Source organism: Saccharopolyspora sp. NPDC000359, assembly GCF_040300525.1.
GTDB lineage: Bacteria > Actinomycetota > Actinomycetes > Mycobacteriales > Pseudonocardiaceae > Saccharopolyspora.
Genome location: NZ_JBEPDU010000013.1, coordinates 1 through 115064 on the forward strand (window position 1 = coordinate 1; position 115064 = coordinate 115064).

Annotated in this window: 98 protein-coding genes and 3 pseudogenes (1 of these 101 running past the window's edge); 47 read left to right on the forward strand and 54 right to left on the reverse strand. The window is 71.8% G+C overall.

What is annotated here, in order from left to right:
* A pseudogene (locus ABT324_RS10885) lies at window positions 1-291 on the reverse strand (MFS transporter); the annotation flags it as partial.
* A gap of 325 nt (window positions 292-616) precedes the next feature.
* Between ABT324_RS10885 and ABT324_RS10890 the strand changes: the two are divergent.
* The 3 genes from ABT324_RS10890 to ABT324_RS10900 all read left to right on the forward strand — a co-directional run bounded on the left by ABT324_RS10890 (window position 617) and on the right by ABT324_RS10900 (window position 4455).
* The gene (locus ABT324_RS10890) at window positions 617-3583 is read left to right on the forward strand and encodes a GH116 family glycosyl hydrolase (RefSeq protein ID WP_351174899.1); all 2967 of its coding nucleotides are present in this window, start codon (window positions 617-619) and stop codon (window positions 3581-3583) included.
* Window positions 3584-3654: 71 nt separating this feature from the next.
* Window positions 3655-3948, forward strand: coding sequence for a DUF5959 family protein (locus ABT324_RS10895; protein WP_351174901.1), 294 nt, complete (start codon window positions 3655-3657; stop codon window positions 3946-3948).
* Between the two features lie 216 nt (window positions 3949-4164).
* On the forward strand, window positions 4165-4455 hold the full coding sequence (locus ABT324_RS10900) for a GNAT family N-acetyltransferase (protein WP_351174903.1): 291 nt from the start codon (window positions 4165-4167) through the stop codon (window positions 4453-4455).
* Here ABT324_RS10900 and ABT324_RS10905 read toward each other — a convergent pair.
* Entirely contained in the window at window positions 4433-5251 is an 819-nt protein-coding gene (locus ABT324_RS10905; RefSeq protein WP_351174905.1) for an alpha/beta fold hydrolase, read from the reverse strand. The two genes, ABT324_RS10900 and ABT324_RS10905, sit on opposite strands and share 23 nt — an antisense overlap.
* A gap of 77 nt (window positions 5252-5328) precedes the next feature.
* On the opposite strand from ABT324_RS10905, the gene ABT324_RS10910 reads away from it, so the two are divergent.
* Window positions 5329-5859, forward strand: a complete 531-nt coding sequence (locus tag ABT324_RS10910) for a CGNR zinc finger domain-containing protein (RefSeq protein WP_351174907.1) — start codon at window positions 5329-5331, stop codon at window positions 5857-5859.
* 63 nt (window positions 5860-5922) lie between these two features.
* Here ABT324_RS10910 and ABT324_RS10915 read toward each other — a convergent pair whose 3' ends face one another.
* From ABT324_RS10915 to ABT324_RS10925, 3 genes are all read right to left on the reverse strand, one after another.
* The gene (locus ABT324_RS10915; RefSeq protein WP_351174909.1) at window positions 5923-8286 is read right to left on the reverse strand and encodes a xanthine dehydrogenase family protein molybdopterin-binding subunit; all 2364 of its coding nucleotides are present in this window, start codon (window positions 8284-8286) and stop codon (window positions 5923-5925) included.
* 108 nt (window positions 8287-8394) lie between these two features.
* Window positions 8395-9108 carry an aspartate/glutamate racemase family protein gene (locus ABT324_RS10920; RefSeq protein ID WP_351174911.1) on the reverse strand — a complete coding sequence of 238 codons (714 nt, stop codon included), beginning with the start codon at window positions 9106-9108 and terminating at the stop codon, window positions 8395-8397.
* 76 nt (window positions 9109-9184) lie between these two features.
* A complete protein-coding gene (locus ABT324_RS10925; RefSeq protein ID WP_351174913.1) occupies window positions 9185-10564 on the reverse strand; it encodes a hypothetical protein in 1380 nt (459 codons plus the stop codon).
* A gap of 253 nt (window positions 10565-10817) precedes the next feature.
* Here ABT324_RS10925 and ABT324_RS10930 point away from each other — a divergent pair, with 253 nt between their 5' ends.
* The gene (locus ABT324_RS10930; protein ID WP_351174915.1) at window positions 10818-12206 is read left to right on the forward strand and encodes an Nramp family divalent metal transporter; all 1389 of its coding nucleotides are present in this window, start codon (window positions 10818-10820) and stop codon (window positions 12204-12206) included.
* A gap of 6 nt (window positions 12207-12212) precedes the next feature.
* On the opposite strand, the gene ABT324_RS10935 is transcribed toward ABT324_RS10930, so the two are convergent.
* Together ABT324_RS10935 and ABT324_RS10940 are read right to left on the reverse strand one after the other, a co-directional pair.
* On the reverse strand, window positions 12213-12452 hold the full coding sequence (locus tag ABT324_RS10935; protein WP_351174917.1) for a hypothetical protein: 240 nt from the start codon (window positions 12450-12452) through the stop codon (window positions 12213-12215).
* Between the two features lie 170 nt (window positions 12453-12622).
* On the reverse strand, window positions 12623-13387 hold the full coding sequence (locus tag ABT324_RS10940) for an SDR family NAD(P)-dependent oxidoreductase (RefSeq protein WP_351174919.1): 765 nt from the start codon (window positions 13385-13387) through the stop codon (window positions 12623-12625).
* 132 nt (window positions 13388-13519) lie between these two features.
* Between ABT324_RS10940 and ABT324_RS10945 the strand changes: the two genes are divergently transcribed.
* The gene (locus ABT324_RS10945) at window positions 13520-14002 is read left to right on the forward strand and encodes a GNAT family N-acetyltransferase (RefSeq protein WP_351174921.1); all 483 of its coding nucleotides are present in this window, start codon (window positions 13520-13522) and stop codon (window positions 14000-14002) included.
* Window positions 13999-14529, forward strand: coding sequence for a GNAT family N-acetyltransferase (locus ABT324_RS10950; protein ID WP_351174923.1), 531 nt, complete (start codon window positions 13999-14001; stop codon window positions 14527-14529). The genes ABT324_RS10945 and ABT324_RS10950 overlap by 4 nt, the downstream gene beginning before the upstream one ends.
* Before the next feature lie 52 nt (window positions 14530-14581).
* Here ABT324_RS10950 and ABT324_RS10955 read toward each other — a convergent pair whose 3' ends face one another.
* Window positions 14582-14977 (reverse strand): hypothetical protein, encoded by a 396-nt coding sequence (locus tag ABT324_RS10955; protein ID WP_351174925.1) that lies wholly within the window; start codon window positions 14975-14977, stop codon window positions 14582-14584.
* 45 nt (window positions 14978-15022) lie between these two features.
* On the opposite strand from ABT324_RS10955, the gene ABT324_RS10960 reads away from it, so the two are divergent.
* The gene (locus tag ABT324_RS10960; protein ID WP_351174927.1) at window positions 15023-15640 is read left to right on the forward strand and encodes a TetR/AcrR family transcriptional regulator; all 618 of its coding nucleotides are present in this window, start codon (window positions 15023-15025) and stop codon (window positions 15638-15640) included.
* Window positions 15641-15656: 16 nt separating this feature from the next.
* Here the strand turns inward: ABT324_RS10960 and ABT324_RS10965 are convergent, their stop codons facing one another.
* Entirely contained in the window at window positions 15657-17336 is a 1680-nt protein-coding gene (locus ABT324_RS10965; RefSeq protein WP_351174929.1) for an acyl-CoA dehydrogenase family protein, read from the reverse strand.
* A 151-nt stretch (window positions 17337-17487) separates the two neighbouring features.
* On the opposite strand from ABT324_RS10965, the gene ABT324_RS10970 reads away from it, so the two are divergent.
* Entirely contained in the window at window positions 17488-17976 is a 489-nt protein-coding gene (locus tag ABT324_RS10970) for a SixA phosphatase family protein (protein WP_351174931.1), read from the forward strand.
* A 398-nt stretch (window positions 17977-18374) separates the two neighbouring features.
* Here the strand turns inward: ABT324_RS10970 and ABT324_RS10975 are convergent, their stop codons facing one another.
* Window positions 18375-20870: a M14 family zinc carboxypeptidase gene (locus ABT324_RS10975; RefSeq protein WP_351174933.1), complete on the reverse strand. Its 2496-nt coding sequence runs from the start codon at window positions 20868-20870 to the stop codon at window positions 18375-18377.
* Between the two features lie 192 nt (window positions 20871-21062).
* Between ABT324_RS10975 and ABT324_RS10980 the strand changes: the two genes are divergently transcribed.
* Both ABT324_RS10980 and ABT324_RS10985 read left to right on the forward strand, forming a co-directional pair.
* On the forward strand, window positions 21063-21878 hold the full coding sequence (locus ABT324_RS10980) for an acyl-CoA thioesterase domain-containing protein (protein ID WP_351174935.1): 816 nt from the start codon (window positions 21063-21065) through the stop codon (window positions 21876-21878).
* Between the two features lie 157 nt (window positions 21879-22035).
* A complete protein-coding gene (locus tag ABT324_RS10985) occupies window positions 22036-22707 on the forward strand; it encodes a DNA alkylation repair protein (protein WP_351174937.1) in 672 nt (223 codons plus the stop codon).
* Here ABT324_RS10985 and ABT324_RS10990 read toward each other — a convergent pair whose 3' ends face one another.
* The 4 genes from ABT324_RS10990 to ABT324_RS11005 form a co-directional block, all read right to left on the reverse strand.
* Window positions 22708-23340 (reverse strand): IclR family transcriptional regulator, encoded by a 633-nt coding sequence (locus ABT324_RS10990; RefSeq protein WP_351174939.1) that lies wholly within the window; start codon window positions 23338-23340, stop codon window positions 22708-22710.
* Window positions 23341-23343: 3 nt separating this feature from the next.
* Window positions 23344-24240, reverse strand: a complete 897-nt coding sequence (locus ABT324_RS10995) for a hydroxymethylglutaryl-CoA lyase (RefSeq protein ID WP_351174941.1) — start codon at window positions 24238-24240, stop codon at window positions 23344-23346.
* A gap of 2 nt (window positions 24241-24242) precedes the next feature.
* Window positions 24243-25457, reverse strand: a complete 1215-nt coding sequence (locus ABT324_RS11000) for a CaiB/BaiF CoA transferase family protein (protein ID WP_351174943.1) — start codon at window positions 25455-25457, stop codon at window positions 24243-24245.
* A 245-nt stretch (window positions 25458-25702) separates the two neighbouring features.
* Window positions 25703-26044, reverse strand: a complete 342-nt coding sequence (locus ABT324_RS11005; protein WP_351174945.1) for an MmcQ/YjbR family DNA-binding protein — start codon at window positions 26042-26044, stop codon at window positions 25703-25705.
* Between the two features lie 191 nt (window positions 26045-26235).
* Between ABT324_RS11005 and ABT324_RS11010 the strand changes: the two genes are divergently transcribed.
* From ABT324_RS11010 to ABT324_RS11020, 3 genes are all read left to right on the forward strand, one after another.
* The gene (locus ABT324_RS11010; RefSeq protein ID WP_351174947.1) at window positions 26236-27567 is read left to right on the forward strand and encodes a GntP family permease; all 1332 of its coding nucleotides are present in this window, start codon (window positions 26236-26238) and stop codon (window positions 27565-27567) included.
* Window positions 27568-27681: 114 nt separating this feature from the next.
* Complete coding sequence (locus ABT324_RS11015) at window positions 27682-29217, forward strand: UxaA family hydrolase (protein ID WP_351175126.1); 1536 nt, start codon at window positions 27682-27684, stop codon at window positions 29215-29217.
* A 55-nt stretch (window positions 29218-29272) separates the two neighbouring features.
* On the forward strand, window positions 29273-29875 hold the full coding sequence (locus ABT324_RS11020) for a TIGR03086 family metal-binding protein (protein WP_351174949.1): 603 nt from the start codon (window positions 29273-29275) through the stop codon (window positions 29873-29875).
* A 97-nt stretch (window positions 29876-29972) separates the two neighbouring features.
* Here ABT324_RS11020 and ABT324_RS11025 read toward each other — a convergent pair whose 3' ends face one another.
* From ABT324_RS11025 to ABT324_RS11035, 3 genes are all read right to left on the reverse strand, one after another.
* Window positions 29973-30515, reverse strand: coding sequence for a GNAT family N-acetyltransferase (locus ABT324_RS11025; protein WP_351174951.1), 543 nt, complete (start codon window positions 30513-30515; stop codon window positions 29973-29975).
* Window positions 30516-30608: 93 nt separating this feature from the next.
* Window positions 30609-31931 carry an MFS transporter gene (locus tag ABT324_RS11030; protein WP_351174953.1) on the reverse strand — a complete coding sequence of 441 codons (1323 nt, stop codon included), beginning with the start codon at window positions 31929-31931 and terminating at the stop codon, window positions 30609-30611.
* A 173-nt stretch (window positions 31932-32104) separates the two neighbouring features.
* Complete coding sequence (locus ABT324_RS11035; protein WP_351174955.1) at window positions 32105-32989, reverse strand: LysR substrate-binding domain-containing protein; 885 nt, start codon at window positions 32987-32989, stop codon at window positions 32105-32107.
* 249 nt (window positions 32990-33238) lie between these two features.
* Here ABT324_RS11035 and ABT324_RS11040 point away from each other — a divergent pair, with 249 nt between their 5' ends.
* From ABT324_RS11040 to fabG, 5 genes are all read left to right on the forward strand, one after another.
* Window positions 33239-34378, forward strand: a complete 1140-nt coding sequence (locus ABT324_RS11040) for an acyl-CoA dehydrogenase family protein (RefSeq protein ID WP_351174957.1) — start codon at window positions 33239-33241, stop codon at window positions 34376-34378.
* Between the two features lie 84 nt (window positions 34379-34462).
* Window positions 34463-36586: an acetate--CoA ligase family protein gene (locus tag ABT324_RS11045; protein WP_351174959.1), complete on the forward strand. Its 2124-nt coding sequence runs from the start codon at window positions 34463-34465 to the stop codon at window positions 36584-36586.
* A 63-nt stretch (window positions 36587-36649) separates the two neighbouring features.
* A complete protein-coding gene (locus ABT324_RS11050) occupies window positions 36650-37024 on the forward strand; it encodes a Zn-ribbon domain-containing OB-fold protein (protein ID WP_351174961.1) in 375 nt (124 codons plus the stop codon).
* Entirely contained in the window at window positions 37021-38169 is a 1149-nt protein-coding gene (locus ABT324_RS11055) for a thiolase family protein (RefSeq protein ID WP_351174963.1), read from the forward strand. Before ABT324_RS11050 ends, ABT324_RS11055 begins: the two co-directional genes overlap by 4 nt.
* 35 nt (window positions 38170-38204) lie before the next feature.
* A complete protein-coding gene (gene fabG / locus ABT324_RS11060; RefSeq protein WP_351174965.1) occupies window positions 38205-38933 on the forward strand; it encodes a 3-oxoacyl-ACP reductase FabG in 729 nt (242 codons plus the stop codon).
* Window positions 38934-38964: 31 nt separating this feature from the next.
* Here the strand turns inward: fabG and ABT324_RS11065 are convergent, their stop codons facing one another.
* Window positions 38965-40119 (reverse strand): CaiB/BaiF CoA transferase family protein, encoded by a 1155-nt coding sequence (locus tag ABT324_RS11065; RefSeq protein ID WP_351174967.1) that lies wholly within the window; start codon window positions 40117-40119, stop codon window positions 38965-38967.
* A 188-nt stretch (window positions 40120-40307) separates the two neighbouring features.
* Between ABT324_RS11065 and ABT324_RS11070 the strand changes: the two genes are divergently transcribed.
* From ABT324_RS11070 to ABT324_RS11085, 4 genes are all read left to right on the forward strand, one after another.
* Window positions 40308-41030: a GntR family transcriptional regulator gene (locus tag ABT324_RS11070; protein ID WP_351174969.1), complete on the forward strand. Its 723-nt coding sequence runs from the start codon at window positions 40308-40310 to the stop codon at window positions 41028-41030.
* A 99-nt stretch (window positions 41031-41129) separates the two neighbouring features.
* Entirely contained in the window at window positions 41130-42266 is a 1137-nt protein-coding gene (solA, locus tag ABT324_RS11075) for an N-methyl-L-tryptophan oxidase (RefSeq protein WP_351174971.1), read from the forward strand.
* Window positions 42267-42282: 16 nt separating this feature from the next.
* Window positions 42283-43725, forward strand: coding sequence for a sodium:solute symporter family protein (locus ABT324_RS11080; protein WP_351174973.1), 1443 nt, complete (start codon window positions 42283-42285; stop codon window positions 43723-43725).
* The gene (locus ABT324_RS11085; RefSeq protein WP_351174975.1) at window positions 43722-44882 is read left to right on the forward strand and encodes an NAD(P)/FAD-dependent oxidoreductase; all 1161 of its coding nucleotides are present in this window, start codon (window positions 43722-43724) and stop codon (window positions 44880-44882) included. The genes ABT324_RS11080 and ABT324_RS11085 overlap by 4 nt, the downstream gene beginning before the upstream one ends.
* A gap of 43 nt (window positions 44883-44925) precedes the next feature.
* Here ABT324_RS11085 and ABT324_RS11090 read toward each other — a convergent pair whose 3' ends face one another.
* Entirely contained in the window at window positions 44926-45612 is a 687-nt protein-coding gene (locus ABT324_RS11090; RefSeq protein WP_351174977.1) for a dienelactone hydrolase family protein, read from the reverse strand.
* A gap of 255 nt (window positions 45613-45867) precedes the next feature.
* On the opposite strand from ABT324_RS11090, the gene ABT324_RS11095 reads away from it, so the two are divergent.
* The 3 genes from ABT324_RS11095 to ABT324_RS11105 are packed head-to-tail and all read left to right on the forward strand — an operon-like array spanning window position 45868 to window position 48862.
* Window positions 45868-47022, forward strand: a complete 1155-nt coding sequence (locus tag ABT324_RS11095) for a DUF418 domain-containing protein (protein ID WP_351174979.1) — start codon at window positions 45868-45870, stop codon at window positions 47020-47022.
* Complete coding sequence (locus ABT324_RS11100; RefSeq protein WP_351174981.1) at window positions 47019-48212, forward strand: sensor histidine kinase; 1194 nt, start codon at window positions 47019-47021, stop codon at window positions 48210-48212. Before ABT324_RS11095 ends, ABT324_RS11100 begins: the two co-directional genes overlap by 4 nt.
* Window positions 48209-48862, forward strand: coding sequence for a response regulator (locus tag ABT324_RS11105; protein WP_351174983.1), 654 nt, complete (start codon window positions 48209-48211; stop codon window positions 48860-48862). Before ABT324_RS11100 ends, ABT324_RS11105 begins: the two co-directional genes overlap by 4 nt.
* On the opposite strand, the gene ABT324_RS11110 is transcribed toward ABT324_RS11105, so the two are convergent.
* The 5 genes from ABT324_RS11110 to ABT324_RS11130 all read right to left on the reverse strand — a co-directional run bounded on the left by ABT324_RS11110 (window position 48849) and on the right by ABT324_RS11130 (window position 53131).
* Window positions 48849-49934 (reverse strand): J domain-containing protein, encoded by a 1086-nt coding sequence (locus tag ABT324_RS11110; protein ID WP_351174985.1) that lies wholly within the window; start codon window positions 49932-49934, stop codon window positions 48849-48851. The two genes, ABT324_RS11105 and ABT324_RS11110, sit on opposite strands and share 14 nt — an antisense overlap.
* Before the next feature lie 57 nt (window positions 49935-49991).
* A complete protein-coding gene (locus ABT324_RS11115) occupies window positions 49992-50246 on the reverse strand; it encodes a biotin/lipoyl-containing protein (protein ID WP_351174989.1) in 255 nt (84 codons plus the stop codon).
* A gap of 372 nt (window positions 50247-50618) precedes the next feature.
* Window positions 50619-51014 (reverse strand): YciI family protein, encoded by a 396-nt coding sequence (locus tag ABT324_RS11120; protein WP_351174991.1) that lies wholly within the window; start codon window positions 51012-51014, stop codon window positions 50619-50621.
* 45 nt (window positions 51015-51059) lie between these two features.
* Entirely contained in the window at window positions 51060-51437 is a 378-nt protein-coding gene (locus tag ABT324_RS11125; protein ID WP_351174993.1) for a VOC family protein, read from the reverse strand.
* A 392-nt stretch (window positions 51438-51829) separates the two neighbouring features.
* Window positions 51830-53131, reverse strand: a complete 1302-nt coding sequence (locus ABT324_RS11130; RefSeq protein WP_351174995.1) for an RNA polymerase sigma factor — start codon at window positions 53129-53131, stop codon at window positions 51830-51832.
* Window positions 53132-53431: 300 nt separating this feature from the next.
* Here ABT324_RS11130 and ABT324_RS11135 point away from each other — a divergent pair, with 300 nt between their 5' ends.
* From ABT324_RS11135 to ABT324_RS11145, 3 genes are all read left to right on the forward strand, one after another.
* Window positions 53432-54883 (forward strand): amino acid permease, encoded by a 1452-nt coding sequence (locus ABT324_RS11135; protein ID WP_351174997.1) that lies wholly within the window; start codon window positions 53432-53434, stop codon window positions 54881-54883.
* A 210-nt stretch (window positions 54884-55093) separates the two neighbouring features.
* The gene (gene helR, locus ABT324_RS11140) at window positions 55094-57271 is read left to right on the forward strand and encodes an RNA polymerase recycling motor ATPase HelR (protein ID WP_351174999.1); all 2178 of its coding nucleotides are present in this window, start codon (window positions 55094-55096) and stop codon (window positions 57269-57271) included.
* An 83-nt stretch (window positions 57272-57354) separates the two neighbouring features.
* Window positions 57355-58068, forward strand: coding sequence for a Mut7-C RNAse domain-containing protein (locus tag ABT324_RS11145; RefSeq protein WP_351175001.1), 714 nt, complete (start codon window positions 57355-57357; stop codon window positions 58066-58068).
* Window positions 58069-58158: 90 nt separating this feature from the next.
* Here the strand turns inward: ABT324_RS11145 and ABT324_RS11150 are convergent, their stop codons facing one another.
* On the reverse strand, window positions 58159-58956 hold the full coding sequence (locus ABT324_RS11150; protein ID WP_351175003.1) for an SGNH/GDSL hydrolase family protein: 798 nt from the start codon (window positions 58954-58956) through the stop codon (window positions 58159-58161).
* A gap of 756 nt (window positions 58957-59712) precedes the next feature.
* On the opposite strand from ABT324_RS11150, the gene ABT324_RS11155 reads away from it, so the two are divergent.
* From ABT324_RS11155 to ABT324_RS11165, 3 genes are read left to right on the forward strand one after another with little or no spacing between them, the layout of a single operon-like run.
* Entirely contained in the window at window positions 59713-61296 is a 1584-nt protein-coding gene (locus tag ABT324_RS11155; protein ID WP_351175005.1) for a sodium:solute symporter family transporter, read from the forward strand.
* A gap of 34 nt (window positions 61297-61330) precedes the next feature.
* Complete coding sequence (locus ABT324_RS11160; protein WP_351175007.1) at window positions 61331-61462, forward strand: putative transporter small subunit; 132 nt, start codon at window positions 61331-61333, stop codon at window positions 61460-61462.
* Window positions 61463-61504: 42 nt separating this feature from the next.
* Complete coding sequence (locus ABT324_RS11165; RefSeq protein WP_351175009.1) at window positions 61505-62857, forward strand: trimethylamine monooxygenase; 1353 nt, start codon at window positions 61505-61507, stop codon at window positions 62855-62857.
* A gap of 59 nt (window positions 62858-62916) precedes the next feature.
* Here the strand turns inward: ABT324_RS11165 and ABT324_RS11170 are convergent, their stop codons facing one another.
* From ABT324_RS11170 to ABT324_RS11180, 3 genes are read right to left on the reverse strand one after another with little or no spacing between them, the layout of a single operon-like run.
* Window positions 62917-63090 carry a DUF397 domain-containing protein gene (locus ABT324_RS11170; RefSeq protein WP_351175011.1) on the reverse strand — a complete coding sequence of 58 codons (174 nt, stop codon included), beginning with the start codon at window positions 63088-63090 and terminating at the stop codon, window positions 62917-62919.
* A gap of 26 nt (window positions 63091-63116) precedes the next feature.
* Window positions 63117-63290, reverse strand: coding sequence for a DUF397 domain-containing protein (locus ABT324_RS11175; protein ID WP_351175013.1), 174 nt, complete (start codon window positions 63288-63290; stop codon window positions 63117-63119).
* A complete protein-coding gene (locus ABT324_RS11180; RefSeq protein WP_351175015.1) occupies window positions 63287-64135 on the reverse strand; it encodes a helix-turn-helix domain-containing protein in 849 nt (282 codons plus the stop codon). Before ABT324_RS11180 ends, ABT324_RS11175 begins: the two co-directional genes overlap by 4 nt.
* 27 nt (window positions 64136-64162) lie before the next feature.
* On the opposite strand from ABT324_RS11180, the gene ABT324_RS11185 reads away from it, so the two are divergent.
* A complete protein-coding gene (locus ABT324_RS11185; RefSeq protein WP_351175017.1) occupies window positions 64163-64372 on the forward strand; it encodes a hypothetical protein in 210 nt (69 codons plus the stop codon).
* 79 nt (window positions 64373-64451) lie between these two features.
* Here the strand turns inward: ABT324_RS11185 and ABT324_RS11190 are convergent, their stop codons facing one another.
* Window positions 64452-66113 (reverse strand): ABC-F family ATP-binding cassette domain-containing protein, encoded by a 1662-nt coding sequence (locus ABT324_RS11190; RefSeq protein ID WP_351175019.1) that lies wholly within the window; start codon window positions 66111-66113, stop codon window positions 64452-64454.
* Between the two features lie 36 nt (window positions 66114-66149).
* A complete protein-coding gene (locus ABT324_RS11195; RefSeq protein WP_351175021.1) occupies window positions 66150-66740 on the reverse strand; it encodes a TetR/AcrR family transcriptional regulator in 591 nt (196 codons plus the stop codon).
* A gap of 381 nt (window positions 66741-67121) precedes the next feature.
* On the opposite strand from ABT324_RS11195, the gene ABT324_RS11200 reads away from it, so the two are divergent.
* Together ABT324_RS11200 and ABT324_RS11205 are read left to right on the forward strand one after the other, a co-directional pair.
* Window positions 67122-68462, forward strand: coding sequence for a cytosine permease (locus ABT324_RS11200; protein WP_351175023.1), 1341 nt, complete (start codon window positions 67122-67124; stop codon window positions 68460-68462).
* A complete protein-coding gene (locus tag ABT324_RS11205) occupies window positions 68459-69748 on the forward strand; it encodes a M20/M25/M40 family metallo-hydrolase (protein WP_351175025.1) in 1290 nt (429 codons plus the stop codon). The genes ABT324_RS11200 and ABT324_RS11205 overlap by 4 nt, the downstream gene beginning before the upstream one ends.
* 136 nt (window positions 69749-69884) lie before the next feature.
* On the opposite strand, the gene ABT324_RS11210 is transcribed toward ABT324_RS11205, so the two are convergent.
* The 3 genes from ABT324_RS11210 to ABT324_RS11220 form a co-directional block, all read right to left on the reverse strand.
* Window positions 69885-70577 carry a Maf family protein gene (locus ABT324_RS11210; protein WP_351175027.1) on the reverse strand — a complete coding sequence of 231 codons (693 nt, stop codon included), beginning with the start codon at window positions 70575-70577 and terminating at the stop codon, window positions 69885-69887.
* Between the two features lie 61 nt (window positions 70578-70638).
* On the reverse strand, window positions 70639-72291 hold the full coding sequence (locus ABT324_RS11215; RefSeq protein ID WP_351175029.1) for an amidohydrolase: 1653 nt from the start codon (window positions 72289-72291) through the stop codon (window positions 70639-70641).
* Between the two features lie 6 nt (window positions 72292-72297).
* Window positions 72298-73635 carry an MFS transporter gene (locus ABT324_RS11220; protein ID WP_351175031.1) on the reverse strand — a complete coding sequence of 446 codons (1338 nt, stop codon included), beginning with the start codon at window positions 73633-73635 and terminating at the stop codon, window positions 72298-72300.
* Between the two features lie 143 nt (window positions 73636-73778).
* Between ABT324_RS11220 and ABT324_RS11225 the strand changes: the two genes are divergently transcribed.
* Entirely contained in the window at window positions 73779-74690 is a 912-nt protein-coding gene (locus ABT324_RS11225) for a LysR family transcriptional regulator (RefSeq protein WP_351175033.1), read from the forward strand.
* A gap of 33 nt (window positions 74691-74723) precedes the next feature.
* Here ABT324_RS11225 and ABT324_RS11230 read toward each other — a convergent pair whose 3' ends face one another.
* Window positions 74724-75707: a M28 family metallopeptidase gene (locus ABT324_RS11230; RefSeq protein WP_351175035.1), complete on the reverse strand. Its 984-nt coding sequence runs from the start codon at window positions 75705-75707 to the stop codon at window positions 74724-74726.
* Between the two features lie 313 nt (window positions 75708-76020).
* On the opposite strand from ABT324_RS11230, the gene ABT324_RS11235 reads away from it, so the two are divergent.
* Window positions 76021-77286 (forward strand): NupC/NupG family nucleoside CNT transporter, encoded by a 1266-nt coding sequence (locus ABT324_RS11235; protein ID WP_351175037.1) that lies wholly within the window; start codon window positions 76021-76023, stop codon window positions 77284-77286.
* Between the two features lie 45 nt (window positions 77287-77331).
* Here the strand turns inward: ABT324_RS11235 and ABT324_RS11240 are convergent, their stop codons facing one another.
* Window positions 77332-79314 (reverse strand): hydantoinase B/oxoprolinase family protein, encoded by a 1983-nt coding sequence (locus ABT324_RS11240; RefSeq protein WP_351175039.1) that lies wholly within the window; start codon window positions 79312-79314, stop codon window positions 77332-77334.
* Window positions 79315-79317: 3 nt separating this feature from the next.
* Entirely contained in the window at window positions 79318-81354 is a 2037-nt protein-coding gene (locus ABT324_RS11245) for a hydantoinase/oxoprolinase family protein (RefSeq protein WP_351175041.1), read from the reverse strand.
* 181 nt (window positions 81355-81535) lie between these two features.
* Here ABT324_RS11245 and ABT324_RS11250 point away from each other — a divergent pair, with 181 nt between their 5' ends.
* The 3 genes from ABT324_RS11250 to idi all read left to right on the forward strand — a co-directional run bounded on the left by ABT324_RS11250 (window position 81536) and on the right by idi (window position 84779).
* Window positions 81536-83104, forward strand: a complete 1569-nt coding sequence (locus ABT324_RS11250) for a helix-turn-helix domain-containing protein (RefSeq protein ID WP_351175043.1) — start codon at window positions 81536-81538, stop codon at window positions 83102-83104.
* Window positions 83105-83182: 78 nt separating this feature from the next.
* A complete protein-coding gene (locus tag ABT324_RS11255; protein ID WP_351175045.1) occupies window positions 83183-84169 on the forward strand; it encodes a zinc-binding dehydrogenase in 987 nt (328 codons plus the stop codon).
* Window positions 84170-84200: 31 nt separating this feature from the next.
* Window positions 84201-84779 carry an isopentenyl-diphosphate Delta-isomerase gene (gene idi / locus ABT324_RS11260; protein ID WP_351175047.1) on the forward strand — a complete coding sequence of 193 codons (579 nt, stop codon included), beginning with the start codon at window positions 84201-84203 and terminating at the stop codon, window positions 84777-84779.
* Window positions 84780-84784: 5 nt separating this feature from the next.
* Here the strand turns inward: idi and ABT324_RS11265 are convergent, their stop codons facing one another.
* Window positions 84785-85447, reverse strand: coding sequence for a response regulator (locus ABT324_RS11265; protein ID WP_351175049.1), 663 nt, complete (start codon window positions 85445-85447; stop codon window positions 84785-84787).
* Window positions 85444-87042, reverse strand: coding sequence for a sensor histidine kinase (locus tag ABT324_RS11270; RefSeq protein ID WP_351175051.1), 1599 nt, complete (start codon window positions 87040-87042; stop codon window positions 85444-85446). Before ABT324_RS11270 ends, ABT324_RS11265 begins: the two co-directional genes overlap by 4 nt.
* A 166-nt stretch (window positions 87043-87208) precedes the next feature.
* Here ABT324_RS11270 and ABT324_RS11275 point away from each other — a divergent pair, with 166 nt between their 5' ends.
* Together ABT324_RS11275 and ABT324_RS11280 are read left to right on the forward strand one after the other, a co-directional pair.
* Complete coding sequence (locus ABT324_RS11275; RefSeq protein ID WP_351175053.1) at window positions 87209-88543, forward strand: CitMHS family transporter; 1335 nt, start codon at window positions 87209-87211, stop codon at window positions 88541-88543.
* Window positions 88544-88579: 36 nt separating this feature from the next.
* Window positions 88580-89590 carry an iron-siderophore ABC transporter substrate-binding protein gene (locus ABT324_RS11280; protein WP_351175055.1) on the forward strand — a complete coding sequence of 337 codons (1011 nt, stop codon included), beginning with the start codon at window positions 88580-88582 and terminating at the stop codon, window positions 89588-89590.
* Window positions 89591-89633: 43 nt separating this feature from the next.
* Here the strand turns inward: ABT324_RS11280 and dctA are convergent, their stop codons facing one another.
* Entirely contained in the window at window positions 89634-90980 is a 1347-nt protein-coding gene (dctA, locus tag ABT324_RS11285; protein WP_351175057.1) for a C4-dicarboxylate transporter DctA, read from the reverse strand.
* Between the two features lie 119 nt (window positions 90981-91099).
* Window positions 91100-92356: a GNAT family N-acetyltransferase gene (locus tag ABT324_RS11290; RefSeq protein ID WP_351175059.1), complete on the reverse strand. Its 1257-nt coding sequence runs from the start codon at window positions 92354-92356 to the stop codon at window positions 91100-91102.
* A gap of 660 nt (window positions 92357-93016) precedes the next feature.
* On the opposite strand from ABT324_RS11290, the pseudogene ABT324_RS11295 reads away from it, so the two are divergent.
* Together ABT324_RS11295 and ABT324_RS11300 are read left to right on the forward strand one after the other, a co-directional pair.
* Window positions 93017-93835: pseudogene (locus ABT324_RS11295) on the forward strand (DUF222 domain-containing protein); the annotation flags it as partial.
* A gap of 10 nt (window positions 93836-93845) precedes the next feature.
* A complete protein-coding gene (locus ABT324_RS11300) occupies window positions 93846-94232 on the forward strand; it encodes an HNH endonuclease signature motif containing protein (RefSeq protein ID WP_351175128.1) in 387 nt (128 codons plus the stop codon).
* 13 nt (window positions 94233-94245) lie between these two features.
* On the opposite strand, the gene ABT324_RS11305 is transcribed toward ABT324_RS11300, so the two are convergent.
* The 6 genes from ABT324_RS11305 to ABT324_RS11330 form a co-directional block, all read right to left on the reverse strand.
* Complete coding sequence (locus ABT324_RS11305) at window positions 94246-94893, reverse strand: class II aldolase/adducin family protein (RefSeq protein WP_351175061.1); 648 nt, start codon at window positions 94891-94893, stop codon at window positions 94246-94248.
* Between the two features lie 13 nt (window positions 94894-94906).
* Window positions 94907-95401, reverse strand: a complete 495-nt coding sequence (locus ABT324_RS11310; RefSeq protein WP_351175063.1) for a ribose-5-phosphate isomerase — start codon at window positions 95399-95401, stop codon at window positions 94907-94909.
* Window positions 95398-97137 (reverse strand): dihydroxyacetone kinase family protein, encoded by a 1740-nt coding sequence (locus ABT324_RS11315; protein ID WP_351175065.1) that lies wholly within the window; start codon window positions 97135-97137, stop codon window positions 95398-95400. The genes ABT324_RS11310 and ABT324_RS11315 overlap by 4 nt, the downstream gene beginning before the upstream one ends.
* Before the next feature lie 22 nt (window positions 97138-97159).
* The gene (locus ABT324_RS11320; protein ID WP_351175067.1) at window positions 97160-98623 is read right to left on the reverse strand and encodes an FGGY family carbohydrate kinase; all 1464 of its coding nucleotides are present in this window, start codon (window positions 98621-98623) and stop codon (window positions 97160-97162) included.
* Entirely contained in the window at window positions 98620-99678 is a 1059-nt protein-coding gene (locus ABT324_RS11325; RefSeq protein ID WP_351175069.1) for a 2-hydroxyacid dehydrogenase, read from the reverse strand. Before ABT324_RS11325 ends, ABT324_RS11320 begins: the two co-directional genes overlap by 4 nt.
* 97 nt (window positions 99679-99775) lie before the next feature.
* On the reverse strand, window positions 99776-100474 hold the full coding sequence (locus ABT324_RS11330; RefSeq protein WP_351175071.1) for an HAD family hydrolase: 699 nt from the start codon (window positions 100472-100474) through the stop codon (window positions 99776-99778).
* 124 nt (window positions 100475-100598) lie between these two features.
* On the opposite strand from ABT324_RS11330, the gene ABT324_RS11335 reads away from it, so the two are divergent.
* Both ABT324_RS11335 and ABT324_RS11340 read left to right on the forward strand, forming a co-directional pair.
* Window positions 100599-101387: a DeoR/GlpR family DNA-binding transcription regulator gene (locus ABT324_RS11335; protein WP_351175073.1), complete on the forward strand. Its 789-nt coding sequence runs from the start codon at window positions 100599-100601 to the stop codon at window positions 101385-101387.
* 144 nt (window positions 101388-101531) lie between these two features.
* A complete protein-coding gene (locus ABT324_RS11340; RefSeq protein ID WP_351175075.1) occupies window positions 101532-102887 on the forward strand; it encodes an MFS transporter in 1356 nt (451 codons plus the stop codon).
* Window positions 102888-103967: 1080 nt separating this feature from the next.
* On the opposite strand, the pseudogene ABT324_RS11345 reads toward ABT324_RS11340, so the two are convergent.
* The 3 genes and pseudogenes from ABT324_RS11345 to ABT324_RS11355 form a co-directional block, all read right to left on the reverse strand.
* A pseudogene (locus tag ABT324_RS11345) lies at window positions 103968-104618 on the reverse strand (PIG-L family deacetylase); the annotation flags it as partial.
* The gene (locus tag ABT324_RS11350) at window positions 104615-107062 is read right to left on the reverse strand and encodes a GtrA family protein (RefSeq protein ID WP_351175077.1); all 2448 of its coding nucleotides are present in this window, start codon (window positions 107060-107062) and stop codon (window positions 104615-104617) included. The gene ABT324_RS11350 and the pseudogene ABT324_RS11345, both read right to left, overlap by 4 nt.
* Complete coding sequence (locus ABT324_RS11355; RefSeq protein ID WP_351175078.1) at window positions 107062-108033, reverse strand: glycosyltransferase family 2 protein; 972 nt, start codon at window positions 108031-108033, stop codon at window positions 107062-107064. The genes ABT324_RS11350 and ABT324_RS11355 overlap by 1 nt, the downstream gene beginning before the upstream one ends.
* 188 nt (window positions 108034-108221) lie before the next feature.
* Here ABT324_RS11355 and ABT324_RS11360 point away from each other — a divergent pair, with 188 nt between their 5' ends.
* Window positions 108222-110297, forward strand: coding sequence for a S9 family peptidase (locus ABT324_RS11360; RefSeq protein ID WP_351175080.1), 2076 nt, complete (start codon window positions 108222-108224; stop codon window positions 110295-110297).
* Here ABT324_RS11360 and ABT324_RS11365 read toward each other — a convergent pair.
* The 5 genes from ABT324_RS11365 to ABT324_RS11385 form a co-directional block, all read right to left on the reverse strand.
* A complete protein-coding gene (locus ABT324_RS11365; protein WP_351175082.1) occupies window positions 110294-111127 on the reverse strand; it encodes an aldo/keto reductase in 834 nt (277 codons plus the stop codon). The two genes, ABT324_RS11360 and ABT324_RS11365, sit on opposite strands and share 4 nt — an antisense overlap.
* Before the next feature lie 56 nt (window positions 111128-111183).
* A complete protein-coding gene (locus ABT324_RS11370; protein WP_351175084.1) occupies window positions 111184-112260 on the reverse strand; it encodes a sensor histidine kinase in 1077 nt (358 codons plus the stop codon).
* The gene (locus ABT324_RS11375) at window positions 112257-112934 is read right to left on the reverse strand and encodes a response regulator (RefSeq protein ID WP_351175086.1); all 678 of its coding nucleotides are present in this window, start codon (window positions 112932-112934) and stop codon (window positions 112257-112259) included. The genes ABT324_RS11370 and ABT324_RS11375 overlap by 4 nt, the downstream gene beginning before the upstream one ends.
* Before the next feature lie 90 nt (window positions 112935-113024).
* On the reverse strand, window positions 113025-114458 hold the full coding sequence (gene der / locus ABT324_RS11380) for a ribosome biogenesis GTPase Der (RefSeq protein ID WP_351175088.1): 1434 nt from the start codon (window positions 114456-114458) through the stop codon (window positions 113025-113027).
* A protein-coding gene (locus ABT324_RS11385) for a lysophospholipid acyltransferase family protein (protein ID WP_351175090.1) crosses the window boundary here: on the reverse strand, window positions 114455-115064 show its 3' portion. It continues 65 nt past the right edge of the window; only the last 610 of its 675 coding nucleotides appear in the window; its start codon lies off the right edge, out of view; the stop codon is at window positions 114455-114457. The genes der and ABT324_RS11385 overlap by 4 nt, the downstream gene beginning before the upstream one ends.

Here is a 115064-nt window from a genome sequence, read left to right on the forward strand (position 1 = left end):
GATGCGGTCGCCGAAGTGGCCGAACAGCCCGGAGCCGACCGGCCGGGCGACGAAGGCGATCGCGAAGGTGGCCAGCGACTGCAGGGTCGCGGCGGTGGCATCGCCCGCGGGGAAGAACAGGTGCGGGAAGACCAGCACCGCCGCCGTCGCGTAGACGTAGAAGTCGTAGAACTCGATCGAGGTGCCCACGAGGCTGGCGAGGACCACCTGCCGGGTCGAGTTCCGCGGGGTGGGATGCCCCGTTGCTCCGGAGTCCCGCACTCCTGGTGCTGGGACGTGGCCGACAGCCATGGCGCCGCAACCTTCCTCGTTAACACGATCGGACTACCGCACTGTAATCCCCAGTCGACCACTGTCCGGGACAGGGTTCCCGCATCGTGGGCATCCTCACTCGGCGCGCACGCTCCGCCGCGAAGCGCGAACTCGCTGTCAGCACCCGGCTCCCGAGCATCAGCGCGCCGCGAGCGAGGCAGCTTTCCCACTCCGTGAGATACGAGCTCGGATCGTCCAACCGGATGATCACGACGTGGGAGCCGTCCGGTGGGAGTCCCGGCTCCATAAACTGGGGTGCTCCCGATCTCCCGCCCTGCACGTGCCCGCGTCGAAGGAGTGCACCGTGCCCGAGGCAGCGAACCAGGACCTCTCCGCCCGCGGAACGTCGCGCCGCCTGCGCGGTGACGAGCTGCGGTTCGTCGGGATGCCGATCGGAGGTGTCGGCTGCGGCCAGCTCTACCTCGGCGGCGACGGGCGGCTGTGGCTGTGGGACGTCGACAACCGGACCGCCCCGGCCAACATCAACGACCTGCACTTCACCCGCCCGCTGTCCCCGAGCTCACCGTTCCAGCACGGGTTCGCGGTGCGGGTCGGTGATCGGGACGCCCGGTGGCTGGACGCCCGCGGTTTCCCGGACGTGGTCTTCACCGGTCGCCCGCCGCTGGCCGAGGTCGACTACCCCGATCCGCAGGTGGCGATCCGGCTTCGTGCCTGGTCCCCGTTCATCCCGGTCGAGATCGAGGACAGCTCCTACCCCGCGGTCTTCCTGGACCACGTCGTCGAGAACACCTCGGAGTCCACAGTGGAGGTGGCGGTCGCCGGTTTCCTGGAGAACCCGGTGTGCCTGGGCAGTCGGCACGCCCGGCCGTTGCGGCTCAACGCCGCGGAGTTCACCGTCGACGGCGCCACGGGCGTGCAGTTCGCCGCTGGCGAGGGCAACGTCGAGAACCCGATGCGGCCCGATCTGCTGCTCGAGGACTGGGAGAAGCCGGACTACGCGGGATGGGCGGTGACCGGGGACGCCTTCGGCTCCGGCCCGGTGCGCACCCTCGACCGACCCGACTACCAGGGCGAGTCAGGAGCGTTCGGGATGCGGATGGTCGACTCCCACGCGAGCGCCCCGGGCTCGGACGCCGGTGCCCGCGACCGCGCCACCGGGAAGCTGCGCAGCGAGCCCTTCCGGATCGAGCGGAACTACCTGCGGTTCCGGGTGAGCGGCGGCAACTACCCGGGCACCTGCTGCCTCAACGTCGTGGTGGGTGGCGAGGTCGTCGCTTCGGCGACCGGATCGGTCAGCGACCGGCTGTCCGACCGGGTGCTGTACCTGGGTCCGTGGCAGGGCGAGGACGCCGTCATCGAGATCATCGACGGCGAGACCGGCCCCTGGGGGCACATCGGCGTCGACCAGCTCGTGCTCACCGACCACGCCCCGCAGCAACCACCACTGGTGGAGCTGCCCGACCACGGCACCACCGCGCTCGCAGTCCTCAGCGGCGACGAGGTCCGCACCTTCCCGGCAGCAGCGTCCTGGAACACGCCTGCTGAGGTGCTCGACCCCGCGCCGGGCCTTGCTGAAGTGGATGGGATCGCCCAGCGCAGCGCAGGCATCGTGCGCTCGAAGGTGACCTTGCGGCCAGGCGAGCAGAAGACCATCCGGTTCGTGCTCGCGTGGTTCTTCCCCGTGCCGGACCGGGAAGGCCTGGCCTTCCTGGAGCGCAGCCGCGAGCTGCTCCGGCACTACGCGAGCCGGTTCGACGACGCCGAGGGCGTCGTGGCGCACCTCGCCCGGGAGCAGGACCACCTGCTGGACCGGACCTCGACCTGGGTCCGCACCTGGTACGAGGACTCCACGCTGCCGCACTGGCTGCTGGAGCGAATCGCCACCAACACCACGACCTTGTCCACCTCGACCTGCTACCGGTTCGCCGACGGCCGCTTCTACGGCTGGGAAGGCGCCTACTGCTGCGCGGGCACCTGCACGCACGTCTGGCACTACGCCCACGCGCTCGCGCGGTTGTTCCCCGCCGTGGAGCGCGACACCCGCGAGCGGGTGGACCTCGGCATCGGCTTCCACGCCGCGACCGGGCAGCTGAGCATGCGCGGCGAGGCCGACCGGGCCCCGGCTGTCGACGGCCAGGCCGGGACCATCCTGCGGATCTACCGCGAGCACCAGATGTCGGCGGATCCCGGCTGGCTGCACCGGGTCTGGCCGCGCACCCGGCACGCCGTGGAGCACCTGATCGGCTCGGACGCCGAACCGGACGGGGTGCTCGACGGGCCCCAGCCCAACACCCAGGACGCCACCTGGTTCGGCCGCAACAGCTGGTTGTCCGGCCTGTACCTGGCTGCGCTGCGGGCAGCCGCCGCGATGGCGGACGAGGTCGGCGATGGTGGTTTCGGGCAGCGCTGCCGCGCGCTGGCCGACCGCGGGGCCAAGATCATCGTGCGGGACCTGTTCAACGGCGAGTACTTCGTCCACGAACGGGACCCCGCGCACCCGGATTCGGTCAACACCAACCGCGGCTGCTTCGCCGACCAGCTGCTCGGCCAGAGCTGGGCAGCGCAGCTCGGGTTGCCACGCGTCCTGCCGGAGGCCGAGACCCGTTCCGCGCTGCGCAGCATCTGGCGGCACAACTTCGTGCCGCGACCGGTGGAGTACCGGGAGAGCAGCCCGATCGAGGGTGGCCGGATCTTCTACGACGCCGACGTCCCGGCGCTGGTCATGTGCACCTGGCCAGCGGGAGGCGGCAACGAGGCCGGCGAGAACTGGTCGGTGAGCTACTTCAACGAGGCCTGGCACGGGATCGAGTACCAGGTCGCCGCGCACCTGATCGCCGAGGGCATGCTCGACGAGGGGCTGGCGGTCGTCCGCTCGGTGCACGACCGGTACGGCCCGTTGCGCCGCAACCCGTACAACGAGATCGAGTGCAGCGACCACTACGCGCGTTCCATGGCGAGCTTCGGCGTCCACACGAGCTTGCTGGGCTACGAGCACCACGGCCCGCGCGGCCACCTCGGTTTCGCCCCGAAGATCACGCCGCAGGACTTCGCGGCGGCCTTCACCACAGCCGAGGGCTGGGGCCGCTACGTGCAGAAGCGCACGGACGACGAGCGGTCCAGCACCATCGAGCTCCGCCACGGCCACCTGCACCTGACCACCCTCGCCCTCGACACCCCCAGCGCCGAACCGCGCGCGTGGCTCGACGACACCGAGGTCCCGGTCCGCACGGACGATTCCGGTGCACATCTGCTCGTCTTTCCGGAGCCGCTCCACCTCACCGCTGGTCAGGTCCTGCGGGTCCTCCTCTGACCGGGAAACCGTTCGCCACCACGATCTCGTGGGAGCAAGGTGGGGGCGCAGTCGAACGTCCGGGAGCTCGCGTGTCCGAGGTGGTGGAGCTGGTCCGCCTGTCCGACGGCCAGGCCGGTGTGGTGGTCCGGGTGCTCCGCGCTGGCCCGGACTGGTTCACCGGTGAGGTGGTCGTCGCGACCCCGTTCGGCCGCGGGCAGTTCGACCTCCAGCTCTCCGCGCGGGACATCGACGACTGGGGAGCTGCCTTGGACCGGCTGGCGGAGCACCGGAGCACCAGGTGGCTGGCGAACTCCGCCAACCCGGAGATCAGCACCAAGTTCTCCTCCCGGCGCCCGGTTCCGTTGATCACCGTGCAGGACTAGCGGGGCTCAGGTGCCGCGGTGGCCGCCCTGGTGGAGTTGCCGGAGGGCTGGGTCGAACAGCACCGCACCCGCCTGGACCTGGTCCGCTCGCGAGGGGGCTGTCGACTACCGCTGGCGCGGGGAGGTGTCCGACGGCGAGCTGGTCGACTCGATCTCGTCGCACGGCGGGAACCCGGAACCTGGCTGGTGGGAGTGGGTCCGACCGCACAGCTTGGGGTGGGTGACCGGTCGGCTCGGCGGGCGCTGGTCGGGTTCACCAACGTCGCGTGGGACGGCGGGGATCACGCGTTCCTGCTCGACCCGAAGGTCCGGCCGGAGCACCAGCGCGGCGGGATCGGGACCGAGCTGGTGCGCCGGGCCGCCGAGGGCGCCGCGCGGGCCGGGTTCACCTGGCTGCACGTGGACTTCGAGCCGCAGCTGCGCGGCTTCTACTTCGCCGCCTGCGGTTTCCGCCCGACCGAGGCCGGGCTCATCGCGCTGGACCTCACCGGGCTAGGAAGTCGGTGAGCAGTGCGGCCAGCTGTGCCGGGTTGTCCTCCTGGACGAGGTGGCCGCTCTGGTCGATCCAAGCCAGTTCGGCGTGCGGGATGCGCTCGGCGAGCTGGTGCGCGCGGTCGGCCGGCAGCCACTGGTCCTGGTCGCCCCACGCGATGAGCACCGGGCAGTCCAGTTCGGCGTACCGGTCCTCAACCTCGCGAGTGTGGCGCTCGTCGGCCTGGGCGATCTGGCGGTAGAAGGCCGGTTGCCCGGTTTCCCCGAGCCACGGCGCGACCAGGCCGTCCAGCACGCCACCACGCAGTTCGCGATGAGCCGCGGTCCTGATGTAGCGGCGGACCAGGGCTTCGTGCAGCAGCGGGGGCAGCGCGGCGAACACCTCGGAGTGGGCGTTGACCAGCCGGAAGAACTCCGATCCCCACGGCCGCACGCTCACCGCGTCGACCAGCGCCAGCTTCCGGTAGCCGACCCCGCTGAGCAGCGCGGTCCGCAGCGCCACCGCGCCGCCGAAGTCGTGGGCGACGACCGATGGTGCCCGCAGCCCCCAGTGCCGCACCAGCTCGGCGAACACCTCCTGCTGGGCGGCCAGCGACACGTCCTGGCCCTCCCGCTTGGCCGACTGGCCGTAGCCCGGCATGTCCCAGACGAACACCTGGTACCGGCTACTCAGCACGGCGGCGATGTCCCGCCAGACGTAGGAGGAGAAGGGCGTGCCGTGGTTCAGCACCACCGGTTCCCCCTGGCCGGAGCTCGCCCATCGAACCGTCCCGTGCGCCGACTCGTACCGCTCCGGCAGCTCCCACCCCATCACGCACCTCCGTTACCGCCTAACTACCTCTGCCAGTAACGTTACCAACTATGTCAACACGCCGGTAACCTGGGCGCATGGCATACGACCGCCCGCCCGCACCCGCCGAGCTGCAGCCGGTCGAGGCGTTCGGCAACTCCGCGCGGTTCCTGCACGACGAGGACGCCCTGGCGGACCTCGCGGGTGCCCGGGCCTGGCTGCGCGAGCACGACCACCAGGACGTCGCCGACGAGCTGGACGAGCCAGCCCGGCAGGAGCTGGTCCAGGCGCGCGAGGCGATCCGCGAGCACCTGGCCGGGACGGGCTCGGAACGGCTCAACGACTACGCGCGCCGCCTGCTCGGAGCGCCGCAGTGGCAGGACGGACGTGTCGTGCTCCCGGTCGGCGGGAGCACCGCGGCGGAGCGGATGATCGGCGACCTCGTGGTCGCCTTGGTGGTTGCGGGACTGGGCGGCAAGCCCGGGCGGCTCAAGGTCTGCCAGGCCGGGGACTGCCGCTGGCTCTACTACGACCGATCCCCCGGCAACAACAGCATCTGGTGCAGCATGGACATCTGCGGAGCCCGCCACAAGATGCGCGCCTACCGCGCCCGCCGCAAGGACGCCTGAGGGCGGGCCCGGAGGAACGGGCCAGAGGCACCCCGGAACCCCGGAGTGCCTCCGCTGCCCGGATCAGACCACTGCTTCTTCGGCGTCTTCCGGGGTGTTCTCGTCCCGGGTGGGGAGGGTGGCGAAGGCCGCCGGGGGCTCTTGCCAGAGCGTCGCCTCGGCACCCTGCTGGATCGCCTGCCAAACCCGTTCTGGGGTGGTCGGCATGTCGATGTGGCGGACTCCGAGGTGCTTGAGGGCGTCCACCACCGCGTTCTGGACCGCTGGCGTGGACCCGACCGTGGCCGACTCCCCGATCCCCTTGGCGCCCAGCGGGTTCAGCGGGCTCGGGGTTTCGGTGTTGGTCACCTCGAACGACGGGAGGTCCGCCGCCGACGGGATCGCGTAGTCGGCCAGGGTGCCGGTCTCCGGGTTGCCCTCCGCGTCGAAGGTGACCTGCTCCCAGAGCGCCTGGGCGATCCCCTGGGCCGCACCGCCGTGCTGTTGGCCCCGGACCAGGAGCGGGTTGATGATGCGGCCGCAGTCGTCCACCGCGATGTGGCGCAGCGGGCGGACGTGACCGGTTTCCACGTCCACCTCGACCACCGAGACGTGCGCGCCGAACGGGAACGTCGCGCCACCGGGGGCGAAGTCGATGTTCGCCGCCAGGCGGTCGCCGTCCTCGGCCGCCGCGCGGGCCAGTTCCGGCCAGGCGATGGTCGCGCTGGGCACCCCGGCCACGCCGAGTTCGCCGCCGTCGGTCAGCTCGATGTCGTCGACGGAGGCTTCCAGCCGGGCGGCGGCCAGCTCCTTGGCCTTGCGCAGCACCAGGTCCCCGGCTTCCCGCACCGCGCTCCCGGCGATCTGCAGCGACCGGGACCCGCCGGTGCCGCCGCCGCGCGGGACCTCGGCGGTGTCGGACTGGACGAACTCGATGGCCTCCAGCGGGATGCCCAGCGCGTCGGAGACGATCATGGCGAAGGAGGTCGCGTGCCCCTGCCCGTGCGCGGAGGTGCCCACCTTGATCCGGGCGCCGTTCTCGTGCACCTCGACCTCGGCGTACTCGCCCGCGCCACCGCCGGTGATCTCCACGTAGGCGCTCGTCCCGATGCCGAGCAGCACCTTCTCCCCCGCCGCGATCCGGCGGGCCTGCTCGGCGCGCAGCGCCTCGTAGTCGGCCAGGCGCAGTGCCTCGTTGAACGGCAGTTCGTAGTCGCCGCTGTCGTAGGTGGCGCCGAGCAGCGTCTTGTGCGGGAACGACTCCGGGACGAGGAAGTTCTTGCGCCGCAGCGTGACCGGGTCCATGTCGAGCTCCGCAGCGGCGAGGTCCACCATCCGCTCGAGCATCGCGGCGGCCTCCGGTCGTCCCGCGCCGCGGAACGCGCCCACCGGGGTCGTGTTGGTCAGCACCGCCACCCCGTCGTAGCTGATCTTCGGGATGCGGTAGACGCCCTGCGCCATCATCCGCGTCGAGCTCAACGCGAGGGAACCACCGAAACCGGCGTAGGCACCGCAGTCGCCGATGACGCGGCAGCGCATGCCGGTGATGGTGCCGTCGCGGCGCAGGCCCAGCTCCGTGTACTGCACCTGGGCGCGACCGTGCGGCATGCCCTGCATGTTCTCCGAGCGGGTCTCCACCCAGCGGACCGGGCGGCCCAGGCGCAGCGCGAGCGCGACGGCGACCGCGTGCTCGGAGACCACCCCGGCCTTGCCGCCGAAGCCGCCGCCGACGTGCGGGGAGATCACCCGCACCCGCTCCGGTTCCCAGCCGAAGGCCTTGGCCAGCCCGTCGCGCAGCCCGTGCGGCATCTGCGTGGACACGTGCACGGTGACGTCGTGGTCCTGCTCCGGGCCGCCCGGCTGCACCGCGATCGCGTTGCCCTCAAGCGGCACCACCGCGACGCGCTGGTTCTCGATGCGGGCGCGCACCACCACCTCGGCGTCGGCGAGCACGTCAGCCCCGGCCAGGTCGCGGAACCCACCGGCGATGTTCGAGCCGAGTTCGGGGAACTGCTGCTCGGCGGCCGGGTCCAGCGCGTGCTCCGGGTCGGCGACGGCGGGCAGCGGCTCGTAGTCGACGTCGACCAGTTCCACCGCGTCGGCCACCGCCGCGGCGCTCTCCCCGACGACCACCGCGACGGGCTCGCCGACGAACCGGACCCGGTCGGTGGCCAGCGGCGGACGCGCGCAGTGCGGGTTGAGTTCGACGAACGAGGGCGGGATGGGCACGTCCAGGTCGGCGGCGGCGAAGGCACCGACCACGCCCGGCGCGGCGGCAGCCGCCGCGACGTCGACCCCGCCGACGCGGGCGTGCGCCACCGGCGAGCGGACGAACCCGATATGCAGCACGCCCTCGATGTCCAGGTTGCCCACGTAAGTGCCCCGGCCACGGAGCAGTTCCGGGTCCTCGACCCGTTGGACCTCGGTCCCCAGCAATGAACCCACCATGTGCCGAACTCTATCCCCCGCGCAGACACGAGGCAGCGATGTTTCCACCGCGAGCGGATCACGGCCACGCATCGGGAACGGGCCAGCCCCCCACCGCGCGACGCTGCGTCAGCGCTGCTCGGTGGTCGCCCGGCGGCCGAGGTCCCCAGCGACCAGGTCGAGGACCATCCTGCTGGCGCTGGGCAGCGGCTCCACGATCTCGACGAGGTCGAGCTCGGCGAGCTGCCGGGCGGCCCGGCTCAGCGGCCCGCCCGCGACGATGACCGCCTCCGCACCGCCGACGGCGCACGCTCGCGCCGCTTCGGCCAGCTCCCGGCGCTGCTGCTCGGGGGAAGCGGCCAAGGTCAGCGGATCCGTGCTGGTCAGGTGCACGCCGGTGAAGTTCCCGAGGCTGCCGTGCGCGCGGACGAGTTCGGTGAGGGAGTCGACGAGCAGCGGAGTGCTGGTGACCATGCCGAAACGCCGCCCCCGGGCACCCGCGGCGAGTACCGACGCCTGCCCGATCCCCACGACCGGCACGTCCAGCACGGCGGCGAGCTCGGCGCGGCCGGGATCCCCGACCGCACCCACGACCACCGCACCGACCCGGTCGCCGCTCGGACCGGCGAGGTGGTCCCGCACCGCGCCCACGACGTGCCCGGCAGCGTCGGCGAGGGCGCTCGGGTCGACGATCATCGACGGGCCTCGCGCAACGGTGATCCCCTCGACCACGAGTCCGGCCGGGGCCAGGTGCTGGTGGGCGAGCTCAGCCATCATCGCGGTCGTGCCGCGGTTGGTGTTGGGGTTGACCACGACGACCGTCGGGGCCTCGGCAAGCGGCAACGGGACCGTCCTCTCGATCCCCCGCACCGTACGGCCGCGGCGAACCTCCGGTCAACGCAACCCGGGTGCGCTGCGCTCATGGTTCGAGGCGGACGCCGTCGCCCACGAGTTCGTCCACATCGGACAGCGTGTGCGGAGGCGGGAGCTGCCAGCACGGCCGCACCCGGCTCAGCTCGCGGTGCGCGCGGACCAGACCGGCGAAGTCCCGGGGGAACGCTCGCGGGTCCACCCCGAGCAGCTCCCCGCAACGCCCGGCCCGGTCCACCAGCTGCCGCCAGTCGTCGATGCCCGCCAGCCCGATCGACTCGGTGCCGTGCGAGAAGAGCATCAGCCGGATCTCCTCGAAGTCCCGGGTGTCGAGGAAGTCGCGCAGCGCCCGGTGCGAGCTCTCGGTGTTGAACGCCATCCAGAACGGCACTGACCCGGTGCGCAGGGCCCAGTGGGGCTCCAGCAGCAGGAACGACTCCACCAGCAGCCGGTCGACGGGCAGCCCGCGCCGCTCGTTCCAGGTGCGGTGCAGGTCGGCCACCACCGGGCTCAGCTGCTCGGGGTGGTCGAACCGGAGGCGCCGCAGCGAGAAGCGGTGCTGGTGCGCGGCTTCGCGCAGGTCGGTGAGCAGTTCCGGTTCGAACCCCCACTCCGCTTCCGGGGCCTGCTCGTCGGGTTCCGGGGGCCGCCAGGAGCTGCGGCGAGCACCGTAGCGGCGCAGCAGGTCGGCCACCCGGGGGCCGCCGGAGTGGTACTCGGCGACGGATGCGCCGCCCAAGGCGCCGAACTGGAACACGTGCCGCGGCCCGACCCGGGTCACCGGCCACGACAGGTCGCACTCGACCGCCACCACCGCACCACCGGCGGCCAGGTGGTCGCGGAGGAACCGGCGGTAGGCCTCCGGCAGCCGCCGCCACTTGACGCGGAAGTAGGACATCCCGGCGATCATCAGCCGGTCCTGGTTGGGGTCGTGCATGTGGTGCAGCACCAGGTCGGGGTTGGCGGCCAGCAACCGCGCGGCCGGTACCCTCCCGGCTTCCAGCTCGGCCCGCGGGTCGTCCCGGTCCACCCCGCGCCGCCGCACCGGGACCAGCAGGGTCTGCGGCAACCACGGCGCGTCCAGTGCCGCAGCCAGGTGCACCAGTGCACCGTTGGAGGAACCGATGAACACCACCGGGTACCTGCGCTTCGGGTAGTGGTCGACGATCCAGGAGGCGAGCCGGTCGGAGTCGACCTCGTCAAGGCGCGCGGGCGGCACGGCCTCGCTCACCCCGCTGAAGGCGTAGAGCTGCTCCGCCCACCGCGGCGGCAACCGGTTGACCCCCGCCAGCATGGCGCCGAGCGCCGGTTCGAGGGCCCGCGGCGCTTGGCCGATCGCGGGGATGTCCTGTCCGGCGAGGAAGCGCGACAGAGCCCGGAGCATCCCGGTGGCCGAGTCGAAGGACGCGGCCGCGCGTGCTGGTCGCAATCGGCCTCCTCGCCTCGGAGCTGCTCGGTGCCGGTGAACGGGTTCGTCCACTGTCGAGCGTGCGGTGCGCACCCAGCCCGGCAGGCCGGACGTCACCGGCAGCGCTGGTCCGTGCTTCCGAGGTGCCCGCTGCGGACCGGCCGGAAACCTACCGGTCCGCCCGTTGACCGGCCCTGTCCGCGACTGTAGCTTTCACGTCCACCGCAGTCCCTTCACGCTCGTGAAATGCCCTTGCTGCACAAAGGAGTGCCCGATGGGTGCACCCACTGCGACCAGCGACGACCCTTACCTGCTCACCGCGGACGGCATCAAGGAACCACCCCGGGGCTGGCGGGCCAGCCTGCGCTACCTCGGCCCGGGGCTGATCGTCAGCGCCTCCATCGTCGGCTCCGGGGAGCTGATCGCCACCACCGCGCTCGGCGCCGAGGTCGGTTTCGCCCTGCTGTGGATGGTGATCCTGTCCACCGCGGTGAAGGTGGCCGTGCAGGCCGAGCTCGCCCGCTGGACGATCATCACCGGCAAGCCCGCGCTGACCGGCTTCAACGAGGTCCCGCCAAAGATCGGCCGCCTCGGCTGGATCAACCTGCTGTGGATGCTGATGGCGCTGTCCAAGCTGCTGCAGGTCGGCGGGATCGTCGGCGGCACGGCGGTGGCGCTGAGCATGCTGGTCCCGGTCGGCGGTGATCCGCTCAGCTTCACCTCGCTGGCGGTGTGGACGGCCATCGTGGTGGTCGGCAGCATCGCGCTGCTGTACTCCAACAGCTACAGCCTGATCGAGCGCGGCGCCTTCGCCCTGGTCGCGGTCTTCTCGGTGGCCACGGTGGTGATCGCCATCGGCCTGCCGTTCACGCCGTTCGGCTACGGCGGCGGCGACCTGCTCTCCGGGTTGACGTTCACCATCCCGGCAGGCGCGATCGGTGCGGCGGTGGCGATGTTCGGCATCACCGGGGTCGGCGCCGACGAGATCACCTTCTACACCTACTGGTGCGTGGAGAAGGGTTACGCCCGCTGGGTCGGGCCGAACGACGGCAGCGAGGAGTGGCAGCGCCGCGCCCGGGGCTGGATCCGCGTGATGCACAAGGACGTCTTCCTGTCCTGGGTGATCTACACCTTCAGCACGCTGGCGTTCTTCGTGATGGGCGCGGCGGTGCTCAACCCGCAGGGCCTGGTGCTCGAGGGCAACGAGGTGATCACCACGCTGTCCCAGATGTACACCGACGTCATCGGCGAGTGGGCGGCGGTCGGGTTCCTGGTCGGCGCGATCGCGGTGCTGGGCTCGACCCTGTGGGCGTCGATCCCGAGCTGGTCTCGGATGTACGTCAACGTGCTGGCGACCCTGGGCGTGCTGGACTGGTCGGACGCGCGCTCCCGGCAGAAGTGGGTCCGCGGCTTCACGGTGGCGCTGCCGATCGTGTGGGGCGCGACCTACCTGTTCATCAACTCGCCGGTGGTCATGGTGCAGATCGGCGGGATCATGACCGGCATCTTCCTCCCGGCGGTGGTGGTGGCGACCTGGTACCTGCGCAACACGCAGGTCGACAGGCGCCTGCACGGCTCGCGCGCCTTCAACACCCTGCTGGTGGTGAGCAGCATCGCGATCAGCCTGTTGGGCGTCTACAGCCTCATCACCGTCTTCAGCTGACCTCGGTCAGTGGCCGTGGTGGTGCCCGGCGTGGTGCTGGTGCTGCGGGGCGTGCTCGTCGCGGTGCTCCTCGTGGAGGTTGCCGTGGCGGTCGTGGTGCCCCTGGCCCAGGCACTCCGCGTACTGCGCCGGGTCCTGCACGGTGGAGCAGTCGACCGGGGCCTGCGCCGACGCCAGCGCGGGCGCACCGAGCAGCAGCGCGAGCGCCAGCACGGACCCGGTCAGACCGCGCGAAGGTGGAGTCATGTCGCACCGCCTCAGAAGGGGTCGGCGGACGCCACCGCGGCGACGTCCGCCCGATGGGAACTACCCGTCCACCGTACAAACCGGGCGCATCGCCCGAGAACCCCTGGGACCGTGATTCTTCCGGCCTCGACCGGCTCGGGGTTCGGGACGAAATCCCCTGGACCCGGGGCTCAGCGAGGTGCCATCCGGATGGCGCCGTCGAGGCGGATGGTTTCGCCGTTGAGGTAGGGGTTTTCGATGATGTGGCAGGCAAGCGCGCCGAACTCGGCCGGGTCGCCGAGGCGCTTGGGGCTGGGCACCGAGTCCTCCAGAGACTTGCGGACGTCTTCGCGGAGGCGGCCCAGCAGCGGGGTGTCCATGATGCCCGGGGCGATGGTGTTCACCCGGATCGCCTTGCTCGCCAGGTCGCGCGCCGCGCACAGCGTCATGCCGACGATGCCCGCCTTCGACGCGGTGTAGGCGATCTGCCCGATCTGGCCCTCGAACGCCGCGACCGAGGCGGTCATGATGACCGCTCCGCGCTCGTCGTCGACGGTGTCGTGCTTGGCCATCCGCGCGGCGCCGAGCCGCAGCGCGTTGTAGGAGCCGATCAGGTTCAGCTGGATGACGTCCTCGAAGGGTTCGAGCGCGCCCGGTTCGCCGTCCCTCTCCACCAGGCGGATGCGCGCGCCGCGACCGGCGCAGTGCACGACCGCGCGCAGCGGTGCGGCTTCGTCGGCGGTGTCCAGGGCGGCGGCGAACTGGTCGACGTCGGTGATGTCGGCGGCCGCGAACCGGGCGGACCCGCCGAGCTCGGTGGCCACCTCGGCGCCCGCGGAGGTGGGCAGGTCGATGATGGTGACCGCTGCCCCCGCCTTGACCAACTTCCGCGCTGTCGCCAACCCCAGACCGGACGCGCCGCCGGTCACCGCCGCCGAAATGCCTTCCAGACGCATGCGCTGATCCTCTCCACACCGGTGTGACGCACTCATTCAAGGCACCCCGCGCGGCAGTGGTCAAAGTCCGGATCGCGAACGGAACCGAAGGCCCGGCCTATACCCGGTGGACAGCTGGGTGAGAATCGGCGCGTGAGCACCTGGCGCATCGAACCCACCGCGGTGGACCAGCCCGACGTCGTCCGCCTGCTGCGCGAGTACACCGACGAGGTGGCCAGCCGGTACTACGGCCGTCCCGCGACCGGCGCCGAGGTGGACGGGGCGATCGCCGAGGACCCCAACGACGGCCTGCACCCGCCCACCGGCGTGTTCCTCGTGGCCCGGGACGCCACCGGACCCGTTGGCTGCGTGGGCCTCCGCGAGCTCGAACCGGGCATCGCCGAGCTGAAGCGGATGTACGTCAAGCCGCAGGTGCGCGGGCGCGGGGCGGGCGTCCGGCTGCTGGCCGAGGCCGAGCAGCACGCGCAGCGGCTGGGTTACCGAGCGATCCGCCTGGACACCCGCGACGACCTGGTGGAGGCCCGCGGCCTCTACGCCAAGCAGGGCTACCGGGAGGTCCCGGCCTTCAACGACGAGCCGTACGCCGAGCACTGGTTCGAGAAGGTCCTGGGATGACGGGGCGGGTCGCGGCGCGGCCGATCCGGTCCGACCGGCTCGACCTGGAGCCGCTGCGCGCCGACCACGCCGACGAGATGTCCGAGGTGCTCGGTTCCCCCGAGCTCTACGAGTTCATCGGCGGCGCCCCGCTCACCGCGCCGGAACTGCGCGCCCGCTACGAGCGGTTGTTGGCGGGGTCGCCGGATCCCGCGATCTCCTGGTGCAACTGGGTGGTCCGGCTGCGCGGCGAGGATCGCCTCGTCGGCGCGGTGCAGGCGACGATCAGCCCCGGACACCCGGGACCGGCTGCCCAGATCGCCTGGATGGTGGGGGGCGGGTGGCAGGGCCGCGGCATCGCCAAGGAGGCGGCCAGCGCCCTGGTCGACTGGCTGCGCCGGGTCCCGGTGCGCGGCGTCCTCGCCCACATCCACCCGGACCACCAGGCCTCCGCCGCCGTCGCCGCGGCCGTCGGCCTGCAGCCCACCGCGGACAGCCACGACGGCGAAGTCATCTGGCGCCTGACCTTCCACCAGGTCTGGGCCTGACGATCCCGGCGCTGCGGGGCGGGTGCGCGCCTGGGCTCGGGTGGGAGGCGGTTCAGTGGGCGGGCCGCGCGGCCAGGAGCGCCGCGGCGAAGACCGCCGACGCGATCGCCTGGTAGCCGATCCACACCTCGCCGCCTGTGGTGGCGCCCGACCACACCAGCAGCAAGGCCGCGAGGGTCGCGAGCAGCCAACCGCTGTCGTAGCCGATCATCAGGCGCAGGTAGGTGCTGTTCGAGCGCCGGCGGACGTAGCTGATCTCCACCGCTGCGCACACCAGCAGGGCCGCGCCGGAGACGAGCACCAGCCAGACCGGCACTCCGAGCAGTTCGCCGAGCGGCGCGGCACCGATGGCGCAGGCAGCGCCGAGCAGTGCCTTGAAGGAGCCGTCGGCGACGATCCCGGCCCTTCGCCGCTTCCCCGCCGGTGCCGCGAGCTGCGCTTGGTCCATGAGCACCCTCCATTCGCATAATCCGATTACGACTATAATCAGATTATGAGGAAGACGAGGGCCGAGGCCCGGGAGGGCAACCGACGCGCCCTGCTGGACGCCGCGTTCCAGGTCGTGACCAGGGACGGTTACCGCGCCAAGCTGGAGGACATCGCCGAGCGGGCCGGGCTGACCACCGGGGCCATCTACTCGCTGTTCGGCAGCAAGAACGGGCTGGTCGTCGCGCTGGTCACGGACTACCTGCAACCGCACTACGCGCAGTTCGAGGCGGCGGTTCCGGCCGAGCTGGACCTGGTCGCCGCGGTCGACGCCTTCGCCCGGCACTACCGGCGCACCTGCGACGGCCCCGAGGCGCTCTCCGCGCTGTCGCTCCAGATGACCCTGCGAGAGATGTCCCTGCACGACCCGAAGCTGGGTGCCCAGCTCGCGAGTTCGGTCCAGCAGCAGGAGGACCACCTGATCACGCTGTTCACCGGGAGGGCCCACCGCGGGGGCGTCGTCACGGAGCACCAGGCCAAGCGCCTGACCACCGCACTCCGGGCAATGCTGGTCGGGCTGAGCCAGGGCGTCGTCCTCGGGCTGGCAACCGGGGCGGACGAGCAGTACTTCGCCGACGTGGCTCGCGCCCTGGTGTCCGGCGCGAGCCTCATCGACGAGGGCTGATCGGACCAGCAGCCGCTCAGCGCCGCACGGCGGCTTCGGCTGGTACCGCTCCCCCGTCGGTGAGTTCGTCGAGCCAGCGCAGCGCTTCCGGGACCGGGTCGGTGCCGCGGAGCAGGTGGTGGAGGTAGGTGTTGGCCACCATCAGCTTGCGGTAGCCGAGGCCGGTGCGGGCCTCGTGGTCGGCCTGCTCGAACAGCAGCGCCGCCATCGTGGTCTGCGCCGCGAGGTCGGTGAACTCACCGCACATGGCTTGGGCGTGCTCGTCGCTCCCGGCCAGCAAGGACTTGCCCAGGGAGCGCACCTCGTCCACTTCGGACAGCAGGTGCTCGGCACCGGCGGCCACGTCCGGGTCGGTGATGCGTTCCAGGCGGCGCTGGGCCGCGTCGGCGAGCAGGTCGTGGGCGTTGTCCTTGCGGATGCAGCGCAGGACGTCCAGCGCGATGACGTTGCTGGAGCCCTCCCAGATGGAACCCAGGTGCGCGTCGCGCACGAGGCGCGGGTTGATCCAGTCCTCGATGTAGCCGTTGCCGCCGCGGACCTCCATCGCCTCGCCGGTCACCACGCGGGCCCGCTTGCACAGGTGGTACTTGCCCAGCGGCGTCAGGACGCGGACCAACCGGCCCGCTCCGGCGTCCCCGGCGTCGGCGCGGTCGAGGGTGGCGGCGGCTTCCAGCACGAACCCGAGAGCGGCTTCGGCGTGCAGCAGCATCGGCAGCAGGGTCTTGCGCATCAACGGCTGGTCGAACAGCGGCTTGCCGAAGGCGATCCGCTGGCGGGCGTGCGCGGTGGCCTCGTTGAGCGCACGCCGCATCAGCGCCGCCGCGCGCATGGCGTTGGACAGCCGCGACACGTTGACCATCTCGGCCATCTGCAGGAAGCCGCGGGAGAGGTCGCCGACGGGCAGCGCGTAGCAGTCCTCCAGCGTCACCTCGCCGCTGGCCATCGAGCGGCTGCCGAGCTTGTCCTTGAGCCGGTCGATCCGGTAGCTGTTGCGGCTGCCGTCCGGCCGCGTCCTCGGGACCATGAACATGCCGAGCCCCTTGGTGCCCGCCGGCCCGCCCGGGACCCGCGCCAGCGTGAGGACCACGTCGGCGGACACGTTGGAGGCGAACCACTTCTGGCCGCGCAGTGTCCAGTGCGAACCGCTCGGGATCGCCTCGGTGGCGGTGCGGCCGACGTCGCTACCGCCCTGCTTCTCGGTCATGAACATCGCGCCGGTCAGCAGCGAGTCGAAGCGCGGCGAGCTCAGCCCGTCGATCTCGCGCTCGAACAGCGACTGGTCACCGAACCGGCGCAGCACCCGGGCGGCCGAGTCGGTCATCGACACCGGGCAGAACAGCCCGAACTCGGCCTGCACGAACACGTGGGACAGGCCGTACTTGACCACGTGCGGCACCGCGGTGGGCCAGCCGTGCACACCCGACCGGTGCGACATCGCGGCGAACCCGAACCGCTCGAACGCCAGCTGGGACATCTCGGTGTAGGCGGGGTGGTAGACGACCTCGTCGACCCGCTCGCCACTGGCGTCGTACTGCCGCAGCCGCGGCGGGTTGACCTCGGCGACCGCGGCCAGCTCGTCCAGCCGTCCCGCCGCCACCGCGCCCACGTCGTGCAGCACCGGTTCGAGCCTGTCCACCGCGTCGACGTACCGGGTGAGCAGGGGGCGCAGCGCGGGATCGAGATCAGCGAAGTTCATGCCCAGCACGTTTCCACCGCCCCAGCGGAGGTGTCCAATACCGGATCCGCTCGGCGCTGAGATCGCTGCCGACTCAATCCGGCGGACCGAGCACCGGCCCGGACCGCCCTCTACCGTGAGGTGGGCAGCACCCGACGAGCGGAGGCACGGCATGGTGGACGCGCAGCGGAAGCTGGTGGTGGTCCGGCACGCGAAATCGGCCTGGCCGGACGACGCCGACGACGTCGACCGCCCGCTGACCGACCGCGGCCGCCGCGACGCACCGGCCCTCGGCCGCTGGCTGCGCGAGCACGCGGCGGCGATCGAGCTGGTCCTGTGCTCCCCCGCCGTGCGCGCCCGGCGCACCTGGGAGCTGGCCGCCCCCGAGGTCCCGGCCGAGCCGGTGCTCAAGCACGACGACCGGATCTACGCGGCATCGGCGCGCGAACTCCTGTCGGTCGTCCACGAGATCCCGCCGGCGGTGATGACCGCCGCCGTGGTCGGGCACAACCCCGGCTTGGAAGACCTGGTCGGCCTGCTGACCGGGGAACCGGTGGTGCTCAAGACCGCGGCGGTCGCCGTGCTCGCAACCGAGGCCCCGTGGGCGGAGGTCGGCGAGGACTGCGCCACCGCGGTCGAGTTCGCCAAACCGCGGGGCTGACGCGGTCAGCCCGGTGCTCCGCTCAGGCGGGCTGGGCTCCCGGGCGGCCGTTCTCGACGACGTCATTGCACCGCAACCGGTTTCGCGGGCATGCCACCGGAACCGTCGGCGGCAGGCGGCTCCGGGGCCAGAGCACGACCCTGTCGGGCAGCGGGTCGCCGGAGGCCACGCCCAGCGAGAACGGGCATCCGCCGGGAACCGCGCGTCCGCCGCAGTGCTGATCGACGCTCCCGTGCCGCCGCCCCAACGCCTCGCGCCGATTCAGCCTGCCTGGCGCGCACTTGCTTCTCTTCCGCGAGCAGGACGACGGGCCGTTCTGCGGACCGCGGGTCGACCAGCAGATCGCGAACCCGTCGCGCAGGTGAACGTCGGGCGTGGCCAGCTTGGAGCGGACCCGGCTACGGCAGGCTGATCGCCACCACGTCGCGGCCGAACCCGGCAACCTCGTCGGCCATCCTGCGCGCCCACGGGTGCTCGTCGGGGCTCATCCCGCCGAGGTCGACCCTGAAGCGCACCACGTCCGGCCCGTGCACCACCTCGGCCGCCGCACCGCGCTCGGCCAACAGCTCCTGGACCTGGTCGGCGACGGCCGGTCGCACCGAGAGGATCATCCGGCCGGGTGTGGCCGCGGTGTGCTGCGCGCGCTGCACCGCGACGGCTTGGGGCGCGTTCGCCGGGCGCGGACCGGTCATGGCGTTGCGCAGCATCTTCGCCGTGCCGTTGGTGAACGCGCGGTAGTTCGGGTCGAAGCCGAACAGCACCACCCGGCCGCTGCCCGCCGCCTCGTCCACGACCGCGGTCCTGCCGTGCAGCTGCTCGGCACCCTCGGCGAAACCGGAGACGTACCAGTCCGGGTCGCCTTCGGCCGGGAAGCTCGCCACCGACGACTCCGGCGGGGCCGACCACACCGCCTCGTACTCGTACATCGCCCACGCCGTCGGCCCCACCCCGTCGGCCAGCGGGCTGTCCTGGTCTACCTGTACGCGGATGAGCGCGCCAGGGACGTCCGAGGTCGGCTCGACGTAGGTGGCGGAGGTGAGGCCGAGGCGCGCTGCCAGCCGCGAGGCGTCCCGCAGCGCGATCAGCGTCCCGCCGTCTCGGACCCATTCGGTCAGCGCGGTGCGGCCACGGTCGCCGAGCGCGTCGAACGCCTCCTGGTCCGAGCCGTTCGGGATGACCAGCACGTCGCGGTCGGCGAGCGCACCGGCGGCGATCTCGTCGGCGGTGACGTCACCGAAGTCCATCCGCTGGTCGTCCAGCCACCAGCGCAGCCAACCCGCCGACTCGGTCGCCGCGCTGCCGCCCGAGACCTGCCAGACCGCCGTGCTCGGCGCGTCGAGGACCGGCCGCGGAGCGGGTTCGGGCAGCTCCGGCAGCGGCACCGCGCGCGGGTCGAGGTCCGCACCGGACCGGCCACCGCTGATGTTCTCCAGCAGCGGTCCGCTCCACGCGGTCACGTCGTAGAAGTACGGGAACGGGACGTAACTGTTCTCGTTGAGCATCGCCTGCACCCAGTGCTTCTGCCCCTGGGCCAACGGGATCCACAACGTCCCGGCGGGCAGCGTCGTGGCCTGCTCGGCGCGGCCGTACTCGGTGTAGTCCGGGACCGGCAGCGGGGCGGTCAGCCGGTGGACCTCGACGTCCATCCGCTGGAGCCGCCGCGCCAGGCGTTGCACCTCGGCGGACTTCGTCGGGTCGTCGGTGCGCAGGAAGTAGTGCTTGACCGCGATGTCGGGCACCGGGTTGGTGATCTCGCCGTCGTTCCAGTAGAGCTGGTTCGGCTCCAGCTCCCCGGCCGCGCCCTGCCGCTGCGCCTCCAGGTGCTCGCCGCGCCACTCGGCCAGCAGCTGCCGGTCCTGCGCCCCGGCGGCCGCCAACGTCGCCCAGATCGCGGTGTACTGCTCGCCGACCCGCTCGGGGACCGGGTCCCCGGAGTTCTTCTCGAAGGTCATCCCGGCCGCGTTGAACCCGGTCAGCGGCACGGTGTCGCCGTAGCCGAGGTACATCAGGTCGTAGGACTCGCCGTTGAAGTACGGGATGCCGAAGCGACCGAACGCCTGCTGCACCGCCGGTCCGTACACCCCGTACACCCAGTTGAGCGGGGTTTCGCCGATGTCGTGGTAGACCGGGTCGGCGTTGGGTGGGAAGAAGTAGTCGGGGCTGCCCATCTCGTGGGCGTCGACGAACACCTGCGGTGGCAGCTCGCGCAGCTTCTCCAGCTTGCCGTCGGTCTCGGGCTGGGTGCGGGCGAACCAGTCGCGGTTGATGTCGAAACCGCGGGCGTTGCGGCGGGTGTCGGCCTCCCGCCCGTCCGGGTTCTGCGTCGGCAGCACCACGACGACCGCGTGGTCGAGGATGTTCTGCGCCGCGCAGTCGGTGCGGGCGGTCAGCTCGTACAGCACGCGCAGCGCCGCGTCCGCGCCGCTCTCCTCGTCACCGTGCACGTTCCCCGCCACCCACAGCACCGCGGGGGTGTCGCGGATGATCCGCTGCGCGACCGGTTCCGGGGTGTTCGGGTCCCGTAGCCGGTTGAGCTGCTTACCGATGTTGCGCAACGCGCCTGGCCGCACCCATTCCTGCTGACCGACCACGGCGTAGCGCAGCGGGCGTCCCTCCACCGAGGTGGCCAGCACCCCGTCGACGACGTTCGGGCTCGCGTCGGCCAGCGCCCGCAGGTAGGTGTCGGACTCCTCGGTGGTGACCTCCCGCTCGCCGAGGTCCACCCCCAGGACCTCGCGCGCCGTCGGCACCGATTCGTCCAGCGCTGGCGGGGTGAACGGGTCGCAGGGCGGAGCCGCCGCCGCGGTCGGCACCACCAGCAGCGGCAGGGCCGCGATCAGCGCGGTGGCGCCGGTCACCCACTTCGAGCGCCATGAGCCCGGGAACATCGCCATGGGACCGCCCACTTCGGTCGGGGGTGGGAACGAGCAGCGAGTCGATCACGCCGTCAATCCGGTCGCAAGTGCCGGATGGACGCGAACCGGGCGGCGCAACCGGAACTGGCGCTCACCCCGATCGGAGGAAGCCCCGGCGCGTCCGGCGGTGCCGTAAGGTGCGCGCCAGGCACCACCAGCGGAGGAGGACAGATGGTCGGAACACCCCGCAGCGAACCGTTCTTCACCCCGGACGGGGACCAGCTCGTCCCGGCCCGGCACGCGGACAGCCCGTGGTCGCCGGACATGGTGCACGGGCGGTTGTTCGGCGGTCTGCTGGCCCGCGCGCTGGAGCGCGAGCACTCCGACCCGGAGCTGCACTTCAGCCGGTTGACCGTGGACCTGTTCCGCAACACCAGGCTCGTCCCGGTGCAGGTGCAGACCCGCCGCGTCCGCGACGGCCGCCGCATCCGGGTCGCCGACGCGACCGTGTACGCCGGGGACGAGCCGGTCGCGCGGGCGAGCGCTGTCCTGCTGCGCCGCGGCGAGCAGCCCTCGGGAACCGCGCCCGCCACCTCCGCCTGGGACGCACCGACGCCGGGCGAGCTCGGCGCACCGCGCGCGGACCCCAGCAGCTGGGTTCCGCCGTTCGACGTCTGGCTGCTGGACGAGGACGGCAAGCCCACCGAGGGGTGGCAGGCCAGCGGCCCGCGCCGCGCGTGGGTGCGGGACCGGTGCGACCTGGTGGCGGGCGAGCCGATGTCACCGCTCGTGCGCGTCGCGTTGGCGGGCGACTTCGCCAGCCCGCTGGTGAACTTCGGCGCGCACGGGGTGCTGGAGTTCATCAACGCCGACTACACGCTCACCCTCAGCCGACTGCCGCGTGGCGAGGTCATCGGCGTCGAAGCCACCGGGCAGCTCAGCGCGGACGGCATCGCGGCGGGCAGCTGCACGTTCCACGACGACGAGGGCCCGATCGGGTTCAGCACGCTGACCGCGGTGGCCAACCCGGCGGCCACGAAGCACTGACCGCCTCGTCCCGTGCTCGTGCCCGGGCGCAGCACTGCCGGGGAGACCACTCCGCGTGAGCGGACCACTCCGCGTGGTCGATGCCCAGGAACCGGACACGGTGGGTCACCGTGGACTCCCGTAAGCTTCCCCCGGCACGACGGACAGGGGGGTTGAGGTGGCGGAGACGGCGGTGGCCGCGGTGCTGGCCGAGCTGGCGGCGCTCGAGGACCCGAAGGTGCGCGCGGTCAACGAGAAGCAGGGCAACGACCACGGCGTGAACCTCACCAAGTTGCGCGCCCTGGCGAAGCAGCTCAAGACCCAGCCGGAACTCGCGCGTGAGCTCTGGGCGACCGGGGAGTCCGCGGCGCGACTGCTGAGCACCCTGATCTGCCGCCCGAAAGCCTTCGAGCGCGACGAGCTGGACGCGATGCTGCGCCAGGCGCGCACCCCCAAGGTGCACGACTGGCTGCTGACCAACGTGGTCAAGAAGAACCCGCACGCCGAGGAGCTGCGGCTCGCCTGGCTCGCCGATGCGGACCCGGTGGTCGCCAGCGCCGGTTGGGCGCTGACCGCCGACCGCGTTGCCAAGAAGCCGGAGGGCCTCGACCTCCCCGGGCTGCTCGACGTCATCGAGGCGGAGATGAAGCACGCCCCGGACCGCTTGCAGTGGGAGATGAACAGCTGTTTGGCCCAGATGGGCATCACCCACCCCGAGCACCGCGCCCGCGCGCTCGCCATCGGTGAGCGGCTGGAGGTGCTCAAGGACTACCCGACCCCGCCGAACTGCACATCGCCGTACGCACCGGTCTGGATCAACGAGATGGTGCGCCGCCAAGCGGCGGAGTAGTCAGCTCTTCAGCGCGGCTTCGATGCGGGCCGCTGCGGCGACCACCTCGGCGCCGAAGCGCTGCCCCGGGCTGGGTTGCAGGCGTTGCGTCGGGGCGGAGAGGCATACCGCTGCGACGGTGTCGCCGTGCAGGCGGACCGGGGCGCTGACCGATCCAACACCCGGCGCGCGGGCTTCCACGCTCTCCACCCAGCCCGGCCCGCCCGGAGTCTGCTCGCCGAGCAGGACCTGAGCGGCGGATCCGCGGGGCAGCGGCAGCAGGCTGCCCACGGGTTGGCTGGCGCGCAGCTCCTCCGCCGATTCGATGCTCACCACGCAGAGCCGGTGATCCGCTCGCCGCACCCACAGCTGCACCGATTCCCCCGCTGCCACAGCCAGTTCCGCCAGCACCGGCCGCGCGGTCTCGGCCAGCTCGGAGGTTGCGAACCGGGGGCCCAGGTGGAAGCAGCCCGCGCTGTCCCGGCGCAGCAGGCCGTGCGCGACGAGCGCGGTGGCCAGGCGGTGCGCGGTGGACACGCTCAGCCCGAGGGCTCGGGCCAGCTCGCTGGTACCCATCGGGTTGCTCTCGACGCAGTCCAGGATCGCCACGGACCGGTCCAGCACCCCGACGCCGGTGGTGAACGGCTCACCCATCGGTTAGCGCCGTACCTCGGCGGGGACCGCGGGCACCTTCGCCAGCGCCGACGGCAGCGGGTGCCCGACCAGCCCGGCGAGGTGCTCGCGCAGCTCGCCGAGCTTCGAGACGTCGATGCCGGTGTCGATGCCCTCCCGGTGGAACAGGTGGATCAGGTCGTCGGCGGCGATGTTGCCGGTGGCCCCGGGCGCGAACGGGCAGCCGCCGAGCCCGCCCAGCGCGGCGTCGAAGCGCCGGATGCCGCAGCGGTAGGCCTCCCAGGCGTTGGCGTCGGCCATGCCGTAGGTGCTGTGCAGGTGCAGCCCGACCCGCTCGATGGGGAACACCTCGCGCACGGCGGTGACTGCGCGGGTGATGTCGCTGGGCGAGGCGGCGCCGATCGTGTCGGCGAGGTGCAGCACGTCGACGCCAATCCGCTCGTAATGCTGGGCGACCCGGACCACCCGCTCCACCGGGGTGTCACCGTCGAACGGGCACACGAACGCCGTCGCGATGCAGCCCTCGGTGCGCACGCCCGCGTCGTGCAGGACCTCGGCGGCGCGCGCCAGCCGCTGCATCGCTTCGCCCGTGCTGACACCGGAGTTCGACTCGCTGTGGCCTTCGCTGGCCGACATCACCAGCCGGGCGTTCTCGACCCCGGCCTCGACCGCGCGCTGCGCTCCGCGCTCGTTGAGCACCAGGGTGTGCAGCGTCGCGGGCTGGTCGGCGAGCCCGGCGACGACCTCGGCGGTGTCGGCCATCGTCGGCACCCGCGCCGGGCTGACGAACGAGCCGACCTCCAGGTGCTGGAACCCGGCCTCGACCAGCAGCTGGCCGAACCGGACCTTGTCCGCGGTGGGCACGACCACCGGTTCGATCTGCAGCCCGTCGCGCAGGGACACCTCGGTGATGAGCACCATCCTCAGATCACTCCTCCATCCCGCAACTCGGCGGTTTGCTCGGGCGTGATGCCCAGTTCGGCGAGGACCTCGTCGGTGTGCGCGCCCAGCTCGGGGCCGAGCCAGCGGGTGCGGCCGGGTTCCTCGGAGAGCTTGGGCACGATGCCGGGGAACAGGACCTCGCGGGTCTGGTCCTGCTCGATGCGTACCGCGTGGCGCTCGTGCATGCCGCGCGCCGCGTAGTGCGGATCAGCCACGATGTCGGGCACGTCGTAGATCGGTCCACTGGGGACGGACGCCTGGGCGAGCAGTTCCAGGACCCGCGGGCTGTCCGCGGTGGCGGTCCAGGAGTTGATCGCCGCGTCGATCTCGTCGCTGCGCCGCACGCGGCCCATGTTGGTCCGCAACTGCGGGTCCTCGGCCAGGTCGGGGCGGCCGATCAGCCGCATCAGCCGGTCGAAGATGGCGTTGTTGTTGCCGCCGACGACCACGTACTTGCCGTCCGCGCACTGGTAGGTGTTGGACGGGACCACGCCGGGGATCGTCGGCCCGGTGGCCTCCCGGGTGACGCCGAAGGCGTCGAAGTCGGGCACCGAGGACTCCATGAGGGAGTAGATGGCCTCGTAGAGCGCCACGTCGACGGTCTCCCCCGGCTGCCCGGCGCGGCGGCGGAGCAGCCCCATCAGAGCGCCGATCACCGCGTAGAGACCGGCCACCGAGTCGGCCAGGCTCACCCCGGTGCGCACCGGTGGCAGGCCCGGGTAACCGGTCAGGTGCCGCACCCCGCCGAAGGCTTCGGCGACCCCGCCGAAGCCCGGGCGCTCCCGGTACGGGCCGGTCTGGCCGAACCCGGAGATCCGCACCAGCACCGCTGCCGGGTTGACCGCGCGGATCTCCGCCGGACCCAGGCCCCACTTCTCGAGGGTGCCGGGCCGGAAGTTCTCCAGCACGATGTCGGCGTCGGCGAGTAGCCGCCGCGCGATGTCCTGCCCCCGCTCGGAGCGCAGGTCCAGGGTGATCGAGCGCTTGTTCCGCGCCATGGCGCGGAACAGCAGCGACACGTCACCGCCGTGCAGCCGCCAGCTGCGCAGCTCGTCCCCGGTGCGCGGGCGCTCGACCTTGACCACGTCGGCGCCGAACTCGGCCAGGATCCGGCCGGCCGTCGGTGCGGCGATGAAGTTGCCCAGCTCGACGACCCGGACCCCGGTCAGCGGGCCGTGCCCGGTGGACGTCGTCATCGGGTCCTCTCCTGTTGTCACGTGCGATCGGTGGTGGGGCGATGTGCGCGCCCGCGGGCCGCGAGGTGTCCGCCTCCGCAAGCCCCGTTTTCCAATATTTGGGAAACCTTTCCCAAAACTGATCGCAGCGAACGTAACCGCCCGGATCCGCCCGCACAAGACCCGCTCCGCGACTCGGGCAGGCGAGCTCCGGTGCCCGCTACCGGGAGGACCGGCGCGGTCACGCACCGCAGCAGGAAAACGCGTCAGCGCAGGGGGTTGGCCTCGACGAGGTACTCCGGGGCGGACAGCCGCCACGCCTCGTAGACCAGCTCCTCGAGCTCGTCGGCGTCGATCTTGGGCAGGTGCACCACGACCCAGCCGAACCCGCCCGCGGTGAACTGCACCTCGAACACCTCGGGCCGCTCGGAGACCAGCGCGATCTGCTCGGACAGGGTCTGCTTCAGCCCGACCGTCCTGGTGCGCGGCCAGTAGTAGCCGAAGCCCTTGCCGTGCACGCTGAACGACGTGTGGTCCCGCCCCTCGCCCTGCTCGACCTCGGCGAGGCGCTCGACCATCCGCAGGAACCGACTGCTGGCCACACCCATGCCCGGCATCATCGCGCACCGCACCGACAACCACCGAGCACCGCCTTGATCGCCCGGTGGCCGTGTGTATGCTGTGCCGGTCCGCCACCGCGCCCGCCGGTTGAGCACAACTCGTCCCCGGCGCACCAGCCCCGTCCGCAGCAGAACTGGAGCCGGTCGCGCGCCGGCCCCGACGAATCGGACGCCTCGCCATGTCGGACATCGCTGTCTTCGCCAACACCGCGATCACCATCGTCGGTGTCGTGCTGCTCATCCTCCGGGTCAAGATCAGCCCGGCGATCGCGCTGGTGCTCGGCGCGATCTACCTGGGCCTGGTGTCGGGCCTGGGGCCGGAGCAGACGATCAAGTCCATCACCACCGGTTTCGGCGACCTGATGGGCGAGGTGGGGCTGCTCATCGCCTTCGGCGTGCTGCTGGGGTCGCTGATGGCCTCGCTGGGCGCCATCGAGCAGCTGGTGGACCGGCTGGTGCGCCTCTTCGGCCCGAAGACGCTGCCCTACGCCTTCGGCTCCACCGTCGGCACCGTGCTGCAGTCGATCTTTGCCGACGTGCTGCTGGTGATCACCGCACCGCTGGCCAGCCGGTTGTCCCGGCAGATCGGCCCGCAGGGCGCGGCGCGGATGTGCGCGGCGATGGCGCTGGGCATCGAGGTCGGCCTGGTGTTCGTGGTGCCCGGCGTGGGTGCGGTGGCGCTGGCCGGGGTGCTGGACCTGCCGTTCGGCAAGATGTTCCTCTTCGGCGCCGTCACCGCCGTGTTCACCATCATCACCACGCTGGCGCTGTTCACCGCGCTGGCCAGGCGCGGCCTGTGGAACCCCGAGCTGGACGAGACCGAGGAGCTGCCGGTCGCCGAGGTGGAGCCCGAGTCCGACCGCCGCTTCCCGCCGCTGGCCCTGTCGCTGTCGCCGCTGCTGCTGGCACTGCTGCTGATCGCGTTCGGCGCGATCGCCGAGATGCTGGGCGCCAGCTCGCCGGTGGTCGACTTCCTCGGCGACCCGGTCATCGCGCTGCTGATCGGCCTGGTCGGCGCGCTGGCCATCGCCCGCTGGAAGCTGCCCGCGGAGCAGACCGAGGCGGCGTTCAAGCGCGGGTTCCACGAAAGCGGGCAGATCCTGATCCTCACCGGCGTGGGCGGTTCGCTGGCGCAGACGGTCAAGGACGTCGGGCTCGGCGAGCTGCTGAAGGACTACTTCACCACCAACACGCTCGTCCCGCTGCTGCTGGTGTGGGCGGTGGCGGCGGTGCTGCACATCGCCGTCGGCTCGGTGGTGCTGGCCTCGATCACCGCGGCGGGCGTCCTGGGCCCGGTGATGCCGATGCTGGGCATCGACCCGGTCTTCGTCGCCCTGGCGGCGGGCGCGGGCTCGCTGTTCGTCATCCACGCCACCAGCAACACCTTCTGGCTCCTGCAGACCCTGCTGCCGCAGACCACCCGCGGCGCGCTGAAGTCGGTGACCCTGACCGTCTCGGCGGCCTCGGTCATCGCCATGGTCCCGATCCAGCTCATGGCGTTCCTGTTCTGAAGCGGCCGCTGCCGCTGCCACCGGATCGGCGTACTGGTTCGCCGTGACATCCGGTGTTCGACTGCCTAGCATCGGTTCACCAGTGAGAAGTGTTTTCACGATCGCGAAGTGAGGGTGGTCGGGTTGTCGTCGCTGGATGAGCTGGGATTCCGCCTGCACGCCGATGACTCGGTCCTGATCGCCCGCACCGACGTGGCCCCGGGCGCCTACGGCGGGGTCCAGGTGCCCGACGAGGTCCCCCGCGGCCACAAACTGGCCACTGTGGACATCCCCCGCGGCGCGCCGGTCCGCAAGTACGGCCAGGTCATCGGTTTCGCCTCGCGCCCGATCACCGCCGGTGAGCACGTGCACACGCACAACGTGGAGTACCAGGACTTCCAGCGGGAGCACGCCTTCGGCGCCGACGTGGTGCCCACCGAGTACGTGCCCAGCGCGCAGCGCGCCACCTTCCGGGGCTTCGTGCGGCCCGACGGGCGGGTCGGCACCCGCAACTACCTCGCGGTGCTGACCTCGGTGAACTGCTCGGCGACCGCCGCGAAGATGATCGCGCGCCGGATCGAGGCCTCCGGCGTGCTGGACGACTACCCCAACGTCGACGGCGTCTGCCCGCTGACCCACACCCTGGGCTGCGGGCACAGCGGCCAGGGCAACGAGGGCTTCGAGGTGCTGCGGCGCGCGCTGCGCGGCTACGCCGGGCACCCCAACCTCGCCGGGCTGCTGGTGATCGGGCTGGGCTGCGAGGTCAACCAGGTCCGGAGCCTCACCGAGGACCTGCGGCTGCCACCGGGCATGCCGGTGCACGCGATGACCATCCAGGAGCTCGGCGGTACCAAGAAGACGGTGGCCGAAGGCGTGCGGCGGATCGAGGAGATGCTGCCGGTCGCCAACGCCTACCAGCGGCAGACCGTCTCCGCGGACAAGCTGGTGCTGGCCATGGAGTGCGGCGGTTCCGACGCCTACTCCGGGATCACCGCCAACCCCGCGCTCGGCGCGGCGGCGGACCTGCTGGTCCGGCACGGCGGCACCGCGGTGTTCGGCGAGACCACCGAGATCTACGGCGCCGAGCACCTGCTCACCCGGCGCGCGGTCAGCCGCGAGGTCGGCGAGAAGCTGGTGGACCGGATCGCCTGGTGGGAGCAGCACGTCCAGATCGACGGCAGCTCGATCAACAACAACCCCTCCCCCGGCAACAAGGCGGGCGGGCTGACCACGATCCTGGAGAAGTCGCTCGGCGCGGCGGCCAAGGGCGGCACCACCAACCTCGTCGACGTCCTGCAGTACGCCGAACCGATCACCAGCAGCGGCCTGGTGTTCATGGACACCCCCGGCTACGACCCGGTCAACGCCACCGGGCTGATCGCCGGCGGCGCCCAGCTGCTGTGCTTCACCACCGGCCGGGGTTCGGCCTTCGGCTGCAAGCCCGCGCCGAGCATCAAGCTGGCCACCAACACCCCGCTCTACGAGCGGATGAGCGACGACATGGACATCAACTGCGGGGTGATCGCCGACGGCGAGCTGACGGTGCCCGAGATGGGCCAGCAGATCTTCGAGCACATCCTGCGGGTGGCCTCCGGGGAGCAGACCCGGAGCGAGGAGCTCGGCTACGGCGAGGAGGAGTTCGTCCCCTGGCACCTGTCCACAGTGCTCTGATCGCGGTGTCCGATTTCCGCCGGACACCGGGGCCCGCGCGCAGCATGATCGTTCCATGCGCAATACCGACGACGTGCTGTTCGACCACCTCCGCCGGACCAACGAGGACTTCGCCGCCCTGGTGGGCGAGGTAGGCCCGGAGCAGTGGACCGCCCCGACACCGTGCCCGGACTGGGACGTGCGCGCCCTGGTGAGCCATCTGGTGCAGGCGAACGTGATCTACCGGATGCTCCTGCGCGGCGGCAGCAGCGACCAGTTCCTGACCATCCGCGAGCACAACACCCTCGGCGACGACCCGGTCGGTTCGTTCCGCACCGCGGCGCAGGAGTGCCTGGCCGCCTTCGCCGAACCGGGGGTGCTGGACCGGGACGTGGACTACCCCTTCGGCCCGGCTGACGGCCGCAAGCTGCTCGGCCTGCTGATCGCCGACACGGTCGTGCACACCTGGGACCTGGCCCGCGCCACCGGAGCCCCCGAGGACCTCGACCCCGAACTCGTCGAGTGGGTCGACGCCAACTTCGAGCAGCTCTACACCGGGGTGGCCGAAGGCCCGCTCGACCCGAACACCACGCAACGCCACTTCGCCGCTCCCGCCCCCCGAGCGCAGGGCGAGACCCGCCAGCACCGGATGCTCCGCCTGGCGGGCCGCACCCCCTGATGAGGTGTCGAGGGTGACCTCCGCCCAGGAGGCCCGGTACCTGTCCACAGTGCACTGCTCGGCCGTCGGCGCACTCCGCGAGCGCGGGACGGCTGGCTCAGCCGGTGGAGACCGCCTGCCACTCCTCGGCGAGGAGTCCGAGCACGACTTCGTCCATGAACTCACCCAGAACCCAGGACGAGGACCGCAGCACGCCTTCGCGGACGAAGCCGTTGCGCTCGGCGGAGCGCAGCATCGACGCGTTGTCCGCCAGCGTCTCGACCTGCAGCCGCTTGAGACCGCGGACGATGAAGCCGTAGTGGCACAGCACCGCGACCACGTCGGTGCCGTAGCCCTTGCCCCGGGCGGACGGCAGCAGGCCCAGCCCGATGTGCGCGGACCGGTGGTGGTTGTCGATGCCCCACAGCGTCGCGGTGCCGACCAGCTCGCCACCGGCCAGCTCCACCACGGAGAACGGGACGATCTGCTCGTTCTCGTCGTCCACCACGAGCCGCGAGTCGTTCGACCCGGGCGTGATCGGCCGCCACGGCCGACCCTCGGCCCGCGAACCGGTGACCACGTCGTCGTAGAGCTCGGTCCGCAGGACCGGGATGTCGTCCTCGTGCCGGGCCCTGAGCCCGACCGCGCTACCCCTGAGCATGAGGAGGTTCTTACCCCGATCGGGTGATCATGGCAACTACATGAGCGCGAGGGGGCCTCCGAGCACCGCTCCGAGGCCCCCTCGACCTTCCGCTCAGGCCGCGACCGGCTGGCGCGGGGTGCTCAGGTCCCAGCGGTGGCGGGTGAGCACCACCGGAACCCCTTCGCCACGCGCTTCGGCGGCGAAGACCTCCGCGCGAGCGCGGCGCCACCACACGACCGTGCGGGAAGCGCCGAACAGCAGCAGCGCCACCAGGGCCAGCATCGCCACCCGGTACTCCGAGCCCCCCGGCATGCCCTGCGCCACGTCCAGGACCAGTCCCACGCACAGCACGCCCAGCGCCGTCGCGGAGTGGCCGCCCGCGTTGGCCACACCGGTCGCGGTGCCCACCTGCTGCACCGAGTTGTAGTCGCGCACCAGGGCGAAGGCCACCGACGAGACCGGGCCGCCCAGCGCGAAGACCAGGAACGCCGCCGCGATCACCGCCACCGGCGGCCGCCCCTGCGGCCAGCCCAGCAGCACCACCCAGGACAGCGCGTTGACCGCCAGGTAGCCCAGCACGATCCACATCCGCCACTCCGGTCGGCTGCCGATCAGCGCGCCCACCACCGGGCCGCCGACGACCTGGCCAATGATCAGCAGGCTGAGCAGCACGCTCGCCGTCGATGCAGGCACCCCCAGGCCGTTCACCAGGTACGGGAAACCCCACAGCAGGGTCAGCGCGCCCGAGGCGAACATCGTGCAGAAGTGCGTCCAGAACGCCAGCCGGGTGCCCGGCACCGACCACGCGTCCCGCACCTGCTGGAACACCGCTCCGCCGCGGCGCGGCTGCGCACCACCCGGCGCGACGTCGCGGACGACCGTGCTGGTCACCGCCGCATAGCCCAGCGTCAGCGCGCCCACCAGCAGGAACGTCGCCGTCCACCCCAGGTTCCGCAGCGCCATCGCCAGCGGGAACGTGGCCGCGACACCACCCAGCGCCCCCAGCGCGCTGGACACCGTCGCCACCAGCGCGTAGCGGCGGGCGGAGAAGTGCGACGCCACCAGCCGCAGGATGCTCACCCACATCAGCGCGTCGCCCAGGCCCAGCACCGCGCGGGCCACCAGGCCCGCCGTGTACGTGTCGGCGACGGCGAAGAGAACTTGCCCGGTCCCGAGAAGCACCACCGCCGTGGTGATCACCCGGCGGGACCCGTAGCGGTCCACCAGCAATCCGGTGGGAATCTGCATGCCGGCGTAGATGCCGACCTGCAGGACCGTGAACGCGCTCAGCGCGGCCGGACCGACGTCGAAGCGGTCCAGCGCCTGCGTTCCGGCGACCCCCAAGCTGCCCCTGTGAAACACCGCGGCGAGGTAGGCGACCACCGCCGCGCCCCAAATCCACCAAGCCCGACGCTCCGGTCGGTCGGCAGCCACCAAAGACCTCCTTGTTCAGATGTGCGGACCGGTCAGCGTCGACCGGTTGTCCACCGTGCATGTCGGCGACCGGCGGGCAGGGGTTACGCCGAACGCGAGTGGACTGCGCCACACTCCGCGAACCACCGCCGCACCAACGTAATTCCACTGCAAGATCTACAGTGGACGGACGATCAGAGCTCGGCGGCGACCTCGTCCAGGAGGCCGACCAGACCGGCCAGCGCCGGGCTCGGGTCGTCCTCCCGCCACACCAGCGCCAGCGGGACCGGCGGCGCGTCGTGCACCGGCACCAGCACCACGCCCGGCACCTTCAGGTGCCCCGCGGTCGTCGGCACCAGGCCGATCCCGGAGCCCGCGCCCACCAGTGACAGGATGGTGTGGGTGTCGGGCGCCTCCTGCACGAAGCGCGGGCTGAAGCCGTGGTGCAGGCAGGCAGCCTGCACCAGCTGGTTGACCACCGACCCGCGGTTGGTCGGGTAGCTGATCATCGGCTCGTCGCGCAGGTCGGCCACCCCGACGCTGCGCCCGGCCAGCCGGTGGTGCTCCGGCAGGGCCGCCGCCAGCGGGTGCTGCTCCAGCTCCCGCACCCGCAGACCCCCGGTCGGCACCGGCAGCCGCAGCAGCCCGGCGTCGACCTCCTGCTGGTGCAGCCGGTCCACCAGCTCCCCGCCGTAGAGCGGACTGACGATGTCGAGCCGCACCTGCGGGTAGCGCTCCCGGAACTTGCGCACGATCAGCAGCATCACCTGGTACGAGGTCTGCCCGCTGAACCCCAGCCGCACCACCCCGATCTCCCCGGCCGCGGCCTGCCGGGCCAGCCGCGGGGCGGCCTCGGCCGACTCCAGTGTCTTGCGCGCCTCGCGCAGGAACGCCTCCCCCGCGGCCGTGAGCCAGACCCGCCGCGTGGTGCGCCGCAGCAGCGGCACGCCCACCTCGTGCTCCAAGCGCTTGATCTGCTGCGAGAGCGGCGGCTGCGACATGTGCAGCCGGGCCGCCGCGCGCCGGAAGTTGAGCTCCTCGGCGACGGCGACGAACGCCCGCAGGTGGCGCAGTTCCACACCGACCTCCCGACCGCGAGCGGCTCTGCCCAGGTCAACACGCATTGTGTCACGCAGCCGAATCAAACCTAGCTGATTTTGGTGTTGGACGGGAACACGACCGGTGACCTAGCTTCGCAGGTACCGGGATCGCGGTGCGGCGCTCGCCGGACCCGGCCGCCGCCTCGCTGGAAGAGCCGGTGCACCAACGGGTTTCGCCTGCCAGCGCAGCAGGCGCCCGGAGGTCGGCGACGAGTGATGGGTGGTGCGATGGATCCGAACGTGTTCGACGACGTGCTGCGCACGGTGCGCGCTTTCGTCCGCGACGAGGTGGTGCCCGCCGAGGACGAGATCGAGCGGACCGACGCGATCCCGGAGCGGCTGCGCGCCACCGCCGCGGCCATGGGGCTGTTCGGCTTCGCGCTGCCGGAGGAGCACGGCGGGCTCGGCCTGTCGATGACCGAGGACGTGCGGCTGGCCATGGAGCTGGGCCACACCGTCCCGGCGTTCCGGTCGATGTTCGGCACCAACAACGGCATCGCCGGGCAGGTCATCGTCAAGCACGGCACCGAGGAGCAGCAGCAGCGGTGGTTGCCACGGCTGGCCGCCGGGGAGGCGATCGCCTCCTTCGCGCTCACCGAGGACGGTGCGGGCTCGGACCCGAGCTCGGTGCGCACCAAGGCGGTCCGCGACGGCGACCACTACGTGCTGTCCGGGGCGAAGCGGTTCATCACCAACGCCCCGCACGCCGACGTGCTGGTGGTCTTCGCGCGGACCGGCGAGGACGCGCACGGCGGCATCTCGGTGTTCCTGGTCGAGACCGGGCTGGACGGGGTCCGGGTCGGCCCGCCGAACGCGAAGATGGGCCAGGCCGGGGCGCACACCGCCGAGGTGTTCTTCGACGACGTGCGGGTGCCCGCCTCGGCGCTGGTCGGCGGGCAGGAGGGCACCGGATTCCGCGCCGCGATGTCCTCGCTGACCCGCGGTCGACTGCACATCGCGGCGATCTGCGCGGGGTTGGCCGGGCGGATCGTCGAGGAATCGGTGCGCTTCGCCGCCGAGGCCGAGCAGGGCGGCCAGCCGATCGGCCGGTTCCAGCTGGTGCAGGCGCTGCTGGCCGAGTCGCAGGCGGAGTACTACGCGGGCCGGTCGATGGTGCTGGAGGCGGCGCGCGAGTACGACTCCGGGGCGGACACCCGGCTGGCGCCGTCCTGCGCGAAGTTGTTCTGCAGCGAGATGGTCTCCCGGGTGGCCGACCGGGCGGTGCAGGTGCACGGCGGGTCCGGGTACATGCGCGGGGTGCCGGTGGAGCGCTTCTACCGCGACTCCCGGGTGTTCCGCATCTACGAGGGCACCAGCGAGATCCAGAAGTTGATCATCGCCAAGCAGCTCCTGCGCCAGTTCGCCTGACCGGTCCCCAGCAGCTCCGGGGAACCAGGCACGCGGTTCCCGGCTCCGAGCACTTCGTCCGCACCCCACTGCGAGGAGGATCCCGTGGCCGATGCCGCCAACTCCGCGGTCCAGCGCTTGCTGCACCCCCGGTCGATCGCCGTCCTCGGCGCCTCGGACAACCCGGTCAAGCTGTCCGGGCGGCCGATCGAGCTGATGAAGCGGTTCGGCTACACCGGTCGACTGCTGCCGATCAACGCCCGGCGCGCGGAGGTCCAGGGCCTGCCCGCCTACCGCGACCTGGACGAGGTCGACGGCGAGATCGACCTGGCCATGGTCATGCTGCCCGCGGACAAGGTCGTCGACGGCCTGCGCGCCTGCGCCGCCCGCGGCATCCCGGCCGCGACCGTCGGCGCGTCCGGCTTCGCCGAGACCGGTCCGCGCGGCGAGCACCTGCAGCGGCAGCTGGTCGAGGTCGTCGCCGAGACCGGCATCCGGGTGCTGGGGCCGAACTGCCTGGGCATGTTCACCCTGCGCGACCGCGCGATGCCGACCTTCACCTCCGCGATGGACGAGGTCGCGGAGCTGGTCGACGGACCGGTGGCCTTCGTCAGCCAGAGCGGCGCCTTCGGCACCTTCATCTTCAGCGCGGCGCAGAACGCCGGGCTGGGCATCTCGCACTTCCTCAACACCGGCAACGAGGCCGACCTGTCGGTGGCCGAGGTGCTGGGCGGGCTGGTGGAGACCGACGGGGTCGGCGTGCTGATGGCCTACCTGGAGGGCGTGCACCGGGGTCGGGAGCTGCTGGCGGTGGCGCGCCGGGCGCACGAGCTGGACAAGCCCGTCCTGGTGGTGAAGGTCGGCCGCTCCGAGGCCGGGGCCCGCGCCGCCCAGTCGCACACCGCCTCGCTGGCCGGGGAGGACGCCGTGTTCGACGGCGCCGCCCGCCAGCACGGCATCGTCCGGCTGACCGGGCAGGAGCAGCTGCTCGACGCCGCGCAGGTCTTCGCCAGCGGTCGGCGCACCCGGGGTCGGCGGCTGAGCACGCTGTCGCTGTCCGGTGGCGCCGGGGTGCTGATGGCCGACGTGGCCAGCGACCACGGCCTGCTGGTGCAGCCGTGGGAGGAGGCGTGGCAGCAGCGGATGGCCGAGGTGATCCCGGAGTACGGCTCGCCGCGCAACCCGGTGGACCTGACCGCGACGCTGATCAGCGACCCGGACCTGCTGCGCCGCGGCCTCGACGTCGCGGTGCGGCACCCGGGCACGGACATGATCGCGGTGCTGCTGGGCAACGCCGACCACGCCTCCGCGCAGCTGATCGACGCCATCGTGCAAGCGCACCGGGCCACCGACCGCCCGCTGGTGGTGGTGTGGACCGGGGGCAGCGGCCGTCCCCGCCGACACCTGCAGGAGCTGGGCATCCCGTGCTTCACCGATCCCGGCCGGGCCGCCGCCGCGCTGGGCGAGCTGGCCGACTTCAGCCTGCGCCCGCCGCTCCCCTCGCCCGAGCGGCCGGACGACATCGACGACCACGTGGTGCGCGCGATCGTCCAGGACGCCCGCGACCAGGGCCGCACCCAGCTCGACGAGCACGAGTCGAGCCGCCTGATCGCCGCCTACGGCATCCCGTGCGCCGGGGCGTTCCCCGCCACGACACCGGATGCGGCGGTCGACGCCGCGCACGACCTCGGCGGCCCGGTGGCGGTCAAGCTGCTGTCCGACCGCATCGGCCACAAGTCCGACCTCGGCGGGGTGCGGCTGGACCTGACCGACGCCGCGGAGATCCGCTCAGCAGCGGCGGAACTGCTCGCCATCGGCCGCGAAGCCGGTGACCCCGGGGCCCGGCTGCTGGTCCAGCGGATGGCCGCTGGCGGCACCGAGCTGATCGCGGGCATCAAGCACGACCCGGCGTTCGGTCCGGTCGTGGTGGTCGGGTTCGGCGGGGTGCTGGTGGACGTGCTCGCCGACAGCCAGGTCGGCGTCGCACCGCTGGACACCGGTGCCGCCGAGCGCCTGCTGCGCTCGCTGCGCGGCAGCCGCCTGTTCGGCGAGGTGCGCGGCAGGCCGGCGCGGGACCTCGCCGCGGCGGCCGAGGCGGTGGTGCGCCTGTCCTGGCTGGCCCACGACCTGGCCGACGACATCGCCGAACTCGACGTCAACCCGCTGCTGCTCGACGAGGTGGGCAGGGGTGTCGTGGCGGTGGATTGCCTGGCGGTCCTGAACTCGTGAGCGGCGATGGTGGTTCTGACGACCATCGCCGCTCACGAGCACTGGAGAGAGGGAGTGAGTGAAGTGACGACTCCGACCGGGGTGGCTCCGGAGGTCGTGTTCCGGGACGGGCTGGCCGCCGGCGAGCTGCGGTTCCAGCGCTGCCAGGCGTGCTCGGCGGCGGTGTTCCCGCCGCGCGTGCTGTGCCCGGGGTGCGGCAGCGACGCCCTGTCCTGGCAGCGCAGCAGCGGGCGCGGGGCGGTCTACTCCACGACCGCGGTGCGAGGCCGCGACGGCGCGCACAACGTCGCGCTGATCGACCTCGACGAGGGCTTCCGCATGATGTCGCGGGTCGAGGGCGTCGCGGCCGACCGGGTGCTGATCGGGGCCCGGGTCGGGCTGGCCGTGGTCGAGCAGGACGGGCAGCCCGTCGCGGTGTTCCGGGAGGAGCGGTCATGACGTTGCGCGGCAGGACAGCGGTGGTCGGGGTGGCCGAATCCGACCTCGGGCAGGTCGCCCCGGGGCTGACCCCGCTGGACCTGGTCGGGCAGGCGGCGGTGCGCGCGCTGGCCGACGCCGGGCTGGCCAAGTCCGATGTGGACGGTCTGTTCACCGCCTCGTCCTACTACCCGATGTCGGGCATGGACACCGCCCAGTACCTGGGCATCCGGCCGGAGTACGTGGACGGCTCCACCATCGGCGGCAGCTCGTTCGTCTCGCACCTGCTGCACGCCGCCGCGGCGATCGACGCGGGGCTGGTCACCACGGCGCTGATCGTCTACGGCAGCACCCAGCGCTCCGACGGCGGGCGCCTGGTCTCGCCGTCCAAGCCCAACCCGCACGAGGCGCCCTACCGGGCCCGCCACCCGATCAGCATGTACGCGCTGGCCGCCGCCCGGCACATGCACCAGTACGGCACCACCCGCGAGCAGCTGGCCGACGTGGCGGTGGCCGCGCGGCAGTGGGCGCAGCTCAACCCGGTGGCCTTCGCGCGCGACCCGCTGACCCGCGAGGACGTGCTGGCGGCGCGGATGATCAGCGACCCGCTGACCAAGCTGGACTGCTGCCTGGTCACCGACGGTGGCGGCGCGGTGGTGCTGACCAGCGCCGACCGCGCCCGGGACCGGCCCGGCGAGCCGGTGTTCCTGCTCGGCGCGGGCGAGGCCACCTCGCACCGCAGCATCTCGGCGATGCCGGACCTGACGGTCACCGCGGCGGTCGAGTCCGGTGGCCGGGCCTTCGCGATGGCCGGGCTCGGGCCGCGGGACGTCGACGTGGTGGAGCTCTACGACGCCTTCACCATCAACCCGGTCCTGTTCCTGGAGGACCTCGGGTTCTGCGCGAAGGGCGAGGGCGGCGAGTTCGTCGCCGAGGGCCGCATCGCGCCGGGCGGGCAGCTGCCGGTGAACACCAACGGCGGGGGCCTGTCCTACTGCCACCCGGGGATGTACGGGATCTTCACCATCATCGAGGCGGTGCGCCAGCTGCGCGGCGGGTGCGGCGCGCGGCAGGTCGAGGGCGCGGAGGTGGCGCTCGCGCACGGCAACGGCGGTGTGCTGTCCAGCCAGGTCACCGCGGTCTTCGGCGTGGGAAGCGCGCTGTGACACGGAATTCGTCCGAGCACTGTGGAGGTTCGTTGATGTTGCAGGACAAGGTCGTGGTGATCACCGGCGGTGCCAAGGGGATCGGGTTCGCGATCGCGGAGAACTTCGCCGCGCAGGGCGCTAAGGTGGTGCTCGCCGACATCGACGGCGACCACGCGGCGCGGTCCGCGGAGGCACTGGGCGGCACGGCGCTCGGCGTGGCCTGCGACGTGACCGACCCGGCGGCGGTGCAGGCGGCGGTCGCGGCGGCCACCGGCGAGTTCGGCTCGCTGGACGTGATGGTCAACAACGCGGGCATCACCCGCGACGCCACCATGCGCAGGATGCCCCTGGACGACTTCGAGGTGGTGCTGGACGTGCACGTCAAGGGTGCCTGGCTGGGCACCCGCGCCGCGGCGGCGGTGATGCGCGAGCAGGGCAGCGGCTCGATCGTGAACATCTCGTCGATCTCCGGCAAGGTCGGCATGGTCGGCCAGACCAACTACAGCGCGGCCAAGGCGGGCATCGTCGGCCTGACCAAGGCGGCGGCCAAGGAGGTCGCGCACAAGGGCGTGCGGGTCAACGCGGTGCAGCCGGGTCTGATCCGCACGGACATGACCGCCGCGCTGCGCGAGGACGTCTGGAACGCCAAGCTCCAGGAGATCCCGATGCAGCGCGCCGGCGAACCCGCCGAGGTGGCCAACGTCGTGCTGTTCCTGGCCTCCGACCTGTCGTCCTACATGACGGGCTGTGTCCTGGAGATCACCGGCGGCCGCCACATCTGACGGCGCGGAACCACCCCGCTGGCGGACCCGGTCAGTCGCGGGGGGGTTCGGGGTGGCCGGCGAGCTCGGCGAGGATGGCCTGGGTGTGCTCGCCGACCTCCGGGACCGGGTCCATCCGCGGTTCCCGGCCCGGCACCGTCACCGGGGGCAGCAGGGCGCGCAGCGGACCGGCCGGGGAGTCGACCTCGCGCCAGCGGTCGCGCGCCGCCAGCTGGGGGTGGTCGGCGAACTCCGCCACGGTGCGCATCCGGGCGTTGGCGATGCCAACCCGCTCCAGCCGCTGCTCGATCTCCGCGCTGCGCATCAAGGCGAACACCGCCTCGACCGCGACCTGCAGCTCGAACACGTTCGCCACCCGCTTCGGGTTGGCGTCGAACCGCGGGTCGGTGGCCAGCTCCGGCCGCTCCAGCACCTGCTCGCAGAACTTCACCCACTCCCGCTCGTTCTGCACGCCGAGGAACATCTGGCCCCCGTCGCCCGCCGCGAACGGCCCGTAGGGGGCGATGGCGGCGTGCCGCGCGCCAGCCCGCGCCGGAGCCGTCCCGCCGTAGTAGCCGTAGTAGTACGGGAAGCCCATCCACTCGCCCAGCGCGTCGAACAGCGACACCTCGAAAGCCGTGCCGCGCCCGGTGCGCTCGCGCTCGTAGAGGGCCGTGAGCACGCCGGTGTAGGCGTACATGCCCCCGGCGATGTCGGCGGTGGAGATGCCGGTCTTGGCCGGGCCGTCGGGGGTGCCGGTGATGGAGACCAGCCCAGTCTCGCACTGGATCAGCAGGTCGTAGGCCTTCTTGTCGCGGTAGGGCCCGGAGCTGCCGTAGCCGGAGAGGTCGCACACGATCAGCCGCGGGTCCCTCGCCCGCAGCTGCTCCGCGCCCAGGCCGAGCCGAGCCGCGGCGCCCGGGGCGAGGTTCTGCACGAAGACGTCCGCGCGGGCCAGCAGTTCGTCCATCACCTCGCGGTCGGCCGCCGCCTTGAGGTCCAGGACGATGCTCTCCTTGTTGCGGTTGAGCCAGACGAAGTGGCTGGACAGCCCCTTCACCGAGGTGTCGTAGCCGCGGGCGAAGTCCCCGGCCGGGCGCTCCACCTTGATCACGCGCGCGCCCAGGTCGGCCAGCTGCCGGGTGGCGAACGGCGCGGCGACCGCCTGCTCCAGGGACACCACGGTCACGCCTTCCAGCGGAAGCATCGACCCGCTCTCCTTCCCGCCGCGCGGATTTGTACGGCCAATCGGAGGTCAGCATTGCCTGGACGCTCCCACCATGTCAATGCCGTCTCGCCTTACCAGGCCAACTATGGCCGTACATATTTCGGCACATTTTGACCACGCAAGAACGCTATTGACCGGTCAATTGACGGCCAGCTAGATTCCACCTCATGGCAACCCCGGCGTACCTGCGCATCCGCACCGAACTGGAGCAGCGGATCCGCTCCGGCGCGCTGCCGCCCGGCAGCCGGTTGCCCACCGAAGCCGAGCTCCAGCAGCAGCACTCGGTCAGCCGCGCGACCGCGCAACGGGCGCTGACCGAGCTGGCCCAGGCCGGGCTGGTGGAGCGCCACCGGCGGCGAGGCACCTTCGTCGCCGAAGGGGCGCGGCAGGAGAACCTGCTGCGCGTGGTGAACCCGACGTTGCGGGGCCCGGAGATCCCGGGGCGGCACGCCGTGGACTCGGCGTCGGTGATCCCGGCGCGCGATGCCGACGTCGAACTGCCCGGCGTGCCCGACGACGCGCCGGTGAACCACCTGCGGCGGTTGAAGTTCGACGTGGACGACAACCCGATCGCTGTGGAGCTCTCCGCTGTTCCGTTCTCGCTGGCGCCACGGCTGCTGGACGAGGACCTGGCCCACCTGACCGTGCACGACTACTTCGCCCGCACAGGCGTGCCCGCCGCCAAGTCCCGGGTCTACGTCGACCCGGTCCTGCTCGACGAGGCCACCGCGGCCCGCCTGCACCTGGCACCGGGCGGTGCGGTGATCCGGCTCCGCCGGTTGACCTGGTTGACCGACGGCAAGCTCGCCGAAGCCATGTGGCACATCATCCGCCCGGACCTGGTCGAGTTCTTCATCGAGCAGACCATCCCCTCCCCAGCGCACTCCTGATCCACCGGTCGGCCCCCTGGGACCGGCGCAGCGGCGCACCACCTCCCGCGGTGCCCCCTGCTCGAAAAACCCTGCGTTCCCCTCATCCTTGGAGCGACCATGAGCGCACCTCGTGTCGCAGTGATCGGCACCGGCGTCATCGGTGCCACGACCACCTGGCAGCTGGCCCGGCGCGGCGCCGACGTGCTGGCCTTCGACACCTACTCCCCCGGCCACGACCGCGGCGCCTCCGCCGGGGAGTCCCGCATCTTCCGCACCGCCTACAAGGAGGGCTCGAACTACGTCCCGCTGCTCCAGCGCGCCGGGCGGCTCTGGCGCGAGTTGGAGGGCACCGCGAGCGCCGAGCTGCTGACGATGTGCGGCGGCCTGACGATCGGTCCGGCCGACCACGCCGACGTCCTGGCGGTGCGGCGGTGCGCCGAGGAGCACGGCCTCGACCACGAGGTGCTCGACGCCGACCTGGCCCGCAAGCGCTTCCCGCAGCACCGGATCGACGACGACGAGGTCATGGTGCTCGACCCGGACGCGGGCGTGCTGCGTCCCGAACCCGCGGTGCAGGCCGCACTGCGCGCCGCGGCCGAGGCGGGCGCGGAAGTCCTGCCCTACCACCACATCACCGAGGTGGCCGAGACCTCCGGCGGGTGGCGGATCACCAGCACTGGCAGGACCTTCGACGTCGACCACGTGGTGTTCGCGCCCGGCCCGTGGGCGCACCGCCTGGAACCGCTGCGCTCGCTGCCGATCGAGGTCCGGCGGATCACCGCCTGCTGGTTCGCCGCGCACGACCCCGCCGCGCACCGGCCGGACCGGCTGCCGATCGCGATCCGCCGCCACCGGGACGCCGGGTTCTCCTGCTTCCCGCTACTGGACGGCGTCTCCGTCAAGATCGTGCCGCACCACCTCGGCTGGCCCGTCCTCGCGGACCCCGACGAGCTGCCCCGCAGCGCTGACGCCGAGTTCGCCCGGGCGGCGTCGGAGGCCGCGCGGCGCCTGCTGCCCGGAGTCACCCCGCACCCGGTACGCATCGGCACCTTCGCCGAGGGCTTCACCCCCGACGAGCACGCCCTGCTGGGCCCGCTGCCCGGCCACCGCAACGCCACCGTCATGACCGGGTTCTCCGGCCACGGCTTCAAGCTCGCCCCGGTCTTCGGCGAGATCGGTGCCGACCTCGCGCTGCGCGGGAGCACCGAGCACGACATCACCCAGCTGGCCCCCCACCGATTCGCGCGCGCGTGACCACCGGAGGCGAACCATGCCCACAGGATCCACTGGACAGATCATCGGCATCATCGTCGCCAGCCTGCTGGTGATCGGCTTCGGCATCGGCATGTCCGTCTACTTCGGACGGAAGGCGCGGGACTCGCAGGACTGGTTGTCGGCGGGCGAGTCGCTACCGCTGGTCGTGGTGATCATCACCCAGTTCGCCACCGCCACCGGCGGCGGGGTGCTCATCGCGCACGTCGGCATCGGCTACAAGTCCGGCTGGTCGGTGTTCATCTACGAGGGCTGCGTGCTGGTCGGCTTCCTCGTGCTGATGCTGATCGCGAAGTGGTTGCGGCAGCAGCGCTTCACCACCGTGCCGGACATCATCACCAAGCTGTTCGGGCGGCACAAGGTGGTCACCGCGATCGCCGCGCTGGCCGCCCTGGTGGTGCCGTTCGGCTGGCTGGCCACCCAGTTCGTCGCCTTCGCGCAGCTCTTCGGGCAGCTCACCGGGGTCTCGCCGACGGTGCTGATCCTGCTGATCATGGTGGCGTCGCTGCTGTTCGTGCTGCCCGGCGGGCTGACCTCGGTGGCCTGGACCGACTTCGTGTTCGGCCTGTTCATGATCGTGATGTCGCTCGGGGTGGCCGCCTACGCCGTCCACCTGGCGGGCGGTTGGGGCCAGATCACCGCGACCGTGCCGCAGCGGCTGTGGGGCTGGGAGGGCCTCACCGCGGTCGGCTGGGAGCAGATCTGGCTGTGGGTCGCCGCGATCCTGCCCGGCACGCTCACCAACCAGCTCTACTACCAGCGCGTCTTCGCCACCAAGAAGGTCTCCGACGCGCGCCGCGGGCTCGGCCTGTCCGGCCTGACCATGCTCGTCGGCGGCGTCTACGCCGGGTGCATCGGGCTGGCGGTGCACGCGATGAACCCGGGCCTGACCAACGAGGAGGACGCCGCGGGCTGGCTGCTGACCCAGCTGCCGACCTGGCTGGTGATCATCTTCGGCGCGTTCCTGGTGTCGACGATCGTGTCCACCACCGGTGCCGCGCTGCAGTCCGTGGTGGCCAACCTGACCCGCGACGTGTACCAGAACATCGTGGGGCGGGAGCAGGGCGAGCGGCAGACGGTCGCGCTGTCCCGGATGATCACCGTCGGGGTGTCGGTCCTGGCCGCGGTGCTGGCGATCCTGTTCCCGAAGGCGCTGACCTGGCTCGTCGCCACCTACGCCTACTCGGCGGCCGCGCTGGCCGCCCCGATCTTCCTCGGCTACGCACTGCACAAGCGCCGCCGCCTCACCCCGGCCGCCGCGATCGCCAGCATGCTCACCGGCATCGTCGGGTGCGCCGTGGCGCAGGTGGTCGACACCACGGTTCCGTACGCGGTGTACGGCATCGGCGCCTCGGCGGTGGTGCTGCTGGTGTTCGCGCTCGTCACGCCGGGGAAGCCCAGTGCAGGTGTCCGCAGTGAACTCGTGAGGGAAGAAGCATGAAGATCGCCGTGATCGGTCTCGGCGTGCTCGGGGCCAGCACCGCGCGCGCGTTGGCGCTGGCCGGAGCGGAGGTGACGGTCTTCGAGCGGACCGCTCCGCTGGCCGGGACCACCGGGACGTCGTTCGCCTGGACCAACTCGCACAGCAAGAACCCGCGCTCGTACCACGACCTCAACACCGCGGGCATGGCCGAGCACGACCAGCTGGCCGCCGAGCCGGGCGCGAACTGGTTGGTGCGCACCGGGAACCTGGAGTGGGCCGGGGACCCGGCGGGCGCTGAGCGGTTGGCCGCATCGGTCGCCGAGCTGGTCGGGCGGGACTACCCGGTGGACTGGATCACCCCGGCGCGGGCTCGCGAGCTGGTTCCCGACCTGCGGGTCCCGGACGGGGTCCGCGACATCGCCCACTACCCCACCGAGGGCCACGTGTTCCCAGCGCTGCTGGTGGCCCGGCTGTGGGGTGAGGCGCAGGAGCGCGGTGCCGAGCTCCGCTGCCCCGCCGAGGCGCTCGGCGTGTCCGAAGTGGACGGCAGGGCGCGGGTCGAGCTGCGCGACGGCACCGCGGACTTCGACGCGGTGGTGCTCGCGACCGGGCGGTGGACGGAGGCCCTCACCGCGGTGGCCGGGTACCGGGTCCCGATGGCCGACCCGGACGCGGCGGGCTCGGCCACGGTCGGCCTGCTCGGCTACACCCGCCCGGTCGCCACCCGGCTGGACCGGGTCCTGACCACGCCGCACCTCAACGTCCGCCCGGACGGCGCGGGACGGCTGATCGTGCAGGGCCTGGACCTCGACGCGCACGCGGACCCGGCCAACCCGCCGTCCCCGGACGGCGACCACGCCCGGGTCCTGTGCGAGCGCCTGAACGACCTGCTGGCGGGGACCGAGGGCGCGAGCTTGGAGTCCCTGCGGGTCGGCCAGCGCGCGATGCCCGCCGACGGCCTCACCGTCGCCGGGTTCCTCAGCGGCAGCGGCAGGGTCTACGCCCTGGCCACGCACAGCGGCATCACGCTGGGCCCGCTCCTGGGGCGCCTGGCGGCCCAGGAGCTGCTCACCGGTGACCAGCAGGACCTGCTGGCCGACTTCCGCCCCCAGCGGCTGATCGGCCAGTCCGGCCTCCCGCCGCTGGAACCGGCCCGCTTCGCCGGTCAGCAGTGACCACCGGAGGGGTCGCGATCGGCGATCGCGACCCCTCGGCTGGTCAGCTGAGGTGGCGGCGGAGGAAGTCGAGGGTGCGCGGCCAGGCCGTGCGGGCCGAGTCCTCGTGGTACGAGGCCGGGTTCTGGTCGTTGAAGAAGGCGTGACCGGCCGGGTAGAAGTAGATCTGCGGGCGGACCTGGGACTGCTGCTGGACCTCGTCCCGCAGCTTCCCGACCTGGTCCACGCTGATCGTCCGGTCGTACTCGCCGAAGTGGCACAGCATCGGCGCGGTGAGCCCGGAGAAGTCGGTCTCGTCCACCGCGGGCAGGCCGTAGAACGGCACCACCGCGCCGATCCGGTCGCCCTGCTGCGCGCCCAGCACGATGGCGAACTTCCCACCCATGCAGAACCCGACCGCGCCGACCGACGAGCCCGTCACCTGCTCGTGCCCGAGCAGGAAGTCGACCGCGCCGGCGAGGTCGCGGGCCGCCCGGTCGACCGGCAGCTCCTTCATCAGCCGCGCGGCTTCCTTGCCGTCGTGGGTGGTGTGCCCGCCGTAGAGGTCCGGGGCCAGCGCGACGAACCCCTCCGCGGCCAGCCGGTTCGCCACGTCGGCGACGTGGTCGGTCAACCCCCACCACTCCTGGATGACCACCACGCCCGGCCCACTGCCGGACGGCGTCGCCAGGTACCCGTGCGCGGTGCGCCCGTTGCTGGGGAAGCTGACGTTCTGGTGCGGATTCGTCACCGTGGCACTCCTCTGACCGGACCTCTGAGCCGACCGGCACATGGTCGCGCCGGGTTGGGCTGATCGCACGTGCTCGGGCGCGGGGCGCCGCCGCCCCGGCCAAGATCAACACCGTATCGACCGCCGGGCCGCCTGCCAAGCCCCGCCGCCCGCCGCATCGACCAGGTGGTGGATGCGGCGGATGCCGGGGTGGACGCGGGGAACCGACCGGCACGCCGATGCCGGGCCAGCCCGCGACCCAGCATCGTCGTACCCATGTCGACCACCCCGACCGGCACCGGCCCGGTCCACCTCCAGCAACGCGCCCTCGCCCCTGACCTGGCCCGCGGCGCGATGCTCGCGCTGATCGCCCTGGTCAACTCGGCGATCTACCTCCACGCCCGCCCGTACGGCCTGAAGCAGCACATCGTCGAGGACGGGCTGCTGGACCGCATCACCAGCGCGTTGGTCACGCTGCTCGCCGACGGGCGCGCCTACCCGATGTTCGCCGCCCTCTTCGCCGCCGGGGCGGTGCAGGTGTTGCAGCGTTCCGGTCCCCAGGTCCTGCGCCGCCGGTGCTGGTGGCTGCTGGCGTTCGGGTTCGTCCACGCGGTGCTGCTGTTCCCCGGTGACGTGCTGGGCCTCTACGGCGTGGTCGGCTTCGCGGTCGCCGCCGTGGTGCGCCTGCGGGAGCGCACGCTGCTGATCATCGCCGGGTGCTGGCTGGTCGTCGTCGGCGTGGTCCAGGGGGCCGTCAACTCGCTGGCACCGCCCGGTGATCAGCGGTCCTTCTTCTGGTCCTTCGCCGTCGAGTCGCCACTGGAGGCGGTCGCCCTCCGGCCGGTGGAGTGGTTGATGTCGCCGTTCGGGATCCTCGGTGTGCTCAGTGCGGCGCTGGTCGGGATCTGCATCGGGCGGCGCGGCCTGCTGACCGATCCGGCGCGGTACCGCACCGCGCTGGTCCGCACCGCAGTCGGTGGGCTGTCCACCGCGGTGGTCGGCGGGTTTCCGATGGCACTCGCCGTGGGCGGGTTCTGGGAACCGCCGCACCTTGGTGTCGCGTGGTTGGCCGCCGCGGCGCACGCGGTGACCGGTGTCGCCGGTGGTCTCGGCTACGCGGCGCTGATCGGCCTAGTGGCGATCCGGCTGGGCGACCGGCGCGGACCGGTGGTGCGCGCGATCAGCGCCTGCGGGCAGCGCTCGCTGACCTGCTACCTGTTCCAGTCCGTCGTGTTCGTGGCGCTGCTGATGCCGTTCACGCTGGGCCTGGGCGCGACGCTGGGGTCCGCCGAGGTCGCGCTGCTGTCGCTGGGCACCTGGGTCGTCTCGGTGCTGCTCGCCGAAGTCCTGCGGCGTGCGGGCGAACCTGGTCCGGCGGACCAGCTGTTGCGCCACCTCTCCCGCCGTGGTCTGCCAAACTCGGCGAGGTGACCTTGGGCGAGGAACAGCGCGTCAGGCAGCACCAGCGGACTTGGGACCGGGTGTGGGTGCTGGCGCCGTACGGGTTGCTCGGGTTGGGGTGCGGGGCGTCGCTGCTCAACGCGACCGGGTGGGAGCACCAGCTGGTCACGCTCGCCATCGCGGCCGGGCTGGGGGTGTGGCACTGGTGGTTCGCGGTGGCGCACCCGGACTGGTGCGAGCGCCGGACCGGGCTCATGGTTCTGTACTTCGCCGGCCTGTTGGCGTTGACCGCGCTGCTGGTGTCGCGGAGCACCGGCTTCCAGATCTTCGTCCCGGCCTGCTACGTGCTCGCGTTCGTCACGCTGCCCGGTTGGTTCGCCTACGCCGGTGCGGTGCTCGCCGGAGCGCCGTGGCTGGTGATCCCGGAGACGGACGTACCGCTGACCCTGCTCAACCTCGCGACCGTCACCCCGCTGGCGGCCCTGATCGGCTGGGCGATCCGGGCCATGGAGGGCGAGGCGGCTCGGCGGCACGAGGTCAACACCCAGCTGGTCGCGGCGCTGGCCGAGAACGCGCGGCTGCATGAGGTGCTGGTCGAGCGGGCGAAGGCCGCGGCCACGGCCGAGGAGCGCGCCCGGCTGGCCCGCGAGATCCACGACACCGCGGCCCAGGGGCTGGCCGGGATCGTCACCCAGCTGGAAGCTGCCGAGGAGCTGTCCCCGTCCGAACCGGTGCGCGACCGGCTGGGCAAGGCCCGGTACCTCGCGCGCACCAGCCTGACCGAGGTCCGCCGCTCGATCGAAGCGCTGCGCCCCGGCCCGCTGGAGAACACCCGGCTCGCCGAAGCGATCTCCGGCACCGCGGCGACGTGGCAGGAGCAGCACGGCGTTGCCACCGAGTTCACCCTGACCGGGACGCCGCGCCCCGCACCAGCGGAGGCCGAGGTGGCCGTGCTGCGCGCCGCGCAGGAAGCGCTGTCCAACATCGCCCGGCACGCCCACGCCGAGCGGGTGGACCTCACGCTGTCCTACATGGACGACCTGGTGGTGCTGGACGTGCGCGACGACGGCACGGGTTTCGACGTCGAGGCCGCGTCCGGGTTCGGCTTGCTGGCGTTGCGCGAACGGGTGGGCCAGCTGGCCGGTTCCGTGGAGGTCGAGTCCGCGCCGGGCGCCGGAACCGCGCTCAGCGTCGCCATCCCGCTGGGAGGGGCCCGGTGAACAGGTGGAAGCTCGTCGTCGTCGACGACCACCCCGTGGTGCGCGACGGGTTGCGCGCGATGCTCGGCACCCAACCCGACTTCGAGGTCGTCGGTGAGGCGGCCAGCGGCGCCGAAGCGCTGGCCGTGGTCGCCGCGGCGGAACCCCACGTGGTGCTGACCGACCTGCGGATGCCAGACCCCAGCGGCGCCGAGCTGATCCGGCTGCTGCGGGAGCGGTTCGCCGGAGCCCGGGTCCTGGTGCTGACCACGCACGACACCGACTCCGACGTGCTGCCCGCGATCGAGGCGGGCGCCATCGGGTACCTGCTCAAGGACACCCCGCGCGAGGAGCTGTTCCGGGCGGTGCGCGCCGCGGTGCGCGACGAGTCCGTCCTCTCGCCGCCGGTCGCTGCCAAGCTGCTCACCAGGGTCCGCCCGGCAGCACCGGCGAACACCGAGCTCAGCGCCCGCGAGCGCGAGATCATCGGGCTCGTCGCGCGCGGCCGGACCAACCGGGAGGTGGCGGCCGAGCTGCACATCAGCGTGGCGACGGTGAAGACGCACCTGCTGCACGTCTACGCCAAGCTCGGCGTGCCGGACCGCGCCGCCGCGGTGGCCGCCGCCTACGCCCGGGGGCTGCTCCCCCCGTGGTGGGTCAGTCCGCGATGACCTGGTCGAGGACCGCGGTGAGCACCTCGCGGTCCACCGTCGCCGGGTCCTGGGCCAGCCAGCTGCCGATCTCGCGGACGAACTGCGCCGGGGTCATCGGCGCGACCTGCCCGTCCTGCTCGACGGTGGTCACCTCACCGGAGCGGCTCGGGTAGATCAGCACCGCACCGCGCACCTCGACCTCCGGCAGCAGCTCCTCGAAGGCCTCGACGCCCTCGGGCAACCGGGTCGCACCGCCGCGGAAGGGGTGGCCGTTGCGCCACAGCGTGCCCTCCTCGTCGGTCGTGTAGTGGCCGGGCAGCCAGGTCTTGGACTCCACCAGCACCAGCCGCCGCCCGCACAGCACCGCGTGGTCGACGTCCTCGAACACCGAGCCCGGCCAGGCCAGGCCGTGGAACACCCGCACCCCGGGCAGCCGGGTCAGGTACTTGGCGCACAGCTCGGCGGTCAGCTGCTGCGCCCGGTTCTCCGGCTCGGCGGTGCCGCGCAGCCCGAAGATGCGGCTGCTGTCGAACTCCGCGGCGAAGACCCGGTCGGCGCGGTGCGCCCGGATGTGCTTGCGCAGCAGCGCCACGATCACCGCGCCGGATGCCACCAGCAGCGCGAGCCACCCGGCCAGCAGCGCCGCGGACAGCTCCACGGCCAGCCCGGCGAGCAGCAGCAGCGACCAGCCACCCACCAGCGCGAGGGTGGGGGCGCGCTCCGGTCCGATCACCGGCAGGTAGCGGACGCGGGCGTCCGGGTCGACGCCGTCCCACCAGGCGATGTCGTCCAGGCGCAGCCGGGGCAACCGCGGCACGTAGTCCGGGTCGTCACCGAAGGTCCGGCGGGGGCGGCGGGCGGCCCGCTGCGTCCGGGGCTTGTCCGCCTGGGCCACGCCACCGTCGTAGCTGGCGCGGCGCACCGGGTCGTTGAGGGTCTCGTAGGCCTCCTGCAGCAGGCGGAAGGTGCCCGCGGTGCCACCGACGTCGGGGTGCATGCTGCGGGCCAACGTCCGGTACGCGGATTTGATCTCCGAGGCGGTCGCATCACGCTTCACGCCGAGCAGCTCGTAATAGTCGACCCCGCGCACGGCCCTCCTGCCTCCCACGACTGCGCGGTCATGATAGGGCTTGCGCCGGAGGCAAGATCAACCGCGGTCGGCTGGATCGTCGGCGAGCTCGGCGATCTCCTGCCCCGGGGTGACCTCGGTGCCGTCCTCGAGCAGGAACCGGGTCACCGTGCCCGGCTTGTCGACCGTGACCGGGCTCGTGGTCTTCACCGCCTCGATCACGGCGATGGTCTGGCCCGCGTCGACGTGCCCGCCCTCGCGCACGTACGGATCGGATTCGGGAGCCGGTCGCCGGTGGAGGACGCCCGGCTGCCGCGCCTTGACCGCAGTCATGCTGCTCACGGTGCCCGAACCGGGCGCCGACCGCACCCCGAATGCGAAAAAACCCGCTGACCTCCAGGTCAGCGGGCTCTTCCACGCGGGCGGCCGAGACGGCAGCGCCGTCCCTCCCTTTTGACCACCCGGAACAGCCGGGCCCGGTCCTCGGTGGCGCCTCGAACCGGCTCGGCTAGCTGAGCAGCGCACCGCCGGGCCCGCGAACCGGAGCGGGAGGGGCTCCGGCCGGGATACCCGGCACTGCCAAGTGCGTCGTCGGCGGGCGCGAGCCCACCGGCTGCACCACCCTATCCGATGAGCTGGGGCGCGTGGGGCGGGACGTGATGAACAGCTCTTCCCACCCCGCTCCGCGCGGCACCCGCCCCGCGTTCAGAGGTCCGGACCGGAGGCGCCCATCATCGGGCGCACTTCCACTGCGCCGAACCGCGCATCAGGGATCTGCGCGGCGATCTCGCTCGCCCGCTCCAGGCTGTCGCAGTCGACCACGAGGTAGCCCGCCAGCTGCTCCTTGGTCTCGATGAACGGGCCGTCGGTGGCCGCGAGCGCACCGTCGCGCACCCGGACCGTCCTGGCGGTGAGCGGGTCGGCCAGCGCCTCGCCCCCGACGAACTCGCCGGATTCGATGATCTCCTGGTGCATCGCCTCGGCCTGCCGGGTCAGCTCGGCGCGCTCCTCCTCCGGAAGCGCGAGGAAGTCCGGGGTGCGCGGGAACATCGGGTGCTCCCAGCTCTCCGGGTTGCTGTAGATCAGCAGCAGGTACTTCACGTTCTGCTCCTCCCGCCCTCGATCTTCGATGCCAGGCGAGCACCGTCACTCACTGCCCGCGAGGCCGATCAGGTTGCCCTCCGGGTCGGTGAAGTGCGCGACCACGAAGTCCCCGTCGGGCGCCGCCACCGGCCCGAGCACGCGCTTGCCGCCCAGGCCCTCGGCCTTCGCCAGCGCCTCCTCGACCTTCGGCACGCCGATGTAGACGAGCACCTTGTTCTCGTGGTTCACGCCGCCGCCGACACCACCGTTGATGCCGTCGTCGGTGCCGCCGTCGACGAACCCGTACTGGCCTGGCTCGGACACCTCCTCGCTGAGCGCGTCGCCCACGTGGAACTGCCATCCGAACAGCTCACCGTAGTAGTCGTGCAGCTTCTTCGGATCCTTCCCGATGATCTCGAAGTGCACCACGGGGTTCCCCATGACCGCTCCCTCCCGCACCGCAGGGCGGTGCTGACCGGGCGCCCCTTCGGCGCCTCTCCACCCCCATAGGTCGGAGCCGCCGGACGGGCTTCGACATCCCGCGCTGCCGAATTCCGGTGCCCTCTTCGCCTGCCTGGCGGTGTACTGCGTCGCGGCGCTGCACGGCATGCCCGCGGCCAGCGATGCCGAGGCGGTGCTCCCGCGGAGTCGGGGTGCACCCGGCTGGCCGGGAACGCCGGGGCGGGACATCCGGCACAGCGTCCCGCGCCGATCGGCAAGTGTCCACTGTGGAATAAGCCCTGGTGGAACCGGTCCACCTCCACCGAAGCCGCATCCGGGGAGGCGCTGCTGGCACGCCGAGCATGCGACGGTGCGCGTCTGGCGCGGTTGCGCTAGGGCTGCTCGGCGGGGAGGCGGGTGGCCCGCTTTCGGAGGTAGTGCTGCTCGGGCAGGCTCGTGGTCAGGCGGGCGGCCATCAGGTACGAGGCGCGGGCAGCTGCGAGGTCACCGGCCATCTCCAGCAGGTGGGCGCGCACCGCGTGCCACCGATGGTGCTTGGCGAGCCGCCCGTCGGCGCTCAGCGGTTCCAGCAGTGCCAGTCCGGCGTCCGGGCCGTGCACCATCGCGGCGGCGACCGCGCGGCTGAGGGTGGCCACCGGGTTCGGGGCCAGCTTCTCCAACAGCTCGTAGAGCGCCAGCACCTGCGGCCAGTCGGTGTCCTCGGCGCGTGCCGCTTCGGCGTGCACGGCGGCGATCGCCGCCTGGACCTGGTACGGGCCCAGCGGCGCGCGGGTCAAGGTGTCGGTGATCAGCTCGACGCCCTCGGCGATGAGCGCCTGGTCCCACCGGCTGCGGTCCTGCTCGGCCAGCGGGATGAGCTCGCCGTCGCCGCCGGTGCGGGCCAGGCGGCGCGACTCGCACAGCAGCATCAGCGCGAGCAGGCCGCAGACCTCGCCGTCGTCGGACAGCAGGCCGTGCACGAGGCGGGTGAGCCGGATGGCCTCCCCGGTCAGCTCGGCGCGCTGCAGGTCGGGCCCGGAGGTCGTGGTGTAGCCCTCGTTGAAGATCAGGTACAGCACGTGCAGGACGGCGCGCAGGCGCTCCTGCCGCTCCTGCTCGGGAGGCAGGCTGAACTGGGCGCCGGTGGCCTTGATGCGCTGCTTGGCCCGGCTGATGCGCTGGGCCATCGTCGGTTCCGGCACCAGGAACGCCCGCGCGATCTGCGCGGTGGTCAGCCCGCCGACCGCGCGCAGCGTCAACGCCACCTGCGAGGCCGGGGACAGCTCGGGGTGGCAGCACAGGAAGAGCAGGGTGAGCGTGTCGTCGTCAGGGTGCGCGTGGACCACGTCGGCGGGCGGGGCGACGTGCTCGTCGGGCAGCGCCATCGACGCGACGTTGGTCTCGCGCCGCTTGCGGGCCTGCTCGCTGCGGAGCTGGTCGACCATCCGCCGGGAGGCGACGGTGATCAACCAGTTGAGCGGGTTCGACGGAACGCCGTGCTCCGGCCACTGCGTGGCGGCGGCGAGCAGCGCTTCCTGCACCGCGTCCTCGGCGACGTCGACGTGGCCGTGGTGCCGCACGAGCGCGACGAGCACCTTCGGCGCCGAGCGCCGCAGCAGGTCGACAACACCGGCGTCCGTGATCGCACCTCCTCGCGTCGGGGGCCAGTGCCCGCCGGGCCGGAACTCCCCCATTCCACCACGCGCGCCCGCGGCGGGGTGCTCGCACTCGACGTGCCGGAGCGTCCGGAACGGATCACCCGGTCCGTGCTCTGGCACACATTCGGGCGAACCGGAAATGAGGGGTCGGCACTTTACGACAGGCGAAGAATTTTCCGCGCTCGACCTCGTTGACGACGATTTTTGCCGCCCATAGAGTGCGGTCGCGACGCGAGCAACAATTCGACGGCCCCGGTTCTGCGGCGCGGAATCCGGTGCTTCACCATCTTCTCCGCTGCGAAGCACAACTACCGGAAGTCCTCAGGGGGAGCACGCATGACCGGTTCCGCGCCCACCACCACGCCCACCACCGGCTGGGGCCGGGTGATGCGGCGCAAACCGGTGAGCATGCTCAACGCCGAGAGCGGCACCGACAGCGGTGGCAGCGAGCTGCGGCGGTCGCTGGGCGTGTTCCGGCTGACCATGATCGGCGTGGGTTCCACGGTCGGCACCGGGATCTTCATCGTGCTCAACGAGGCGGTGCCCAAGGCCGGTCCCGCGGTGGTCATCTCGTTCGTGCTGGCCGCGATCACCGCGGCGCTCACCGCGCTCTGCTACGCCGAGCTCGCCTCCACCATCCCGGTCGCCGGCGCGTCCTACACCTACGCCTACGCCACGATGGGCGAGCTGATCGCCTTCGTCGTCGGCGCGTGCCTGCTGCTGGAGTACGGCGTGGCCGCATCGGCGGTGGCCGTGGGGTGGGGTGAGTACCTCAACGCCCTGCTCGGCGACGTGGTCGGCTGGCAGATCCCCGTCGCGCTCAGCGCCCCGCCCGGCGAGGGCGGGATCCTGAACCTGCCCGCCGCTGTGCTGGTCAGCGCCTGCTGCCTGCTGCTGGTGCGCGGCGCCAAGGAGTCGGCGACGATCAACGCGATCACGGTGTGCATCAAGATCGCGGTGCTGCTGCTGTTCGTCGCGGTCGCGTTCACCGCGTTCAGGGCCGAGAACGCCCAGCCGTTCGCCCCGTTCGGCGCGGCGGGCGTCGGTGCCGCCGCCTCCATGGTGTTCTTCTCCTACATCGGCATGGACACCGTCTCCACCGCGGGTGAGGAGGTGCGCAACCCGCGCCGGACGATGCCGCTCGCGCTGTTCTGGTGCGTCGTGATCGTCACCAGCATCTACCTGCTGGTGGCGATCGCCGGGATCGGCGCCCAGCCGTGGCAGGACTTCGAGGGCCAGGACGCGGGCCTGGCGGCGATCCTGGGCAATCTCACCGGCTCCGGCTGGCCCGCGGTCCTGCTCGCCGCCGGTGGGGTGGTGTCGATCTTCGGCGTCACGCTGACCACGATCTACGGCCAGACCCGGATCCTGTTCTCGATGGGCCGCGACGGGATGATTCCGAAGGTCTTCCACACCGTCCACCCGCGCCGCCGCACCCCGGTGCGCAACACCCTGATCGTCTCGCTGTTCGTCGGGCTGCTGGCGGCGGTGGTGCCGCTGAACACGCTGGCGAACCTGACCAGCATGGGCACCCTGGTGGCCTTCACCGTCGTCTCCGCCGGGGTGGTGGTCCTGCGCCGCACCCGCCCGGACCTGGAGCGCGGCTTCCGCGTCCCGGGCTACCCGGTGGTGCCCGCGCTGAGTATCGCCGCGTGCGTCTACCTGATCTCCCAGCTGCCCTGGACCACGTACCTGATGTTCGCGGTCTGGCTGGGCCTGGCCCTCACCCTGTACTTCACCTACAGCGTCAAGCACAGCCGCTTGGCCACGGTCGACCTCGACGCGTAGCAGCCACGGGCCGGGCGGCACCTGGTGCCGTCCGGCCCGTCGCGAGAACCCCTGGTGCGCGGCACATCCCGCGCAGCCCCCGGCCCCGTCCGACCGCAGCGCGCGGCGAACGGACTTGACACGAGGGGGAAAATGAAAAGTCGGCGTGTCCACACCATCTAATGGGGACTCCGCCGAACCTGGTACCAGGATAGCGGCTGTGAGGGGCAAGTGTCAAATCAGGGGTACGAAGGCGAACTGAGGGCCGAGCGGGAGCACGTCGCCGACCTCTACGCGCGGCTCGACGCCGAACGCGCGCGCGTGCGTGGCGGGTACCGGGCGGCGTTGCGGGACCACGGCGGAACCGCCGTGGAGCGGGATGTCGAGGTGCGCGCGCTGGCGCGCGAGGCGAAGCGGCTGGACGTGGCGGACAACGGGCTGTGCTTCGGCCGGTTGGACAGCGACTCGGGCGAGCGGTCCTACATCGGCCGGATCGGCATCTTCGACGAGGACGACGACTACGAGCCGCTGCTGCTCGACTGGCGGGCCCCGGCTGCCCGCCCGTTCTACACCGCCACCGGGGCGAACCCGGAGAACATGCGCCGCCGCAGGCAGTTCCACACCCGCGGCCGCGAGATCACCCACTTCACCGACGAGGTGCTCGGTCGCCCCGGCGGCGACGCGCAGGGCGACGCGGCGCTGCTCGCTGCGGTCAACGCGCCGCGCGGCGAGGGGATGCGCGACATCGTGGCCACCATCCAGGCCGAGCAGGACGAGATCATCCGGCTCGACCACCCCGGCGTACTGGTCATCGAGGGCGGCCCGGGCACCGGCAAGACGGTGGTGGCGCTGCACCGGGTGGCCTACCTGCTCTACACCCAGCGGGAGCGGGTGGAGCGCCACGGGGTGCTGGTGGTCGGCCCGAACCCGGCGTTCCTCAACCACATCGGCCGCGTCCTGCCGTCGCTGGGCGAGTCCGACGTGGTGTTCATGACCACCGGCGACCTGGTGCCCGGGCTGCACGTCACGGCGGAGGACCCGCCGGAGGCCGCCCGGATCAAGGGGTCGCTGGAGGTCCTGGACGTGCTGGCGGCCGCGGTCGCCGACCGCCAGCGGCTGCCGGAGCAGCCGGTGCCGATCGAGCTGCGGGACGTCGCGGTGCGCATCGACGCCGAGACCGCGGAGTGGGCGCGGCAGGAGGCGCGGGACAGCGGCCTGCCGCACAACGAGGCCCGCGCGGTTTTCACCGAGATCGTGACCTACGTGCTCACCGAGCGGGCGATCGCGCGGATCGGCCGGGGTTGGCTGACCCGGGAGGACAAGCAGGCCTGGGAGGAGCTGCGGCAGGACCTGATCCGGGAGCTGGCGGAGGACGAGGCGTTCACCGCCGCGCTCGACGAGCTCTGGCCGGTGCTGACGCCCGAATCGCTGCTGGCTGCGCTGTACAGCTCCCCCGAGCGGCTGCGGGCTGCAGGCGCCGACCATGCGCTGTTCCGCGCCGTGGGCGATGCCTGGACGGTCTCGGACGTGCCGCTGCTCGACGAGCTCGTCGACGTGCTGGGCCAGGTCGGGGAAACCGACCGGGAGGCCGAGCGCGAGCGGCGGCGGGAGGCCGAGTACGCCGCGGGCGTCATGGAGATCCTGCAGGTCGAGCGGCACGACCTGATGGACGACGAGGACCACCTGCTCGCCCAGGACCTGGTGGACGCCACCGAGCTGGCGGAGCGCTTCGTCGAGCGCGACACCCGGGACCTCGCCGAGCGCGCCGCCGCGGACCGGGACTGGACCTACCGGCACGTGGTGGTGGACGAGGCCCAGGAACTGTCCGAGATGGACTGGCGGGTGCTGATGCGGCGCTGCCCGAGCCGGTCGTTCACGGTGGTCGGCGACCTCGCCCAGCGCCGCTCACCGGCCGGGGCCAGGGGGTGGGGCGCGGTGCTGGAGCGGTACGTGCCGGGCCGCTGGGCATACCGGTCGCTGACGGTGAACTACCGGACCCCGGCCGAGATCATGGCCGTGGCCGGGGCGGTGCTCGCCGAGTTCGCGCCCGAGGTCGAGCCGCCGGAGTCGGTCCGCTCCTGCGGGGTCCGGCCGTGGTCCCGGCGGATCACCGAGGACGAGCTGAGCGCCGCGATCGAGGAGTTCGAGCGGGACGAAGCCGACCGCGAGGGCACCTGCGTGGTGATCGGTCCGCCGGACGTGCCGGGCACCGTCCCCGCGTCGGAGACCAAGGGTCTGGAGTACGACGCCGTCCTGGTCGTGGAGCCGGAGCGCATCCTCGCCGACGGCCTGCGCGGCGCGGCGGAGCTCTACGTCGCGCTGACCCGCGCCACGCAGCGCTTGGGCGTCCTGCACCGGCAGCCGCTACCGGCGGCGCTGAGCGGGCTCGCCGAGGTCGAGCGGGTGTGACCGGTCGCGGTCGGACCCGCCTCGGGGCCGACCGCTCCCCGGCCGGACTCGCACGACCCGCAGCGCCGGGCGACCATGTGCGCATGGCGCCGGCACTGCAGGTGCGCATCGCCCCGGAGCTGCGGTTCTTCGCCGCCCCGCGCAACCGGGGCGGCACTGCTGAGGTGCCCTTCGACGGCACAGCGACGCTCGGCCACATCGCCGAGTCGCTGGGCGTGCCGTTGACCGAGGTCGGCGCCCTGCTGGCCGACGGCGTGCCGCGCTCCCCCACCCACCAGCCGCACGCCGGGGCGGTGCTGGAGATCCGGCCGGTCGAGCGGCCGCAGGACCTGCCCTCGCGGTTCCTGCTCGACGTGCACCTGGGCAAGCTCGCCCGGCGCCTGCGGCTGGTCGGCGTGGACGCCGCCTACCGCAACGACGCGGACGACGACGAGCTGGTCGTGGCGGCCGCACGCGAGCACCGGGTCCTGCTCACCCAGGACCGGGGCCTGCTGCGACGGCGAGCGCTGTGGGCGGGCGCCTACGTGCGCGGATCCGACCCGGCTCGGCAGCTGGTGGACGTCGTCGAGCGGTTCGCGCCACCACTGGCCCCGTGGACGCGCTGCACCGCGTGCAACGGCCCGCTGGTCGCTGTGTCCAAAGAGGACGTCCAGGCGGAGGTCCCACCGGGCACCCGGCGGAACTACGACGAGTACGCCCGGTGCCGGGACTGCCAGCGGGTGTACTGGCGCGGGGCGCATTCCAGGAGGATCTGCGCGATCATCCGCTCGGCCCAGGAGGCACACCCCGGCAGCTGACCGGCCCGGCCGACCTGCCGCCATTCCCCCGCGCACGCGGAAGGGGTGGCGAATTCGCATGGAATCGCCACCCCTCGTTCCAGGGGACGGTCAGCCGGTGATGGACTCCAGCACCGGGAGGTAGCCCTTGGCGTAGCCGTCGACGTTCGGGTGGAAGGACTCCACCAGCGGGTTGCTCGGGCCGTTGATCCACTCCTCGCCGGAGCAGACGCCGTGGCCGTCGAAGGCGTCGCGGGTGTCGGCGTAGGTGAACCCGGCGGCCTCGGCGCGCTCGGAGATCACCCCGGCCAGCACGTCGGACCCGTCGTTGATCCGCTGCCGCTTGGCGTCGGAGAAGAACGGGATGCCGCAGTCGCCGAGCTCGGTCAGCCGCGGGTAGCCGAGCACCACGACCTCGGCGTTGGGCGCGGCCTCGCGGATGTTGGCGTAGGTGGTGTCGAGCTTGGCGGGCAGCTCGTTGCGGGCCTTGTCCTCACCGGCGCTGACCGCGGAGTCGCACCCGTCGTCCGTGCCGAGCAGGCAGTCCTGGATGACGCTGGCGAACCCGACGTCGTTGCCACCGATGGAGATCGTGACCAGCGTGGTGTCGGCGCTGAGTCCGTCGAGCTGGTTGGCGTTGACGTCGTCGGTCACCGCGCCGGAACAGGCGGCGAAGTTGAAGTCGGTCACGCCGTGCGAATCGGCCCACAGCTGCGCGTAGGCCTTGGGGCTGCGCAGGCAGTCCCCGCTGTCATCGAAGTATTCCCGGGATCCGACTCCGGAGGCGTAGGAGTCGCCCAGTGCTGCGTAGTTCTCGGCGGCGGATGTCGCGAACGCCGGTGCGGCGAGCATGGTGCTCGCCGTCGCCACCACCGCCGCGGCACCGACGACGTGCCGTAAGTGACGCATTCTTCCTCCGATCGGAGATCGAAAAATCGTCACCATTCAAGGAGAACCCGGGGCCAATCCGGCAGAATTGGCGAATACCCGCCAGTAACGGCGTCGAACGCACGGAGCGCGGCGGAACTCCAGCCGCCGATCGGGTGCACTCGTTCCCAGATCCAACGGGCCCGGCGCACCGAGAACTGCCCCGCTGTTCACCTGAACCCGGTTGCGCGAGCCGGGCTGGCCCCGCAGCAGGGCCTGCGGCGGCTGGCCAGTGCGACGAGCCTGGCCGGTCAGCCACCCCCGCTGCGGCCAAGCGGTCCGGCCCGCGCCGCGCGGCGGCGCGGACCGGGCCGCATGAATTCGGAGCCGCCGCGCGGAACAGCGCGGCGGAATTCACGCGGAATTGCGGGGCGAGGGCTGCCGAATGCCCCGTCACCCAGGGTGACCAATTCTGCTCCAGACGGTCACAGCAATGCCTGGTCAAGTGGCCGCTTCGCAATTCAACCGTTACCGCTTCTTCCGCGATGCGGAAATATCCAGCGCACAGGTGTGGCAAGAATTACTTTGGGGTTCAATCTCGCCGAGAACTCAGATAGGCACTATTGGCGAGTCGCGCAATTCTCGGGCACCCGAATGCCGTTTTCACGTGCGGTCGACAATTCTTCGGGTGCGGGATTTCGCGCGCGAGTGCAGGACGAGTTCGGAGGAGTAGTGTTCCAGCTCAGTGCGGTGACAACCGCTCTGCTTTTGATCGCATTCTACGGTCTCACGTTCCTCATGACCCTCTCGATCCGGGAGAAGAAGGAGAACGTGGACGGGTTCATGGTCTCGAACGGCGCGGTGGGCTTCGGCATCTCCGCCGCGAGCATGACCGCGACCTGGGTGTGGGCCGCCTCGCTCTACGCGTCGGCCAGCTCGGGCTACACCTACGGCGTTTCCGGGCCGATCCACTACGGGCTCTGGGGTGCACTGATGATCCTGTGCATCTACCCGTTCGGTCGGCACTTCCGCCGGGTGGCCCCGAAGGCCCACACCCTGGCCGAGGTGATGCACGCGCGCCACGGCCGGTCGAGCCAGCTGATCCTGGCGGTGTCCAACATCGTCGGCAGCGTCATCAGCTTGACGGCGAACTTCACCGCCGCCGGTGCGCTGATGGAGATCCTGACGCCGTTCAGCTTCCTGCACGGCGTGCTGATCGCCGCGGTCGGTGTGCTGTGCTACACGCTGTGGTCCGGGTTCCGGGCCTCGGTGATGACCGACTTCGCGCAGCTCGTCGCCATGATGCTGGCCGCCGCGCTGATCGTGCCGATGGTGTTCATCGCGACCGGCGGCACCGACGCGCTCGGTGCGGGCATGGCCCAGCTGACCGACGAGCAGGCGAACTTCTTCTCCGGGGAGGCCTTCCTGGAGCAGGGCGGCCCGTACCTGGCCGCGGTGCTGGCCTACGCGATCGGCAACCAGACCATCGCGCAGCGGCTGTTCGCGGTGCGCCAGGACCGGATCAAGAGCACCTTCATCACCGCGACGCTCGGCTACGCCGGAACGGTGATCGGCCTGGGCATGCTCGGCCTGCTCGCGGTGATGGTCGGCCTGCAGCCGCTGAACGGCGACATGAACAACATCATCCCGCAGATGGCGTCCGAGTACCTGTCGCCGGTGATGATCGGCCTGCTGTTCATCATGGTGATCGGTTCGCTGTCCTCCACCGCGGACTCTGACCTCGCGGCGCTGTCCTCGCTGGTGATGACCGACATCTACGGCAAGAACCTGGCGCGCGGCAAGGTGAACCCGCAGACGATGCTCTACATCGGACGGATCACCATGATCGCGGCCACGGCGCTCGGGGTGATGTTCGCGGTGTCGAACTTCAACATCCTCGACCTGCTCGTGTTCGTCGGGGCGCTGTGGGGCGCGCTGGTGTTCCCGGTGATCGCCAGCTTCTACTGGGACCGGATCACCAACCGGGCGTTCACCGCCTCCGTGGTCGTGGCGCTGGTGTTCTTCCTGGTGGCCCGCTTCGAGCTGCTCCCGCTCACCGGCGTCGTCGCGGTCGTGATGGAGGTCGCCGCAGTGATCGGTGCGGCCGTGGTGTTCGGCTTCATGGCCTTCGGCCTGTTCGGCAAGAAGGTCGGGTTCACGGTCGGCACGATCGCGGGCGTGGTGCTGTTCCCGCTGATCCTGGGCTTCCTGCGGGACTACCCGACGCTGCTCGGCTCGCTGGTCTCCTACGGCGTCAGCACCGTCGTGTGCGTGGCGATCAGCATGACCAACAAGGAGCGCTTCGACTTCTCGGTCATCAACGAGCGGGTCACCGAGTTCCAGCTGCAGGACCAGCGCGAACCCGCCGAAACCGCCCGCTGACCAGCGATTCCCGATCCAGGACGGAGGACGAGCCGTGAACGATCTGCTCCTGACCGCCTACATCCTGGCCTGGCCAGCGCTGACCGCGATCGTGCTGATCGTGCTGTGCGTGGCCGTGGCCAAGGACCACCGCAACGCCAAGAAGAACAACCGGTCGGTCGTCTGAGCGCCCCCGCTCCGACCAGATCCCACGAGTTGAGAGGCAGCGATGACTTCCCGCGTAGCCGTGATCGGCGCTGGCCCCAGTGGCCTGTCCCAGCTCCACGCCTTCGAGGAGGCGCGCAAGAAGGGCGCTGAGGTGCCCGAGGTCGTGTGCTTCGAGAAGCAGCGCGACTGGGGCGGCCTGTGGAACTACTCCTGGCGCACCGGGCTCGACGAGTTCGGCGAGCCCGCGCACGGCAGCATGTACCGCTTCCTGTGGTCCAACGGGCCGAAGGAGTGCCTGGAGTTCGCCGACTACACCTTCGAGGAACACTTCGGCGGGCCCATCCCGTCGTTCCCGCCCCGCGCGGTCCTCGCCGACTACATCCTCGGCCGGGCGGCGAAGAACGACCTGCGCCGGTTCGTCCAGTTCGCCACCGCGGTGCGCTGGGTGAGCTACGACCAGGCCACCGAGCAGTTCACGGTGACCGTCGAGGACCTGACCGCCAACGAGACCCGGCGCGAGGTGTTCGACCACGTCATCGTGGCGACCGGGCACTTCTCGGTGCCGAACGTGCCGCACTACGAGGGCTTCGAGTCCTTCCCGGGCCGGATCCTGCACTCGCACGACTTCCGCGACGCCCGCGAGTTCGCCGGGCAGGACGTGCTGGTGATGGGCAGCAGCTACTCGGCCGAGGACCTGGCGCTGCAGAGCAGGAAGTACGGCGCCAAGTCGGTGACGATCACCTACCGCACGGCCCCGATGGACTTCAAGTGGCCCGAGGGCATCGAGGAGGTCCCCCAGCTGGTGAAGCTGGACGGCGACGTCGCCCACTTCAAGGACGGCACCAGCCGCCGGGTGGACGCGATCGTGCTGTGCACCGGGTACAAGCACCACTTCCCGTTCCTGGCCGACGAACTCCGCCTGCGCACCGCGAACGTGCTCTACCCGGCGAACCTGTACAAGGGCGTGTTCTGGCTGGACAACCCGAAGTTGATGTACCTCGGCATGCAGGACCAGTTCTACACGATGACCCTGTTCGACGCCGAGGCCTGGTACGCCCGCGACCACGTGCTCGGCCGGATCGAGCTGCCCTCCCGCGAGGAGATGGCCGCCGACATCGACAAGTGGGTCCAGCGCGAGTCGACGCTGAGCGACGACGCCGAGATGATCGACTTCCAGGCCGACCACGTCGCGGAGCTGCTGGCTGAAGTCGACTACCCGCGGTTCGACCTCGACCTGACCCGCAAGCTGTTCCGCGACTGGGAGCACGACAAGCAGGAGAGCATCACCGGCTACCGCGACCGGGGTTTCCGCTCGCCCTGCACGGGCACCGAGGCACCGGTGCACCACACGCCGTGGTGGGAAGCGGTGGACGACTCCCTGGAGACCTTCCTGAACGCCCCCAAGCAGGGCTGACCACCTCGTGCGTGGCGATGGTCGTCCTCACGACCATCGCCGCGCACGAGTCCTTCACCTCACCGCTCGAACCGCCCGTCCTGCACAGCCCGCAGGAACGCGCCCACATCGACGGCAAGCCGCGGCCCGTCGGGGTCCTTCGAGTCCCGGATCAGACCGCGAGGGTTGGATAATTCCACGCAGTGGGTCTCCTGACCGCTGTAGCTGCTCTTCTGCCAACGTTGATCAGTCATCGCACTCCCAACGCCGAGCCCGAGGCCTAACGTTCGAAACGACCATCCTTGATGGCGCGCAGGAAGGCCGCGACATTCGCACGCAGGACCGGCCCTTCCGGGTCCTTCGAGTCGCGGATCAGTCCACGGGGGCTGGATAATTCCACGCAGTTGCCGTTGGCGTTGGAGTAACTGGACTTTCGCCATGTGTGTGCGCTCACTTTTCCTCCCAATGTGAGATGGCTTTTTCGATGTGGGCCAACGAGTCAGCTTCGTCCATCGCGATGTCCCGGAGCCAGGAGACAGCCTTCTTGTACTCGGTGACATCATGCTCGGTTGGGATGAACGCTCCAGAACTGTGGTGTTCGAAGTGCACCACCGGAGACGTATCGGGAAACTCGTAGAAGACGAACGGACCGGCCCACCCGGGATGCCAGCCGATCCGCTGAGGCATCAGCTGCACTACCACGTTCGGGCGCACTGTCATTTCAGCCAGGTGCCGGAGCTGGTCGAGCATTACCCCCTCCGGACCGATCGGCTCGTAGAGACCGCCTTCACCGATCACCGCGTGGAAGCTCACGGGGTCGCGTTGAGTAATAACTTCACGGCGGCTCACGTTGAGCATGACTCGCAGCTCAACATCGGTGTGCGACAACTGTGCGGCGACTTTGATCGCCCTGGTGTAGTCCGAGGTTTGGAGCAGGCCGGGGATCACCATCGGCGACCACTCGACGATGGCGGACGCCGATCGCTCGCACTCGACCACTCCAGCCAGCTGCTGCGGGATGCCGTTCATCCCGACCGTGAGCCAGTTCGGCTCGGCCACGTTCCGCGCCAGGTCCAGGATCCTCTCGCGCTCGCGCGGCGAGACCCGCAGCGCGGTGAGGATCATCGCGACAGTTTCGACGTTGGGTACTCGGTGGCCGTTCTCCCAGTGCGAGATCTGGGTGTGCGACAGCTCCAGGTGTCTCGCCAGTTCACGTGAGCCCATGCCGTTCGTCAGTCGGGCGTCGCGAAGAGCCGCCGACAACGCTCTGGCACGCGGCGTACCTGCGGTTGCGGGCATGCACCACATCCTATTGCTTGACTCGGGATGCTGCTCTTACCGTCCTCGCACCGGCAGCACGGCCACGCGGGCGAAGGCTCCTACGACGTGTGGCGGCTCATCGGTGAGGTCGAAGCCGAGCGGGCCGCCGAGCCCACCGGGCGGCACCGGCTGCTCGAATGGCCCGGCGGGGAGGCGGTTCCGCCCGCAACCGCGGAACCCCCACCGCCGCTGGAGGAGCCACCCCGGACCCCCTGACCGGATCGGCGCGTCGCTTCCTCCCCGACACCGCGCCGGTCCTCCCGGTAGCCGGGCACCTGCCCCCGACCCGGCCCGGCTACCGGGCCTCCTCCTGCCACACCGGTTCCGGGGACTCGCGGACGTGGCCGTCGGCGCGGAAGACCAGGAAGCGGTCGAAGGAGCGGGCGAACCAGCGGTCGTGGGTCACCGCGACCACCGTGCCGTCGAACTCCTCCAACCCGGCCTGGAGCGCGTCCGCCGACACCAGGTCGAGGTTGTCCGTGGGCTCGTCCAGCAGCAGCAGGTTCGCGCCCTCCAGCTCCAGCAGCAGGATCTGGAACCTCGCTTGCTGGCCACCGGAGAGCGTGTCGAACGGCCGCTGCGCCGCCTGCACGATGTCGTAGCGGGCGAGCAGCCGGCTGGCCTCCTCGCGGGTCATGCCGGAGCGCCGCGCTCCCCCGCCCATCAGCAGTTCCAGCAGCGTGCGCCCGGCGAACTCCGGGTGCTCGTGGGTCTGCGCGAACATGCCCGGCACCACACGCGCGCCCAGGCGCGCGAGGCCGGTGTGCGCCACCGGGGTCAGCGCCTCCTGGTCCGGCACCGGGACGTCGTCGCTGCCGCCGCGGGCCAGCAACCGCAGGAAGTGCGACTTGCCGGTTCCGTTGGCCCCCAGCACCGCGATCCGCTCACCGTAGCGGAACTCGGTGCTGAAGGACTTGGTCAACCCGTCCAGCGCCAAGTCCTCGCAGACCACCGCGCGCTTGCCGGTGCGCCCACCCGCCAGCTTCACCTGCACGCGCTGCTCGCGCGGCACCGCCTCCGGCGGCCCGGCCTCGTCGAACTTGCGCAACCGGGTCTGCGCCGCCTGGTAGCGGGCGGACATGGTGTCGTTGTACGACGCCTTCTGCTTGAGCACCTGCACCAAGCGGACCAGCTTCGCGCGGTCCTCGTCCCAGCGGCGCCGCAGTTCGTCCAACCTGGACACGCGGTCCGCGCGGGCCCGGTCGTAGGTGGCGAAACCGCCGCCGTGCACCCAGGTCCGGTTGCCCACGGCGCCCAGCTCGACCGTCACGATCCGGTTCGCGGTGCGGTGCAGCAACTCCCGGTCGTGGGTCACGAACAGCACGCTCTTCGGCGTCTCCCGGATCTGCTCCTCCAGCCACTGCTTGCCCGGCACGTCCAGGTAGTTGTCCGGTTCGTCGAGCAGCAGCACCTGGTCCGGGCCACGCAGCAGCGCCTCCAGCGCGAGCCGCTTCTGCTGGCCGCCGGAGAGCTTGCGCAGCTCGCGGAAGCGGGCCCGGTCATAGGGCAGGCCGAGCGCGGCCGTGCAGCAGACGTCCCAGAGCACCTCGGCGTCGTACCCACCGGCGTCGGTGTACTCCGCGATCGCCTCGGCGTAAGCCAGCTGGGTGGCGTCGTCGTCCCGCTCGATGAGCCGGTCCTCGGTCCGCTCCAGCTCCTCCGCCGCGGCGCGGAGCCTCGGCGCGGCCAGCGACACCAGCAGGTCTCGCACCGTCGAGTCGTCGCGGGCGTGGCCGATGAACTGGCGCATCACGCCGAGCCCGCCGGAGCGCACGATGCTGCCCCCGGTCGGCGCGAGGTCACCGGACACCAGGCGCAGCAGCGTCGTCTTGCCCGCGCCGTTCGGGCCCACCAGCGCGGCCTTCGCCCCGTCGCCCACCCGGAACGAGACGTCGTCGAGCAGCACCCGCCCGTCCGGGAGAACGTGGTGCACCTTCTGCAGTTCAACGTGCCCCATGGCAGCTGAGCCCCCTAGCAGCGAGAAGTCGTCAGGTCAATCCGGGATCAGCGCGGTGATGTGGCGGCGCAGGACGTCGGAGGCCACCACCACGTCGAGCGGCCCGTGCGGGTAGACGAGGTCGAAGGTCAGCCCGCCGACCAGCGCGGTCAGCCGCTCGGCCTCCAGCGCGGCGTCCGGCACGCGCGCCGCCTCCAGCACCTCCCGGAACACCGTCCGCAGGTCCGCCCCCATCCGCGTGGACAGCGACCGGAACTCCGGGTGCAGCCGGGCCGCGGTGATCAGCTCGATCAGCACGATCAGCTCCGTCCGGCCGCTGCTGTCCAGCGGCAGCACCGCGCGGCACGCCGCCTCCACCAGCTCACGCCGCCCGGCCGCGTCCAGCTCGGCGTCGACCGCGGGCAGCGCGGCGGCGAGCCGCCGCTCCATGCGCGAGCCGACCTCCTCGGCAGCGGCGACCATGAGCCCCTCGTGGTTGCCGAAGTAGTGCCGCACCGACCCGATGTTGATCCCGGACTCGTCGGCGACCTTGCGCAGCGAGGCCTCGGCCACGCCGCCCCGGGCGACGAGCCGGAACACGGCGTGCACGATCCGCTCCCGCGGCGAACTGGCAGCTGACGAGCTCATGCCGGGGAAGCTATCACGCCTGTGATAGCCCGGGCGAACCCTTTTCCGGCGCTACCAGGCGCGGCTGACGTAAAGCCCGGCACCCTCCTCCCCCGCACTGAGCTGTACCCGGTTCGCGACTGGATTCCCCGCCCGCGACCCGCCTGCGGATGAGCGTGAACTCCATTGGAATCGCCTGTCCCCGTCGCCGGACCTCTGGTTTTGCGGATAGTGGGATTTCCTTGCCCGGCGGGCGGGTGGTGGCGCAGGGTAGCTGCCACGGCGGTCGCCGGGCCTCGCCACAAGCGACTCCGGCGAACGCCTCCCCAACGAATCCGGCCGCCTGCGCGGGCGCCCTGCCCTGCCCGCGCGCGCGGCCTGCGCTCCCGCCGAGGAGATTTCATGGCCGTCGAGCACTCCGCCGAGGCCGCGCCGAGCAAGCAGATCGGCAACGACGACTACTCGCTGCGCCGCGTCCCCCAGGAAGCGCGCTACGGGTTCTGGTCGATGCTGTTGCAGTGGCTCGGGCAGTCCGGCTCCCTGTCCCAGTTCGTGCTGGGCGCCTCCCTGGGCATCGCGATGGGGTTCTGGGACGCCTTCTGGGCGTTCACCCTCGGCGCGGTGCTGCTGGAGGTGGTGATCTTCCTGGTCGGGCTGGCCGGTCAGCGCGAGGGCCTGGCGATGACCATGCTCACCCGCTTCGCCGGGTTCGGCCGCAACGGGTCGGCGCTGGTCAGCCTGGTCATCGCGATCAGCATGGTCGGCTGGTTCGGCGTCCAGAACGGCATCTTCGGCGAGAGCATGGTGTCGCTGGTCGGCGGCCCGGTGTGGCTGTGGTGCGCGATCTCCGGCGTGGTGCTGACCGCGCTGGTCATCTACGGCTTCCGGTACATGATGTGGCTGGCCCGCATCGCCGTCCCGCTGTTCTTCGCGCTGGTGGCCTGGAGCGTGGTCAGCACGCTGTCGCAGCACTCGATCGGTGAGCTGATCTCCCGCGAGCCGACCGCGGCCGCGCTGTCCATCCCGGCGGCGGCGACCATCGTGGCCGGTGGGTTCATGTCGGGCGCGGTCGTCGCCCCGGACATGACCCGCTACAACCGCAAGGGCTGGCACGTCCTGCTGCAGAGCTCGTGCTCGATGATCCTCAGCGAGTACATCGTCGGCATGACCGGTGTGCTGCTCGGGCAGCTGGTCGGCAGCAAGGACGTCACCTCCATCGTGCTGTCCACCTCCGGCGCGGTCGGGCTGATCATCGTGGTGCTGTCCACCGCCAAGATCAACGACTGGAACCTGTACGCGTCCTCGCTGGGCGTGGTCAACTTCGTCGACACCGTCTTCGGCAAGCGCCTGCACCGCGCGTCGGTGACGCTGGTGATCGGCCTCGCGGGCACCGTGCTGTCCGCGGTGGGCTTCCTGGACCACTTCACCGACTTCCTGAAGGTGCTGGGCGTGGCGATCCCGCCGATCGGCGGCATCATCGTCGCCGAGTACTGGGTGGCCCGCCGGATGCGCGGCGCCCTGGACCGCACCCGCCCGTCCGGGACGCTGCCCAGCACCGTCGCCACCTGGGTCCCGGCCACGCTGGTGGTGTGGGCCGCGGGCTTCGCGGTCGGCTACTTCCTCGACGTGGGCATCCCGGCGCTGAACTCGCTGCTCACCGGATTCCTGCTCTACACCGTGCTGTCCTGGGCCGGGCTGGTGCGCCCGGTCGGGACGTCGACGTTGGAAGGACCCAAGCCATGACCGCCGCCGAGGACGAAGTCGTCGAGCTGTGCCGCGACCTGATCCGCATCGACACCTCCAACCCGACCAGCAACGAGCGCGCGGCCGCCGAGTACGTGGCGGCGAAGCTGGCCGAGGTCGGCATCGAGTCCACGCTCGTGGAGAGCGCGCCCGGTCGGGCCAGCGTGATCGCCCGGATCGAGGGCACCGACCCCACGCGCGGGGCACTGCTGGTGCACGGCCACCTCGACGTGGTGCCCGCCGACGCCAGCGAGTGGACCTTCGACCCGTTCGGCGGGGAGGTCCACGACGGCTGCCTGTGGGGTCGGGGTGCGATCGACATGAAGGACTTCGACGCGGTGGTGCTGGCGGTGGCGCGCGAGTTCGGCCGCACCGGCCGCAAGCCGCCGCGCGACGTCGTGTTCGGCTTCCTCGCCGACGAGGAGGCGGGCGGCTCGTTCGGCTCGCACTGGCTGGTGCGCAACCGGCCTGACCTGTTCGACGGCGTCACCGAGGCGATCACCGAGGGCGGCGGGGTCTCCTTCGACCTCGGCAACGGCCAGCGGCTCTACCCGATCGAGAACGCCCAGCGCGGCCAGGCGTGGCTGCGGCTGGTCGCCAACGGTCGGGCCGGGCACGGCTCCTCCCCCAACGACGAGAACGCCGTCACCGACCTGGCCGAGTCGCTGGCCCGCATCGGTCGGCATCGTTTCCCGGTGCGGCTGATCGACCCGGTGCGCGGGTTGCTGGAGCAGGCCGCCGAGCTGCTCGGCGTCGACTTCGACCCGTCCGATGTGGACGGCAGCCTGGCGGGGATGGGCCCGGTCTCCGAGCTGGTGGACGTGATCCTGCGGAACTCGGCGAACCCCACCATGATCGAGGGCGGCTACCAGACCAACGTCATCCCAGGTCGGGCCACCGCCGCGGTGGACGGCCGGTTCCTGCCCGGCCACGAGCAGGAGCTGCTGGACACCATCGACTCGCTGCTGCTGCCGTCGGTGCGCCGCGAGTTCATCCACCACGACGTGGCGATGGAAACCGAGTTCTCGGGCACCCTGGTGGACGCCATGTGCGCGGCGATCCGCGCCGAGGACCCGGACGGCCACCCGACCCCGTACTGCAACGCGGGCGGCACCGACAACAAGGCGTTCGCCACCATCGGCATCAACGGCTTCGGCTTCAAGGCGCTCCGCGTGCCGCCCGACCTGCCGTACGCACGGATGTTCCACGGCGTGGACGAGCGGATCCCGTTGGACTCATTGCACTTCTCCACCCGCGTGATGCGCCGCCTGCTGGAAACCTGCTGACCCCTCGTGAGCGGCGGTGGTGGTTCTAACGACCATCGCCGCTCACGACCCCCTCGTGAGCGGCGGTGGTGGTTCTAACGACCATCGCCGCTCACGACCCCCTCGTGAGCGGCGGTGGTTGCCCCACCATCGCCGCTCACGACCTCGTGCGCGACGAGGAGCGGTGCCGTCCCGGAGGCTGGATGGCGCGCAGGTAGATCATCGCGGCCACCGCATCTCGGGCGTTGTAGGTCAGCTGCGCCTCCCCCACCTCGTTGATGAGCCGGCGGAAGCTGCGCTGGTTCCAGTCCTCGAAGCAGGCATGCGCGGCGTCGTGCAACAGCAGGAGTGGGCTGACCTCGTCTCCCCGTGTCCAGAGCTGGTCGTAGTGGGCACGTTCGTGGAGCGGCTCGCTGCGCGCGACCACGTGCGTGCGGAGGACCCTGGCCGCATGAGCGGCGCGAAGAAGCTCTTGCACCCCTTCGAACGGCGGTCCGCCGGGCAGCGCGCGACTCAGGAACGCCTCGTATTCAGCGTCGTCCGCCTCCTCGACGAGGGTTCTTCCGCCCAGGGATTCGGCGACCGCGAGGTCGGCTTGGACCAGCCACTCGGCGGCTTTGTGGGAGCCCTTCACCGCCTTGGCGAGGAAAGCCGACCAGGATCGAGGGGGTTCGTCCAGCTGAGCTATGGGGTCGAACACCCGCGAACTCCTCGAAGGCGGCACGAGCGATGACTCGGGCGATGCCGTCACTCTGGTGCGACGAGTGTAGTCGCTGCGCGAATCCCCGCCAGCGGCTGCCAGGTCCGCCCCCTCGTGAGCGGCAATGGTTGCCCTTACCACCATCGCCACTCACGACCCCCTCGTGAGCGGCGGTGGTGGTTCTTGCGACCATCGCCGCTCACGAGTCTCCTCAGGCGACCTCCAGCGCACCAGTGTCGTGCGCAATGTGCCCTCCGACGACCGTCGCGCCCACCGCCAGGTCCGCGATGCGCTCGGGGGCGACGCTCAGCAGGTCGTCGCTGAGGACGGTGAAGTCGCCGAGCATGCCGCGCGCGAGGGTCCCCTTGACGTGCTCCTCGTGAACGGCGTGGGCCGAGCCGATCGTGTAGGCGCGCAGGGCTTCTTCGGCGGTCACCGCTTCACCCGGGCCGATCGGTGCGCCGGAGGCGGTGCGCCGGTTGACCATGTCGTGGATGCTCAGCAGCGGGTCCTGCCTGACCACCGGGGCATCGGTGGAGCCCGGCAGCACCACACCGGCGTCGAGGAACGACCGCATCCGGTACGCCAGCTGGCTGCGCTCCGGGCCGAGGGCCGCCAGCAGTCCGTCGCCGATCTCGGACAGGAACCTGCCCTGCGGCACCGGGATCAGCCCCAGCGCCGCGATCCGGGCGACCTGCTGCTCACTGGTCACCGCCGCGTGCTCGATGCGGTGCCGCGCGTCGGTGCGCGGGTGCAGGCGCTGTGCTTCCTCGTAGGAGTCCAGCACGACGTCCAGGGCCGCGTCGCCGATGGCGTGCGTGGCGACCTGCCAACCGCAGCGGTGCGCTTCGAGGATGAACCGGTGGATCTGCTCGCGCTCGAACTGCAGCAGGCCGCTGTTGCCGGGGGTGTCGTGGTAGTCGCAGCACATGGCGGCGGACCGGCCGATCAGCGACCCGTCCGAGAGGATCTTCACCGGGCCGATGCGCAGCCGTTCGTCGCCGAAACCGGTGCGCAGTCCGAGGTCCAGGCCGTACCAGGTGTTGCCCGGTTCGAGCGCGCCGACCTCGCGCAGCGCCGTGATGTAGGGCATCAGCGTCATCCGGACGCCCAGCAGCCCGCGCTCCCGCGCCCGCAGGAACGCGTCCAGGTCGGCCGGGCCGTTGCCGGGTCCGTCGACGACGCCGATGCCCGGTTCCGTCACGCTGGTCAACCCGACCGACAGCGCCGCCCGCGACGCCGCTTCGATGTTGGCGACCCACTCCGCCGTGGGTTCGGGGCGCAGCACGTGCTCCACCAACTGCATCGCGGTTTCTTGCAGCAACCCTTCCGCGCGGCCGCTCGCGTCGCGCACGACGCATCCTCCGCTGACGTCGGGCAGCGAGGCGAGGTCGCTGAAACCGGCGCGCGCGAAGGCTTCGGTGCTGGCCACGGCCATGTGGCGCGAGGTGTGCACCAGCCAGACCGGTCGCCCACCGGCGGCCCGGGCCAGCGCCTCGGCGGTGGGGTGGCCGCCGATCTTGTTCTGGTCGTAGCCCGAGCCGAGCACCCAGGCACCGGCGGGCAGCGAAGCGGCCCGCTGCGCCACCGCCTCGTAGAGCGCGTCGAGGGTCGGCGCGGCCGCGTGCGAGACGTCGAGGTCCCGGAGTGCCTTGCCCGCCATGCTCAGGTGGTGGTGCGCGTCGTTGAAGCCGGGCACCGCGGGTGCGCCGCCGAGGTCGACGACGGTGTCCGCGCCGCACCCGTCCAGCTCCTCATCCAGACCGGCGATGCGCCCGTTGAGCACGCCGATCCGGCTCGCCTCGGGGCGCCCCCGGTCGAGGGTCCGGAAGCGTCCATTGTGGAAGATCGCGTCGAGGCGCAAGGTTCGTCAACTCCTCTTCGTGGGGATTCGGACGGCAGGCACGTGCTCCCGGCGGGCGGTGACCGCGGCGAGCGCCACGACGCACCCGGTGGTGACCAGCAGCAGGACCGCGTAGAACCCGACCACCGGCCAGATCGAACCGCCGCTGGTCAACAGGAACTGGGCCACCAGCGGGGTCGTACCGCCGATGAGCGTCGAGCACAACTGGTAGGACAGCGAGATCCCGGTGTAGCGGACGCGGGAGCTGAAGGCGCGGGCGAGGAAGCCTGCCAGCACCGCGTAGTACCCGGAGCCCGCGATGACGGCCATCGCGATGCCGAGGAACACCAGGCCCGGTTGCGCAGTGCTGATCAGCAGAAACATCGGCACCGCGACGGCGACCTGCACGAGCAGCGAGCACACCATGAACCGGGTCTCGCCGACCCGCTCGGAGATCAGCGCCGCGAGCGGCTGCCAGGCGAACTGCACCACGGAGGTGCCGAGCAGGACGTAGAGCATCGTCTGCCGGTCCATGCCCAGCTCGTTGGTGGTCCAGGACAGCACGAACGTGTTGGTGAAGTACGCGGCCGAGATGCCCATGATCGAGGCCCCGATGCCCAGCAGCACGCTGCGCCACGCGGTGCGCAGCACCTCGGCGATCGGCAGCCGCACCACGTCGCCGCTGTCCTTGACCCGCTCGAACTCACCGGACTCCTCGACCTTCATGCGGATCACCAGGCCGACCACGACCAGCAGCCCGGACAGCAGGAACGGCACCCGCCAGCCCCACGCGGCGAACGCGGCGTCGTCCAGCGACCCCGCGGCGAGGAAGACCAGCGTGGCCAGGACGGCCCCGGCCGGGGACCCCTGCTGCACCAGCATCGCGAAGAACGACGCCCGCCCCTTCGGGGCGCTTTCCGCGGCCATCAGCACCGCGCCGCCCCACTCCCCGCCGACGGCGATGCCCTGGACCGCGCGCAGCAGCGCCAGCAGGAACGGCGCGGCGACGCCGATCTGCGCGTGGGTGGGCAGCACCCCGATGAGGAAGGTGGCCACGCCCATCATCAGCAGCGTGGTGATCAGCGTGCCCTTGCGGCCCAGGCGGTCGCCGAAGTGCCCGAAGACGATGCCGCCGAGCGGCCGGGCCAGGAAGCCCACCCAGAACGTCGCGAACGAGGCGAGCACCCCGGCGGCGGGCGAGGCGTCGGGGAAGAACAGCTTCCCGAAGACCAGCGCGGACGCCGTTCCGTAGATGTAGAAGTCGTACCACTCGATGGTGGTGCCGACGAACGAGGCGACACCGGCGCGGCGGGCCTGGCGCGGCGCGTCGCGGAACCCGGTTCGGGTGGTGCTGGGGACGGTCATGGGGCCTCCGGCGGAAGCGAGGACCAGCGGGCCGGAGCCCGATCGGACAGGCACAGTCTGTGGTCCGGCCCTGATGCCGTCTAATACTTGGTTCCTAGGTGTGCGATGCCTCGGAGGCATCGCCCGAGTTCGGGAGGTCCACCGTGGAGCTGCGGGTGCTGCGCTACTTCCTCGCCGTGGCCGAGGCCGAGTCGGTCACCGCCGCGGCCCGCCAGGTGCACGTCGCCCAGCCCTCCCTCTCGCGGCAGCTGCGGGCCCTGGAGAAGGACCTGGGGGTCGCGCTGTTCACCCGCCGCGCGGGATCACTGGCGCTGAACGCCGCGGGGCGCCGGTTCCTGCCCATCGCCCGCGACCTGGTGCGCCGCGCCGAACAGGCCGCCGAGACGATCGGCGCCGTCGGCCGGGGCGAGGAAGCCGCGCTGACCGTGGTCGCCCCGCCCTCGACGGTCGCCTACATGCTGGCCCCGCTGATGGCCAGCGGCGGTGTCGCCCCGTTCCGCGACGCCATCCAGGAGCTGCCCAGCGAGGTCTTCGACACGCTGCTGGCCAGCGACGCCGACATCGGCATCTCGACCAATCCGGCCCCGCCCCCGCTGGAGTCGGCGTTCCTCGGCCGCACCCCGGTCATCGCCCAGCTGCCCGCCGACCACCCCTGGGCCGGGCGCCGCGAGATCGCGCTGGCCGACCTGGTCACCGAACCGCTGGTCCTCATGACCCGCGCCAACGCGGCGCGGCTCGTCGTCGACGACGCCATCAGCCGTGCGGGCCTCACCACCGCCGGGACCTCCGAGACCGGCTCCTCGGCGTTCGCGCAGGCGCTGGCCGCGGCGGGGCACGGGGTCTGCCTGGTCACCGACGAGGCGCGCTTCGGCCTCCACCAGCTCATCGTGGTGGCGCCTGACGGCCCGCTCACCGTGCCGCTGTACGCGGGGTGGGACCCCACCCACTACGCCCGCGCCACCATCGACGACGCGGTCGAGGCCCTGCGGGCGCACTGCCGCCAGCACGCGAGGAACTTCCCGGCGCTGCGCGAAGAGGCGGGCGACCTCAGGTGAGATCGCCCGCCTCCCAACACCAACCGTTGCGCGTTACGGCTGGGGGAACTGCTCCGCGTACGTGGTGACCGCGGTGTTGATCGCCTGGAGGTTGCGGTCCAGGGCCTGGGTGTCCACGTTGTCCACCGTGTCGCACGACTGGTGGTAGCAGGGGTCGAACGCCTCCCCCGCCTGGCCGCCCCACTTCTGGGCCTGCTCCGCGGACTTGGTCTGCTCGGCGCCGGTGAAGGTGCCGCCCGCGGGGATGCCCACCGCGATGAACGGGCCGTAGTCCGAGCGGCCGTCGAAGTCGGTGCCCTCGGCCTCCACCCCGGCCTGGGCCAGCGAGTCGTTGAGCAGCTGCTCGATCTGCGCCGAGCCCTCCGGGCCCGGTCCGGCGCCCTCGCCGTCGGAGTCGTCACCGTCGTAGGTGAAGTACCCGGCGTTCGGCGAGCCGACCATGTCGAAGTTCAGGTACGCGGCGATCTGGTCCTGCTCGTCCTGCGACAGCGAGTCGACGTAGTGCTGGGAGCCGACCAGGCCCTGCTCCTCGGCGCCCCAGAAGGCGAAGCGCAGCTTGTTCTTCGGGGTCGCGCCGCTGCCGGCGTAGTCCAGCGCGGCCTGCAGGATCGCCGCCGAACCGGTGCCGTTGTCGTTGATCCCCGGGCCGCGGCTGACGCTGTCCAGGTGGGCGCCGAACATCACCACGTTGTTGGCGTCGCCCTCGGGGGTCTCGGCCAGCAGGTTGTAGGTGGTGCCGCCGATGGCGCTGAACTCCTGGACGGTGGTGGTGTACCCGGCCTCGTCCAGCTGCGCCTTGATGTAGTCCATCGACGCCTTGTAGCCGGGTTGTCCCGCCGCGCGGTTGCCGCCGTTGGCCTCGGCGATGCCCTGCAGCTCGTTCAGGTGGTCCTGCACCGCGGCGACGCCGGTCAGCGGTGCGACCTCGGCCGGGGCGCTCGCCGCGGTGGCCGGCAGGGCCAGGGCCGACACCGCGGCCAGCGCGGTCGCGGTCGCCAGTACTGGTCGTTTCGGCATGCCACTTCCCTTCTTCCGGGCCAGGCCGGTTCGGGCGGCAACGTATCCACCGGACCGCGGGCCGCGGCGGGTTTGACGGGAAGTCGCCGCCGCACGCGAATTTCCCGGTTTCACCGTTGGGCCCAGCGGGATTTCGGCGCCGCGCGACGCGCCGTGACCCACCGGTCACCCCGCGTTCCGGCGCCCAGCGACCCCCCGGGAGACGCGAATCACAAATGACAGTCCGCTGTGCACGCCCCCTGACCTGCGTGCGAGCATGCCCGAGTTCCAAGTCACGTCGCCGCCGCGCGGCGTTCACCGGGAAAGAAGGCTGATGCAGGTGCAGGTCTTGTGGGGTATCGGCGGCATGCTGGTGCTGCTGCTGCTGGCGTTCGCGCTGTCGACCAACCGGCGCGCGATCAATCCCCGCACCGTGCTGGGTGCGCTGGCGGTCCAGGTCCTGTTCGCGGTCATCGTGCTGCGCTGGGACGTGGGCAAGCAGGCGTTGGCCGCGGTGAGCGGCGCGGTGCAGAAGGTGCTCGACTCCTCCACGGAGGGCATCGAGTTCATGGTCGGGCCGATCCTGCCCACCGAGGGCACCGTGGTGGCCTTCCAGGTGCTGCCGATCATCGTCTTCATCTCGGCGCTGACCGCGGTGCTCTACCACTGGAACATCCTGCAGTGGGTGGTCCGGATCATCGGTGGTGGCCTGCAGAAACTGCTGGGCACCACCAAGCCGGAGTCGCTGAACGCGACCGCGAACATCTTCCTGGGCATGACCGAGGCACCGCTGATGGTCCGGCCGTACCTGCCGAAGATGACCCGCTCGGAGTTCTTCGCGGTGATGACCGGCGGGCTGGCCACCGTGGCGGGCACCGTGATGGTGGGCTACGCGATGCTGGGCGCCAGCCTGGACCACCTGATCGCGGCCAGCTTCATGGCGGCACCGGCCGGCCTGCTGATGGCCAAGATCATCGTCCCGGCGAGCAAGGACGACGCCGAGAAGGCCGACGCTCCGGGTGCCGCCAAGGCCGAGGGCACCGACGCCGAGCAGACCGAGGTCGCCGAGGCCGTCGAGGACAAGCCGCGCAACGTCGTCGACGCCGCGGCCACCGGCGCCTCCGACGGCCTGAAGCTCGCGCTGAACGTCGGCGCGATGCTGTTCGCGTTCATCTCGCTGATCGCGCTGGTCAACCTGATCATCGGCGGGGTCGGCGGGTTGTTCGGGCTGGCCGACCTGAGCCTGCAGCAGATCCTCGGCTACGCGTTCTCGCCGCTGATGTGGGTGATCGGCGTGCCGTGGGAGGACGCGGTGGCCGCGGGCGGCTTCGTCGGCGAGAAGATCGTGCTCAACGAGTTCGTCGCGTTCGCCGACTTCGGCCCGCAGATCTCGCAGTTCGGCGAGAAGAGCGCCACCATCATCACCTTCGCGCTCACCGGCTTCGCCAACCTCGGCTCGCTGGGCATCCTGCTCGGCGGCCTGGGCGGCATGGCCCCGTCCAAGCGCAGCTGGATCGCCCGCGACGGGTTCCGCGCGATCCTCGCCGGCACCCTGGCGAACCTGCTCAGCGCCACCATCGCGGGCATCCTGGTCGCCTGATGCCGCGGGTGCGCAACGGCGGTCGCGCCGTTGCGCACCCGGCGGTCAGGACCAGTGCGCCGCCGCCCGCTTCTGGAGCAGTTCCCGGTACTGGCGCGTCGTGTTCTCGTGCAGCTCGCCGGTGCCCCAGTCCACGACCACCCCGTACCGCCGGATCACGTCGAGCATGTCGAGCTCACCGGCGCGGTACCGGCGGGCCACCGCGTGCGGGTCCTCGGTCAACCAGTCCCGCCGCTGCGCGGCGGTGGAGGCCCGGAGTTCCCTGGTGGCGGCGGTGTCCACTTCGTACTGGTCCAGCTCCGGGTCGATCGGGCGCACCACGACCCCGTAGTCCGCGGCCGCGCGCTCGACCGACACGTAACCGTCGATGACGTCCTCGACGACGAGGGCCGGGTCCCTGGTGAGCGGGTCGCCGTACCCGCCGCCACCCGCGGAGGGCCGGGTGAAGGTGTCGCCGGGCTCGATCGCGACGTTCGAGAAGGTCGCGCCCAGGAACCGCTCGTCGTCGGTGCCCTTGTTCAGCCAGACGCCGTGCGGCAGCGAGGGCAGGCCACCGGAGATGCCCCAGGTGATCGACCGGGCGCGGTCGCAGCAGTACGACATCACGGTGCCCTCGCAGTCGGTCAGCACCCCGCCCTTCTCCAGGCCGAAACCGCCCCGGTACCGACCCGGGCCACCGGAGTCAGTCACGATGGCGTGCCCGCTGGTCAGCACCGGGGAGAGCCGTTCCTGGCCCTCGACCGGCTGCACCGCCAGGCCGGGTCCGAAGACCGGTGCGGTGGCCCCGGACCCGTCCTTGCTGGCCCGGCCGCCCCAACCACCGGCCATCCAGTCGTACCACATGAAGTACGGCCGGTCCTCGGTCCGACCGTCCTTGCCGCCGACCAGCAGGTACTCGAGGTTGAACGCGCACGCCACGGCGCGCTCGGGCACGACCTGGGACCAGATCTCGAACAGCGCGTTCATCAGCTTCTCGTAGGGGCCGGAGCAGAACCCGGTGACCGCGGTCGGCCACGCGGCGTTGACCACCGTCCCCTCCGGGCCGAGGTCGGCGTGCACCACCCGGTACAGCCCGGAGTTGAGCGGCACGTCGGGGAAGAACGTCTTCGTCCCCGCGTACAGCGCGGAGTGGGTGGTGCCGTAGCCGGAGTTGAGGAACGTCGACACCGCTGGCGCGCTGCCGGACAGGTCGTAGTGGATGCCCGCGTCGTCGATGCGCATCCGGACCGAGATCGGCACCAACCCCTCCGGCTTGCTGGGGTCGCTGTCGAGGTGGTCGACCGCTTCCCACTCACCGTGCGGGAGCTCGGCGAGCTTGTGCCGCACGATGCGCTCCACGTAGTCCTGGACGCCCTCCATGGCCGCCACGACGGTGTCCTTGCCGTAGCGGCTGACCAGCCGTAGGACCTCGCGTTCGCACACGGCCGTGGCTTCGGCCTGCGCGTTGAGGTCCCCCATGCAGCTGTAGGGCGAGCGCGTGTTGGAGACCAGCAGCTGCGCCACGTCGCGCAGCTGCTTGCCGCGGTGCCACACCCGGACCGGGGTGATGCGCAAGCCTTCGCTGAAGTGCTCCTTGGCGTTGACGTCGAAGGAGCCGGGCACGTTGCCGCCGATGTCGGCCCAGTGCCCCTTGTTCTGCGCGAACCCGATGATCTCGGTACCGGCGAAGATGGGCCGGATGAAGCTGACGTCGTTGAAGTGCGTGCCTCCTCGGTAGGGGTCGTTGACCGCGAACACGTCACCGGGGTTGATGTCGTCGCCGAACTCCGCCAGCACCGCCTTGCACTGGAAGTGCAGCGTGCCGACGTGCACGGCGATGTCGGCGCTGCCCTGCATCACGGTGTTGCCCGCCGCGTCGCACAGCGCGGAGGAGAAGTCCCGCGCGTAGATCACGAACGAGTAGCAGGTGCGCATGATCTGCTCGCTCATCAGGTCGACCGCGGTGACGAAGGCGTTCTTCAGCACCTCGAAGGTCACCGGGTCCAGGCCAGCCGGGGTCACCGCGCCCGGCTCGGGGTTGGTCGTCATGGTTCAGGCCTCCGTGAGGTGGATGCGGATGTTCAGCCACTCGTCGATCTCGGCCCGGGCACCCGGCGGCACGACGGTGGTGGAGTCCAGCTGCTCGATGACGGCCGGGCCGCGCAACCGGGTCCCGGCCGGCAGGTCGGACCGGTCGTGCACCGGGGTGTCGACCCACCCCGGCCCGTCGAAGTGGACCTCGCGGGTCTGCCGGGCCGCGGGCGCGGCACCGGGCACCACCTCGTGCGGGAGGACGACCGGTTTGGGTGTGACGCCGATGGCGGTCAGGCCCAGCTGGTAGATCTGCACCGGGGTGTCGTCCCGGCGGAACGAGTACTCCCGCTCGTGCTGCTCGTGGAACAGCTCGACCGCCTCGCGCAGCGCGTCGGGCCCGGTGCCGCACTTGACGGTCAGCGACCGCCACTGCCCCAGGTAGCGCATGGAGACCGTGCGCTGCAGGACGGCGTCCGCAGCGCTGACGCCCTCGTGGCGCAGCCGGGCCGAGGCTTCGGCCGCCAACCCCGCGAAGGCGTTCTCGAACTCCTCGACGTCGGCTTCCTCCGCCACGGCGTTGAACATCGCGGACAGGTCGTGGCGGATGTCGACCAGCAGGCACCCGAGCGCCGAGGTCACCCCCGGGTTCGGCGGCACCACGACGGTCGGGATGTTGAGCTCGCGCGCCACCTCAGCGCCGTGCAGCGCCCCGGCGCCGCCGAAGGCGATCAGCGCGAAGTCCCGGGGGTCGTAGCCGCGGCGAATCGAGATCAGCCGGACCGCGTCGGCCATGTTGGCGTTGGCGACCCGCAGGACGGCACTCGCGGCCTCGTCGAGCGAGAGCCCGAGCGGCCGGGCGACGTGGTCGAGCAGGGCTTTCTCGGCCAGCTCCGGGGCGAGCTCCTTGGCGCCTCCGGCCAGGCTGGTCCCCAGCCTGTTGAGCACCAGGTTCGCGTCCGAGTTGGTGGGCGCCGTGCCGCCCGCCCCGTAGCACGCGGGCCCGGGCACCGCTCCCGCCGACTGCGGCCCGTTGCGCAGCGAACCGGCTTCGTCGATGTGCGCGATGGAACCCCCGCCGGCCCCGATGGTCAGCACCTCGATCGACGGGAAGATGATCGGGTAACCGTACTCGACCGACCACTCCTTGGTCACCCGCAGCTCGCCGCCGTGCACCATCGCGATGTCCGTGCTGGTCCCGCCCATGTCCAGGCCGATGGCGTTGGCGTAGCCGCACTGGGCGGCCACGTGCCGGGCGGCGATCGCGCCCGCGGCGATGCCGGACGCGGCCAGCCGCACGGGGTAGCGCTCCACCGTGCGCGGGGTCATCGACCCGCCGCCGGAGTGCAGCAGCAGGAGGTCACCGCGGTACCCGCCGGCCGCCAGCTCCTCGGCCAGCCGGTTGACGTAGCCGCTGACCAGCGGCGCGAGCACCGCGTTGGCGACCGTGGTGGTGAACCGGTCGTGCTCGAAGATCTCCGGGAGGATCTCCGCGCTGGCGCAGATCATCACCCCGGGCAGCTCCTCCTCGAGGATCTCGCGCATCCGGATCTCGTGGGCGGGGTTGGCGTAGGAGTTGACGAAGCAGACGGCCACGGTCCGCGCCCCGCGCTTGCGCAGCAGGGCCGCCACCCGGCGGGCCTCCGCCTCGTCCAGCGGGGTCACCACGCGTCCGGCGTAGTCGATGCGCTCGGTGACCTCGAAGCGGTCCCGGCGGCGCAGGTAGGGCGGCGCCACGTCGTTGTAGGCGTCCCAGAGGTCGTCCTTGGTGCCGTCGCGGATTTCGATGACGTCGCGGAAGCCGGTGGTGGTGACCATCGCGGCCGGTTGGAAGTTCCGCGTGATCAGGGCGTTGGTGGCCACCGTCGTGCCGTGCGAGAACAGCGAGACCTCGCGCAGGTCGACGCCGCCGCGCTCGACGCCGTCGAGCACCGCGCGCATCGGGTCCTCCGGGGTGGACGGGACCTTGGTGACCCGGGTGCTCCTCGTGTCCTCGTCGAACACGCAGACGTCGGTGAACGTGCCTCCGACGTCGACGGCCACGCGCTGCTGGGCCATGCGGGTGCCTCCTCGAAGTGGTGCGGGTGGGAAGGGGTCCGCCGCCGGCTGCGGTTGGAAGAGAAGGTTGCCCCACGTTGTGCGCGCTGTCACTGTGACAATCACGAACAAGGCGGAGCCGATCTGTCAGATCGGACAACTGGGAGGGCAGCGCGTGGACAGCCGTGGTGGGTGGCCGCAGTTGACCTTGCGCCACCTGGTCGACGAGCCGAGCCTGCAGCTGACCGTGGTGGAACCGGGTGACCTGTCGAAGGTCGTCCGCGCGGCGCACCCGGTCGAGGCCGTCAACACCGCGACCCGGTCCCGGCCCGGGGCGATCGCGCTCACCACGGGGGCGGGGTTGGCCACCACCGCCGACGACCCGGAGCCGCAGAAGCGGTTGGTCGCCGACCTCGTCGCGGCCGACGCCACAGCCCTGCTGTTCGGGACGGGTGTCCACTTCGACCGGGTGCCGCACGGCCTGCGCGCCGCCGCGCGCGAGCGGGACTTGCCGGTGCTGGGCGTGAACGCCGCCGAGGTCTCGTTCGACGCCGTCGCGGACTTCATCAGCAGCGGCGCGCTGTCGATGGAGACCTACCTGCTCAAGCGCACGGTCTGGCTGCAGAACGACCTGCTGCACGCGCTGGCGGCGTCGGACCCGGTGAGCGCGCTGGTGGTCCGCCTGGGCACGTTGTGCAAAGGCGCGGCAGTGCTCTACGAGGGGGAAGGGCGCATCGTCGCCTCGACCGGGCACGGGCCGCTACGCCTGGTCTGGGAGGAGATCAGCGCCCGCCAGCGCGAGGCGCAGCGGTTCACCGTCGGGCAGTGGGTGGTCGCCACCCGGCCCTTCCTGCTCCGGGGCACGCGGTTCCAGCTGGCGGTGGCCTCGCGCAACGGCGCGCTGCTCGACGACATCAGCCCGGAGCTGCTGGAGACCGCGGAGCGGGTGCTGGCCGCCGCCAACGCGTCGCGGTCGCTGGTGATCAGCCAGGAGCGGGCCGAAGCGGCGCGGATCGTGTCGGCCCTGCGCAGCGGGATCACCGCCTCGCAGGTCCGGCAGACCTGGGCCCGGTTGCGGGCCTTCGGGTTCCGCGTCGGCGACGAGCTCCGCGCCGTGGTGGCCAGCCCGCTGCGCGATCGCGGCGAGCCCGGGGCGCGCGACGCGGCCGAACCCCTGCTGGAGCAGGCCGAGCTCGCGGACCTGCCGCTGGTGCTGTCCGCGGAGCGCGTGGCCGACCACGAGCCCGGCGGGTTGACGGCGGTGCTCGCGGAGCGCGACGCCGCCGGCAGCTGGCTCGACGAGCTCGCCCGCACCCACCTGGTCGGGGTCAGCGGCCCCTTCACCGATCTCGCGGTGGCCGCGCGCTACGCCGAGGAGGCCAGCACCGCCTGGCACCTGGCCGGTCGTCGCCGCGGCCGGGGCAGCGGCCGGACGATCGTGCGGCTCGACGAGGTCGACTTCGCCACCTGGCTGCTGACGCGCCGCGACGACGCGCAGGTCGCCGACCGGTTCGAGCGGCACTTCGGCGCGCTGGTCAAGTCACCGGACCTGGCGCGGACCGTGGTGCTCTTCCTGGCCTGCGACCAGGACGTCAAGCGGACGGCGGAGCTGCTGTTCATCCACCCCAACACGGTCCGGTACCGGCTGCGCAACGTCGAGCAGCTCATCGGCGGGCGGATCTCGTCGGCGGAGGTCGTGGCCAACCTCTACCTCGCCTTCCAGGACGACGTCCTGGCCAGCGCGGAGAAGTTCCTCGAAGCGCGGACTTGATCTCAAGTTAACTGGAGCTCCTAGCGTCGTGGCTGCGGGCGCGGACCGCGCCCACTTCGACGAGCACAGGAGCACGACATGCACGCGATCCGGCAGCACGAGTTCGGTCCGGCGAAGGTCCTCCGCCACGAGGAGGTGCCCGACCCGCACCCGGGCGCCGGGCAGGTCCGCATCGCGGTCGCCGCGGCGGGTGTCCACGTCATCGACACCACCATCCGGCAGGGCCTGGTGGGCGGACCGTTACCGCTGCCCGAGCTGCCGATGACGCCCGGCCGCGAGGTCGCCGGGGTCGTCGACGAGATCGGCGACGGGGTCGCCGCGGAGTGGCTCGGCCGCCCGGTCGTGGCCCACCTCGGGCAGGCCAGCGGCGGCTACGCCGAGTACGCGGTGCGCGAGGTCGAGGCGGTGCAGGTGCTGCCGGAGGGCACCGACCCGCTCGCCGCGGTGGCGATGATCGGCACCGGGCGCACCACGATGTCCATCCTGCGCACCGCGCGCCCGAGCGCCGACGACGTCGTCCTGGTCACCTCGGCGGCCGGGGGCATCGGCGCCCTGGCGGTCCAGCACGCCCGCAACGTCGGCGCGACCGTGGTCGGCGCGGCCGGTGGCCCGACCAAGGTCGACATCGTCCGCGAGCTGGGCGCCGACCTGGCGGTGGACTACACCGAGGCGGGCTGGGCGGACCGGGTGCGCGAGGAGCTCGACCGACCGGTGAGCCTGGTCCTCGACGGCGCCGGTGGTGCCTCCGGGCGGGCGGCGTTCGACCTGCTCGGCGCGGGCGGGCGCATCGTCATGTACGGGCGGGAGCTCGGCGAGCACGGCTTCACCTCCGACGACCTGCTGGCTCGCGCGCTGTCGGCCACGGTCGCGCTGGGCCCGAACCTGCTCAAGGTGCCCGGCGGCATGCGCGCCCTGGAGGACGAGGCGCTGGCCGCGCTCGCCGACGGCAGCCTGGAACCGCTGGTCGGGCCCCCGTTCCCGCTGTCCCAGGCTGCCGCCGCGCACGAAGCGCTGGAGAATCGGCAGACTTACGGCAAAGTGGTGCTGGTGCCAGAACGGCGCTGAACCAGCACGACGAACTGCGGAGGTCGCACCAGTGGAACAGGTGGTACTGCTCGACGAGTCCGGTGAGGCGGTCGGGGTCGAGGACAAGACGATCGTGCACCACCGGGAGACCCCGCTGCACCTGGCCTTCTCGTGCTACGTGTTCAACGACCGGGGCGAGTTCCTGCTCACCCAGCGGGCGCATCACAAGCGCACCTTCCCGAGCGTGTGGACCAACAGCTGCTGCGGCCACCCGGCTCCCGAGGAGGAGATGAAGGCCGCGATCGCCCGGCGGCTCAGCGAGGAGCTGGGCTTGGCCGTGCACGGCCTGGAGCTGGCGCTGCCCGGCTTCCGCTACCGGGCGGTGATGCCCAACGGGGTGGTCGAGAACGAGATGTGCCCGGTGTTCTTCGCGTTCACCGAGCACACCCCGCGGCCCAACCCGGAGGAGGTCGCCGAGACCCGCTGGGTGGACTGGGCGGAGTTCAGCGCCGGGGTGCTGTCCGGGACGACCGAGGTCTCGCCGTGGTGCGAGCTGCAGGTCCGCCAGCTCGTCGAGCTCGGCCCGGAACCGGCCCGCTGGCCCAAGGGCACCCCGACCGGCCTGCCGCCCGCCGCCCGGGTCGCCTGACCCGGTCATGTGCCCGGGGCCTCGTACTGGTGCTCGGGTCGGCCGCTGGCGCCGTAGCGGAGGGTCATGCGGGCCTTGCCGTCCTGGGCCAGACCGGCCAGGTAGCGCTGCGCGGTGGCGCGGGCGATGCCCAGCTCGGCGGCGATCTCGGCCGCCGAGCGCGGGCCGTCCGCGGCGCGCAGCGCGTCCTGCACCAGCCGGGAGGTCACCGCGGACTGGCCCTTCGGCGCGCCTGGCCGGTCGCCCTCGTGCAGCAGCCGGATCGCGCGGTCGATCTCGTCCTGGCCGACCTGGCCGCCGGTCGGCGACAGCCGCGCGTGGTAGCGGGCGTAGGCGCTGAGCCGGTCCGCGAGCTGTTCCGCGGTGAACGGCTTGACCAGGTAGTTCAGCGCCCCGGCGGACAGCGCCGCGCGCACCGAGGCGGCGTCGGCGGCCGCGGTCAGCATGATCACGTCGACGTCCAGGTCGGCCAGCAGGGCGATCCCGGAGCAGTCCGGCAGGTAGTTGTCCAGCAGCACCAGGTCCGGGTTGCTGGAGGCGATCAGGTCGCGCGCCTCGGCCGCCGAGTGCGCGGTGCCCACCACCTGGAACCCGGCCACGCGCTCGGTGAACTCGGCGTGCACCCACGCCACCCGGAAGTCGTCCTCCACCACCAGCACGCGGATCATGCACCCTCCTCGCTCTCGGTCACCGCGCCGGGCAGCCACGCGTGGAACACCGCGCCGCGCTCCGCGCCGCCCGGGTCGGCCAGCCGCACGTCGCCACCGAAGCTGCGGGCCGCCTGGCGACACAACGCCAGGCCGAGCCCGTGGTCACCGTCCTCGGTGGACACCCCTTCCACGAACAGGTCCTCCCGCAGCCCCGGCGGCACCCCACCACCACTGTCCACAACGGACACGTGCAGTGTCGCACCGTCGGCGAGCAGGTCCACCTCCACCCGGGCCGGGCGCCGCTCGCCGAGCTGCGCCGCGCGCACCGCGTTGTCCACCAGGTTGCCCACCACCGTGGTCACCTCCACCGGCGCGCGCACCCTACCCGGCACCCAGCTGGTCTCCCCCAGCTCCAGCGCCACCGACTTCTCGGCCGCGACGGCCTTCTTCGCCGCCAGGAACGCCAGCAGCACCGGGTCCCGCACCGCCTCGCCCGCCGGTCCCAGCCCGGCGACCGGCCCGCTGGCGAGGGCCTGCAGGTAGGCGACCGCCTCGTCGTGGTGCCCGGTCTGCAGCAGTCCGGACAGGGTGTGCAGGCGGTTGCTGAACTCGTGGCGCTGCGCGCGCAGCACGTCGGTCATGCCGCGCACCGACTCCAACTCGCGGTTGAGCACCTCCAGGTCGGTGCGGTCCCGCAGGGTGAGCACGCTGCCCAGGTCCGCGCCGTCGCGGCTGACCCGGCGGTGGTTGGCCACCAGCACCCGGTCCCCGGCGACGGTGATCATGTTCTGCACCGGCTGCCCGCCCTCCAGCGCGCTACGCAGCCGGGACGGGACGGCCAGCTCGCGCACCGGGGTGCCGGGCGCGACACCGGTGCCCAGCAACTGCTCGGCCTCCTGGTTGGCGAACGACACCCGCCCGTCGGCGTCGACGGCCAGCACGCCCTCCCCGATGCCGTAGAGCACCGCCTCGCGCTCCCGCACCAGGTCGGCCAGCTCGTGCGGCTCCAGCCCCAGGGTGCGGCGCTTGAGCCCACGCGTGAGCAGCGCGGCACCGACCACCCCGACCACGAGCGCGCCGCCAGTGAACACCGCCGTGGTGCCCAGCAGCCGCAGCAGGACGTGGTCGATGTCCTCGGTGTCGAACCCGACGCTGACCTGCCCGACCACGGTCCCGGCGGCGTCGCGCAGCGGCACCTTGCCGCGCGCGGAGTAGCCGAGCGTGCCGCGCTGCACGTCGACCACCTCGTGACCGGCGAGCACCGAGCTGGGGTCGGTGCTGACCGGTTCGCCGATCTCGCCCGGGCTCGGGTGCGCCAACCGGATGCCCTGCCGGTCGGCGACCACGATGAACAGTGCCCCGGTGCTGGTCCGGATCCGCTCGGCGCGGTCCTGCACCGCCCCGCTGCGGTCCTCGCGGGCCACCGCGGCAGCGAGCTCGGTGTCCGCGGCGGTCGCGCGCGCCACCGCGAGCGCGCGCTGGCCGAACTGGTCTTCCAGCGCGCGGTCCAGCAACGACGCGACGAGGACGAACCCGATCCCGACGACGAGCGCGATCAGACCGATCTGCAGCAGCAACGCCTGCCGCGCGAACCGCACCGGTCGGCGTGACATGCGTCGACCCTAGCTCGCGAGCTAAACGCGCAGAACGCGGAGAACGCGGGCTAGGCGGACAACGCGCACAAGGCTCCCGGGATGCCGAACCGTTCACCTACGGTCTCGCGCAACGAAACACCGCTGTTACGCGGACCACTCCGGTCCGACGGGAAGGGGGAAGGCGTTGATCGCGCTCCTCGGCTTGTGCATGGTGACCGTCTTCCTCTTCCTGGTGATGACCAAACGGGTCTCGCCGATGGTGTCGCTGATCGTGGTGCCCGCGGCGTTCGCGCTGCTCGGCGGCTTCGCGCCGGAGCTGGGCGAGATGATCGTCGACGGGATCGGATCGGTGGCGCCGACGGCGGCGATGCTGCTGTTCGCCATCCTGTACTTCGGGATCATGATCGACGCGGGGCTGTTCGACCCGATCACCCGCGCGGTGGTCCGGCTCACCGGCAACGACCCGCTCAAGCTGGTCGTCGGCACGGTGGCCCTGGTCGCCGTGGTGTCGCTGGACGGCGACGGCACCACCACGTTCATGATCACCGTGTCCGCGCTGCTGCCGCTGTACCGCAAGCTGGGCATCAGCCCGGTGCTGATGACCGGCCTGGCCTGCCTGACCAACGCGATCCTGAACGTGGTGCCGTGGGGCGGCCCGTCCGCCCGCGCCGCCAGCGCGCTGGGGTTGGACCCGCAGGAGCTGTTCGTGCCGATGATCCCGCCGCTGGTCGCTGGGCTGGCCACGGTCTTCGTGCTCGCCTGGGCGCTCGGCCTGCGGGAGCGCGCCCGGGTGCGCAGCGGTGAGCTGGTGCTCGCCGGTGGGAGCGGGACCGGTGGCAGCGGGACCGGTGGCTCCGCCGACGGCGACTTCGACGTGCTGGCCCCGGACCGCGAGTCGCTGCGGCCGAAGCTCATCTGGTTCAACGCCGCGCTGACCGCCGCCCTGCTGGTGTCGCTCATCGTCGGCGTGCTGCCGATCGCCGTGCTGTTCATGATCGGCACCGGGATCGCGCTACTGGTCAACTACCCGCACCTGGAGCAGCAGCGCACCCGCATCGCCGCGCACGCCGACAGCGTGGTCTCGGTGGTCTCGATGGTGTTCGCCGCCGCGGTGTTCACCGGCGTGCTCTCCGGCACCGGGATGATCGAGCAGATGGCGCACTACCTGCTCAGCGCCATGCCGGAGGGCCTGTACCCGTTCTTCAGCGTGATCGTGGCGGTGCTCAGCGTGCCGTTCACCTTCTTCATGAGCAACGACGCGTTCTACTTCGGCATCATGCCGATCCTGGCCGAGGCGGGCGCGCAGCACGGGATCGCACCGGTCGAGATCGCCCGCGCCTCGCTGCTGGGGCAGCCGATCCACATGCTCAGCCCGCTGGTGCCCGCGATGTACGTGCTGATCGGCCTGGCCAAGGTGGACCTCGGTGACCACCACCGGTTCGCGATCAAGTGGGCGCTGGTGGTGTGCGCGGTGGTGATCGCCACCGGGCTCGGCTTGGGCGTGATCTCGATCCACTGAACCGGGATCCCCGCGAGGTAGGTTAGCCTTACCTTCATGCACCAGTCCCTCCCCGCGCGCGTGCGGCACCGCACCGCCGTGCTCCTCTGCTCGCTCACCGCGCTGCTGCTGGTCGCCTCCTGCGGCAGCGCGAGCGACGACCAGGAGCAGCAGGCCGACGACGGCACCTTTCCCGTGACCATCGAGCACTCGCACGGCACGACGGAGATCCCCAAGCGCCCGGAACGCGTCATCGCGCTCGGCTACACCGACGTCGACCCGCTGCTGGCGCTGGACGTGGTCCCGGTGGCCATGCGCCCGTGGAGCGACCTGCCGGGCCCCGGCCCGTGGGCGGCGGACCGGTTGCGCGGGGCGCAGCCCCACCTGTTCCAGACCCAGGGCGACGTCGACCTGGAGGAGGTCGCCTCGCTGCAGCCGGACCTGATCGTCGCGGTCAACGCCGCCGTCGACGACGCGCTGTACCAGCGGCTGTCCGCCCTGGCACCGACCATCGTGCGCCCTGCGGGCTACCCCGACTTCGGCACGCCGTGGCAGGACACCACCCGGATGATCGGCAAGGCCGTCGGCAGGTCCGAGCAGGCCGAGCAGCTGGTCACCGACACGCAGGCCCGCATCGACCAGGTCACCGCGCAGCACCCGGAGTTCGCCGGGGCCACCGGCGCGGTGGTGCTGATCAACCCGCAGGGCGGCTACTGGCCCTACACCCGCAACGACGCGCGCGGGCGGTTCCTCGACAGCCTCGGCATCAAGCTGCCGCCCGCCGCGCAGGCGCTCGACGACGGCAAGAACTTCTACCTCAACCTCAGCCCCGAGCAGACCTCGGTGCTGGAGTCCGACGTGCTGGTGGTCATCGACCAGAAGGGCAACTCGCAGCGGCTGTCCCAGGACCCGCTGTTCCAGCGGTTGGAGGTGGCCAAGCGCGGCGACGTGGTCGTCGTGCCGTTCACCGACGCCGGGATCGCGTTGGCGCACAACACCGTCCTCAGCATCCCGTACTCGCTGGAGACGATGGCCCCGCTGCTGGCTGAGAAGCTCGCCGACCGGTGATGCGGGTCGGTGCCGCGTCGAGGGCGCGGCACCGACCACCCGCTCACAGCTTGGTCGCGTCCGGGTCCCGGGCGGCGGGCACGTCCGCCGCAGGCGCGGCCGCCGGGTCGGCCAGGACCTCGCGGGCCCGGCCCCGGTCGAAGGCACCGTCCCACTTGGACACGATGAACGTGGCCACGCAGTTGCCCAGCAGGTTGGTCACCACGCGCATGGTGTCCATGAAGCGGTCCGCGCCGAGCATCAGGGCCACCGCGGCGACCGGGATGACACCGACCGCCGACGCGGTGGCCGACAGCGCGATGAACGCCGAGCCCGGAACACCGGCCATGCCCTTGGACGTCAGCACCAGCACCAGCACCACGGTGAGCTGTTGGCCGATGGACAGCTCGACACCGACCGCCTGCGCCATGAACAACGTGGCTAGCGAGAGGTAGATCGAGGCACCGTCGAGGTTGAACGAGTACCCGGTCGGCACCACGAGCCCGACGGCTTCCTTGCGGCAGCCCGCGCGTTCCAGCTTCTCCATCATCCGCGGCATCACGGCCTCGCTGGAGGCGGTGCCCACGGCCAGCGCGAACTCCTCGCGCGTGTAGCGCAGGAAGCGCAGCAGGCTGAGGCCGGTGACGGCGCGCAGCAGGATGCCAAGCAGCGCGCAGAACAGCAGCGCCGCGCCGTAGCAGGCGGCGATGAGCTTGGCGTAGGTGCTCAGCGAGGACAACCCGTACTCACCGATCAGGTAGGCCATGGAGCCGAACACCGCGAGCGGGGCGAGGCGCATGACGTAGCCGATGATCTTGAAGATGATCTCGCCGGTCTGGTCGACGAAGGCGAAGACCTGCGGAGCGCGGGTGATCCCGACGTGCAGCAGCCCCGCGGCGAACAGCACGGCGAACAGCAGCACCTGCAGCAGCTCGTTCTCGGCGAAGGCCGCGACCGCGCTCTCCGGGATCATGTGCAGCACGAACTCGGCCGGCCCCGGCATCTGCTCGCCGTGGGTCTTCTCCACCACGCCGGAGGAGTCGAGGGTGGTCGGGTCGACGTCGAGACCGGCACCGGGCTGCAGGACGTTGCCCGCGATGAGCCCGAGCGCCAGCGCGGCGGTGGTGACGACCTCGAAGTAGATCAGCGCTTTGAGCCCGATACGGCCCACCGAGCGCATGTCGCCCGCCTTGCAGATGCCGACCACGACCACGCAGAAGATCAGCGGTGCGATCGCCATCTTGATCAGCCGGATGAACCCGTCACCGATCGGCTTGAGCGCCGCGCCGAAGTCCGGCCAGAAGTGGCCGACCGCGATGCCGATGGCCGCGGCGACGAGGACCTGGACGAACAGCGAGGACAGGATTCGCCTGACCCGGCTCGCGGGAGGTTTGCGTTCGGACGACCGCATCATCACACTCTTTCACGCTGCGGAAAATCGATTTCGCCGGGTGGTCAAGGAGTCTCCGCAGCCGCAACGCTTCCGTCAAGAACTGGGGAAGAATCAACAAAAAGTTGATTCGGGGCCGGTCACGCGTGCTGCATGTCCCGCGCCCAGCGCCACTCCCCCGGCTCCGGCACGCCGACCAGCTTCAAGCCCGCGGCGCGCAACGTCCGCGCGATCGCGGTGTTGTCGACGTGGGTGTGCGCGGTGAGCGTGCGCAGGTCGAGCTCGCAGGCCTGCTCGACCAACTCGTCCGCCAGTGCCGTGCCCACCCCTCGGCGCTGCCAGTCGTCGCGGACCAGCAGGGCGAGTTCGCCGGTGTCCCCGTCGTACATCAGGTTCCCCATGCCGACGACTTCCCCAGCCGCCGAGACCGCCAGCAGCGAACGGCCCAGGGTCGGGGTGAGCAGCCGCTGCAGGCCGCGTTCGCCCGGGGCCGGACCGGGGCTGGAGTAGCGGCGGTAGCGGGCAGCGGCGGAGCAGCGCTCGTGGAACTCCGCGACCAGTCCGAGGTCGCCGCGGTCGGCGGCGCGAATCGTCAGGTCTTCGCCATCCGTGGTGCGCGCGGTGCGGGACGTGGGGCGGAGGCGGGATCGGCAGGCTTCGGCGAGGTCGACCAGCGCAGCTGCCCGGGCGAACTCAGCGGGGGTGAACGAGCCGCCGGGGCGTTCCAGGACCAGTTCTCCGCCGCCCGGGGCCGGTAGCCGCATCCCCGCGTCCGTGCCTGGTTCCTCCTGCTCCTGCCAGCGGACCTCCACTCGGCCGAGCAGCGCGCGCAGTGCGCGGACGAGGTCGGTGCGACCCTTGACGAGGTCGGTGGCCAGGTTCGCGGTGCGCGTGGGGACGTCGTCGAGTTCCCGCACGTCCGCAAGGGCTACCACGACGTCCCGGCCGCCTGCTGACTCGACCGCTTCGATCAGGCCCCAGCGGGAGACCCGTTCGGGCACGTGCAGGAGGACTTCGTCGACCGCGCCGCCGGGGACCGGATGGACCTGCATCGTCCGGATGTCGCCGCCGAGCGCTGCCAGACCGCCAGCCAGACGGGCCAGTCGGCCCGGGGTGTCGGTGACGGAGGCCCTGAGCCGCCACAGGGTCTGGCGGGTGGCGGGGGTTGGCGTCGCGGGTGTGGTTGGCGGGGTTTCCGTTGGGGTTGGGCGGGTTCTGGACTTGTGGATCGCTGCTGCTGCCAGCAGGACGGTGCCGAGGGTGATCAGGGTTACTGGGAGCGGGGTGAGGGCGTGGGTGCCGGTGGCGGCGAGGTGCACCGCTGCTGCCGCTAGGCAGAGGGCGGCTAGTTCGACGAGTTCTCGGGTCCAGGTCGGGCGGCTTGGGGTGCGGGACATGGGGTCATGGTGGGTGGGGGTTGTTTCAGGAGATTGCTTCGGGGTTTTCGGTGGGGTTACGGGGGGTTGGGTGGGGGCCTTTGGGGGTTCGTGCTTGGGCGCCTGCCGTGTGCCTTGGTGACTCTGGGGTTATTGCGTTGGCTTGCGAATTGGAGGTGGTTGGGGCTGTAGCGGTGCTGTCACGACTGCAGTTCCAATTGAGATTGGCGTCTCTCCCCGCTGGTTCCCTCGGACCGCGACCACGCCAATAGCGGTTGAAATTGCAATCACCCCAGCCGACCCCTACCCCTTTGCATCCCACGCAAACCCACACCCAACTGCAGTTTCAATCCCATCAACACCCCACCACCAACCCTCCGGGTATCACCACCGACCACCGAGACCACCCCACCCCCCACCACGTTGATCACCACATCGAGTGACCAATACTCGGTCGAAATCCTGTTCGACTACGGCGATAATCGTTGCATGGCACCGTTGTTGATGAGTTCCGCCGGTCACGCCGAGGACGCCTTGGGCTCGGCGGCGACTCCGGCTGCCGCCGTCGAGGTTGCGGCAGCCGTCGAGTCCCGCTCGGGGGCGCGCCCTGCGGTGGAGCTTCGCGACGCCGAGGTCGTGGCTGAGATCTCCGAGATCGAGCGAGTCGTGCGGACCGTGCGGATGCGCCAGGTGCAGCTGATCGCCGAGGCCGAGCACCGGGGCCTGCACACCGAGCAGGGCCCCCGTTCACCTCGGGTGTGGCTGCAGGGGCTGCTCAACATCGACTTGGCAGAGGCGAGGGGACGCGTCGTCGTCGCTCGCGATGTCGAGAGGCAGACGAGCCACTGCGGCGAACCGCTCCCCGCTGATCTTTCCGCCACCGCCTCCGCTCTCGCCGCAGGGGGCATCGGGGTCGAGCACGCGCGCGTGGTGTCCCGCCGCGTGCGGACCATGCCCGAGCACGCGCGTGTGCACCACACTGCGGACATCGACGCGATCCTGGCCGACAACGGCCCCCGCATGTGCCCGCGTGACCTGGCCAGGCTCGCCGAACGCATCAAGTACCTGCTGGACCAGGACGGTGCCTACCGGGACGAGGCCCAGCACGAAGCGCGGGAGCTGCACCACGCCACTGGGCGGGACGGCATGCTCGTCGTGAAGGCTCGCCTGAACCGGAAAACCGGGGGAAGTTTGTCGCGGCCCTCCGACCGCTGTCCGGGCCCCGGCCCGGAGTTGACGGCGAGAAGGGCCCCCCGCACCGCTGGTCAGCGCAACGCCGACGGGTTCGCCGCGCTGGTCGACCTCGTGCTGGACTCCGACCGGGTGCCGCGCGCGGGTGGGCAGCGGCCGCACCTGACCATCACCGTCGACTTCGACGACCTCAAGCGGGGTCTGCTGCTCAGTGCGGAAGGCATGCCCGGCACGGTGCAGGCCACCGAGCAGTCCATCACCGCCGAGAACATCCGCCGCATCGCCCGTGACTGCGAGGTCCTGCCGGTGGCGCTCGGGAGTGACAGCCTCCCGCTGGACGTCGGAGCACCCAGCAAACGGCGCCACGCACATCCGGGCGGCGCTGCTGCAGCGCGATGGGGCGTGCGCGTTCCCTGGGTGCGACCGACCTCCCGGCACACCACAAGCACACCACGTCACGCACTGGATCGACGGCGGCCTCACCACCGTCGACAACATGACCATGCTGTGCGCGCACCACCACCGGGTCGTGCACAGCCAGCAGTGGGGCATCGCCATGCCCCGGGGCCGACCGGTGTTCACCCCACCGTCCGAAGTGGACCCATCTCGGGCGCCCAGACCGGGCGGCAGAGCACTACCCGCCGCCTACCGCGAAACCCTCCGGGACCTCATCCCTGCGCCCAGGGTGCCGGAGGGCATCGCGTGACGCCTCGTCCCGCTCAGCGGGGCTGCTGGCCGTAGCCGACGAAGAGCTCCGCGCAGCGGGCCATTTCCTCGTCGCTGAGCAGGTTCGGTTCGCCGACCCGCGTCGCGGTCAACCAGAGCTCGCACAGCCACTCCAGCTGGCGGGCGCGGTTGTAGGCCTTCGGCAGCGAATCCGCGATCGTGACCGTGCCGTGGTTGCGCAGGATGCAGCCCGTGCGATCCACCAGTGCCTTCGACATCGACTTCGCCAACTCGTCGCTGCCGAACGTCGCGTACTCGGCCACCCGCACCGGGCCACCGAAGTCCGCCAGCTGGTAGTGCACCGCCGGGACGTCGTCGCGCAGCAACGACAACGCCGTCGCGTGCAGCGAATGCGTGTGCACCACGGCGCCCGCGTCGTGCTCGCGGTAGGCGGTGAGGTGCATCGGCAGTTCCGAAGTGGGCTTGAGTTCGCCCTCCACCACCTCGCCGTCGAGCGTCACCACGGGGATGTCGGCGACCTGCAGGTCGTCGTAGTCGACGCCGGAGGGCGTCACCGCCACCAGATCACCACAGCGGACCGACACGTTGCCGGACGTGCCGACCACCAGCCGGTCCGCCGTCATGCGCTGGGCGATGGCGATGACCTCGCTGCGCTGCGCGGCCAGTCGCGAACTGCTCACTTCACACCTTCGTTCAACAGGAGGCGCCGGGAACATCCGACGCCGACTCGTAACCGCTGATCGCCGCTACCTTCTCAGCCGACGGCGACGACTCGTCGAAGTGGTGGTCCAGCCACTCCGAAGCGAGCTTGCGGGCCAGCTCCAAGCCCACCACGCGCTGGCCGAAGCACAGCACCTGGGCGTTGTTGCTCAGGATCGACCGCTCCACCGAGTAGCTGTCGTGCGCGGTCACCGCGCGGATGCCCGGCACCTTGTTCGCGCTGATCGCCACGCCCAGTCCGGTGCCGCACACCAGCAGCGCGCGGTCCGCCTTGCCCTCCGCCACCAGCCGGGCCGCGTTGACCGCCACGTGCGGGTACGCGGTGTGCTCGTCCGAGCCCACACCCACGTCCACCACGTCGGCGACCCGCGCGTCGTTCTCCAGGTCCTTCTTCAACGCATCCTTGTACTGCAGCCCCGCATCGTCGGAGCCGACCACGATGCGCAGCGGTGCCTGCTGCTCAGTCACTTCTGTCCGTCCTTCCTGTCACCAGCGAGCACCTCGCCGATCCGGGTCAGGGCCAGCGCCAACGACGTCGCGCCGGGGTCCGGCGTGCCGACGCTGCGCTCCGCCAGCGGTCGGGCGCGACCGGTGCGGGGCCTCAGCTCCGCCGTCTTCGCCGCCGCCTCCGTGGCGACCTCCGCGGCGCGGGCCCAGGCCTCGCGGCCGCTCGCGCCGCCGTCGACCTCGCTGCGCAGCGCCTCCACGAACGGCACCAGCGCGTCGACCAGCGTCTTGTCACCGAGCTCCGCACGGCCCAGGCGCTGCACCGCGGCGAGCGCCGCCGCCGCACCGGCCGACAGGTCCCCGGGCAGCGCCGCGCGGTGGTCGGGCAGCAAGTCACCGAAGGACCGCAGCGCCGCGCCCCACAGGACACCTGAGGTGCCCCCGGCCTTGGCCGCCCACGCATCACCCGCCGCGACCAGCACCGCAGCCGGGCCGACGCCCTGCTGCGCCGCTTCCTCCGCCGCTTCGATCGCCGCCGCGCTACCGCGGGTCATGCCCCGCCCGTGGTCGCCGTCGCCAGCGATCGCGTCGAGGCGCCCCAACTCCTCTTCCTCGTCGTGCAGCAGGTCCGCGATCGCGCGCAGGCCTCGCACCACAGTCGCCGCCGTCGCCTGCCCCTCCGCCGGGGCCACCACGGCGACCTCCGCCGGCAGCTCCGGCAACTCCTCGTCCTCCACCGCCGCATCCGCGGCCGCGAGCTCGACGTTGCCCTTCCGGTAGGCCGGTGCATCCGCCGGGGCCTGCCACAGCCGCTCCAGCTCGTCGTCCAGCCAGGTCAGCGTCAGCGAGCAGCCCGCCATGTCCAGGCTGGTCACCAGCTCGCCCACCTCCGGCGCGACGACCTCCACCCCGGCCTCGGCCAGCAGGCGCGACACCGTGCCCCACACCACGAAGAGCTCTTCGTACTTGGTGGCGCCCAGCCCGTTCAGGATCGCCGTCACCCGGCGGGAACCGGTCTTCGGCGCCTCCTCCAGCAGGCCGTCCACCAGGATCTTCGCCAGCTCCGACGCCGACGGCAGCTCCCGCTCCGACACCCCCGGCTCGCCGTGGATGCCCAGCCCCAGGCCCATCCGGCCCTCCGGCACCTCGAACAGCGGCTTGTCCTGACCGGGCAGCGTGCACCCGTCGAAGGCCACGCCCAGGCTGCGGGTCCGTGCGTTGGCGTGCTCGGCGACCCGCACCACCTCGTCGAAGTCGTAGCCCTCCTCGGCCGCCGCCGAGGCGATCTTGAAGACCACGAAGTCGCCCACCACGCCGCGGCGCTTGTTCTGCTCCGCCGCCGGGGCGCTGGCCACGTCGTCGGTGACCACCACGTTGTGCGCGCGGATCCCGTCGCGCTCCAGGCGTTCCACCGCCAAGCCGAAGTTCATGTTGTCCCCGGCGTAGTTGCCGAAGGAGAACACCACCCCGGCGCCGCGGTCCACCGCGCGCCCCACCGAGTACGCGTCATCGGCCGACGGCGAGGTGAAGATGTTGCCGATCACCGCCCCGTCGGCGAAACCCGGCCCGACCACCCCGCAGAACGCCGGGTAGTGCCCGGACCCACCACCGGTGACCACCGCGACCTTGCCCTGCCGGGGCCGCCTGGCCCGCACCACACCACCCGGCACCTGCCGGACGTAGGAGGGGTGCGCGGCCACGAAGCCGGTCACCATGTCCTCGGTGAACGTCGCCGGGTCGTCGTACAAGCGCGTCATCGCACTTCTCCTCAAGCAGCAGTCAGGAGCTCGCGCCCCAGTGCGGGCGGGCGCGGTCGATCGAAACCAGGTACTCGCGGTAGCCGCGTTCGTAGAACTCCACCGCGTTCGGGTGCGGCTGCACGGTGCGCCGCCCAGCGGCCCACAGCTCGCGGTCCACCGGCTCACCCAACGAGTCCCACGCGGTCATGGCCGCGCCACGCGCGCCCACACCTTCCTCGTACGGCACGTGCAGCGGCCGACCGAGCACGTCGGCGAAGATCTGGCTCCACGCCGCCGAACGCGCCCCACCGCCGCAGGCCGAGACCTCGCCGGTCAGCCCGGCGGACTCCAGGTTGTGCCGGGCCGCGTAGGCCACCGCCTCGCACATCGCCCGCACCAGGTCCGCCTGCGAGGTGTCCAGCGACAGCCCGGTGAACTGGCCGCGCGCGTGCGGCGCCACGAACGGCGCGCGCTCCCCCGACGTGGACAGGAACGACAGCGCCGAGACGCCACCGGCACCGGGCTTGCTGCTGGCCAGCAGCGTCTCCAGCTGGTCCACCCCGGCACCGACCATGGCCAGCACCCAGTCCAGGTTCGCGGTGCCGACCATCGCCGGCATCACCCGCAGGTAGCGCTCCGGCAGCGGGGTGGCCAGCCACATGCCCGCGACCTCACCCTCCGGGTCCACCTCGAACTCGTCGCGCAGCACCTGGCAGCCCAGGGTGGTGCCGATGACCAGGCTGCCGTCGCCGACGTTGCTGACACCGGAACCGAAGGCGCAGGCGGGCAGGTCGAACGGACCGGCCGACACCGGCAACCCGGCGGGCAGCCCCAACTCCTTGGCCGCCTTGCCGTCCAGCGCGAACAGCTTGTTCGGCGGCGCCGGTTCGGCCAGCAGTCGGCGGTGCTCGGCGATCCCACACGCCTCCAGCGCCTCCACCGAGTAGCTGCGCGTGGTCACGTCCAGGAACGGCAGCGAGGCGTCGGAGGCGTCCACGGTGATCTCACCGGTGAAGCGCTGCACGATCGCGTCCACGCAGTAACCGGCGACCGCGGCCCGCTCCAGCCGCTCCGGGGAGTGCTCGGCGAGGTGCGCCAGCAGCGGACCCGCCGAGCCCGGGAACATCCCCGAACCGGTCAGCCCGAAGACCCTGCGCTGCACCCCGGACCCGTGCCAGCCGTCCAGCACGGCGGCGGCCCGCGCGTCCAACCACGAGATCGCCGGACCGACCTGCAGGCCCTGGTGGTCGCGCAGCCACAGGCCGTCGCCCTGGCCAGTGATGGCCAGCGCCTCGACCGGTTCGCCGGTGCTCTCGGCCACCGCGGCGACCTCCCGCACGACCCGCACCACCGAGCTGATGACCTCGTCGAGGTCCTGCTCCACCCGACCACCCGGCAGGCGGTTCAGGGTGCTGCGCATGCTGTGCGTGACCAGGGCGGTTCCGTCGCGGTTGAGCAGCGACGCCTTGGTCACCGACGTTCCGACGTCAACCCCGATGATCATGCCTGCAGGCCCTCGAACTTGGCCAGCACGTCCGGGTTGGCCACGAAGCGCGGGCGCTTGCCGTCGAGGAACAGCGCCACCTCACCGGCCACGATCTGCGCCGCGCGGTGCGCGGTCTGCCGGGTGGCACCGGCCAGGTGCGGGGTGGTGATCACGTTCGGCGCGTCGAACAGCGGCCAGTCGCGCGGCGGCGGCTCGATGTCGTAGACGTCCACCGCCAGCGCGCCGAGCCGACCGGACTTCAGCATCTCCGGCAGCGGCGCGTAGTCCAGCAGGCCACCGCGCGCGGAGTTGATCAGCACCGCGCCTTCCGGCAGCAGCTTGAGGTTGTCGGCGTTGAGCAGGTTCGTGGTCTCCGGCGTCAACCGCGCGTGCAGGCTGACCACCGAGCTGCGCCGCAGCAGGTCGTCCAGGTCGACCAGCTCCACACCGTCGCGCGCGGCGTCCTCGGCCTTGACGAACGGGTCGGAGACCAGCACGTGCGAGCCGAAGGCCTTGAGCACGCGGGCCACGATCTTGCCGATCGCGCCGTATCCGACGAGACCGACGGTGGCGCCCTCGAGCTCGATGCCGGCGTTGTCGTAGGCGTAGTAGTCGCCGCGCCAGTTGCCCGACTTCAGCTCGGCGTCGGAGCCCGGGATGCGGCGCAGCGCCGCCAGGGTCAGGCCGACCGCGAACTCGGCGGCAGCGGCGGCGTTGCGGCCCGGCGCGTAGCTGACGATCACACCGTTGTCCGTGGCGGCCTGCAGGTCGACGTTCACCGGCCCGCCGCGGCAGACGCCGACGAACTTCAGGTTCGGGGTGGCGGCCAGCACGTCGGCGGTGAACGGCGCCATCTGGGTGGCCACGATCTCCGCGTCGCCCAGCGCGTCGAGCAGCTGCTGCTCGGTGCCGCTGGCCTCGTGCACGTTGCCGACCGGCCCGAACGGCTCCACCGGCCACGGCAGCTTCAGGGTGCTGAACTGCAGGTCGTGCGCGCTCGTGCTGCTGCGCAGCGCGTCGACGAACACTTCGGGGGCGACGAAGTGGTCACCTGCGGCCAGGACGCTGGTCATGAGGACTCCTTTGTCACGGGGGCTGCTTGGCGGCACCACCCGATTCTGCGTGCTGAGGAACCGGGGCGGGCCTGCCTGGGGAGGGGAGCGGGCTGGGTCAGCTGCCGACCGGCTCGGGCAGCGAGCTCACCAGGCGCTGCCGCACGTCGTCGAGGTCCGAGGCGACGTAGCTGGCACCGGCCAGCGCGTCCTCGGCCGGGGGGTAGTCGGCGTTGGGGATGGCCACCACGGTCATCCCGGCGGCGGCCGCGGCACGCAGCCCGTTGCTGGAGTCCTCGACCGCCAGGCACTGCGTGGGGTCCTGGCCGAGCTTCTCGGCGGCGGCGAGGTAGACGTCCGGGCTGGGCTTGCCCTGGGGCACCTCGGCGCTGGACACGGTTGCGCTGAAGTACTTGGTCAGGTCGTGGCGGTCCAGCACGGCGTCGATCAGGCGGCGCGGCGCGGAGGAGGCGAGCGCGATCGGGGCGCGGGCGGCGGTCTCGGTGACCATCCGAGCCGACCCCGGCAGCAGTTCGATCTCGCCGCCGTCGAGGGCGGCGATCATGTCGTCGACCACGATCTTCTCGGTGGCCTCGGCGGATTCGGCGGCGTCGGCGAACGCGGCGAGGAAGGCCGACCACTCGGGGGCGCTCATGCCCTGGACCTGCCGGGTCTGCTCACCGGTCCAGGTCGTGCCGCGAGCGGCGGCGAACTTGGCCCACATCCGCTCCCACAGGTGCTCGCTCTCGACCAGGACGCCGTCCATGTCGAACACGACCGCGCGGTGGGCGCCGTTCGGCTGGTCGGACTGGGTCATCTCTTACCTCCCGCACACTCACTGACACCGCACAAATTAACATGATCAACGTTAATTGTCACCCTTTGAATGATAGTTCAGCGTCACGTCCCTCCCGGACCGCTGCTCGCGGCAAGATGGCCGCATGGCGTCCGCACCGAAGAAGCAGTCCCCCCGCCTCCTGCGCCAGCAGAAGATCATCGACCACGTGGTCGCGCAGGGCTTCGCCAGCGCCGCGGAGCTCTCCGAGCTGACCGGCGTCAGCCTGATGACGGTGCACCGCGACCTGGACGACCTGGTCACCCGGGGCCTGCTGCGCAAGTACCACGGCGGGGTCTCCGCCCAGCCGTCCACGGTGTTCGAGAGCAGCTCGGACTTCCGGCTGCACACCCACACCGCCGAGAAGAACGCGCTGGCCAGGGACGCGCTGCAGTTCATCACACCCGGCATGTCGGTGATGCTGGACGACTCCACCACCGCGCTCGCGCTGGCCCGGCTGCTGCCCGACGTCGGCCCGCTGACCGTGGTCAGCAACTACCGGCAGGTGCAGGAGGCGCTGCGGGACGTGCCCGACATCCGGCTGATCGGCCTGGGCGGTGAGTACTCCCGCACCCACGACTCCTACCTCGGACTGCCCTGCCAGGAGATGATCAGCACCTTCTCGGTGGACATCGTGTTCCTGTCCACCTCGGCGATGAACGCGCGCCTCACCTACCACCAGGAGCAGGAGATCGTGCTGGTCAAGCGGGCGATGCTGGCCAGCGCGACGACCAGGGTGCTGATGATGGACGCCAGCAAGGTGGCCCGTTCCGCGCTGCACCAGTTCGCCCCGGTGAGCGCCTTCGACCACGTCCTGCTGGCCGGCGAGCTGGACGCGGGGCTGGTGGAGGAGATGCGGGAGCAGACCGACGTGCGCCTCGCGCCGCTGGAGTGACCGCCGGTACCGGCGCGACCACGCGGGGCAACGCCTCAAATTAACGTCTTGCGCGTTAATATGAACGAGGTGCATGATAGCCAGCACTCGTAGACCGGCCCGCTGCACGCGAGCGCCGAGAACTTCCAATCCTTGGAGACAGTGATGTCCCAACAGACCACGGCGGAGACCGAGGCGACCCGCCCGGCCAGCGGTCTCGACCGCATCGGCATCCCCAAGCCCCTGTTCTGGGGCTTCGTCGCCGTGCTGATCTTCATGATCGGCGACGGCGTGGAGACCACCTTCCTCTCGGACTACCTGCAGCAGCCCGAGGGCGGCGGCCTGCCCGGCTCGACCGCGGCGTTCGCCACGGTCACCATCTACGGCGTCGCGGCGATGATCGCTTCGTGGTTCTCCGGGACGCTGTCGTCGATCTGGGGCCCGCGCCGGGTGATGTGGCTCGGCGGCGCCTGGTGGATCGCATTCGAGCTGCTGTTCCTGTTCGTGGCGCTGCCCTCGCACAACGCGACGCTGATCGTGGCCACCTACGGCATCCGCGGCTTCGCCTACCCGCTGTTCGCCTTCGCGTTCCTGGTGTGGGTGCAGATCGCCAGCCCGGTCAAGATGCGCGGTTCGGTCGCCGGCTGGTTCTGGTTCGCCTTCACCGGTGGCCTGCCCACCCTGGGCGCGGCGCTGGCCGCGGTGGCGATGGGCGGCTTCGGCCTGAGCCAGCGCGGCACCCTGGTGCTGTCGCTGGTCGTGGTCACCGTCGGTGTGCTCATCGGCAGCTTCGCGGTCCGCGAGAAGCACGGCCTGCAGCCCATCGCCGACGAGACCGTCGAGAACCCGCGCAGCCTCAAGCGGCTCGCCGAGGGCGTGGACATCCTGTGGCGCGACCGCCGCACCCTGGCCGGTGGCCTGATCCGCATCGTCAACACCGCGCCGCAGTACGGCTTCTTCGCGATGTTCCCGTTCGTGCTGGGCCCGGCCACGCCGGGCGGCGGCTTCCTCACCTCCGCGCAGGTGGCCACGCTCGCCTCGATCAGCTATGGCGCCAACATCGCCGCGAACCTGTTCTTCGGCGTCTTCGCGGACCGCTTCGGCTGGCGGCGCACCATCACCTGGTTCGGCTGCGTGGGCTGCGCCATCGCGACCCCGGTCTGGTACTTCACCGCGGTGACCACCCAGAGCTTCGCGGTGACGGCCACCTTCGGTGTCGTCTACGGCATCCTGCTGGCCGGGTTCGTCCCGCTGTCGGCACTGATGCCGTCGATGGTCGCGCCCAAGGACAAGGGTGCCGCCCTGGCGATCCTGAACTTCGGCGCCGGTGGTGCCGCGTTCGTCGGCCCGGTCGTGGTCACCGTGCTGTTCCCGCTGGTCGGCGGTGGCGGTGTGGCGATCGCCTTCAGCATCCTCTACATCCTGGTGGCGGTGCTGAGCCTGAAGGTGAAGGACCCGTCCGACCCGGGTGAGGCGCGCCGACAGGACGCGGCGGCGGGTGCCGTGCGGACCGCAGCCTGAGCGCACTGACCGCGGAGCCCGCGTCCCCTGCCGGGGGCGCGGGCTCACGTGCATCTCGCCGTCGTCGCCCAGCGCGACGACGAACCGGCCGTCCGGGGTGAGCGCCGGATCCCCGACGACAAGCCCGGGCACGGCGGTCCGGGCCCCGTCGAACACCTCGACCCGACCGCCCGCACCGCGGACCGCGAGCACCGGCGGATCCCCTGCGGCCAGCGCCGGATCGGAGGTGGCCGCGACCCTCACCCGGCGCACGACACCCCACCCGGCCTGCTCCCCCAGCACCACCAAGTGCCCGGTCCCCGCCTCGCGGAACGCCGCGTAGGAGGACGCACCCCGGGCCACGGCGATCGCCCCGGCCGGGCGGTGCGCGGACGGCGGTGCGACGAGTTCCGCGCCGGTCCCGGTCAACTCCCAGTGCAGCAGCCCGGCCCGAGCCGCGCCGAACACGTGCACCTCCCCCGCAGCCGTGGCGAGCACCGACACGTCGTCATGGACACCCGAGCCCCCGAGGTCGAACCACCCCGGTGCGTCGGCGAACCTGACGCTGACCCCACCCGCGGGGTTCTTCACCGCGACCACCACTCGTCCACCGGGAACCACGGCAGCCGCTGGTGGACCCACGTGCGTCCGCTGCTCGGCCGCGCGGGGAGCACCGAGCGCGAGCCACGGTTTCCCGTTCTCCCGCAGGAAGATCCCACCGGTGCGCCGGTCCTGCACGACGATCGTGCGCGCGTCCGCGAGCACTGGCGAGCGCGGAACGAAGCCCGGTGTGGCCACTGCGGATTCCTCCGCTCCCGAGCCCGTGAGCAACCGGTCACCGCGCACGAAGACGTGCACTTCCCGCCCGCTGCGGTCGGTCGCGGCCCAGCTCGCACCGCGCGGCCAGCGCTGCCGCATGCTCCGCAGCCATGTCGCGTACGGCTCGTCGAGGCTCACCACGGGATCGTGCCGGGCGTAGTGATCGAAGATCGCCCGCTTGTCCGCCACCACTTCCGGCGGCAGGTTCGGTGGAGCGTCGGCGATGTCGTAGTCGCGGTAGTGCACGAGGTGCGCCCGGATCGCGCGCACCGCGATCTCGGTGAACCGCGCGGTCATCACGTGGTCCGGGTGGTTGTGGTGGGCGCCCCACTGCGGCTGGTGGCGGGGGTCGGGCTCGGGATCGTGGGTGCGGACGATGTCGGGCGTGAACCGCCGGAGGAGAGCGGTCAGCAGCCCGATGAGCGAAGCCCGGTCGTGCTCGGCGATTGCCACCGCGGCACCGTCCGGACGCAGCGTGGCGACCCGGGTGGTCGGCTCCTGCCAGAGCCGCGTGAGCGCGTGCCTGCCGCCGCTGGCGGCCGGGTCGTTGTCGTCGGGCAGGTTCAGGAAGACCAACCGGATGCCCGGCCGGGCCCGCAATTCCTGCACCTCGACCTCCCGACCACCGATCCGCAGCACCCCGCGGCGCCAGTCGTCGGCGACCCCGGCCATCACCGCGAACGCGGCTCGCGCCCCCGCCTGCCGCTTCGCGGCGTACTGCGCCACCGGGCGCACATCGCTCTCACCGGCCGTCAGGAACACCGTGGTCACCTCGGCGCCGGACCGCACCGACATCGCCAGGTCCGGGTTCATGAACAGGATGTCGTCGTCCGGGTGCGCCACCACCTGGAGGTGCGAACGCCCCGGGTCCGCGGCGACCGGCGTGGCCAGCAGCACGAGCAGCACCGCGACGACGAAGGCGGCCGCTCTCATCTCGACCCCCTCAGCGGTCCCGCGGAGAGGACTGCGGCCATCGCCGCGCCGACCCCCAGCAGCGCGAGGTGCCAGGCGGAGCCGGGCGGACTCCAGGACAGTTCGAGCACGCCGTTCGACGAGCTCGGCAGTCCTACCCGGAGCAGCCCAGCCCCGGTCGCCCCGACCGGCACCGGGCGGCCATCCACCTCGGCCTGGTAGCCGGGCCAGGCGAGGCGGGCGAACACGAGCTCGGCCCGCTGCCCCGCACCGGCGAATCGCACGGTCTCCCGGGCCTGCCCGTGCTGCACGTCGTCGAGTACCCGCACATCGCGCGCCGCACCCAACCGGCCTTCCGGCCAGCTGATGGGAACTTCCCGGCTGAGCACGACGACTTCCGGGTCGCGCCGCGCGATGCGCCACCCGCCCGGAGCCTCCGCCACCTCGCGCAACCGGCGCTGCACCACGACGTGCTCAGCCCGGAGCTGATCGGCCAGCCGGTCGGGCCCCCACAACCGGTCGTAGGCGTGCGGGCAGGTCGCACCGAAGTAGTTCAGGCACAGCTTGGTGTGCAGGGCGTCGTACCCGATCCCGGTGTAGGACACCAGGTTCGCCATCCCCGCCGCCGCGGGCATGTTGCCGAACAACAGCTGCGACCACGCCTGCCGGGACGCGATCTGCGCGGGCGGGATCAACCCGCGATCGGCGACCTGGACGACGGTGCCGGTGCTCAGCGGTGCGAACTGCGCACGCAACTCGCCCACGTCCGTCGGGAAGTTGTAGGCCGCGACATCGCGGTTGACCGGGAACCACAGCACCTGCAACGCCAACACGCACGCCGTGCCCAGGTGCAGCACCGCGACGTGCATCCGGGTGCGCAGCACGAGCAGGAGCAGGACCCCCACCACGAGCAGCGACACGAGGTGCTTGGGTGCCTGCGCAGGCCATGCGGCGACCGCCAGGTACCCGGCCACCAACATCGAACCGGCCGAGACCGACAACCTCAGCTTGAAGCGGTCGGTGCGCAGCCCACCGGAGAGCGCGACGGCGAGCAGGACGGCGACGGCCAGGTGCAGCACCACGACGTTGCGCAACGGCCAGCGGAACAGCCACAGGTTCGACGGACCCAGGCAGAGCAGGAAGGAGCAACCCGCCACCACCACTGCACCCCCACAGCTCCGCCACCGGAGGGCGCGCCAGTCCAGCCAGGCCAGCAACGGCACCGCGAACCAGGCGAAGTAGGTGCCGGGCACCGACATCCGGAACGTGCCGAACGTGGGGACCTGCGGGAGGAACGACGGCAGGCTGGCGTTGAGCAGATCACCGACGCCGGGAACGAGCTGGCCGACGTTGAAGAACGCGTACCCGGACCGCCACCCCACCTCCGACGCCGTCAGCACCGGCCCGTAGACCAGCGGCAGCGCAGCGGCCACCGCGACGCCCAGCAGCACCAACCGCACCCGGCTCCGGCCGCCCTCGACCAGCAACCCGACGAACACCAGGCACAACGCCAGCACGCTGTAGGGATCACCGGCCGAGGCGCACAGGAAGCACAGCAGCCAGGCCACGACGGCCGGAACCCGGTCGGTGCAGCGCAACGCCCACCAAGACCACGGCACCCAGGCGAACCCCATGAGCGCGCCCGCCCACGAACCAGCCTGGAAGTACAGCACGAACCCGGACACCGGCAGTGCCGCACCGAGCACCGAAGCGACGCCGCGGGTCGCGCCGTAGCTGCGGCAGAGCAGGAACGCGCCCACCCCGAGGATGGCGAGGAACTGCGTCTTCACCACAGCTGCGGCGACCGCGAGGTCACCGATCCACACCACCAGCAGGAAGTCCAGCAGGTGCACCGGGTTCCAGATCCCGAACAGCGCCTCGGCGGCCAGGTTCCCGCCCATCCACGCGTCCAGGTCCAGCGCCAACGGCCACTCCCCGGCCAGCAGCCGTTCGCCCAACCGGTGCCACATCGGCAGGAACTGCGCCGCGCTGTCGTCCCAGAAGTAGAACGACGGGTTGACCAGCAGCGGGAGCTGGCCCAGCACCACGACCACCGCACCGACACCGGCCGCGACCGGCCAGTCGCCGCGGGGCGTGCCGCGCCGCGAGGTCAGCACCGCGCGGCTGGCGAAGAAGGTCGCGGGCAGCACGGCAGCACCCCCGACGAGCGGCGCCAGCACCGGATCCACCCCGACCGCGACCGCACCAGCCACCGCCACCGTGCTCAGCCCGACCAGCACCAGGTTCGCCAGCGGGAACACCAGTAGGGTGTGGGTTCTGACCGGAACGGCGAAGGTGAACCGGCAGTTGAGCAGGTAGGAGCACAGCGTGGCCGCCGCGGTCGCGACCACGTGCGCCACCAGGTACGGCAGCAGCGCGAACAGCGCGAAGTAGACCGCGCAGTGCACGGTCGTGTTCGCCCCGCCGACCAGGGCGAACCGCCCGAGCTGCGCCCCGCACCGCATCACGACACCAGCTCGGCGGGCCGCAACCGGCGCGCCTCGACATCCGCGCCCAGCTCCGGGCTGCGCTCCTTGACCAGGTAGTGCGGTCGGCGCTTGGCCTCGGAGTAGCAGCGCCCCAGGTACTCCCCGAGCACCCCGAGGAAGCACAGCTGCAGGCCGCCCATCCCGGTCAACCCGACCAGCAGCGCCACGCCGACCGACGGCCATGCACCGTCCACAATGGCCTGACAGGTCGCGTGGACCACCCAGCCGACCGCCGCGAGGGCCACCAGCGCGCCCAGGTAGATCGAGCCCCGGAGCGGCTTGGCGTTGAACGCGGTCAGCCCGTCGACCCCGTGGTCGACCAGCGCGCCGAGCGTCCACTTCGAACGACCGGACCGCCGCGGCACGTCGCGGAAGGACACGTAGGCGGTGCCGAAACCGATCCAGGCGAACAGCCCCTTGGAGAACCGGTGGTGCTCCGGCAACGCCAGCACGGCGTCCACTGCGCGCCGCGACAGCACGCGGAAATCCCCTGCACCGTCCGGGATCCGGACGCCGGTGAACCGACGCGCCGCGCGGTAGTAGGCCCGGGCCGGCAGCGACCGCCAACGCCGCTCCCCGCTCCTGGTGCGGCGCGCGACGACCTGGTCGTAACCCGAGTCCAGCAGCGGCAACATCCGGCGCAGCAGCTCCGGCGGGTGCTGCAGGTCGGCGTCCAGCAGCGCCACCCGGTCGCCGCGGGCGTGCCGCAGCCCGCAGAGCATCGCCGGTTCCTTCCCGAAGTTGCGGCTCAGCGACACGTAGCGGAAGCGCGGGTTCGCCGCCGCCAACCGGCGGGCCTCGCGCAGCGTCCGGTCGGTGCTGCCGTCGTCCACCAGGACCACCTCGTAGTCCCGGACGTGCTCGGACAGCGCTGCGACCAGCGCGTCGTGGAACCGTTGCAGGCCGCGCTCCTCGTTGAAGCACGGCACCACCAGCGACAGGTACATGGCAGGTCTCATCCGTCTCGGCGGCGTCGGTGCGAACCCCGAAGCCGCTGCGGTCCTTGCAGATTCGCCTCGAAGGTAGGTTCGACGCCGAGCCGCACCCCTGCCCGACACACCGGCGAATAATCCGTCCGCGTGGCAGATCGGAGCCTGCTCGCACCGCGGCGCACCGCGAATGGCAGGCTGGATCCATGTCGTCCGCGTCATTCCCCCGCCGCAGCGCCCGCACGCAGGGCTTCACCCTGGGCGCTCCCCGGAACTTCACCGCCACCGCCAATGGTGCGGCGGTGCTCTTCCTGCGCTCGGCCGCCGGCACCGATCCCCGGAACGCCCTGTGGGTGCTGGACACCGCGACCGGTCAGGAACGCTTGCTGGCCGATCCGGCGGCGCTGCTGGACAACGACGAGGTGTCCCCGGAGGAGCAGGCCCGCCGCGAGCGCGCGCGGGAACGCGCCGGTGGCATCACCGGCTACGCCGCCGACCGCGCGGGGAGCTCGGTGGTCTTCATGTTGTCCGGTCGGCTCTTCCACACCGTGGTCGCGACCGGCGAGACCCGCGAGCTCCCGGTGCAGCTCCCGGTCGCCGACCCGCGGCTGGACCCCGAAGGCCGCCGGGTGTCCTACGTGTCTGGTCGCGCGCTGCGCGTGATCGACGTGGACGGCACCGGGGACCGGGCGCTGGCCGGACCCGACGGCCCGAACACCACCTGGGGCGCGGCGGAGTTCATCGCCGCCGAGGAGATGAGCCGCTTCCGCGGCTACTGGTGGTCGCCGGACGGATCACGGCTGCTGGCGGCCCGGGTGGACGAGTCCCCGGTGCAGACCTGGTACCTCGGCGACCCGAACGACCCGGGGCGCGAGCCCACCCCGGTGCGCTACCCCGCGGCCGGGACGGCCAACGCCGAGGTGACCCTCGCGCTGATCGACCTCGACGGCAAGCGCATCCCGGTCGACTGGGACCAACAGGCGTTCCCGTACCTCGTCACCGCGCACTGGTCGCAGCACGGCCGCCCGCTGATCGCCGTGCAGACCCGCGACCAGCGCACCCAGCTGGTCCTCGCGGTCGACCCGGGCACCGGGCGCACCACCGAGGTGCACCGCGACACCGATCCGCACTGGGTGGAGATCAAGCCCGGCTGGCCCGCCTGGACCCCGGACGGCCGCCTGGTGCGCATCAGCGCCGAGGACGGCGCGTACCGGCTCGTCGTCGGCGACCAGCCGTGGACCTCGGCACCGCTGCAGGTCCGCGGCATCCTGGACATCGGCGACGACGACGTCCTGGTCTCCGGCTCGGAGCAGGACCCAGCGCAGGTGCACCTCTACCGCGTCACCGCGACCGGCGTCGAGCGCCTGACCACCACGCCGGGCGTGCACACCGGCACCCGCGGCGGTGATGCGCTGGTGGTGGCCAGCGCGACCCTGGAGGAGCCGCGGACCCGGGTGCGGGTGCGGCGTGACGGCCAGGAGGTCGCCGAGATCGCCAGCCGCGCCGAGGCCCACGGCATGGACCTCAACGTCGAGCTGCTGCGCCTCGGCGACCGCGAGCTGCGCAGCGCCCTGCTGCTGCCCAGCGGCTACCAACCCGCAGATGGCCCGCTGCCGGTGCTGCTGGACCCCTACGGCGGTCCGCACTCGCAGCGGGTGCTGTCCCGCCAGCAGGGCTTCCTGACCTCGCAGTGGTTCGCCGACCAGGGCTTCGCGGTGCTGGTCACCGACGGCCGCGGCATGGCCGGGCGCGGCCCGGACTGGGACCGCGCCATCGCCGGCGACCTGGCCAACCCGCCGCTGCAGGACCAGGTCGACGCCCTGCACGCGGCGGCGGCGCAGCACCCGGAGCTGGACCTCGACCGCGTGGCGATCCGCGGCTGGTCCTTCGGCGGCTACCTCGCCGCGCTGGCGGTGCTGCGCCGCCCCGACGTCTTCCACGCCGCGGTCGTCGGCGCCGGGGTGGTGGACTGGCGGCTCTACGACACCCACTACACCGAGCGCTACCTCGGCGACCCGAACCAGGCCCCGGAAGTCTACGAGGCGAACTCGCTGCTGACCGACGCCGCGAAGCTGGACCGCCCGATGCTGATCGTGCACGGGACGGTGGACGACAACGTCGTCCTGGCGCACGCCCTGCGGTTGTCGGCGGCGCTGACGGCAGCGGCGCGACCGCACGCGGTCCTGCCGCTGCCGGGCGTCAGCCACATGCCCACCGACGAGACGACCAGCGAGAACTTGCTGCTCCTGCAGGTGGACTTCCTCCGCCGGGCCCTCGGTTAGAGGATCTCCAGCGGAACGGGGTGCTTCGGCGCGGGGAAGGCGGCGTCGAGCTCGGCGAGGTCCTCGGCGGTCAGCTCGACGTCCAGCGCCGCGCGGTTCTGTTCGACGTGCTCCGGGGTGGCCGCCTTCGGGATCGCGCACACCCCGTCCTGCGCCAGCACCCAGGCGATCGCGACCTGCGCCGGGTTCGCCGAATGGCGCTCGGCGACCCGGTGCAGCGCCGGTTCGCCGAGCAGGCGGCCCTGCTCGATCGGCGAGTACGCCATCACCGGCAGCCGCTGCTCCCGGCACCACGGCAGCAGGTCGACCTCGTTCCCGCGCCGGGTGAGGTTGTAGAGCACCTGGTTGGTCGCCGACTGCCGACCGAGGTCGCTGGCGAACAGCTCGTCCACGTCGTCCGGGTCGAAGTTGCTCACCCCGAAGCGCTTGATCTTGCCGTCGGCCCGCAGCTGCTCGAACGCCTCCAGCGTCTCGACCAGCGGCGTGCTGCCACGCCAGTGCAACAGGTACAGGTCCAGGTGGTCGGTGCCGAGTCGGCGCAGGCTGCGCTCGCAGGCCTCGACCGCGCCGCGACGGCTCGCGTTGTGTGGGTAGACCTTGCTGACCAGGAACACCTCGTCCCGGCGCCCGGCGATGGCGGCACCGACGACCTCCTCCGCCCCGCCGCTGCCGTACATCTCAGCGGTGTCGATCAGCCCGACGCCCAGGTCCAGCCCGTGGCGCAGCGCGGCCACCTCGGCCGCCCGCTGCCCTCGCCGCTCCCCCATGCCCCAGGTGCCCTGCCCCAGCACCGGCAGTTCTCCGCCACCGGGCAGTTGGATGCCACGCATGCACGCTCCCAAGTCCACTGGTTCCATCGCTGCCGGGCGCGCGGCCAGCATACGGTTCAGCGCTTCTGCGGCAGGACGGCAGTCAGCTGGAAGCCGCCGTCCGTGGAGGGCCCGGCGTCGAGCTGCCCGCCCGCCATCCGCACCCGTTCCGACAGCCCGGCCAGCCCGGACCCGCCGCTGCCCACGTCGACGGGCCCGCCGCGCGGTGCGCCGTTGGTGACGATGATGTGCAGCGCACCCGACCTGCTCGCCAGGTCCACCTTGATCACCGCGCCGGGCGCGTGCTTGGAGGCGTTGGTCAGGGCTTCCTGGACCACGCGGTAGGCGGCCCGCTCCACCGCAGGTGGCACGTCGGGGTCGCCGAGTTCGCTGGACAGTTCCACGTCCACCCCGGCCGCGCGGGCCTGCCCGACCAGCTCGGGGATGGTGTCCAGCCCGGGTCGGCAGCTGCTGCCCAGCCCGAGCGTCGCGCGCATCTCGTCCAGCGCCTGCTTGGCCAGCCCGCGCAGCCGACCCGCCGTCTCCCGCGCCTCGGGGTCGGAGGTGGTCGCGCCGAGCGCGGACGATTCCACTGCGATCAAGGTGACGTGGTGGCCGACGGCGTCGTGGATCTCCCGCGCGATGCGCGCCCGCTCGTCGGCCCGCGCGGTCTCCGCCTTGGCCTCCAGCTCCGCTGCGGTGGCCGCCTCCACCCGGCGCAGGCTCTCCGCCAGCTGCTGCCGCACGGACACCAGCGCTCCCAGCACGACCGGCGCACCGGCGGCCAGCACCACGTAGGCCAGGGTCAGCAGCACCGCGCCGACCGGCAGGGACTGCAGGACCAGCACCGGGGCGGCCGCCACCGCGGCCGCCAGCCCGACCCAGGCGAGCAACGACCGGACCTGCGGCCGGGCCCGACCGAGCGCGAACAGCGCCACGAGCGTCGCCGCCCAACCGAGACCACCGGCCAGCGCGGGCATGCACAGCAGCACCGTGGTGCGCGGCCACCACCGCCGCAGCGGCAGCAGGAACGCTGTGACCAGCCCGGACACCACGGCGTAGCCGAACGGGTCCGGGGCGGCCAACACCGCGGCAGCCGGGATCGCGACGACCAGCGCCTCCACGGTGATGCTGCGCCACCGCACAGCGCTCACCAGCGGTCGCCCACGCCCGCGACGCGCTGCGCGATCAGCGCGGCCTGCACGCGGTTCTGCGCGCCCAGCTTGCTCAACACGGTCGAGACGTAGCTCTTCACCGTCGCCTCGGTCAACCCGAGCCGCACCCCGATGTCGGCGTTGGAGCGACCGTCGGCCAGCAGCTCCAGCACCTGCCGCTCCCGGGCGGACAGCCCCCGCACCAGCTGGACCTCGTGCGCGTTGTCGGTCACGCCGCGGAACCGGGGCAGCAGCCGCGCGGTGATCCGGGGGTCCAGCACCGCGCCCCCGGCAGCCAGGTCGTGCACCGCCCGGACCAGCACCGCCGGGTCGGCGTCCTTGAGCAGGAACCCGCTGGCCCCGTGGCGCAGCGCCTCGGACACGTAGTCGTCCAGGTCGAACGTGGTCAGCACCGCCGCCACGGGCGGGTCCGGCAGCACCACCAGCTCCCGCAGCGCGGACAGGCCGTCCTTGCCGGGCATCTGCACATCGATCAGGGCCACGTCCACCCGGTGGGCGCGGACCGCGGCGAGCAGCTCGTCGCCGTCGGCGGCCTCGGCGACCACCCGGATCGTGCCGCTGGTCTCCAACAGCAGCCGCAGGCCCCGCCGCAGCATGGCCTCGTCGTCGGCCAGCACCACCCGGATCGGCTCCCCGCCGTCCTCCGCCTGCACCTCCCGGTCACCTCCCTGCTCCGAAAGGGTTGCACGCAGATTAGCGGGGAGGTCCGAACGCAGCGCGCACACCACGCCAGCGGGAGGTGCTCAACGGCGCCCGCCCTTGGGTGCCTTGCGCTCGCGCACCCGCACCGAGATCCGCACCGGGCTGCCGACGAACCCGAAGGTCTCCCGGAGCTTGCGCTCCAGGAAGCGCCGGTACCCGGCCTCCAGGAAGCCCGTGGTGAACAGCACGAACGTCGGCGGCCGGGTCTGCGCCTGGGTGGCGAACAGGATCTTCGGCTGCCGACCGCCGCGCACCGGCGGCGGGTTGGCCGCGACCAGCTCGGACAGCCAGCCGTTCAACCGGCCGGTGGGCACGCGGGTGTCCCACGAATCCAGCGCGGTACGCAGCGTCGGGGCCAGCTTGGCCACCGCGCGCCCGGTCCGCGCCGAGACGTTGACCCGCTCGGCCCACCGGACCCGGACCAGCTCGCGGTCGATCTCCTTCTCCAGCTGGCGGCGGCGGTCGTCGTCGACCAAGTCCCACTTGTTGTAGGCGATCACCAGCGCCCGACCGGCCTCCACCACCATGGTGATCACCCGCAGGTCCTGCTCGCTGAGCGGCTCGGACCCGTCGATGAGCACGATGGCGACCTCGGCGGCCTCGATGGCGGCCTTGGTGCGCAGCGAGGCGTAGTACTCGGTGCCGCTGGCGGTCTTGACCCGCTTGCGCAGGCCCGCGGTGTCGACGAACCGCCACACCTCGTCGTCCAGCTCGACCAGCGAGTCCACCGGGTCGACCGTGGTGCCCGCGACGTCGTGCACCACCGACCGCTCCTCCCCGGTCAGCTTGTTGAGCAGGCTCGACTTGCCCACGTTCGGCTTGCCGACCAGCGCCACCCGCCGGGGGCCGCCGGACGCGCCGAACACCTCGCGCGGGGTCTCCGGGAACGCCGCCAGCACGGCGTCCAGCAGGTCACCGGAGCCGCGGCCGTGCAGCGCGCTGATCGGCATCGGCTCGCCCAGGCCCAGCGACCACAGCGAGTGCACGTCGGCGTCACCGCGCTGGTCGTCGACCTTGTTGGCGGCCAGCAGCACCGGGCGCTTGGACCGGCGCAGCACCCGAGCCACGGCTTCCTCGGTCTCGGTGGCACCCACCCGCGCGTCCACCACCAGCAGCACCGCGTCCGCGGTGTGCATGGCCATCTCCGCCTGCGCGGCCACCGACGCCATCAGGCCCTTCGCGTCGGGCTCCCACCCGCCGGTGTCCACCACGGTGAACCGGCGGCCGTTCCACAGCGCGTCGTAGGCCACCCGGTCCCGGGTCACGCCGGGGGTGTCCTGCACCACGGCCTCGCGACGGCCCAGCAGGCGGTTGACCAGCGTCGACTTGCCCACGTTGGGGCGGCCGACCACGGCCAGCACCGGCTGCGGCACCGGCGGCGCGGCGTCCTCGGGCGCGGAGACCTCGTCGAACTCGGCCCACTCGGCCTCGTCGGACCACGTGCCGTCCAGGCCTTCCTGCGACTCCTCGGTCACGCTTGTTTCCCTCTCACATCGTCTTCGCGGTGGTCGGCGACCAGCCGGTCCAGTTCGGCGATCAGCTCGACCAGTTCGGTGCGCACCGCTTCGGTCGCCACGACCAGGCCGGTGCGGCCCTTGCCCGCGGGCAGCGTCCTCGGCTCGCCGAACAGCACGTCGATCCTGGGCAGCAGCCTACGGCCCCGGCCCTCCGGACGACGCGTCCCCCGGACCGCGACCGGCAGCACCTGGGCCCCGGAGGCCCGCGCCAACCAGGCCGCACCGTGCTGCGCGTTCTCCACGTCGCCGGACCCGCGGGTGCCCTCGGGGAACACCCCGACCAGCCCGCCCGCCTTGAGCACCCGCACCGCGGTCAGCAGCGGCGTGCGGTCGGCCTCGCCGCGCCGCACCCCGATCTGCCCGATGCGGCGCAGGAACCACCCCAGCGGCCCCTTGAACATCTCCTGCTTGATGAGGAACACGGCGGGGCGCGGCAGCATTCCGATCAGCAGCGGCCCGTCCAGCAGCGAGCTGTGGTTGGCCACCACGACCACCGGGCCGGTGCGCGGGATCCGCTCGGCCCCGTGGATGCGGACCCGGAACGGCAGCCGCACGATCCGCCGC

Bases quoted from the DNA above. Each gene is read 5' to 3' on its own strand.
- ABT324_RS10905 (WP_351174905.1), bottom strand. From the start codon at position 5,251: ATGGGGTGGGAGCTGCCGGAGCGGTACGAGTCGGCGCACGGGACGGTT.
- ABT324_RS10910 (WP_351174907.1), top strand. From the start codon at position 5,329: ATGGCATACGACCGCCCGCCCGCACCCGCCGAGCTGCAGCCGGTCGAG.
- ABT324_RS10915 (WP_351174909.1), bottom strand. From the start codon at position 8,286: ATGGTGGGTTCATTGCTGGGGACCGAGGTCCAACGGGTCGAGGACCCG.
- ABT324_RS10930 (WP_351174915.1), top strand. From the start codon at position 10,818: ATGGGTGCACCCACTGCGACCAGCGACGACCCTTACCTGCTCACCGCG.
- ABT324_RS10935 (WP_351174917.1), bottom strand. From the start codon at position 12,452: ATGACTCCACCTTCGCGCGGTCTGACCGGGTCCGTGCTGGCGCTCGCG.
- ABT324_RS10940 (WP_351174919.1), bottom strand. From the start codon at position 13,387: ATGCGTCTGGAAGGCATTTCGGCGGCGGTGACCGGCGGCGCGTCCGGT.
- ABT324_RS10950 (WP_351174923.1), top strand. From the start codon at position 13,999: ATGACGGGGCGGGTCGCGGCGCGGCCGATCCGGTCCGACCGGCTCGAC.
- ABT324_RS10955 (WP_351174925.1), bottom strand. From the start codon at position 14,977: ATGGACCAAGCGCAGCTCGCGGCACCGGCGGGGAAGCGGCGAAGGGCC.
- ABT324_RS10960 (WP_351174927.1), top strand. From the start codon at position 15,023: ATGAGGAAGACGAGGGCCGAGGCCCGGGAGGGCAACCGACGCGCCCTG.
- ABT324_RS10965 (WP_351174929.1), bottom strand. From the start codon at position 17,336: ATGAACTTCGCTGATCTCGATCCCGCGCTGCGCCCCCTGCTCACCCGG.
- ABT324_RS10970 (WP_351174931.1), top strand. From the start codon at position 17,488: ATGGTGGACGCGCAGCGGAAGCTGGTGGTGGTCCGGCACGCGAAATCG.
- ABT324_RS10975 (WP_351174933.1), bottom strand. From the start codon at position 20,870: ATGGCGATGTTCCCGGGCTCATGGCGCTCGAAGTGGGTGACCGGCGCC.
- ABT324_RS10980 (WP_351174935.1), top strand. From the start codon at position 21,063: ATGGTCGGAACACCCCGCAGCGAACCGTTCTTCACCCCGGACGGGGAC.
- ABT324_RS10990 (WP_351174939.1), bottom strand. From the start codon at position 23,340: ATGGGTGAGCCGTTCACCACCGGCGTCGGGGTGCTGGACCGGTCCGTG.
- ABT324_RS10995 (WP_351174941.1), bottom strand. From the start codon at position 24,240: ATGGTGCTCATCACCGAGGTGTCCCTGCGCGACGGGCTGCAGATCGAA.
- ABT324_RS11000 (WP_351174943.1), bottom strand. From the start codon at position 25,457: ATGACGACGTCCACCGGGCACGGCCCGCTGACCGGGGTCCGGGTCGTC.
- ABT324_RS11005 (WP_351174945.1), bottom strand. From the start codon at position 26,044: ATGGGTGTGGCCAGCAGTCGGTTCCTGCGGATGGTCGAGCGCCTCGCC.
- ABT324_RS11010 (WP_351174947.1), top strand. From the start codon at position 26,236: ATGTCGGACATCGCTGTCTTCGCCAACACCGCGATCACCATCGTCGGT.
- ABT324_RS11020 (WP_351174949.1), top strand. From the start codon at position 29,273: ATGCGCAATACCGACGACGTGCTGTTCGACCACCTCCGCCGGACCAAC.
- ABT324_RS11025 (WP_351174951.1), bottom strand. From the start codon at position 30,515: ATGCTCAGGGGTAGCGCGGTCGGGCTCAGGGCCCGGCACGAGGACGAC.
- ABT324_RS11040 (WP_351174957.1), top strand. From the start codon at position 33,239: ATGGATCCGAACGTGTTCGACGACGTGCTGCGCACGGTGCGCGCTTTC.
- ABT324_RS11055 (WP_351174963.1), top strand. From the start codon at position 37,021: ATGACGTTGCGCGGCAGGACAGCGGTGGTCGGGGTGGCCGAATCCGAC.
- fabG (WP_351174965.1), top strand. From the start codon at position 38,205: ATGTTGCAGGACAAGGTCGTGGTGATCACCGGCGGTGCCAAGGGGATC.
- ABT324_RS11065 (WP_351174967.1), bottom strand. From the start codon at position 40,119: ATGCTTCCGCTGGAAGGCGTGACCGTGGTGTCCCTGGAGCAGGCGGTC.
- ABT324_RS11070 (WP_351174969.1), top strand. From the start codon at position 40,308: ATGGCAACCCCGGCGTACCTGCGCATCCGCACCGAACTGGAGCAGCGG.
- solA (WP_351174971.1), top strand. From the start codon at position 41,130: ATGAGCGCACCTCGTGTCGCAGTGATCGGCACCGGCGTCATCGGTGCC.
- ABT324_RS11080 (WP_351174973.1), top strand. From the start codon at position 42,283: ATGCCCACAGGATCCACTGGACAGATCATCGGCATCATCGTCGCCAGC.
- ABT324_RS11085 (WP_351174975.1), top strand. From the start codon at position 43,722: ATGAAGATCGCCGTGATCGGTCTCGGCGTGCTCGGGGCCAGCACCGCG.
- ABT324_RS11095 (WP_351174979.1), top strand. From the start codon at position 45,868: ATGTCGACCACCCCGACCGGCACCGGCCCGGTCCACCTCCAGCAACGC.
- ABT324_RS11115 (WP_351174989.1), bottom strand. From the start codon at position 50,246: ATGACTGCGGTCAAGGCGCGGCAGCCGGGCGTCCTCCACCGGCGACCG.
- ABT324_RS11125 (WP_351174993.1), bottom strand. From the start codon at position 51,437: ATGGGGAACCCCGTGGTGCACTTCGAGATCATCGGGAAGGATCCGAAG.
- ABT324_RS11130 (WP_351174995.1), bottom strand. From the start codon at position 53,131: ATGGGGGAGTTCCGGCCCGGCGGGCACTGGCCCCCGACGCGAGGAGGT.
- ABT324_RS11135 (WP_351174997.1), top strand. From the start codon at position 53,432: ATGACCGGTTCCGCGCCCACCACCACGCCCACCACCGGCTGGGGCCGG.
- ABT324_RS11145 (WP_351175001.1), top strand. From the start codon at position 57,355: ATGGCGCCGGCACTGCAGGTGCGCATCGCCCCGGAGCTGCGGTTCTTC.
- ABT324_RS11150 (WP_351175003.1), bottom strand. From the start codon at position 58,956: ATGCGTCACTTACGGCACGTCGTCGGTGCCGCGGCGGTGGTGGCGACG.
- ABT324_RS11155 (WP_351175005.1), top strand. From the start codon at position 59,713: ATGACCCTCTCGATCCGGGAGAAGAAGGAGAACGTGGACGGGTTCATG.
- ABT324_RS11165 (WP_351175009.1), top strand. From the start codon at position 61,505: ATGACTTCCCGCGTAGCCGTGATCGGCGCTGGCCCCAGTGGCCTGTCC.
- ABT324_RS11170 (WP_351175011.1), bottom strand. From the start codon at position 63,090: ATGACTGATCAACGTTGGCAGAAGAGCAGCTACAGCGGTCAGGAGACC.
- ABT324_RS11180 (WP_351175015.1), bottom strand. From the start codon at position 64,135: ATGCCCGCAACCGCAGGTACGCCGCGTGCCAGAGCGTTGTCGGCGGCT.
- ABT324_RS11185 (WP_351175017.1), top strand. From the start codon at position 64,163: ATGCTGCTCTTACCGTCCTCGCACCGGCAGCACGGCCACGCGGGCGAA.
- ABT324_RS11190 (WP_351175019.1), bottom strand. From the start codon at position 66,113: ATGGGGCACGTTGAACTGCAGAAGGTGCACCACGTTCTCCCGGACGGG.
- ABT324_RS11195 (WP_351175021.1), bottom strand. From the start codon at position 66,740: ATGAGCTCGTCAGCTGCCAGTTCGCCGCGGGAGCGGATCGTGCACGCC.
- ABT324_RS11200 (WP_351175023.1), top strand. From the start codon at position 67,122: ATGGCCGTCGAGCACTCCGCCGAGGCCGCGCCGAGCAAGCAGATCGGC.
- ABT324_RS11205 (WP_351175025.1), top strand. From the start codon at position 68,459: ATGACCGCCGCCGAGGACGAAGTCGTCGAGCTGTGCCGCGACCTGATC.
- ABT324_RS11220 (WP_351175031.1), bottom strand. From the start codon at position 73,635: ATGACCGTCCCCAGCACCACCCGAACCGGGTTCCGCGACGCGCCGCGC.
- ABT324_RS11230 (WP_351175035.1), bottom strand. From the start codon at position 75,707: ATGCCGAAACGACCAGTACTGGCGACCGCGACCGCGCTGGCCGCGGTG.
- ABT324_RS11235 (WP_351175037.1), top strand. From the start codon at position 76,021: ATGCAGGTGCAGGTCTTGTGGGGTATCGGCGGCATGCTGGTGCTGCTG.
- ABT324_RS11240 (WP_351175039.1), bottom strand. From the start codon at position 79,314: ATGACGACCAACCCCGAGCCGGGCGCGGTGACCCCGGCTGGCCTGGAC.
- ABT324_RS11245 (WP_351175041.1), bottom strand. From the start codon at position 81,354: ATGGCCCAGCAGCGCGTGGCCGTCGACGTCGGAGGCACGTTCACCGAC.
- ABT324_RS11255 (WP_351175045.1), top strand. From the start codon at position 83,183: ATGCACGCGATCCGGCAGCACGAGTTCGGTCCGGCGAAGGTCCTCCGC.
- ABT324_RS11265 (WP_351175049.1), bottom strand. From the start codon at position 85,447: ATGATCCGCGTGCTGGTGGTGGAGGACGACTTCCGGGTGGCGTGGGTG.
- ABT324_RS11270 (WP_351175051.1), bottom strand. From the start codon at position 87,042: ATGTCACGCCGACCGGTGCGGTTCGCGCGGCAGGCGTTGCTGCTGCAG.
- ABT324_RS11280 (WP_351175055.1), top strand. From the start codon at position 88,580: ATGCACCAGTCCCTCCCCGCGCGCGTGCGGCACCGCACCGCCGTGCTC.
- dctA (WP_351175057.1), bottom strand. From the start codon at position 90,980: ATGCGGTCGTCCGAACGCAAACCTCCCGCGAGCCGGGTCAGGCGAATC.
- ABT324_RS11290 (WP_351175059.1), bottom strand. From the start codon at position 92,356: ATGTCCCGCACCCCAAGCCGCCCGACCTGGACCCGAGAACTCGTCGAA.
- ABT324_RS11315 (WP_351175065.1), bottom strand. From the start codon at position 97,137: ATGACGCGCTTGTACGACGACCCGGCGACGTTCACCGAGGACATGGTG.
- ABT324_RS11320 (WP_351175067.1), bottom strand. From the start codon at position 98,623: ATGATCATCGGGGTTGACGTCGGAACGTCGGTGACCAAGGCGTCGCTG.
- ABT324_RS11325 (WP_351175069.1), bottom strand. From the start codon at position 99,678: ATGACCAGCGTCCTGGCCGCAGGTGACCACTTCGTCGCCCCCGAAGTG.
- ABT324_RS11330 (WP_351175071.1), bottom strand. From the start codon at position 100,474: ATGACCCAGTCCGACCAGCCGAACGGCGCCCACCGCGCGGTCGTGTTC.
- ABT324_RS11335 (WP_351175073.1), top strand. From the start codon at position 100,599: ATGGCGTCCGCACCGAAGAAGCAGTCCCCCCGCCTCCTGCGCCAGCAG.
- ABT324_RS11340 (WP_351175075.1), top strand. From the start codon at position 101,532: ATGTCCCAACAGACCACGGCGGAGACCGAGGCGACCCGCCCGGCCAGC.
- ABT324_RS11350 (WP_351175077.1), bottom strand. From the start codon at position 107,062: ATGCGGTGCGGGGCGCAGCTCGGGCGGTTCGCCCTGGTCGGCGGGGCG.
- ABT324_RS11355 (WP_351175078.1), bottom strand. From the start codon at position 108,033: ATGTACCTGTCGCTGGTGGTGCCGTGCTTCAACGAGGAGCGCGGCCTG.
- ABT324_RS11360 (WP_351175080.1), top strand. From the start codon at position 108,222: ATGTCGTCCGCGTCATTCCCCCGCCGCAGCGCCCGCACGCAGGGCTTC.
- ABT324_RS11365 (WP_351175082.1), bottom strand. From the start codon at position 111,127: ATGCGTGGCATCCAACTGCCCGGTGGCGGAGAACTGCCGGTGCTGGGG.